General features: G+C 41.1%; 66 protein-coding genes, 1 tRNA gene, 1 other RNA gene and 3 pseudogenes. 25 read left to right on the top strand and 46 right to left on the bottom strand.

Annotated features, from left to right (window positions below; genetic code table 11):
* Window positions 1-3: 3 nt before the first annotated feature.
* A complete protein-coding gene (locus tag HWQ43_RS21600; protein ID WP_292737884.1) occupies window positions 4-1,074 on the bottom strand; it encodes an HlyD family efflux transporter periplasmic adaptor subunit in 1,071 nt (356 codons plus the stop codon).
* A 1,173-nt stretch (window positions 1,075-2,247) separates the two neighbouring features.
* Between HWQ43_RS21600 and HWQ43_RS21595 the strand changes: the two genes are divergently transcribed.
* The 4 genes from HWQ43_RS21595 (at window position 2,248) to HWQ43_RS21580 (ending at window position 8,401) form a co-directional block, all read left to right on the top strand.
* Window positions 2,248-2,520 carry a hypothetical protein gene (locus HWQ43_RS21595; RefSeq protein WP_292737881.1) on the top strand — a complete coding sequence of 91 codons (273 nt, stop codon included), beginning with the start codon at window positions 2,248-2,250 and terminating at the stop codon, window positions 2,518-2,520.
* A 910-nt stretch (window positions 2,521-3,430) separates the two neighbouring features.
* A complete protein-coding gene (locus tag HWQ43_RS21590) occupies window positions 3,431-3,715 on the top strand; it encodes a hypothetical protein (RefSeq protein ID WP_292737878.1) in 285 nt (94 codons plus the stop codon).
* A 98-nt stretch (window positions 3,716-3,813) separates the two neighbouring features.
* Window positions 3,814-5,958, top strand: a complete 2,145-nt coding sequence (locus HWQ43_RS21585) for a peptidase domain-containing ABC transporter (protein ID WP_292737875.1) — start codon at window positions 3,814-3,816, stop codon at window positions 5,956-5,958.
* 1,621 nt (window positions 5,959-7,579) lie between these two features.
* Window positions 7,580-8,401: an SDR family NAD(P)-dependent oxidoreductase gene (locus HWQ43_RS21580; RefSeq protein WP_292737872.1), complete on the top strand. Its 822-nt coding sequence runs from the start codon at window positions 7,580-7,582 to the stop codon at window positions 8,399-8,401.
* A 215-nt stretch (window positions 8,402-8,616) separates the two neighbouring features.
* Here HWQ43_RS21580 and HWQ43_RS21575 read toward each other — a convergent pair whose 3' ends face one another.
* On the bottom strand, window positions 8,617-9,351 hold the full coding sequence (locus HWQ43_RS21575) for a ScyD/ScyE family protein (protein ID WP_292737869.1): 735 nt from the start codon (window positions 9,349-9,351) through the stop codon (window positions 8,617-8,619).
* A gap of 436 nt (window positions 9,352-9,787) precedes the next feature.
* Here HWQ43_RS21575 and HWQ43_RS21570 point away from each other — a divergent pair, with 436 nt between their 5' ends.
* The 3 genes from HWQ43_RS21570 (at window position 9,788) to HWQ43_RS21560 (ending at window position 13,693) form a co-directional block, all read left to right on the top strand.
* Entirely contained in the window at window positions 9,788-11,284 is a 1,497-nt protein-coding gene (locus HWQ43_RS21570; protein WP_292737867.1) for a glycosyl hydrolase family 57, read from the top strand.
* 164 nt (window positions 11,285-11,448) lie between these two features.
* Window positions 11,449-12,606: an FIST N-terminal domain-containing protein gene (locus tag HWQ43_RS21565; protein WP_292737865.1), complete on the top strand. Its 1,158-nt coding sequence runs from the start codon at window positions 11,449-11,451 to the stop codon at window positions 12,604-12,606.
* Window positions 12,607-12,613: 7 nt separating this feature from the next.
* Window positions 12,614-13,693: an ATP-binding protein gene (locus HWQ43_RS21560; RefSeq protein WP_292737863.1), complete on the top strand. Its 1,080-nt coding sequence runs from the start codon at window positions 12,614-12,616 to the stop codon at window positions 13,691-13,693.
* Between the two features lie 71 nt (window positions 13,694-13,764).
* Here the strand turns inward: HWQ43_RS21560 and HWQ43_RS21555 are convergent, their stop codons facing one another.
* Window positions 13,765-15,123, bottom strand: a complete 1,359-nt coding sequence (locus tag HWQ43_RS21555) for an ATP-binding protein (protein WP_292737861.1) — start codon at window positions 15,121-15,123, stop codon at window positions 13,765-13,767.
* Window positions 15,124-15,463: 340 nt separating this feature from the next.
* Between HWQ43_RS21555 and HWQ43_RS21550 the strand changes: the two genes are divergently transcribed.
* Together HWQ43_RS21550 and HWQ43_RS21545 are read left to right on the top strand one after the other, a co-directional pair.
* Window positions 15,464-16,213: a Uma2 family endonuclease gene (locus HWQ43_RS21550; RefSeq protein WP_292737859.1), complete on the top strand. Its 750-nt coding sequence runs from the start codon at window positions 15,464-15,466 to the stop codon at window positions 16,211-16,213.
* Window positions 16,214-16,419: 206 nt separating this feature from the next.
* Window positions 16,420-17,574 (top strand): S-layer homology domain-containing protein, encoded by a 1,155-nt coding sequence (locus HWQ43_RS21545; RefSeq protein ID WP_292737857.1) that lies wholly within the window; start codon window positions 16,420-16,422, stop codon window positions 17,572-17,574.
* A 285-nt stretch (window positions 17,575-17,859) separates the two neighbouring features.
* Here HWQ43_RS21545 and HWQ43_RS21540 read toward each other — a convergent pair whose 3' ends face one another.
* On the bottom strand, window positions 17,860-18,297 hold the full coding sequence (locus HWQ43_RS21540) for a CAAD domain-containing protein (protein WP_292737855.1): 438 nt from the start codon (window positions 18,295-18,297) through the stop codon (window positions 17,860-17,862).
* 1,161 nt (window positions 18,298-19,458) lie between these two features.
* Here HWQ43_RS21540 and HWQ43_RS21535 point away from each other — a divergent pair.
* On the top strand, window positions 19,459-21,183 hold the full coding sequence (locus HWQ43_RS21535) for an ATP-binding protein (protein WP_292737853.1): 1,725 nt from the start codon (window positions 19,459-19,461) through the stop codon (window positions 21,181-21,183).
* A gap of 162 nt (window positions 21,184-21,345) precedes the next feature.
* Here the strand turns inward: HWQ43_RS21535 and HWQ43_RS21530 are convergent, their stop codons facing one another.
* The 5 genes from HWQ43_RS21530 to HWQ43_RS21510 form a co-directional block, all read right to left on the bottom strand.
* On the bottom strand, window positions 21,346-22,047 hold the full coding sequence (locus HWQ43_RS21530) for a carbonic anhydrase (RefSeq protein ID WP_292737897.1): 702 nt from the start codon (window positions 22,045-22,047) through the stop codon (window positions 21,346-21,348).
* Window positions 22,048-22,075: 28 nt separating this feature from the next.
* Window positions 22,076-22,387: a P-II family nitrogen regulator gene (locus HWQ43_RS21525; RefSeq protein WP_292737850.1), complete on the bottom strand. Its 312-nt coding sequence runs from the start codon at window positions 22,385-22,387 to the stop codon at window positions 22,076-22,078.
* A 4-nt stretch (window positions 22,388-22,391) separates the two neighbouring features.
* Window positions 22,392-23,360 carry a sodium-dependent bicarbonate transport family permease gene (locus HWQ43_RS21520; RefSeq protein WP_292737848.1) on the bottom strand — a complete coding sequence of 323 codons (969 nt, stop codon included), beginning with the start codon at window positions 23,358-23,360 and terminating at the stop codon, window positions 22,392-22,394.
* 448 nt (window positions 23,361-23,808) lie between these two features.
* Window positions 23,809-24,183, bottom strand: coding sequence for a PIN domain-containing protein (locus HWQ43_RS21515; RefSeq protein ID WP_366932875.1), 375 nt, complete (start codon window positions 24,181-24,183; stop codon window positions 23,809-23,811).
* Window positions 24,184-24,218: 35 nt separating this feature from the next.
* On the bottom strand, window positions 24,219-24,470 hold the full coding sequence (locus tag HWQ43_RS21510) for a hypothetical protein (protein WP_292737844.1): 252 nt from the start codon (window positions 24,468-24,470) through the stop codon (window positions 24,219-24,221).
* Window positions 24,471-24,648: 178 nt separating this feature from the next.
* On the opposite strand from HWQ43_RS21510, the gene pcrA reads away from it, so the two are divergent.
* A complete protein-coding gene (pcrA, locus tag HWQ43_RS21505; RefSeq protein WP_292737895.1) occupies window positions 24,649-26,973 on the top strand; it encodes a DNA helicase PcrA in 2,325 nt (774 codons plus the stop codon).
* 391 nt (window positions 26,974-27,364) lie between these two features.
* On the opposite strand, the gene HWQ43_RS21500 is transcribed toward pcrA, so the two are convergent.
* The 6 genes from HWQ43_RS21500 to HWQ43_RS21475 all read right to left on the bottom strand — a co-directional run bounded on the left by HWQ43_RS21500 (window position 27,365) and on the right by HWQ43_RS21475 (window position 31,341).
* Complete coding sequence (locus HWQ43_RS21500; protein ID WP_292737842.1) at window positions 27,365-27,658, bottom strand: antibiotic biosynthesis monooxygenase; 294 nt, start codon at window positions 27,656-27,658, stop codon at window positions 27,365-27,367.
* 74 nt (window positions 27,659-27,732) lie between these two features.
* Entirely contained in the window at window positions 27,733-28,032 is a 300-nt protein-coding gene (locus HWQ43_RS21495; RefSeq protein WP_292737840.1) for a hypothetical protein, read from the bottom strand.
* 63 nt (window positions 28,033-28,095) lie between these two features.
* Complete coding sequence (locus HWQ43_RS21490) at window positions 28,096-28,368, bottom strand: retron system putative HNH endonuclease (RefSeq protein ID WP_292737838.1); 273 nt, start codon at window positions 28,366-28,368, stop codon at window positions 28,096-28,098.
* On the bottom strand, window positions 28,365-29,831 hold the full coding sequence (locus tag HWQ43_RS21485) for an AAA family ATPase (RefSeq protein WP_292737836.1): 1,467 nt from the start codon (window positions 29,829-29,831) through the stop codon (window positions 28,365-28,367). Before HWQ43_RS21485 ends, HWQ43_RS21490 begins: the two co-directional genes overlap by 4 nt.
* A gap of 54 nt (window positions 29,832-29,885) precedes the next feature.
* Window positions 29,886-30,419, bottom strand: a complete 534-nt coding sequence (locus HWQ43_RS21480; RefSeq protein WP_292737834.1) for a GAF domain-containing protein — start codon at window positions 30,417-30,419, stop codon at window positions 29,886-29,888.
* A 4-nt stretch (window positions 30,420-30,423) separates the two neighbouring features.
* Window positions 30,424-31,341: a metallophosphoesterase gene (locus HWQ43_RS21475; protein WP_292737832.1), complete on the bottom strand. Its 918-nt coding sequence runs from the start codon at window positions 31,339-31,341 to the stop codon at window positions 30,424-30,426.
* Between the two features lie 135 nt (window positions 31,342-31,476).
* Between HWQ43_RS21475 and HWQ43_RS21470 the strand changes: the two genes are divergently transcribed.
* Window positions 31,477-32,376, top strand: a complete 900-nt coding sequence (locus HWQ43_RS21470; RefSeq protein WP_292737830.1) for a hypothetical protein — start codon at window positions 31,477-31,479, stop codon at window positions 32,374-32,376.
* A gap of 50 nt (window positions 32,377-32,426) precedes the next feature.
* Window positions 32,427-33,257, top strand: a complete 831-nt coding sequence (locus HWQ43_RS21465; RefSeq protein WP_292737828.1) for a YheC/YheD family protein — start codon at window positions 32,427-32,429, stop codon at window positions 33,255-33,257.
* A 95-nt stretch (window positions 33,258-33,352) separates the two neighbouring features.
* Here HWQ43_RS21465 and HWQ43_RS21460 read toward each other — a convergent pair whose 3' ends face one another.
* Window positions 33,353-35,386: a GAF domain-containing sensor histidine kinase gene (locus HWQ43_RS21460; RefSeq protein WP_292737826.1), complete on the bottom strand. Its 2,034-nt coding sequence runs from the start codon at window positions 35,384-35,386 to the stop codon at window positions 33,353-33,355.
* A gap of 94 nt (window positions 35,387-35,480) precedes the next feature.
* Here HWQ43_RS21460 and cobN point away from each other — a divergent pair, with 94 nt between their 5' ends.
* Together cobN and HWQ43_RS21450 are read left to right on the top strand one after the other, a co-directional pair.
* Window positions 35,481-39,509 carry a cobaltochelatase subunit CobN gene (gene cobN / locus HWQ43_RS21455; RefSeq protein ID WP_292737824.1) on the top strand — a complete coding sequence of 1,343 codons (4,029 nt, stop codon included), beginning with the start codon at window positions 35,481-35,483 and terminating at the stop codon, window positions 39,507-39,509.
* Between the two features lie 9 nt (window positions 39,510-39,518).
* Window positions 39,519-40,658 carry a peptidoglycan-binding protein gene (locus HWQ43_RS21450; protein ID WP_292737822.1) on the top strand — a complete coding sequence of 380 codons (1,140 nt, stop codon included), beginning with the start codon at window positions 39,519-39,521 and terminating at the stop codon, window positions 40,656-40,658.
* A 132-nt stretch (window positions 40,659-40,790) separates the two neighbouring features.
* Here HWQ43_RS21450 and HWQ43_RS21445 read toward each other — a convergent pair whose 3' ends face one another.
* The 4 genes from HWQ43_RS21445 to lipA form a co-directional block, all read right to left on the bottom strand.
* On the bottom strand, window positions 40,791-41,246 hold the full coding sequence (locus HWQ43_RS21445; RefSeq protein ID WP_012407750.1) for a Fur family transcriptional regulator: 456 nt from the start codon (window positions 41,244-41,246) through the stop codon (window positions 40,791-40,793).
* 419 nt (window positions 41,247-41,665) lie between these two features.
* Window positions 41,666-42,919, bottom strand: coding sequence for an RNA polymerase sigma factor SigC (gene sigC / locus HWQ43_RS21440; protein WP_292737820.1), 1,254 nt, complete (start codon window positions 42,917-42,919; stop codon window positions 41,666-41,668).
* Between the two features lie 663 nt (window positions 42,920-43,582).
* On the bottom strand, window positions 43,583-44,518 hold the full coding sequence (locus tag HWQ43_RS21435) for an NAD(P)H-dependent glycerol-3-phosphate dehydrogenase (protein WP_292737893.1): 936 nt from the start codon (window positions 44,516-44,518) through the stop codon (window positions 43,583-43,585).
* Between the two features lie 24 nt (window positions 44,519-44,542).
* The gene (lipA, locus tag HWQ43_RS21430) at window positions 44,543-45,427 is read right to left on the bottom strand and encodes a lipoyl synthase (protein WP_292737818.1); all 885 of its coding nucleotides are present in this window, start codon (window positions 45,425-45,427) and stop codon (window positions 44,543-44,545) included.
* A gap of 136 nt (window positions 45,428-45,563) precedes the next feature.
* Here lipA and HWQ43_RS21425 point away from each other — a divergent pair.
* Window positions 45,564-45,637, top strand: a tRNA-Pro gene (locus HWQ43_RS21425).
* A 1,038-nt stretch (window positions 45,638-46,675) separates the two neighbouring features.
* Here HWQ43_RS21425 and cas12k read toward each other — a convergent pair.
* From cas12k to surE, 4 genes and pseudogenes are all read right to left on the bottom strand, one after another.
* Window positions 46,676-48,049 (bottom strand): annotated as a pseudogene (gene cas12k, locus HWQ43_RS21420) (type V CRISPR-associated protein Cas12k).
* 1,490 nt (window positions 48,050-49,539) lie between these two features.
* Window positions 49,540-49,719, bottom strand: coding sequence for a hypothetical protein (locus HWQ43_RS21410; protein ID WP_292737817.1), 180 nt, complete (start codon window positions 49,717-49,719; stop codon window positions 49,540-49,542).
* An 87-nt stretch (window positions 49,720-49,806) separates the two neighbouring features.
* The gene (locus HWQ43_RS21405; RefSeq protein WP_292737815.1) at window positions 49,807-50,430 is read right to left on the bottom strand and encodes a hypothetical protein; all 624 of its coding nucleotides are present in this window, start codon (window positions 50,428-50,430) and stop codon (window positions 49,807-49,809) included.
* Between the two features lie 197 nt (window positions 50,431-50,627).
* Complete coding sequence (gene surE / locus HWQ43_RS21400; protein WP_292737812.1) at window positions 50,628-51,308, bottom strand: 5'/3'-nucleotidase SurE; 681 nt, start codon at window positions 51,306-51,308, stop codon at window positions 50,628-50,630.
* A gap of 737 nt (window positions 51,309-52,045) precedes the next feature.
* On the opposite strand from surE, the gene HWQ43_RS21395 reads away from it, so the two are divergent.
* Window positions 52,046-52,783, top strand: a complete 738-nt coding sequence (locus HWQ43_RS21395) for a TPM domain-containing protein (RefSeq protein ID WP_292737810.1) — start codon at window positions 52,046-52,048, stop codon at window positions 52,781-52,783.
* A gap of 66 nt (window positions 52,784-52,849) precedes the next feature.
* Here the strand turns inward: HWQ43_RS21395 and HWQ43_RS21390 are convergent, their stop codons facing one another.
* The 5 genes from HWQ43_RS21390 to HWQ43_RS21370 form a co-directional block, all read right to left on the bottom strand.
* On the bottom strand, window positions 52,850-53,233 hold the full coding sequence (locus tag HWQ43_RS21390) for a DUF4346 domain-containing protein (RefSeq protein WP_292737808.1): 384 nt from the start codon (window positions 53,231-53,233) through the stop codon (window positions 52,850-52,852).
* A gap of 139 nt (window positions 53,234-53,372) precedes the next feature.
* Window positions 53,373-53,447, bottom strand: a complete 75-nt coding sequence (locus tag HWQ43_RS21385) for a hypothetical protein (protein ID WP_292737891.1) — start codon at window positions 53,445-53,447, stop codon at window positions 53,373-53,375.
* Between the two features lie 11 nt (window positions 53,448-53,458).
* Window positions 53,459-53,776 carry a pentapeptide repeat-containing protein gene (locus HWQ43_RS21380; RefSeq protein ID WP_292737806.1) on the bottom strand — a complete coding sequence of 106 codons (318 nt, stop codon included), beginning with the start codon at window positions 53,774-53,776 and terminating at the stop codon, window positions 53,459-53,461.
* Window positions 53,777-53,837: 61 nt separating this feature from the next.
* A complete protein-coding gene (locus HWQ43_RS21375) occupies window positions 53,838-55,019 on the bottom strand; it encodes a GNAT family N-acetyltransferase (RefSeq protein ID WP_292737804.1) in 1,182 nt (393 codons plus the stop codon).
* Between the two features lie 221 nt (window positions 55,020-55,240).
* A complete protein-coding gene (locus HWQ43_RS21370; RefSeq protein ID WP_292737802.1) occupies window positions 55,241-55,981 on the bottom strand; it encodes a RibD family protein in 741 nt (246 codons plus the stop codon).
* 293 nt (window positions 55,982-56,274) lie between these two features.
* On the opposite strand from HWQ43_RS21370, the gene HWQ43_RS21365 reads away from it, so the two are divergent.
* Window positions 56,275-58,404: an ATP-binding protein gene (locus HWQ43_RS21365; RefSeq protein ID WP_292737799.1), complete on the top strand. Its 2,130-nt coding sequence runs from the start codon at window positions 56,275-56,277 to the stop codon at window positions 58,402-58,404.
* A gap of 39 nt (window positions 58,405-58,443) precedes the next feature.
* Here HWQ43_RS21365 and HWQ43_RS21360 read toward each other — a convergent pair whose 3' ends face one another.
* The 3 genes from HWQ43_RS21360 to HWQ43_RS21350 form a co-directional block, all read right to left on the bottom strand.
* Complete coding sequence (locus HWQ43_RS21360; protein WP_292737797.1) at window positions 58,444-59,541, bottom strand: Gfo/Idh/MocA family oxidoreductase; 1,098 nt, start codon at window positions 59,539-59,541, stop codon at window positions 58,444-58,446.
* Between the two features lie 116 nt (window positions 59,542-59,657).
* Entirely contained in the window at window positions 59,658-60,377 is a 720-nt protein-coding gene (gene rnc / locus HWQ43_RS21355) for a ribonuclease III (RefSeq protein WP_292737795.1), read from the bottom strand.
* 106 nt (window positions 60,378-60,483) lie between these two features.
* A complete protein-coding gene (locus tag HWQ43_RS21350) occupies window positions 60,484-60,666 on the bottom strand; it encodes a hypothetical protein (protein WP_099104126.1) in 183 nt (60 codons plus the stop codon).
* A 128-nt stretch (window positions 60,667-60,794) separates the two neighbouring features.
* On the opposite strand from HWQ43_RS21350, the gene HWQ43_RS21345 reads away from it, so the two are divergent.
* Window positions 60,795-61,178 carry a hypothetical protein gene (locus tag HWQ43_RS21345; RefSeq protein ID WP_292737793.1) on the top strand — a complete coding sequence of 128 codons (384 nt, stop codon included), beginning with the start codon at window positions 60,795-60,797 and terminating at the stop codon, window positions 61,176-61,178.
* A gap of 130 nt (window positions 61,179-61,308) precedes the next feature.
* Here the strand turns inward: HWQ43_RS21345 and rnpB are convergent.
* From rnpB to groL, 4 genes are all read right to left on the bottom strand, one after another.
* Window positions 61,309-61,734, bottom strand: an RNA gene (gene rnpB / locus HWQ43_RS21340) — RNase P RNA component class A.
* 48 nt (window positions 61,735-61,782) lie between these two features.
* The gene (locus HWQ43_RS21335; RefSeq protein WP_292737791.1) at window positions 61,783-62,478 is read right to left on the bottom strand and encodes a hypothetical protein; all 696 of its coding nucleotides are present in this window, start codon (window positions 62,476-62,478) and stop codon (window positions 61,783-61,785) included.
* A gap of 65 nt (window positions 62,479-62,543) precedes the next feature.
* Window positions 62,544-63,686 carry a magnesium/cobalt transporter CorA gene (gene corA / locus HWQ43_RS21330; RefSeq protein ID WP_292737789.1) on the bottom strand — a complete coding sequence of 381 codons (1,143 nt, stop codon included), beginning with the start codon at window positions 63,684-63,686 and terminating at the stop codon, window positions 62,544-62,546.
* 277 nt (window positions 63,687-63,963) lie between these two features.
* Complete coding sequence (groL, locus tag HWQ43_RS21325; RefSeq protein WP_292737787.1) at window positions 63,964-65,646, bottom strand: chaperonin GroEL; 1,683 nt, start codon at window positions 65,644-65,646, stop codon at window positions 63,964-63,966.
* Window positions 65,647-65,803: 157 nt separating this feature from the next.
* Here groL and HWQ43_RS21320 point away from each other — a divergent pair, with 157 nt between their 5' ends.
* Window positions 65,804-66,886 (top strand): MraY family glycosyltransferase, encoded by a 1,083-nt coding sequence (locus HWQ43_RS21320; RefSeq protein WP_292737785.1) that lies wholly within the window; start codon window positions 65,804-65,806, stop codon window positions 66,884-66,886.
* Between the two features lie 62 nt (window positions 66,887-66,948).
* Here the strand turns inward: HWQ43_RS21320 and HWQ43_RS21315 are convergent, their stop codons facing one another.
* The 3 genes and pseudogenes from HWQ43_RS21315 to fabG all read right to left on the bottom strand — a co-directional run bounded on the left by HWQ43_RS21315 (window position 66,949) and on the right by fabG (window position 68,672).
* Window positions 66,949-67,299, bottom strand: coding sequence for a DUF4351 domain-containing protein (locus HWQ43_RS21315; RefSeq protein WP_292737783.1), 351 nt, complete (start codon window positions 67,297-67,299; stop codon window positions 66,949-66,951).
* Between the two features lie 96 nt (window positions 67,300-67,395).
* Window positions 67,396-67,830: pseudogene (locus HWQ43_RS21310) on the bottom strand (Rpn family recombination-promoting nuclease/putative transposase).
* Window positions 67,831-67,925: 95 nt separating this feature from the next.
* Window positions 67,926-68,672 carry a 3-oxoacyl-[acyl-carrier-protein] reductase gene (fabG, locus tag HWQ43_RS21305; protein ID WP_292737781.1) on the bottom strand — a complete coding sequence of 249 codons (747 nt, stop codon included), beginning with the start codon at window positions 68,670-68,672 and terminating at the stop codon, window positions 67,926-67,928.
* 635 nt (window positions 68,673-69,307) lie between these two features.
* On the opposite strand from fabG, the gene trxA reads away from it, so the two are divergent.
* The 3 genes from trxA (at window position 69,308) to HWQ43_RS21290 (ending at window position 70,476) form a co-directional block, all read left to right on the top strand.
* Window positions 69,308-69,625: a thioredoxin gene (gene trxA, locus HWQ43_RS21300; protein WP_094352713.1), complete on the top strand. Its 318-nt coding sequence runs from the start codon at window positions 69,308-69,310 to the stop codon at window positions 69,623-69,625.
* A 236-nt stretch (window positions 69,626-69,861) separates the two neighbouring features.
* Window positions 69,862-70,023: a hypothetical protein gene (locus tag HWQ43_RS21295; RefSeq protein WP_292737779.1), complete on the top strand. Its 162-nt coding sequence runs from the start codon at window positions 69,862-69,864 to the stop codon at window positions 70,021-70,023.
* A 3-nt stretch (window positions 70,024-70,026) separates the two neighbouring features.
* Window positions 70,027-70,476, top strand: a complete 450-nt coding sequence (locus HWQ43_RS21290; RefSeq protein WP_366932873.1) for a GUN4 domain-containing protein — start codon at window positions 70,027-70,029, stop codon at window positions 70,474-70,476.
* 122 nt (window positions 70,477-70,598) lie between these two features.
* Here the strand turns inward: HWQ43_RS21290 and HWQ43_RS21285 are convergent, their stop codons facing one another.
* From HWQ43_RS21285 to HWQ43_RS21265, 5 genes and pseudogenes are all read right to left on the bottom strand, one after another.
* Window positions 70,599-72,518 (bottom strand): iron uptake porin, encoded by a 1,920-nt coding sequence (locus HWQ43_RS21285; protein WP_292737887.1) that lies wholly within the window; start codon window positions 72,516-72,518, stop codon window positions 70,599-70,601.
* Window positions 72,519-73,186: 668 nt separating this feature from the next.
* Window positions 73,187-73,702, bottom strand: coding sequence for a hypothetical protein (locus HWQ43_RS21280; RefSeq protein WP_292737776.1), 516 nt, complete (start codon window positions 73,700-73,702; stop codon window positions 73,187-73,189).
* A gap of 235 nt (window positions 73,703-73,937) precedes the next feature.
* Window positions 73,938-74,696 (bottom strand): annotated as a pseudogene (locus HWQ43_RS21275) (isoprenyl transferase).
* A gap of 20 nt (window positions 74,697-74,716) precedes the next feature.
* Complete coding sequence (locus HWQ43_RS21270) at window positions 74,717-75,658, bottom strand: ferritin-like domain-containing protein (protein ID WP_292737773.1); 942 nt, start codon at window positions 75,656-75,658, stop codon at window positions 74,717-74,719.
* A 38-nt stretch (window positions 75,659-75,696) separates the two neighbouring features.
* On the bottom strand, window positions 75,697-75,840 hold the full coding sequence (locus HWQ43_RS21265) for a hypothetical protein (protein ID WP_292737771.1): 144 nt from the start codon (window positions 75,838-75,840) through the stop codon (window positions 75,697-75,699).
* A gap of 246 nt (window positions 75,841-76,086) precedes the next feature.
* Between HWQ43_RS21265 and HWQ43_RS21260 the strand changes: the two genes are divergently transcribed.
* The gene (locus HWQ43_RS21260; protein WP_292737768.1) at window positions 76,087-76,533 is read left to right on the top strand and encodes a GNAT family N-acetyltransferase; all 447 of its coding nucleotides are present in this window, start codon (window positions 76,087-76,089) and stop codon (window positions 76,531-76,533) included.
* Window positions 76,534-76,582: 49 nt separating this feature from the next.
* Here HWQ43_RS21260 and HWQ43_RS21255 read toward each other — a convergent pair whose 3' ends face one another.
* Window positions 76,583-78,802: an ATP-binding protein gene (locus tag HWQ43_RS21255; protein ID WP_292737766.1), complete on the bottom strand. Its 2,220-nt coding sequence runs from the start codon at window positions 78,800-78,802 to the stop codon at window positions 76,583-76,585.
* Window positions 78,803-79,250: 448 nt separating this feature from the next.
* Between HWQ43_RS21255 and HWQ43_RS21250 the strand changes: the two genes are divergently transcribed.
* A complete protein-coding gene (locus tag HWQ43_RS21250; RefSeq protein WP_292737763.1) occupies window positions 79,251-80,177 on the top strand; it encodes a cobalamin-binding protein in 927 nt (308 codons plus the stop codon).
* 179 nt (window positions 80,178-80,356) lie between these two features.
* On the opposite strand, the gene HWQ43_RS21245 is transcribed toward HWQ43_RS21250, so the two are convergent.
* Window positions 80,357-80,659, bottom strand: coding sequence for a TMEM165/GDT1 family protein (locus tag HWQ43_RS21245; protein WP_099100177.1), 303 nt, complete (start codon window positions 80,657-80,659; stop codon window positions 80,357-80,359).
* Window positions 80,660-80,741 lie beyond the last annotated feature (82 nt).

Here is an 80,741-nt window from a genome sequence, read left to right as displayed (position 1 = left end):
CATTTACGTCATTTTCAAAAATACAGCATTTACGAGTGCACCTGCGGAATGTGGGTTACACACCTGTACCTTGCTAATATCAGAAGCGGCAACACGGGCTTTGATAACCAGAGGTGCTTTACTAGGAGCAATTTGAGCGATCGCATCCCCAATCCGTACAACTTGCCCAGGATTTCTTAATTCTAGTTTCAGGATAGTACCTGCCTCTGAAGCCTGAATTACAGTTTTTTGCAGTTCTGTTGAGAGTTGTTTTAGCTCTTCTTGAGCGCTGCTGATTTGATTTTGAATTTCTACTTGACGCCCAATAAGTTCTTGTCTTTCTTTGTTCAATGCAGCTATGGTAGACTCACCCTTTGCCTCTTCTTGGGGAATTTTTTCTTGGGCGATCTCCACATTTGCGCTAGTGGGATTGAGTCCAGTTTTGATCCGTTCTAATCTGGCAAGTGCTGCTTTGAAAGCTTGTTCTTTTTCCTTAATCTGTAGAGTTGCGATCGCTCCAGTATTTGCTAGCTGCTGATATCGCTTCAGTTCCTCCCTCGCTAACTCCACAGAGGCTTCTACTTCTTCCACTTCTGCCTGAGTCGTAATTTGCTTGTCTTTATAATCCCGTTGATTACGACTCAGATCAGCTTGTGCAGAGATAACCGCCCGCCGCATTGAGTTGGACTCAGCTATGATTTGATTCTGTAGCGCTCTTAGTTGTGCATCGATTTGGGTTCTTTGTAAATGATTCTGGCGAATATTTCCGGCAATTTGGCTTTTTTTACTTTGTAATTGGGTGTCGTAGAGCAGTGCAATCTCATCTCCCCTTTTTACAACTTGATTTTCTTTCACCCTAATGCTTCTAACCGTTCCCTCTGCTGCTGCTTGCACTAACCGTATTTCTCCCGTGGGACGGACAGTACCATCTGCTCTCACTACTATATTGTATTGAATGAAACTTGCAAGACCGAAGGCAGCGCCAACACTTCCAATTAAAAATATCCCTCCCAGCCATGTCCAACTGCTAATCGGAGGAAGATATTCGTCGCTTTCAACTGGGCGGAGAAAGTCCGGTTGGGGGTCAATTAGCATGAACGTTAAAAAAGATTTTGGTTGTGCAAACAATCAAGGAAAAAACCAGCTAGTGCAAGAAGGTAATCGTTATGAACTTCGTACACTACCAAGTACGAAATTGCCGAGCGACATTACATCTATATATATAGATATTTATTGAACGAGCATTTTCAAGTTAGGAGCCTCCTTTCTCACTCTGAGAGGTTGTTTGAAAAGTATTATTGCTAATATCTAAGCACCAGAAATCTAACCTCTTTATCCCCCTTTTCTAGAAGAAAAGGGAGGATTTCAAAGCCTCTCGACCTTTTGGGAGAGGTTTAGAAAGGGTTTTCTAGTATACTTTGCCACTTTTCAAACATCCTCTGAAAGCTTAGTTTTCTTAGCCTCTTCCCTTGGGGGAAGATAAGCCACTGCTGTCTTAGAGGTTTCTCCATCAGCAATAGCTAAAAAGTGATCTATAGCCTAAGTCTATATAACAATTAGTGCCTTTTAGTAAAAAGACCAAATCTTTATAATTTTCTTCTAAAATTTTACCTTTTCTTTATTTACTTGCAAAAATTTTTATAAGAGAGAGAAAACTTTTCTTTTCTCTTCTAATTAATAAGTAGTTAAGCTAGTTTAAAGGCGTTGTTATCACAATCTTTTATGTTATTTTCGATACCCTCTGTATAAGCAAAATCAAAAAAAGACAATGCTTACGTGATAATACGTAAATTCAAAAATCAAGTAAAATTTTTGGAGTTCTCCAAATTTGCTTTTTCATGATTTTGTATAACAAAATACTATTTAACTGATTTTATACTCTTTGTTTAAGGTTTTGTGCTCACTAACAGTATTAATACGTTAATTCTCTTGTTTATTTTAGTATAAAGCTAGACATTTTTTTTAGTAAAATCTTTATACGCATATATATTTTTGCCATACAATTAAATCCAGAATATTTATCTCTTTAAGTAGAATAAAATTCATGGTTTTTCCAGAAAACAGTGAAAGTAGTATAAATCTTAGCCAAGTAGTATGTTTGCGAATAACTTGTAATACATATTTCTTAAGAAAACAGTTGTTTTATCAAACTAGTTTCACCCATATAATGTTCGTAACAGCACACAAGCACTCATGAATGCCTTGTTTGCATTGATGAATGTAGTGTGATGTCATATCAAACCCAACAATCAAGTGAGAACTAAAATCATGGAAAGCACATTATTTACTGCATTAAGCAGCAACGAAGAAGCTAATCTGTCTGGTGGATTTATAGCCGATGGCGGCGATGGCGGCGCTGGCGGCAGTGGCAGCAACACAACTAATGGTGGCGTTGTTATCGGCGGAAGTGGACCAACTGGTACTGCTGCTGGCATTATTAGTGGTGGAATAACAAATACACGTAATAGTGGAAACGGTGGAGATGGTGGAGATGGTGGACGTGGTGGACTTAACAACAATCGTGTTCGTGTTGGTCGTTAATAGTAAAAGGTAAACAATAAACGTCCAGACTCGATTAACAGCGGATTTTCAGAAATAAAGGGCGTATTATAAATAATTTACCCTGTTAGCGCAGGTTAAGTTAGTTTTGTACGCACCTGAATTGCTAATGACTTAATCGCGATAAAGTCATTAGCTGTTTCTTCTCGCAGTAATATTAACATACGTTTATTGTTACCCACCTATTTTTCTTAAACAAACGTAACATTTAAGTTGCCCACCAGCAACCATCGATAAATTTCAGCAGCGCTTTTCCCTAAATATACTGTTCACCTTTGAGTAGTCCACTAGGGAAATAAGCGCTGTTCCTTGAGAAATAGACCATATTTATCACAATCTAACAACTTGTGGATAACGAAACTCTTTTTACCTTACTTACTCCAAACGAATAAGTAAGCCTGTCTAAGCTCTACTTTATTCCAAATGAGCAACTAAGCTTACTTTATCCGGCGAAAACCCTAGCTTTTAACAAAAACTTTTTCCTTGTCACTGATTATCGTTAAAATTCAAAAAGAAAAATTGCTGTCTCATAAAGGTTTCAGCATCAGCTTTGGCGCTTCAAAAAAATGGATAAAGTCGAGTTAAGCTATTACGCCATTTAAGTTGTATATTTCGCGCTCAGGTTCTCAAAAGTCCTCTTTCAAAGGCTAGGTAGACTTTTGACTATTGAAGAAACGACAGCCTATGTGCAAGAATATTTGAGCTAGGTGTGCATCAGCTTATTTGTTTGGAGTAAGTAAGGTAAATATACCTAAATTTCCGATATTTTCTCTGTTGAAACCTAAAATATAACCATTCTGGTACGCGCTTGCTTTCGTTATCTTAAGTGAAAACAGCTTTATCAAAGGTTCAAAACTAAGTAAACTGAATAATTAGCAACTTAAGGTTAACTATGGAATGCACTCAAACATCCCCCATGTTTATCTCACTAACTCAAACAGAAGAAGCAAACTTATCTGGTGGTGAGGCTACAGCTAATAGCACCGCAGTTGTAAGTAACGGAGCAGATGGACAAGATGGAGCAGCTGGACAAGACGGAGCAGCTGGACAAGACGGATTATCTGTTGTGCAAGGAGGTGTACTAAATTTACAGAGTTCCAGACTAATTATAATTAATAGGAGAAAAGAACTTTTAGAAAGGCTATCGTCTCGACTAAGAAGTCTAAGAAAAAGATAATACAACTAGACTGTTGGTCGCATTTTTAGCCATGCAGGGATAAAACCCTGCTATTTTTTTGAGTTTTGTCATGATGTTATTGGATACTGGGGTGCGGAATGAAATACCAAGTTGTTACACAACATAATGAAGAAGATTGTGGAGCTGCTTGTCTTGCTTCCATTGCCAAACACTATCGGCGTAACTTTACACTAAATCGCATTCGGGAAGCCGTAGGCACTGGGCAATTAGGAACAACATTGTTGGGACTGAGGCGGGGAGCGGAGGCACTTGGTTTTAATGCGCGATCGGTCAGAGCGTCAAATGAAATATTAGACCGGATGAACCAAGCGCCACTACCAGCAATCATTCACTGGAAAGGCTACCACTGGGTTGTTTTGTATGGTCAAAAAGGCAAGAAATATATAATTGCCGATCCCGCAGCTAACATCCGTTATCTCTCTAGAAAAGAATTAATAGAGGCTTGGCCAGATATGGTGATGCTTTTACTAGAGCCAGATTCGGTTCGCTTTTATGCCCAACCTGATGATAAGATAGGGGGCTTTGGGCGCTTTGTGCGGCGTGTATTGCCTTATCAAGGCATATTATTCGAGGCTTTTCTCTGCGCTTTAGTTCTAGGTCTGATTTCATTAACTTCTCCATTTCTAATCCAAATTCTTACAGATGATGTACTAGTTCGAGGCGATACAAGGCTTCTTGGTGCTGTGATTATTGCCGTTGTAGTGATGAATTTTGTGGGAAGTAGTCTGCAACTAATTCAATACAACCTCATTGCTCATTTTGCCCAACGGCTTGAGTTAGGGTTAGTTCTGGAATTTGCCAGGACAATCCTGAGATTACCCCTGACTTACTATGAATCGCGTCGTAGTGGAGAGATTGTTAGCAGATTACAAGATATTCAACAAATTAATCAGCTAGTTTCTCAAGTAGTTGTCAGTTTGCCTAGCCAATTGTTTATTGCAGTAGTTTCCTTAAGTTTCATGCTGTTCTATAGCTGGAAACTCACCTTTGCTGCCTTTATTATTGCTATTGTAATGTCTTTATCTACGGTTGTGTTTTTACCCACACTTCAACAAAAAGTTAGAAGTCTATTGGTTTTAGAAGCAGAAAACCAGGGCGTTCTTGTTGAAAGTTTTAAAGGGGCGCTAACACTCAAAACCACTGCCGCTGCTCCTCAGTTTTGGGAAGAATTTCAGAACCGATTTGGACGATTATCAAACCAAATATTCCGCACAGTTCAGATTGGAATTATTAATAATGTTTTCTCTGGGTTCGTTTCTGGTATTGGCAGCATTAGCTTAATTGGTTTTGGCAGCATTCTAGTTATTAGTAAGGAATTAACTATTGGTCAACTGTTGGCATTTAATGGGATGAATGGTAATTTTTTGGCATTCATTGGTACTATGATCAGATTTATAGATGAATTCACTCGTGCCAAAACTGCTACGCAGCGATTAACAGAAGTTATTGACTCTACACTTGAAACTCAAGGCGATACTAACAAACCCTTTGCTAAAATTCCTAGCAAGGCTGATATTATTTGCACAAATCTCAACTTTCACTATCCTGGAAGGCTAGAATTACTACAAGATTTCTCCCTAACTATTCCTGGCGGTAAAGTTATTTCCCTAATTGGTACATCTGGCTGTGGTAAAAGTTCTCTTGCTAAACTGATTGCAGGATTATATACACCTAATTCTGGTAATATTCGCATTGGTATTTATAATCTGCAAGATTTAGCCCTTGATTGTTTGCGGCAACAAGTCGTCCTCGTTCCGCAAGAAGCTCATTTTTGGAGTCGCTCAATTATTGAAAACTTTCGGTTAGGTTCTCCTCACGTCACCTTTGAGCAAATTGTCGCTGCTTGTCAAATTGCTGAGGCAGACGATTTTATTAGTAAACTACCTGAAAAATATCAAACTGTATTAGGTGAATTTGGGTCAAATATTTCTGGTGGACAACGGCAAAGATTAGCTATAGCAAGAGCTATCCTCAACGATCCACCAATCCTGATTTTAGATGAATCAACGGCTGGACTAGATCCTGTGAGTGAAGTTAAAGTTTTGAATCAGTTATTATTGCATCGCCAAGGCAAAACTACGATTCTGATTAGCCACCGTCCTAGAGTAATTGCCCGCGCTGATTGGATTGTGCTGCTAAATCAAGGTAAATTACAAATTCAGGGGACTGTGGAAGATTTGCGTGCCCAACCAGGAAACCATTTAGACTTTTTAACCCCTTAATTAAGCTGATGGACTTTATAGCATTTTTCAGGTATTTAGGCCACAACTTAGACGGGGAATAGGGAGTGGTGTCAATACTGCGTAGGTTTTGCCTAAAAAATAGAAATGTGTAGCGACTGTTTTAAAAGTCAAGCGTAGGCGTGGTGCGACAAAGTTTGAAGTACTCCAACACGATTTTGGAGTACCTCAACACGATTTCGGAGTACCTCAACACGATTTTGGAGTACCTCAACACGATTTTGGAGTACCTCAACACGATTTCGGAGTACCTCAACACGATTTTGGAGTACCTCAACACGATTTTGGAGTACCTCAATACGATTTTGGAGTACCCCAACACGACTTTCAAGTACTTCAACATGACTTCGAGGTATCTGTTGCTTATATAGCAGTCCTAAATCATTTGTGAGAATTTGAGATCGTTTTAACCCCCCTGTAGTCCAATTACCCCCTTAATCCCCCCTTATAAAGCTACGGTGTACACACAAATCGGAGTTACTTTGTTGAGATCCGGGTTTTACCCCCCTTAATCCCCCCGATGCATTGGGGGGAAACCGGAAAATCTAGTTCCCTCCCCTTTGCAAGGGGAGGGTTAGGGTGGGGTAAAACTGACGCGAAAAAGCAGGTGAGTAAACTATATTCAGACCAATTTTAAAAATCAACCCAACCTACGAATATTTTTAACCGATATTGATATCCATCCTTGCTGCGAGTAAGTAGATTTAACCGTGGAGTAATAATTAATAATTACGTAAATGCACGGAGTGCATTTTTCGGCGAAATCATCAATTAGAAATCATATTGATTTACAATAAGATCCCCGATTTCTCTAATAAATCGGGGATCTTATTGTTCGAGAATGATTGAAGTTTGCTACAGACGAGGCAAGTCTCAAGCATTACTTTAATGAACTCAAAGATAAACCTAAACAAACTACTATTTATCCGAAAGTTTTGGCAGCTAATTTCAGACAACAATCTAGGCCTTTTTCATTGTTTGCAATAAATAAAAGCTATCAACCTTACTTTTCAAGGAAACAGTAAATATACTGTTGAAATTATATAAGCTAGTTGAGACTTCTAACTATTGCAGCCATAAGCGAAAATGCTATATGTCTTTTTTGTTTCTAAACCATGAATTAGATATCACAATTTCCTAAAACAGGGCTATTTGTCAGGAAAATGAGATATTTATACTGAGGGATTCATAAAAACTTATTTAATAAAATCTTTTGTATATATATACTTGTCGTTAAGAACTATTAAGAAATCCTGATTAAAGAATATTGCAATAGCTTGATTTAATTGCTAACGTGTGTATGACGGCAATGCTGATGAACGCTCGGATCTAGGAGAAATAAAATCTATGAGCTATACCCATTCAGCCAAGTGTCTTAGGCTTTGACGGGTTCAAAACGAGAAATTGCTGCCTCATATAGACAACTATGAGGGATTGCAGATTAACCAAGAAATGTCTCATTGCTAAAAGCTTAGTTTCAGTTTGATTTCAATTGCAATTGATTATTTGTCTTACTTTGTGCCGACAAGTAGGTAGCTCTTGCTTGTGTGTATCGGCAATAACGAAAAGTTTGGTAAGACTTAAATTTTGGAGAATAAAACTAATGGAGATTCAAGGTAAAGTTGCCCTAATTACAGGGGCTTCGCGTGGAATTGGACGAGCGATCGCCATCGAATTAGCGCAACAAGGCATCAAACGGATGATATTGGTAGCACGCGATCGCCGCAAGTTATTGGAGGTAGCCAAGGAAATCGAGGCTATGGGTACAGAAGCTGCGATCGTCGCCTTAGATTTGACTCAAACAATTGAAGTAAATATCGCTGTCGCTCAACTCTGGCGCAATTACGGACAGATTCACCTGCTGGTTAATTGTGCAGGAGTCGCATACCAAAGCTCATTTTTGCAATCTAAAATGCCCCAAGTTCAAGAAGAACTCTCTGTGAACTTGTTAGGAATGTACAACCTCACTAGTTTGATTGCTCGACGCATGGCCAGCCAAAGACAAGGGACAATTGTCAATGTATCGAGCCTGATGGGAAAAGTGGCAGCACCAACGATGGCGACATACTCAGCAACCAAGTTTGCCATCTTAGGATTTACCCAAGCCTTGCGTCAAGAATTAGCTGAACACAATATTCGTGTGATTGCATTACTGCCTTCCCTGACAGACACAGACATGGTGCGCGACTTAAAATTATTTCGCTGGGTGATCCCCATGACTCCTCAACAAGTGGCTAAAGCACTCGTCACCGGAATGCAAAATGATTCATCAGAAATTTTAGTTGGATGGCAAAGTCATTTAGCCGTGTTGTGTCAACGCATTTCCCCTTGGTTATTAGAGCTAATTTTACGAATAGCAACACCGCCAGCACCAAGCAGACAACGGCTGATTGAAAAACTTATCCCTTCGCGTAGCGTCTCGTAGAGAAGCCGAGGGCGATCGCTAACTCAACAATCAGCATTCCTGAACAAACTTGTCCGAAATCTTCAGTCCTTGGGGATTTCCAGAAATTAAATTATTCAATTTTGGGAGCGAAGATGATCGTTAGATTCTTCCTCCCCTGCTCCCCTGCTCACCAAAGCGTACCCCATTGGGGAAGCAAGCTACGCGTAGCGTCCCGCAGGGATGGGATTATTTTTTTAGTTGGAAAGTCCCTTGGCTTTACCCTTGTGCAACAAAGTAAGGCTCAGAGTGCCAAGAAATGCTAATAAGCTGAAAGTAGAAGTAGATTCAGGAACAGACTTGGAATTCTCAATTTTGATAACTTGTCCAAGTCCAGAGCGATCGCCTCGGTTTGTCACGTAAATAGCATTATCAGCACCAATAGTCAAAGCAGTAGCAGACTCTAACCCATTACCACTCAGAATAGTTGTGCGAGTCCGATCCCTTCCTATTTTAATTACCGAACCATCTAGATTACCTTTCCAGAGTGACTGATTAGCGTACTGCAAAGCATATAAATTACCCTCATTATCAAAATCTAAATCAGTAAGTTGGGTAAAGCCATCGGTATAAACTGTTGGTTGACCATCAGCACCAACTCGATAGATTTTTGCTGCACCTTCTGGAAAAGGAAAACCAGTTAATTGGCTAATATAATAAGCGCCATCTGGGCCTTTGGCGATATTTGTGGGTACTGCTTGGATTTCAAATGGCGATGATGATGCGCCAGAGGGAAAAAGAACACAAGCTCCACTGCCGCCTGTTCCTGCTTCGGTGACATAGAGACTCCCGTCAGTACCAAAAGTTAGACCCCGTGGATTATTAAGACCATCGGCAATTACCGAAAATGATGCTGCTTCTGCTGCTTTCATTCCCGAAAAAGCAGCAATAGAAACACTCAAAAATGTAATTCCAAATTGTTTTAGTTTCATTAGACCTGTCCTAAAATTAAATTTGTGTAAAGCATAGAAGAGAAAATTTTATCTTGATAAATATTAATATTTACCGTGTATATTTTTTACGGATTTTACAGCTTATTTAAAAGAGGGAAACAGATTCAAACCCAGAAACCCAGATGAAATCTGAATTTCTTAATTTCGAGTTGTATCATACCATTTCCAAAAATCTTTGCAACATCATGAATCGGCTGTAGGGGCGTACAGATGTACGGCTATAGCAACAAAATTAAATAGGATTGCTGTATATTTTCCAACACTTTTTATATAAGTGTGATATCCAAACTGTTGAACTATACAGATATTGCAGGACTACAAGACGAGCGCAGTTTGCATCAATACATAAAGTTGCAGATCAGAAATTGCTGTGCGATCGCATAATTAGACATACCTTGTTTCGGAGCAATCAGAAATGCTTTCCTTCCCTACAACACTGACTCCTTTGCCCGAAATCATTGATGGCTTACCGAATATTTCTGGTTGGGAAACAGAGGTTCTCTCTGTGGTTAACCAAGATCAACCAGTATTTTTACCAACAACCAATATCCGCTTAGAAGACGTAAATGCTGTGTTTGCGATCGCTTTGCACATGCACCAGCCAACTATACCTGCTGGAAATGGCGGTACACTCATCAGCAATCTGCAATATATGTTTGAACATCCCCATGAAGGGGATAACCACAACGCAGATCCTTTTGCCTATTGTTACAGCCGCATGGGTGACTTGATCCCCGAACTTGTAAATCAAGGTTGCAATCCGCGTGTAATGTTGGATTACTCAGGTAATCTTCTGTGGGGACTGCGGCAAATGGGACGCGGTGATGTTCTCGATAATCTTAAACGGATCACTTGCGATCGCACCTACCAACCTTATGTAGAATGGCTGGGTACAATGTGGAGTCATGCAGTTATTCCTTCCACACCCATAGCAGATATTAAATTGCAGATCGTTGCATGGCAACATCACTTTGCGGCAATTTTCGGCTGGGAAGCGCTAGCGCGAGTCAAAGGATTTTCGCCTCCAGAAATGCACCTACCAAATCACCCTGATGCTCTCTTTGAATTTGTAAAAGCGCTGAAAGAATGTGGATATCGCTGGCTACTTGTTCAAGAACATTCTGTAGAAACTCTTACTGGCCAATCTCTCACTTATAAACATTTACCACATCGTCTAATTGCCCGTAATTCTCAAGGCGAAACAATTAGCATCACAGCTTTAATTAAAACCCAAGGTTCGGATACTAAATTAGTTGCTCAGATGCAGCCTTATTATGAAGCGAAAACATTATCAAAACAACAAATTGGCGGTGTATTTGTACCACCAATAGTTAGCCAAATTGGTGATGGTGAAAATGGCGGCGTGATGATGAATGAATTTCCTAGCGCTTTTAAACAAGCTTGGGGGGATATGGTAAATAATGGGGGAGGAAAATCAGGTGTAGTTGGGATGTGTGGTACAGAATATTTAGAATTAATCGAAGCAGCGGGATGTAACCCAGAAGATTATCCAACTTGTCAGCCAGTAGGACAACATCAAATTTGGGAGCGAGTTTCACCAGATAATATTCAACCGCAAGCTGTAGAGAATGCCATTCAAGAATTAAAGCAAACAAACTCTAATTTTCATCTGGATGGAGCCTCATGGACAAATCATATCAGTTGGGTAAAAGGATATGAAAATGTGTTATCTCCCATGTATCAATTAAGCAGCTTATTTCATCAAAAGATTGATCCATTACTGCAAACTGACTCAGCAGAACCGATTACTAGACAATCTCAATATCGTAACGTTCTTCTACATAACCTTTTGCTGCAAACCAGTTGTTTTCGTTATTGGGGACAAGGTGCTTGGACTGATTACGCGCGGGAAATTTACCAACGTGGCGAAAATTTATTGCAGATGAATTGAACTGAGGATTGGGGAAGGTGGGGCCGTAATGGGGATTGGAGAGATAAAAAGTCAGGTGAATTGAGATTTAGTTCAAGGAAGTGGGAAATCTAAGTGTAGGTTGCTGGGTGCTGAGATCCAAATTGGATTAGCTACCTGGTATTAAAGATTACAATGAGGTAGTTGTGTTTCGAGTTGTTGTTGGCCATAGCGACGATCCTGATTCTCAAAATGCGATCACTGAAGTTATTCAAGAATGTAGCCGTTCTCTTGCCGATTCCCTTCCTCAAGCTGGAATTTTATTCACTGCTATAGATTTTGACCATGCGTTAATTTTGCAACGCATCCAAGACGCTTTTCCCGGAATTGAGTTGATTGGTGGAACTACAAATGGAGAAATCTCTTCAATTCTGGAGTTTCAGCAAGATTCTCTGACCTTAATGCTCTTTGCTAGCGATGAAGTGGAAATTCACTCAGGTATTGGCCGAGGAGCATCCAAAAATCCAGCCCTTGCAGCCCAAGAAGCGATCGCCCAAGCTAAGGCAAAGAGTGCATCTGTACCACAATTGTGCCTTACCTTCCCGGATAGTCTAACCAGCAATGGGGTTTTAATTTTAGAAGCTTTAAAACAAAGCCTGGGAGAACATATTCCCATCATTGGGGGAATGACTGCCGATGACTATACCTTTGACAAAACCTACCAATTCTTCCAAGGTGAAGTGTTGAGTGATTCAGTTCCAGTGCTACTATTCTCTGGAAAACTACTATTTTCCCACGGAGTTGCTAGTGGTTGGACTCCCATCAGCCAACGTAGCCGTACAACTAAAGTGGATGGCAACGTAGTCTATGAAATTGATGGACAGCGTGCCTTAGATTTCTATCAGCATTATCTTGGTGAAGAAAGATTTGCGTCCAATTATGCCATCCATGCCCTAGCAGTTTTTGAGGATCAAGATCATTTCTATTTGCGGGCACCCAATGGCTACGATAAACAGTCTGGTAGTGTGACGTTCTTCTCAGATATTCCTGAGCAGGCAGTTGTACAAATTACTGATGCAACTCGTGACAATATTCTGTCAGCTTCTGAAACATCTTTGAAAAATGCTATTGCCGATTATCCTGGTGTGGAGCCAACAGCAGCATTACTTATTTCCTGTGCAGCCCGTCGGCGAATTCTGGGAACTTTAGCAAGAGTTGAATATCAGCTTGTCAAAACTCATTTAGCAGAGGCATTACTTTGTTGTGGTTTTTATGCTTATGGTGAAATTGCTCCTATAGTATGTGGAGGTCAAACCCAATTTCATAACAAAACCTTTGTCACACTGTTAATAGGAACAAAATGAGTAATGTATGGATAACCAAGATAATTCCATACAGATTCAAGAGTTGGAAAAGACAAACCGCATCTTGCGGAAAAAGCTGGAACGCTGTCAAAATGAACGCTACCAGTTAGAAACTGACATTGCAACAAAAGAGTTTTTACTTAAGAAAGTCATTTGTGAGTTAGAAGACTCTCAAACAAACTTGCAGCAAAGAGGCCAAAAGTTAGAAAATACGTTAGATAGTTTGCATCAAATGCAAGCTCAAATGATTCAAAGCGAAAAGATGTCTGCCCTTGGTCAAATGGTGGCTGGGATTGCTCATGAAATCAACAATCCTATTAGCTTTATTTACGGAAATATCAGCCATATTAGCCAATACACCCATGACTTATTGCGACTTGTCCAGCTTTATCACCGTTATTTCCCCAACCCACCTGCTGAAATTCAAACCGAACGTAAAACCATCGATTTAGAGTTTTTGGAAAAAGACGCGATTATGGTATTGCACTCAATGAATATCGGGACGGAGCGGATTCGAGAGATTGTGCTGTCACTGCGTAACTTCTCGCGCCTGGATGAAAGTGAGTTCAAAGCCGTAGATATTCATGAAGGCATCGACAATACTTTGATGATTTTGCAGCACCGCCTGAAAGCCACTGATAAAAGCTCAAGGGTTCAAATTATCAGAGAATACGGCAATTTATCTCATGTAGAATGCTACGCCGGGCAGCTAAACCAAGTGTTTATGAATATTCTAGTAAATGCTCTCGATGCCCTTGAAGAACTCAATGCTCAACGAACTTATCAGGAAATCCGCGATCATCCCAGTTGTATTATCATTCGTACCTCTGTCGTTGATTTGCAATGGGTAAAAATTGCGATCGCAGACAATGGCTCTGGGATTCCTGAATCTATTCAAAAACAGATTTTCAACCCCTTCTTCACAACCAAACCTGTTGGAAAGGGGACAGGAATGGGCATGGCTATCAGCTATCAAATCATCACCGAAAAACATGGCGGCAAGTTAGATTTTTTTTCGACACCTGGAAAAGGAACGGAGTTTGTGATTCAAATTCCTATCCAGCAGGAAATTTGCCCAGTAATCTAACACAACTTTAATTCGTAATGGGCTACGCCCCGCTGCGCTAACGTAATTCGTAATTCGTAATTTAGAATCAATCAAACTAAAGGCAATAAAATTTCAAATTTTGTACCTATATCAATCTGTGAATGAAAATTCAATTTACCGCCATGTCTCACAGTGATAATTCGATAACTTACGGCTAAACTAGTATTTTTACCATTCTTTGTTTCCAGAGAGAAAGACTCCATAATTTGCTGCTGTAATTCTTTAGACATTCCAGAGCCATTGTCAGCAATGCGAATTAAAACCCAGCGAGAATCTGGTGCATCTGGGTTGCTTGCTTCTTGTGATATAACTTCTGTGGTAATCTCAATTCGGGGTTTTTGAATAATCTTTGTCTCTTCTAAATTTAACTGTTGTCGCACTGCTTCATTGAGTAAAGTATCCACAACTTCACTTAAAATATTCATCAAAACCTGGTTTAATTGCCCCATAAAGCAATACACGGGCGGTAATTGTCCGTAGTATTTGACGATTTCAATTTCTCCTTGAATCCTGCTATTTATTAACAGAATAATACTATCTATACAGGCATGTAAATCTACTGGTTTAGGATAGAGTTCATCGATATGACAGAAGTTTTGTAGACTAGTGACGAGTTTCTTTAATCTTTCTGCTCCGGTGCGGATACTCGCAAGCGATCGCGACAAATCTTGTTCTAAAAAATCAAATTCAATTTCTTCTTTTATCTGATTAATTGCCTGAGAAACTGATGGTAACTCTTGATCGTAAGCTGCTATCAGTTTGAGTAAATCTTGGCTGTAGGTTGAAACATAAGTTATGTTACCCCAAATAAAACCTACTGGGTCTAAAATTTCGTGCGCTACGCCGTCAACCAAACGCCCCAGATTTGCCATTTTATCATTTTGAATCAATTGGGCTTGGCTACGTTCATACCGCACTAGATTGTCGATTCCTCTAATTTGCCAAGAAATAATATTCAATTCTTGGACATCTAATAATCTATAAGCACCAGATTCGGTTTGTATTACAATTGGTTCTGCTAATAATTCTGGCGATCGCTTTAAGCTAAGTTGCATTGTTGTTAAAATCGATGTTGTATCAGTAACAAGCAACATCGATGTCCGCGCATAGCTGTAGAGAACGGCTAATGGTTGCTGAACAAATAACTCTTGTCCATAGGGGCGAATCAAAAATTCCAGCAGTCGCCGCCGAGAAATCATTCCAATGAATTGTCCCTGTTCTACCAAAATTACTCCTGGTAGCAGGGGATATTTTTCCAAAAAACTAGCCACTTCCATACCAGTGTGGTTGATTTCCACCGAGAAGTTATACATTGGTAGTTCTTGGAGGGTGGACTCTAAACCAAGATCGCGATCGCTACCCTCAGACAAAAATGGCGGTGAGATTTGGCAACTGAATTCTTCTGGCACTAGACACCCTGATTTTTTCAAATACAGGTAAAGAATAAGTTAATATTCTACATTCTGCCACCCTCAAAATCCGATTTGAGTTTAGGTATCTAATAAAACTAGTACAACACGGCGGAAATAAACCAATCATTCCAAATCAACGAAACCCTTATACTGTATTCATTTTTAATCTTTAATTTTTAATTCCGCCTTGCGCTACTAGTGGTCTTTCAAGCTGAAAATCTTTCTCAGGCGACTGGAAGTAATTGGCGTGCAATTGATAATCTGGGTGGAAAATATTGAGAAAGCGATCGCAAGCTAAACTAAAAATAACCTTTACGAAGAGTGCAAAGGTAGCGTTATGACCTCTGTAACCGATCCACCCAACGCTCTCACTCCTTTCCCCTTTCCGGATCATACTCAACTTCCTGAGTCCGATGGCACTTTTGTGAAAAATTGGCAAGAGCATCCCCAAAGCATTTTACTAACTGACTCTATTACACCCATCCTCAAACAATTAAATCCTGAAGGTGAATACTGTATAGGGCAAGACTTAGGCATTTACTGGCGCTTGACCGATCCCCTGGAAAAAGGTGCAGAAGCACCAGATTGGTTTTATGTACCGAATGTACCATTTTTGCTCAATGGGCAAACGCGACGTTCTTATGTGTTGTGGCGAGAGTTTATTGCCCCGTTGATTGTCTTAGAATTTGTCTCTGGGGACGGTAGTGAAGAACGGGATCAAACTCCTTTGAAGGGTAAATTTTGGATTTATGAGCAAGTGATTCGTCCTCCCTTCTACGGCATTTATGAAGCGAGTAAAGCCAACCTAGAGGTTTATCATCTGATTGAAGGACGGTATCAAATATTATCAGCAAATGAACGAGGACATTATCCTATAGTTGCTTTGGGTGTTGAATTAGGTTTATGGCTAGGAGTTTATCAGAATGTGGAATTACCCTGGCTGCGTTGGTGGGATTTACAAGGCAATTTGTTGTTGAGTGGCGATGAAAGAGCCGAACAGGAATCCCAAAGAGCAGAACAAGAACGCGAAAGAGCCGATCGCCTAGCTGCCCAATTGCGATCGCTCGGTATTGAACCAGAAACCTGATATATTAAGCCGTTGCGCCTCTAATTTGCACTAATATTTTTCCAATATGATTGTGGGGTGGGCATCTTGCCCGCCCTGATAATCTAAGTTGTATACGTAACAGCTTACCTACTACGAATTACGAATTAAAAAAGGGCTGGTGTAAAAGAGTCATCTGTGGCTTAATTTGTTTAGACACAAATTTTACTGCTACCAGGGTAATCACGATGACAAATAGACCTCCTTCCGAACAGGAGTCATCTCAAAAAACTGCCCTTGGCTTTGATGAATTTATAGCCATTCTGGTTGCCTTCACCACTATCGGAGCGATTCTTTTTTGGTCATTGTCCCGCAGAGATTCTGGTTGGAACTTAAACGGGCTGCTGTTGCCTTCTTCCACTCCGTCTCCTAGTGTTCAACCAAATCAAGTATTGCTCCCTCCTACTGCCAAAGTAGAACCTTATGCAGTCCCCCACAATGTTTTGCCATATTCTCCACCTGAAGTTGTTGTTGAACCCACGACACGTTCATCCCCAACTAACAGTGCAACTCCTTTCCGCCGAGTATTACCATCTGTTCTGGTAGTTCCGACTCAATCCCCAAAAGCACAAACACCTGTATCTCCTCCAACAGAACTTGAATCATCAATTAAATCATCAGCGCTGCCTTTAGTAACTCCGGCAAGACCAAAATCAATCATTCCGCCGCCAATTGCATTTAACGATGTGCCCAATAACTTTTGGAGTCGGCGTTTTATAGACGTTCTTTCTGCCCGTGGGATTCTCAAAGGGTTTCCTGATTATTCTTTTAGACCAAATCAGCCTGTAAATCGCGCTGAATTTGCTGCCATACTAGAAAAAGCTTTTGACCAAGACCCGTCTAAGACTGCGATCGCATTTCAAGATGTACCAACAAAATTCTGGGCGACTCCAGCAATTGATCAAGCCATCAGTGCGGGATTTCTCAAAGGCTACCCGAAAAAAACCTTCAAACCACAACAAAATATTTCACGAGTACAAGTTTTAGTTGCCCTTGTCAGTGGGTTGAATTTGAAAGCACCCACTTCCCCAAATCAGATTATCAGTATCTATAAAGATGCTAAAGATATTCCGCCTTATGCTATCGGCAAAATCGCCGCTGCTACAACCAATGGTCTAGTAGTTAACTATCCAAATCCCCAAATCCTCGATCCCAACAAAGTAGCTAGTCGGGCAGAAGTGGCGGCGATGATTCATCAAGCTTTAGTCAAACGGGGTAAACTGTCGGCAATTACATCTTCTAATATAGTGCGATCATCCCCCAAAATATCTCCAGAACTTCCACAGGCTGCAAAACCGAACCCAAAAGTTAAATTGCCCACCAGAGGTTCGTCTCAACAATAATTACTAATTCGTAATGGGCTACGCCCCGCTGCGCTAACGTAATTCGTAATGAAGCTCCTGCGGACTCTCGCGTACTCGCTAACGCTGCGCTAAAGTAATTCGTAATTCGATGAAGATTGATAAGGAGCGAATTTTATACTAAGTGTTACTAAACTTCGTAAAGAATTTTGAGAGAAGTAGGAACGCCGGAAGTCGGCGTTCATACTTCAGTGATTTGGAATTAGAGCGTACTTCTACACAGAGCAAGCTACGCGTAGCGTCTCATAAAGAAGCGATAATTAGATATTAAGCTTCTGGAATTTGTTTACCGACAACTTGTGATTTAAGAGTGGTGATTTCACTAGTTAACTCTTTCCTGGTTGAGGCTTTGAGTAAATAGCGGTAAACAAACCAGGCAGAGTAACCAATACCGATCAACTCAAAAGTAGGTGCTACTAAGGGAATATCATTCAAAGCATCCAATATTGCCAAGAGTACTTTAACAGCAACAATTGATCCTACAATTAAACCAACTGTTACCAGGGGTTGCTTATATTGATTAAAGAAGCTTCCCAGATATTCTGGTAATGTTGCTAAAAAGGTAGAAATTTGCTCCCCGTATTTTACCCATTCGTCTTGAGGCTGTGCCGGAGGCTGGAGTTTGGTGATGGTTCCCGTTTGGTTGTTGATCTCTGCCACTGTAGTCTCTTTAGATGCGGTTTCGGTAAATTCTTGTTCTGGCATTTTCACTCCTATTAATTTGACAGTTGAGTTTTCTAATCTGGATAATTACAACCAAAAGGTTGCTGATTAGTTAATGTACTTGTGTATCAGTACAATTTGGTGAAAGGCACAAAAAGATTTTAGTGTCCTATAACCATAGTTGCCCCGTACTATCTACTGCATCAACTACAAGGTAGACAGTCAGGAGGAGGATAGAACTCAGAATGCAACAGGATGTATTATAATCAACTTCCTGAGTTCTATTTTTGGAATTAACTGGATTCCCCAGGTTGTGATTATCCCATTCCGTGTCATTTGCTCATAATCGTACTAAATCTAAGTACAAATCATGCAATAAATCCACTCCACTTCTCATTTATATAAGCCTAGAAGCCGATTTTATCCGATATTAAAGCTATCTTAAGCCGCGTTCGTCAATTAACGCATTCGTATTGATATTAATACGTAATAAAAATTTTTGTGTGTTCATACAGACTAGACTTTTAACCTACTTTATGATATATGTGCCTGGGATGAGGTGGGCAAGGGGAAAAGCAGATGAATCAATTCAAAATTAAAAATTAAATTCAGCCACCCACAAAGGGTGGAGTTTCTACCTACCTTGGGAAACAAGGATTCTTTCTCTACGAGACGCACTCGCGTTCGCGCCACAAGAGGTGAGGTTTTAAACCTTCACTTTTTTTCATAAACAAAACTTAGCACTGGCTCAACCCTAGCGATCCGCTAACAGCAATCTTTTGCCCAAACCCTAATCCCCAAGAAGTATCAAGCCTTTTGTTTTTTTCCTGATTGTATTAATTTTATAAAGAAGCAGTAAGGTAGAGTAGTGGCGTAGGCGATCGCAAGAACTCATTGCTTGCTATCAACTGCATATTGTGGAAAGTAGCGTGCTAAGGGTAAGACGCTCTCAGGCGGGTCTTTAGTGCATGAAACTATATCATTGCTCGTAAAAAAAGTGAACTCTATTAAATTTAGTAATTATACTTAGCAAACTAGTTGTAAAATTTACTTATATAATCTAAGGTAATGCTAATTATCTAGCAAGCAATGATTTGCTCTTGCGATAAAAGAAGATAATGTAGATGTTAATGACTAATTAAGGTATTTTGACAATCTAAACTAATTTGATTATTTTTGCGGGAAGGCAAGGAGGTTTGAGAAATGCCAACTCAAAAGCCAACCCCTATCTACAGCAGTTCAGAAAGCAAAAAAGTGTCAGCCGAAGAGCCATCGACAGACGAACTCCCAACTATAGAATTTCCTTCAAGAGGAAAACTCAAAGCTAGTTCTTGGCGTATCCATCAAAAAATTGGCTATGGATACTTTGTAGCTATCGGAATTGGCTTTTTTGGCTCACTGACTGGGTTAGTGATTGCTAATTACTACCGGGGAAGGGAAGTTAGACAATTCAATCAAGCTTATGAACAAGGACAACTACTGAGTAATTATAAAGATGCAGTAGTAGGGGCGCAATTACATAGTTCTAACCTAGTTGCTGTATTAGAAAATTCACAACAACTGCAAAGCAAAAAAGCTGATTTTCTGAAGAATGTTGAAAAAGCCAAGCAACTAGAGTCAAAAATTGGCGGATTTCTCGATAGTAAACCTAAAAGACTAGCAGCAACAAGTTCGACTTTACAGACTTTATTGCTGGATTATAAGACTAATTTAAAAGCCTACGTTGACCAAATCGAGGTCGTCTTACAGAAAATTGACTCCCCAAAAGTGCAGCCTCAGAAGATTTCTTCGGCCCGCTCGCAGTTATTAATAATAATGCGTGGTGAAACAGCCATGCAGCTAGAACAGCTTTCTCAAAGCTTGACTAACATCTTGCAAACTGCTGAAGATCAAGAGCAAGAAAGGCAAAAAGCCGTTGAGCAGGCGAAAATAGTTGAGCGCTTCATCGTGATCGTGAGTATGCTGGTTTCGGTAGCGATCGCAGCCATTGTAGCTTGGCGTACCAGTCGAGCGATCGCTGAACCAGTGATCACTGTAACCCAAGTAGCTGAACAAGTTGCAAGGAAACATAATTTCGACTTGCGAGCGCCCGTCACCACTGAAGATGAAATTGGCCTACTCGCCAAATCTCTAAATCATCTGATTGAGCGAGTATCTCAGCGAACAAAAGAACTACAACAAGCTAAAGAATTAGCCGAAGCTGCTAGCAAAGCAAAAAGCGTATTTTTGGCCAATGTCAGCCACGAATTACGCACACCATTAAATGCTGTCATCGGCTTAAGCCAACTACTAGAAGACGACGCTACCGATCTTGGTTTATCGGCAGATTTTATTACAGATTTAGAAACAATTAACGCTGCTGGTAAGCATCTACTGCACTTGATTAATGAAATCCTCGACTTGTCAAAAATTGAAGCGGGGAAAATGACCCTGTATCCTGAGACATTCGAGATTTCAACGCTGATTCATAACGTTGTTCTCACAGTCAAGCCAGCTATCGAAAAAAATGCCAATGTTTTAGAAGTGGATTTTGATGAGCAACTTGGCACCATGTACGCCGATCAAACTAGGATGCGGCAGGTATTGTTAAACTTACTCAGCAACGCCAGTAAATTTACTACAAACGGCAAGGTGACGCTGACAGTCAACAGAGAAAAGGATGAATTCCGATCGGATGCTCCTTTAGGTATGATTACTTTTACCGTTACCGACACAGGTATCGGTATGTCTAACCGTCAACAGCAGCAGTTATTTCAACCTTTTACACAAGGTGATACTTCAACTACGAAAAAGTATGGCGGTACGGGACTGGGGTTAGCAATCAGCCGCCACTTTTGCCAGATGATGGGTGGTGAAATTATTGTCAAAAGTCAGCCAGGAATTGGTTCTACTTTCACTATTCGTCTGCCAATGACTGCGCTGGATTAAATGGGGCATTGGGCATTGGGCATTGGGCATTGGGCAAAACAGTTCCGAGTGCTGTTAGCAGTAGCGGGGCGTTTAGCCCGTGAGGAGTGCTGAGTCAAGAGTTAGGAGTTACGAATTCTCCTCCTGCCTCCCCTGCCTCCCCTGCCTCCCCTGCCTCCCAAACTAAGTAATAATATTTACCCTTCCAGTATCCAAGTCGTAACGACCCCCCACGATTTTTAATTTGCCAGACTGCACCTGCTCACTTAAAAGCTGCGATCGCTTCAAGCGTTCAATTTGATATTGCACATTTGCCACCACAGCATTTTCAACCGCATCACCGGGCTGATCTTTGACCTTTTTCAGGGCTGGCTTAATTGCCTTCACAAAAGTACTAATATCACCGGGTAACGATTCATTTTGGACAGCTGCGGTTACAGCCCCACAACGTTCATGCCCCATCACCATCAGCAGTGGAGAACCTAATAAAACAACGGCATACTCAATACTGCCGATCGCTTCATGTGTGGCAATATTTCCGGCAATCCGCACATCAAAGATGTCCCCAATCCCTTGATCGAAAACAATTTCTGCGGGGACTCGTGAATCCGCACAACTAAGAATAGTTGCAAATGGATGTTGAGCTTGAGCAACTTCGTGCAACCGCAGCTCAGATTGATCGGGGTATTGAGGATGATGATCGACAAATCGCTGATTTCCCTCGATCAGCTTTTGTAAGGCTGCATCGGGAGTGAGGGATTCAGCAGAAGTTGAGGGGATTTCGGCAGCTTTCGCCTGTTCAACCCGCCAGAGTAAATCGCTGGCAGATAGCATCATCCCAAATGCCCCGGTCATTCCCAACTTTAAAAAGTCACGACGTTCCATGAAATGTTTCATTGAATTTATAACTCTCTTACAGAGACGCGATACATCTGACAGAGCGAATTTCCATCACATCGGAAACGTAACAAGTACCTCCGAATTTATTCAGGAGTGGTCTGATATTTTCGACAACACGCTTGAGTTGTTCTGGCATACAAAATGCGAGGATGTAAACATTATCAAGCATGGTCATGTCTAAATCTTCTGTTGTTCCTCGTAATCCTTTACCAACAACATTTCTAATGACGGCATGACTATGTACACCGGACTTGTCTAAACTATCTAAAATTTTGGCAAGTTCAAAAGAGTTGGCGATAATTTCTATCTTTTTAACTACGTGCATATTATTACCTCCAGAATAGGTTAATTCCGTAGAGATATAGCGGAATTCCCACAATAATATTGAACGGAAATGTGACTGCTAGAGCGGTAGAAACATATAGGCTGGGATTTGCTTCGGGAACAGTCATCCGCATTGCTGCTGGCACAGCAATGTAAGAAGCGCTGGCACACAATACAGCGAATAACAGCGAATTTCCCTGAGGCATACCGATGAATTTGGCAATCACTAACCCAATGCCTGCATTGAGTATTGGAATTAGTATGGCAAATAAAATCAGGAAAACTCCGGTTTTTTGCAAGTCTTTAATTCTTCTGGCAGCCACCAGTCCCATATCCAATAAAAAGAAGGTGAGAATGCCATAAAACAACCCCTGAGTAAAGGGTTCTAATACGTGCCAACCACGTTCTCCTGTCAAGACGCCGATTAAGAGGCTACCGACTAGTAGAAAAACTGAACTATTAAGAAATGCTTCTTGCAAAACTTCCGACCAAGCAAACTCTCGCTTTTCATCTGCGGTGAATATACTTACCAAAATCAGACCAACAATGATCGCCGGAGATTCCATCAGGGCCAGAGCTGCTACCATGTAACCATCATACTGAATACCAAGCTCACTCAGAAAAGCGCCGGCGGTGATGAAAGTGACGGCACTGATAGAACCGTAGGTTGCTGCGATCGCCGCAGCATCGTAAGTATCCAGTTTCCACTTTAAGATAAAAAAGGTGTAAATTGGAACAAAACAAGCCATCAGCATTGCTGCCATGAGTGTTAGAATTACCTCCTGATTCAGTCCGCTTTTGATTAGTTCTACCCCTCCTTTAAAACCAATGGCAAATAGCAAATACAACGAAAGGAGTTTGGGTACTGGTGGGGGAATTTCTAGATCAGACTTGACAAAAACAGCAGTCATGCCTAAAAAGAAAAACAGAATCGGCGGATTCAAAATATTGGATACAATTAAGCTAAAATCCATATCCACCCCTCTTTATACTTGTGAAACCTGCAATTAAAGAAATTTTTCATCTTTAAAAATTTAACGGTTCAATGATGATGTATCTTGTATTGCTACCTAATGTCAATTGGGTACTCAAAGAGTGAATAGTCTTATTGGTGACTATACTTTCAGTTAGGTATTACAGCGTTTTTCAAGCAAATAAACCACGGTCTAGGAAACATTGTCATGTCCCCACGAAAACGTATTGGGGCAATTTATTAATTTAATTGCCCCTACTGTTGACAACAGAACAAGTTAGAGCTTGTTCATTATGTTTTGATGTTTGATTCCCCGTGGCTGATTTTACGACACAACGCGCAGGAATAACTAGTGGCTAACTTTTCTACGTAGAAAAATTAACGTATTATCAGGGCAATTCATGAATTGCCACAATACAAACTTTGTCTAAATCCCAGTATTTTTTGATTTACAACAGTTTTGTAAATCTTGCTTGCTCAAAATGACGGTCAGATGTAAAGGCTTGAGTAATCCCCTCCTGTGTCATCACCGCAAAGCTAATACAGTCAGTTAGTCCCCAATCTTTATCAGGACGCTGGCTGTATAAAATCCAACCTTCATCCAGCAATTTTTGGTCGAGAGGGATGATTTGCACACTTTTTAAAACTCTCAAACTGTTGATGAAAGCAATTGTCTGAATACGGCTGACTGGTGTACACAGAGCATCTGCAACCTTCAATAGTACAAACTCTGTTGTCACCAAAGGCGTTTCTAAGCGTAGAAGTCTATCCATTACCTCATTTGCCTGGTGATGAAGATTATCCCTAACATTAAGAAGGGCAATTCAGGCAGCTGTGAAGACAAAAACTTTTGCCAACGTTATGATTCTCGCTTTGGCATTCCATAGAGATAATGGTCATGCTGCTGTGCCAAATCGCTAATATCTGTATCAACTACACAGTTTTTAATCAACTGCCTCAGCTTATCCCAATCTGAGTCTTCTGGCATTGCTGGCTCAGGTGTGCAGTTTTCTTCGACAAACACAATTATCACTGACTGCCCCTCATGCCCTTCAATTGGTTCGTTAGGATGAACCACACCGTTTTGGAATGTGCCTTTGACTGACAGCATAGCTTTTTCTTGCTTCTACATAAATCATGATAGAGTACCATTCTGGTTAAGAATATTGCCACACAATCTTTATTGACCAAGTTTCGTTAGGATATTGTAACCTGGGCAATAGCGACTCTCTATTGATGTGACACCAGGCGTAGGCGTAGCCCGTCGGAGACATCGCTTTTTCACATCCATGACAACAACCATCGACTTTCTCAGTCACCTTAACCCTAGTCAACGTCAAGCTGTCGAACACTACTGCGGCCCGTTGCTAGTTGTTGCTGGCGCAGGTTCCGGTAAAACACGAGCGCTGACTTATCGTATTGCAAATCTGATTCTGAAACACCGTGTTGATCCAGAAAATATCCTGGCGGTTACTTTTACCAATAAAGCCGCGCGGGAGATGAAAGAACGGATTCAACGGCTGTTTGCGGAACAACTGGCAATGAAACAACACGGACAGCGGTTGGATTTGTTGACAGAATATCAACAAACGCTACTGCGATCGCAAGTTTACAAAAACACGATCAAAGATTTATGGTGTGGCACTTTCCACAGTCTATTTTCTCGTATTCTGCGCTTTGATATTGAAAAATACGTAGACGAAAAAGGACGCAAGTGGAATCGTAATTTCTCTATTTTTGATGAATCAGATGTTATCAGTCTGATCAAAGAAATCGTTAATAAAGAGCTAAATTTAGACGATAAGAAGTTTGATGCCCGCTCTGTTCGCTACGCTATTAGTAATGCTAAAAACCAAGGTTTATCACCCCAAGAATTTGAGCAAGATCAACCCAATTATCGCGGACGCGTGATTGCCCAAGTTTACAATTTATATCAAGATAAGTTAGCACAAAACAACGCTCTAGACTTTGACGATCTTATTCTTGTACCTACTAGATTATTTCAACAAAACGAGCAGGTATTGGGTTACTGGCATCGCAAGTTTCGTCATATCCTCGTAGATGAATATCAGGATACTAACCGCACTCAGTATCAACTGATTAATTTATTAGTTACTAATGGCGAAACCAAAAAGAGCGAATGGCAATGGGAAAATCGCTCAGTTTTTGTTGTTGGTGATGCAGACCAATCAATTTACAGCTTTCGGATGGCAGATTTCACCATCTTGCTAGGATTTCAGGAAGACTTTGGCGATGGTTTGGTAGATGATGATACTCGAACAATGGTTAAGTTGGAAGAAAACTATCGTTCTTGTGAAAACATTCTGCAAGCGGCTAATGAACTGATTGAAAATAACACCCAACGGATTGATAAAGTCCTGAAAGCGACGCGGGGGACGGGTGAACAGATTACTTGTCACAAAGCCGATGAAGAACTTGCAGAAGCGGCATTTGTAATTAATCAAATTAGCACTTTAGAACAGCAAAATCCAGAGTTAAACTGGGGTAGTTTTGCCATACTTTATCGGACGAATGCCCAATCTCGGCCATTTGAAGAATTGTTGGTGAAATATCAAATTCCTTACACAGTTGTCGGAGGAATGAGGTTTTACGATCGCAAAGAAATTAAAGATGTCGTTGCTTATTTAAGAGCGATAAATAACCCAGCTGATACAGTCAGTTTATTACGAGTTATTAATACTCCCAGGCGGGGAATTGGCAAAACCACTATTGACGCTTTGATGAACGCATCTCAGCAATTAGGGACAACTTTGTGGGAAATCCTCAGCGACGAAACATCAGTTAATACATTAGCTGGACGGGCGACAAAAGCTGTAAATAACTTTGCCGCAACGATCAGCCGTTGGCAAGCACAAGTCAGCACGCTTCCTGTGACTGAGGTTTTGCAAGGAATATTAGAAGATTCTGGTTACGTTCAAGACTTGATGAATCAAGGCACAGATGAAGCCACAGATCGGGTACAAAACGTTCAGGAACTTTATAACGCTGCACTGCAATTTCAAGAAGAAAACGAAGAGGTTTCCCTAAGAGATTTTCTAAGTAGCGCCGCCCTCAGTTCCGATTTGGATAACTTAAAAGAAGGACAAACAGCCGTTTCTTTAATGACTTTGCACGCTTCCAAAGGTTTGGAATTTCCCGTAGTATTTTTAGTGGGATTAGAACAGGGGCTATTTCCCGGCTACCGTTCCCTAAGTGATCCCGCATCTTTGGAAGAAGAACGTCGCCTGTGTTATGTGGGGATTACTCGCGCTCAAGAGCGGTTATTTTTATCACACGCGCGGGAACGCCGTTTGTATGGTTCTCGTGAACCTGCGATGCGATCGCAATTTCTCGACGAATTACCAGAAGAATTATTATCTACCAAACGTGCGAGTCGTCAAAGTTATACCAAAAGTGCCTCTACTCCTAATGGAAAACAAGACTCAACACAGAATTGGCAAGTAGGCGATCGAGTATTACACAAAACTTTTGGTCTTGGCGAAATCACGCATGTTTTTGGAACGGGTAGTAAGATGTCTGTAGCAATTAAATTTGCTAGTTTGGGACAAAAAATTGTTGACCCAAGAGTAGCACAGTTGCAACGAGTAGAGTAAGAGGTATATAAACGACCAAATAGGCTATATTTTGATGGTGCGTTGCTACAGAACAAGCTGTGTCAACTACAAAAGAAGCATTTATAACTCTAGAACATGCTGTAGTGAATAAAACTTGTTCATTTGTAACTCCACAACGTGCTGGACTAACTAAAACTTGTTCATTAATAAGTTAGGAAGAAGTTTTATTAACTAAAACTACTATTTAACTTATCATTTTGGACTTTGTATAATTAATGATTAAATTGATTAAATCCAACTTTAGTTTTACTTATCTAAAAACGAATTAGTTGTAACTACAACACCAACATTTAGAAGTTGAGCTTAAGTTGTATTAACTCCAGCTTCTTCTGAATTTATCAAAGGATGAGTTTTTGTAACTTGTTTTTTTTCATATTTTAATTTCTTCAAAGTGTTCAACAGTGGGAAATGGCTCATAAAAATGATGTAGAAGTTTTTTCCACTCTTGATACTCAGCAGAACTTCTAAATCCTACAGTATGAGATTCTAAAGTTTCCCATTTGACAAGTAATAAGTATTTACCTTCGACTTCTATACATCTATGCAATTCATGGGATAAATATCCGTCCATTGAGGAAATAATTTTAGAAGCTTTTTTGAAATCAGTTTCAAAATCGGATTCCAAACCAGGTTTAATATGAAGCATCACAGCTTCAAGAATCATAAAGTTTTACAGTGAGTATTAAGCTAATGTTATTTAGTATAATGTGATGTCTACAACGGGCTACGCCATTAAGACTAATTTTTTAGTAAATAGATAATCGCAGCACAAAACTCTTCGTAATATCCTTTAGAATCAGTTTCACTAAAGCCTAGAATTAAGTCTTGTCTGTCTTCCTCTGTGATTGTATTGATGATTTCCAATATTGGCTCAAGAGCTTTTGCACGTAAATCTTTCAGTTTATCAATATTGAGTCCGAGTTTATCAATTGTTGTTTCAGCAGCTAACTGCTTTTTTGAATTATTTGTCGCCAAAATCTGCCCGTCATCGGTGTACTTAAAGAAGTCCTCACAATTTGCATTTATGGGTGAAACCATCAAATTCTCATCGTACCAATGATCTTTCTTGCTTCCACAGTGCAGAGGTTCTTTACGCTCTCTTTATCTTTGACATGAAGCCAGCATATTTGTGTATTCCAGCGCTAGCTCAGTATTAGGATATCTAGGTTTTAGATGTTCAATATGACTAATTTCTTTGGTAATACGTCTTCCACAATAGCAACAGATAAAACCTTGTTCTTGCAATAAGGAATCATGTACATCGGTTTTTTGTGGTTTGCTGAAGTTGTCCCAACTTGGTTGCCAATCTTCATTTGCTAGGTTTTTCCAAACGGTAAAACTTTCTGGCTCCTCACTTTTTTTGATATATTTCACCGCTTCAAAATCTCTTTGCGTCGAATAGATACACTTGCTTTTACTAATTCTGGTTCATCTTGCCCAATAATATCAGCAATTTCCTGAGATAATTGCCTAGCACCATCAAGATTTCCTTCATCAATGAGCCTAAATAACTCATGTAAACGATCCTTAATTTCTTGTGGACGTGCGGGAACACCCATGAGGTCTTCTAGTATTCTATTGCTGTCTCTCCCAAAGGAACTTTCTGGTCTTTTAGCAACAACACCTTCGTCTGTTTTTTCTAGAATATAAATTCCTTCAGGCTTGACTTGGCTAATTACCTGGGGTGAATGGGTGGTAACAATAAACTGACAATTGGGGAATGTTCTTGTCAAAGCAGGAATAATTTCTCGTTGCCATTTAGGGTGTAAGTGGAGTTCAATTTCATCAATTAAAACAACACCACTACCTTGGAGTGGATCTGGCAAACTAGGGTTTGCGATCGCTAATCGTCTTGCTAAATCTCCCACCATAGCCAGCAGGCATTTTTCTCCATCAGATAGCTGATTCACTATAAGTTCCTCACCTTTTTTTCTGACAGTCATTCGGAGTGGAGAACGTTCAACCTGTAAGTTTAAAAATTCTGGTATTAAGGAAGAGATAGACTGTCTTACTGCTTCTAATTGTTTGTCTCTATAATCAGGGTTATCTCTTCTCCTCTCATTTTCTAAATCTTCTCGATTTCTAAACCATTCAAAAAATATTTTGAAGTCAATTCTTCCTCCCGTAAGCGCCTGATTATAGGCATCCACTTGTTTAAATGAACTTCCCTCTGAAATCTCTAAAGGCATATCAATAACAGCGCGATTAACAGGGTAGTAAACTACTAAATGAATATTGGATTGAGAATTAGTTTCTAATTGTTTACGTAGATATTCAATTGTAGTTTGCAGCCCTAATCTTGAGTATTGAAAACTAGAAATATTAGTAGATTTAGCAATATCAGTAGCGACAGAATCAGAAATTTTATCTACTATAGTTGGTAATATGGGATTTAAGATTTCTTGCAATTCTTGATATTCAATATCTGAAAATTCTTTACTACCTGAGTTTTTTAAAAATTTTGCAATATCTGCGACTAAATTTACAGCAAAATCTTCCATTGCTGGTTGTAGCAGCGCAGATGATTTGCTATCACCTATCTGAAACAGATTGATAGACAAAGGCACTTCCTGCAAATTATCTAGCACGGTAATAACTTCGGCGCGTATTTCGTTACGACCACTACTTGTATCTTGTTTGCTGAAGGAACGAATAGAGTCAGGAGAGTCCTGAATTTTTCCCGTAACCTGTGACATAATAATAGCCAGACAATCAAGAATATTTGATTTGCCCACGCCATTAATACCAATAAGTACCGTTGGCTGGGTTTCATCAAACTCAAGCGTCAAATCGTTAATTCCACGGAATGATTGTATTTTCAAGCGCTTGACTTTCATAGTTTTAACAACGCTGAACGTAATTTAATACAGCTAAAAATTGGTAAAAAACAGCTAATCAAAAGCACACTTGACATAATCAATTGCAAAAGGTGTGATTTTTTCGACAAGATTATTAATTACCCCTCGTTCATCTTCAGTCCAAATTCTGGGATTACCAAAAATGCATGGTTGTAAAATTCCCCAAAGTTGACCATCCTGGCGGATATGGGCATGAATTAGGGCGCGATGTCCAAAATACTTCTGTTCAAACTCCCGATTTAAGACTTGAGAATCAGCAGTTTCTACATCTTCGACAAAGATTGAAGGTTCAGCACGTAGCGCAGCCGCAAACATCGGATCTTCATCTACTAAAGTTGGGGGTTGTGCTGCCCAGTCTTCATTATAAACAGTAGGTACATCTGGAGTACGAATCCAACAAAAGGCAACTCTACCAAGGTTATTTTGTGGATTATGCAGGTATAGAAAACATCTGTCGGACTGTAGAAAATCGCCTACAGCTGGCAACAGTGCAGAAAATATAGCATCTGGTGTTTGAGATGATTCTACAATATTTTTGAGTGCAGAAGGAAGTTCTTGCTGAGTCATACAACTAAACTGATTTTAATTGAATAATCCCTTTATCAAAAACGCGATTATTAGTAGCGATCGCACTTATTTCTATTCTATCTTTATACACCTCATAAGAGGCAAAACTTAAGTCACTGGTAGAATACCCTGTCCACTCAGAACGCCCTACAGGACGATTACCAGCACCTGCGCCACAAATTAAATAAGTTGTACCATCAATAGCACGAGTCCGTTCATAGTTATGTTCGTGACCATTGATGTAAAGTTGAACGCCGTATTTTTTAAATAGGGGAGTAAAAGTTTTAATAAAATCTGGATTATTCCCATATTGACCCGATGAATAAATTGGATGATGACCAAACACCACTTTCCAAGGAGCATTACTAAGACTTAATTCTTTTTCTAACCAAGGTAGCTGGTTTTTCCAATCAGCATTACTGTTAGTATCCAAAGCGAAAAATTGCACAGTTCCCCGGCGAAATGTATAGTAACGTCCCTTCATATTAAAGCCAGCATACTTGACTTGGGGATCGCCATTGGCGGTACGAATATCGTGATTACCTAAACAAGCGTGAAATTTCACACCTTGCTTGAGCAAACCTTGATAAGGACGCTCAAAAACTGCATTAATTTTCTCAATTTCGCCGTTATTGTAAATGTTGTCTCCAGCTAAAACGACTAAATCATAAGGATTTTTCTGATGATATGCATTCATCGCTCCAGCCACAGCATACTGTCCTTTCGCGCCAGTCCCTGTATCAGCTACAGACACAAAACGTAATAACAAGTCTTTTTTGGCTGGGTTGGCGGCGATAGCTGTTGTTGAATCGCTAATATCAGCACTTTGATGATTTTGATGAGCAAACATCCAGCTTAAAAATCCTGTACCAATGGCGCTGGCACTACTTAAAAATAAAAATTGACGGCGTTTCAGTTTCATAAGTCACCAAATTTAATAAATAGTCAGTTTAGCGGAAACAATGAGCAATGAAGTGATACATTAATGCAAAAGAAGGCAGCACCAGTAATAATGTACGTTGTTTGTCTTTGATTCGCTGCTTTTGGTGAAAGTTCCATGTCACAAGACAATCAGTCAAAACCGACGGATGAGCAGATAACTCAACCTCCCCAAAAACCTTACCAGAGAGTTCAGCCATTTTGGAAGGCTAAAATTATCCAACTTCTCCAAGGGACGATTGGGGTTTTAGAAGTAACGGTGGAGAAACTAGAGACAGCACCGCCACCTGGTTCTGAGGAAAAACCTGGTTTTTTTCAGCAGCTTCAGTTGAGGTGGGGTGGACTGTTAAGGACAATCCGCTTGTTTTTGCCATCAAATTTGTCAACAAAGTTATCAGATACAGCTTTGACGGGAATTGTTACTGGAGTTGCTGTAATTCTCGTTTGGACAACTACGACTATCTTTACTGGTAAACCTACTGAAATAGCAACTGTTCCCCCGGTTGAAGAGGTTCCGATACCAACACCAACGATAACTACTCCACCGGAATCAGTCGCACCAGAACCACAGCCACCAGAGGAAATTACACCGTCGCCAGAAGTACAAACTACTCCACCAACGCCGGAACCGGAACCAGAACCAATTCCTACGCCAACGCCAACGCCAATCCCAACACCAACGCCAATCCCAACACCCATCATAGAATTGACACCTGAACAAGCTTTGATTGCGGCTATTGAAAATCAGGTAGCCGAAATTAGCGATCGTGTTGCCTCTGGTCTGATAAAGTCAATTCAAGCCAACTTCCGTACAAGTAACTTGACTGTCAAAATTAGTGATGATTGGTACACTCTCAATGAATCTCAGCAAGACAAACTAGCTGCGGAGATATTACAACGCTCTCAAGAACTTGATTTTACTCATTTAGAAATTATCGACTCCCAAAATAAGCTAATAGCTCGTAACCCGGTTGTCGGGACTGAGATAGTAATTTTTAAACGGCAAATAGCAAGTTAAAATAATTCGTAATTCGTAATTCGTAATTTGGAGTTTAACTTTAAGTATTTATGTTAGACAATGTTTCGCTATTACTGAAAGCTTGTGAAAACTTAAACATCAGCTATGAAATTCTGCATCCTTCGGAAAACTTAATCAAAATAAAATTGAATAGTAAACAGCATTATTTTTGTAACTATAGCACTCCCTTACTTAATCAAGCAGTAGCACACCTGCTCAAAGACAAAGAATACACTTATCATGTTTTAAACAAAAAAGTTAAACTTCCTCGGACAGTGGGTTTTCTTTCCCCTTTTTGTGACACCAAATATAAGATTTACTTAAAATTTCCAACTATTCAAGATATCGTATTGGAAATAAAAGAAAGTTTTGAAACACCAGTAATTATTAAAAGAAATTCGGGTGCAAGCGGACATAATGTTTTTTTATGTAAGAATATAGATGAAATTGAAACTGCTTTAAAAGAAATTTTTAATATCAATAATAAGTATGATTACGTCGCTCTTGCTCAAGAATTTATTCACATTAAATCTGAATATAGAGCGGTTTTCTTAAATAAAGAGTTAGTTTTGCTCTATGAAAAAGATATAACTGATGCCAAGTTTGTCGGTAATCTCAGTCCTCTACACTGGGATGGTGCGAAAGCCAAGTATATCAACGATCCACAAATACTGTCAGAGATTGCTAATTTTGCTAAACCAGTTTTTGAAGAGTTAGACCTTGATTATGGTGGTTTTGATATTGTATTAGATCGAGATAATCAATATTGGTTGATTGAAATCAACTCTCACCCAAATTTTGGCATTTTTATTAGAGATAATGGAGAGGAGCATGTGTTGAAAATTTTTGAAAAAATGCTCGTTAGCCTAGCCTCAAATTGAAGAAACAAATCATCACAAAGACGCGATAAATCGCCGTCTCTACAAAAGACTGATTATTGTAAAAACGGCGATTCATCGCGTCTCTTGCTTAACTCCTAACTCACCACTCTCATTGTCTGAGTTGGTATCCATACAGTAAAAATCGAGCCAATACTAACAGTTGATTCTACTTCAATTCGACCTCGATGGAGTTCCACGAGTTGTTTAGTTAAAGCCAATCCCAGTCCAGTGCCTTCGTAGCGGCGGCGATAGGGTGTATCGAGTTGCTGAAATTTTTCAAATAGTAATGGCAATTGTTCTTCAGGAATGCCAATCCCGGTATCTTCCACTTGAAAAATAGCGGTATTATCTTCCACCCAAAGACGTAAAGTAACACTGCCACTTTCAGGGGTGAATTTAATTGCATTAGTCAACAGATTCCAGAGTATTTGTTCTACTCGTTTGGCATCGCCGATAAAGCGATCGCGCCTGGGATCGATTTGCAAATCAAGTATAAGATTAATTTGTTCGCTTGTTGCTTTTTTTTGCAGTGACTTTACAGCATTTTCGGCAACATTCACTAAAGAAAATTCCGAAATATTTAAAGCTGTTTTTCCAGCCTCGATTTGCGATAAATCGAGGATGTCATTAATCATTCCTAATAAATGTTCTCCACTGTCGTGGATTGTTTGCAGATAACCCTGTTGTCGTTGACTCAATTCACCCAAAGGCCAGCGTAATAACGTCGAAGACATCCCAATCACATAAGTCAAAGGTGTGAGCAATTCATGACTGATAGTAGCGAGAAACTCACTTCTGATCCGGCTAGCAGCTTCAGCGGCGAGGAGAGCATCACGTAGGGCCATTGTGCGCTCAATAACTCGTTGTTCGAGATTTTGTTTTTCTTGGGTGAGGGTTTGCATTAACTCAGCTTGGTGAATCGCGATCGCTAATTGTTCTGCGATCGCAATCAGCAAGTTTTTTTCGCTATCATTCCACTGGTGAGGTTCATCGCACTGATGAGCAATCAGCAATCCCCACAGTTTATCCTCAAACATTATCGGTGCAGCGAACTTAGCCCTAACTTGGCATTCCCTTAAAAAATTCAACAAACACTCTTCCAGAGCATAAGTTTTTTCGACATCATCCACAGCTAAGGTAAAACCTTGGCGATACTTTTCCCAACTTTGAGAGGTTCGGATAAAGCAATTTTCTTCTGTGTAATTCAATACCGAGCTAATAGCATCTGTAGCACGGGCTTCATAGACAATATAACCTCCATATTGTTGGTAGTCTTTTAAGAGGGTTTTATTATTAACTGATACAAAAGGCGAGTGTTCACCGTTGTTTTCATGTATAGAAAAATAGATTTCGCAAGGTTCCCTAACTGATAGTTCCATACCTGTTGTCAGTGCCGTTTCATTGAGAGGAATAGTGTCAGACTGGTATGGTTGAGTATTTACCTGAGAACCTGCAAATTTATAAATTACTAATCTGTCTAATTCCAAAAACTCACGTACCTGTGTAATTGCCGTTGCCATAATAACAGGCAAATCCAGGCTTTTGCGGATCTGTGTTGTTACCTGATTCAATAGCCGCTCTTGGGAAATCTGTTTTTTTAAAGCATCTTCCACTGGCTGACAGATATAAACTGCTGGCCCAATTGGGCTTGGAGATGTTATTATTTCTTGGTTTGGTTGAGTTAGGAGATATTCTAATAACAACAGCGTGAATTGACTTTGGAGCGTAGCATCATTGGGTCTAATAATTTGCTGATAGCGTTCGAGATTTTGGTGAGTATAAGAATCGCACTCAAACAAATCTCTCAATTCGGAGACAAAAGAAGCGATCGCCTCTAAATTAAACGTCAACTGAGCATTGATTTCTGAGTAAATTCCTTGCCCCTCTGTTTCCCTGCTTCCTTGCTCAAAGGTTCCGACCAAAAGGACGCTAAACTGCTCAGAAACCACTAATGTAAACTTTTGCCTTTGCCACTCCACAGGTATGTAAATCCGCACCAACACAGCTTCTGTCAGTATCAAAACGGCACTTCCCACCGTTTGAGCCATCTGTTCTAACAACTCCCCAAGCTGATTAAATACAACAATAGGCAAGGTTCGAGAAAAGCTCAAATCAGGAGAACTAAGCATTTTCAATCATTTTGGTAAGAGAGGGCTGAATGCAGGGAAAAAAGTTTGTTTTGATTATGTACTAACCAACAACTTAAAACGGTAACACAGGATTATGCATCGTATAAGTAGCACATCGGGTGGATGGAATCAGTCAGAGGGTTTAATTTTTTTAGAACAAACTCCCGCGCCTTTCGTCTTGATTACGGCTGCTGATACTGACATTCAAACCTTGGCAGCTGCGGTGACAAAATTACCCCCAAGCTTTCCTGCATTAAGAGTCGCCAACCTATTGCAGTTACAGCAACAATTAAGTATAGATACTTATGGAGAGCAAGTTTTAGAACTTGCCCAAGTAATTATTTTGCGCCTATTAGGAGGACGTTCTTACTGGGGTTATGGCTTAGAAGTAGTGCAAGAAATTGTGCAACGTAATGGTAGAACTCTCATTGTAATGCCAGGGGATGACGCTTTTGATCCCGATTTAATTTCCCAGTCTACCGTACCCTTGGGTGTTGTTAATCAGGTATGGCAGTATTTTAGCGAAGGCGGCGTGGAAAATTTCGTTAATGCTCTGCAATTTATTTCCGATAGTTGCTTATTAACTGCATATAATCCCCTACCACCTCAGCCGATTCCGCGCGTGGGATTGTATGAGTGGGGAGCAGGGAGGCAGGGGGGCAGAAGAGAGTTAGAACTTCGTTCATCCACCTCAGATACTCGTTCATCCACCTTTGAACTGGATGAATCCACCTCAGAACTCCGTTCATCTACCTCAGAAGCTCAAGGGTTCCAATACCCAATGCCCCATGCCCCATGCCCCATGCCCAAAATCGGCATCCTTTTCTACCGCGCTCATTATTTAGCGGGGAATACTAAAGTAATTGATGCTTTATGCGAAGCTTTGGTACAGAAAAATTTACAACCAGTACCAGTATTTGTTTCTTCATTGCGTGAACCAGATGTTCAAGTTGAGTTGAGTGAATTTTTTCAACCCAAAGAAGCTGAATCAATCGCTGTACTGCTAAATACCACCAGTTTTTCTCTAGCACGCTTGGAAAGCGAAACACCCCAAACCGAACTGTGGCAAAAATTAGATGTGCCTGTGTTGCAGGTAATCCTCAGTGGCGGATCGATTGAGCAGTGGGAGTCACAGTTTCAAGGGCTTTCTCCCCGCGATATTGGGATGAATGTGGCGCTACCAGAAGTAGATGGGCGGATTATTACTCGTGCTGTGTCTTTTAAAGCCTTGCAAACTCGTAATCCCCATTTAGAAACAGATGTAGTAATTTATGAACCAGTGAGCGATCGCATTGAGTTCGTTGCTAAACTAGCAGCAAATTGGGCGCGTCTACGTTCCAAACCACCCCAAGAACGTCGAATTGCCCTGATTCTCGCAAACTACCCCAACCGCAATGGCCGCCTCGCCAATGGTGTGGGACTCGACACCCCAGCTAGTTGTGTAGAAATCCTGCAAGCTTTACATCAAGCTGGGTATGAAGTAGAAAATCCACCTGCTCAAGGAGACGAGCTGATTCAACGGCTGACATCTGGCGTAACCAACGATCCGGAAGGTAGAGAATCGCTTCCGGTAAACCAAAGTGTTTCTTGGGAAGAATATCAAGAATATTTCGCTTCATTACCGCCAGCAGTGCAGCAAGGTATTAGTGAAAGGTGGGGAATAGGGCATGGGGCATGGGGCATGGGGCATGGGAATAACCAATGCCCAATGCCCAATCCCCAATGCCCAATCCCCATTTCTGGAATTCAACTCGGCAACGTTTTTGTGGGAATTCAGCCAGCAAGGGGTTATGATAATGACCCCAGTTTGAATTATCATGCACCGGATTTAGAACCAACCCATGATTATTTAGCTTTCTACTATTGGGTTAGAGAAACTTTTGGTGCTGATGCTGTAGTTCATGTGGGAAAACACGGAAATCTAGAATGGCTACCGGGTAAAAGTGTGGCTTTATCGAGTAATTGTTATCCAGAAGTAGCTTTCGGCGCACTTCCCCACCTGTACCCGTTTATTGTCAACGATCCTGGTGAAGGTTCCCAAGCCAAACGTCGCGCTCAAGCAGTGATTATAGATCACCTCACACCGCCAATGACTCGCGCGGAACTCTACGGTTCTTTGCAACAGTTAGAAAATTTAATTGATGAGTATTATGAAGCCGACAGTTTAGATCCTTCGCGTTTACCAGTAATTCGCGATCGCATCCACGAACTGGTGATCAAAGAAAATCTCCATCTAGATTTAGGAATCCAAAATGAAACAGAAATTTTTAATTCTGAATCTTTAATTTTGAATTCCATCGGTGGTTATCTTTGTGAATTGAAAGAAGCCCAAATCCGTGATGGCTTGCATATTTTTGGGCAATGTCCCCAAGGAAGGCAATTGAGGGATTTAATAGTAGCGATTGCTCGTATCCCCAATCGCCATTCTTCAGGTATTACCCGTGCGATCGCTCAAGATTGGGGACTAGACTTCGATCCCCTCACAGCCGATTTGTCAATGCCTAGTGGTGAATACTCAATAGTCAATGGCAAAGAATGCCGTACCCTCGGTGATATCGTCGAAGTCCTAGAAGAACACGCTGCCCTTTTAGTAGAACAACTAATAAATCAGGACTCAGAATTCAGAATTCAGAATTCTTGTAGAGACGCGATTCATCGCGTCTGTGCTGGGGATGGAGACGCAATGAATCGCGTCTCCACCTGGATACGCGATCGCCTCCTTCCCGCCTTACAAAAAACCGATCAAGAAATAACCCATTTATTACACGGACTCGATGGTGGATATGTCCCCAGCGCTCCATCTGGCGCACCCACACGCGGCCGCCCGGAAGTTCTACCAACAGGAAGAAACTTTTATTCTGTCGATATTCGCGCCATTCCCACAGAGACGGCTTGGGATATCGGCAGAAAAGCCGCTGAAACCCTCGTAGAATATTACACGCAAGAGCATGGCGAGTATCCCAAAACACTAGGTTTATCAATGTGGGGAACAGCCACCATGAGGACTGGAGGTGATGATATAGCCGAAGCCTTAGCTTTACTCGGAGTCCAACCTGTCTGGGATGGTGCAGCGCGGCGAGTAGTGGATTTTGAAATTTTGCCCCTAGCGATTTTAGGACGACCCCGTGTAGATGTCACCTTACGAATTTCTGGATTCTTCCGAGATGCTTTTCCCAACTTGATTGACTTATTCGATCAAGCAGTGTCAGCAGTAGCAGACTTGGATGAACCGCCAGAACAAAATCCCCTAGCGGATGCAGTTCGCCAAGAGACTGATTTATGGACAAGCCAAGGATTAACTATACAAGAAGCCGTGGTGCGATCGCGCTATCGCATCTTTGGTTCTCGCCCAGGTGCTTACGGCGCTGGACTCCAAGGTTTAATCGAATCGCAAAACTGGACAGATGACGAAGATTTAGCCCGCGCCTACATTAACTGGAGTTCTTACGCCTATTCTTCGGGAGCAGGGGGAGCAGGGGGAGCAGGGGAGGATAAAATTTCCAATGCCCAATGCCCAATGCCCAATGCCCAATGCCCAGTGCCCAATACCGAAGCCTTCGAGCAACGCTTGTCTCAAATGCAAATTGTCCTGCACAATCAAGATAACCGTGAACACGATCTACTCGATTCTGATGATTATTACCAATTTCAGGGTGGCTTAACGGCGGCGGTGCGTTCTCTACAGGGAAAAAATCCCCAAACTTATTTTGGTGATAATTCTATACCCGCCCAACCACGCGTTCGTCAACTGAAAGAAGAAATTGCACGGGTGTATCGTTCTCGCGTAGTTAATCCCAAATGGATTGCAGGAGTAATGCGCCACGGATACAAGGGAGCTTTTGAAATGGCGGCGACGGTAGATTATCTATTCGCCTACGATGCAACAGCAAAATGTGCTGAAGATTACATGTATCAAGGCATAGTAGATGCTTATCTACTCGATCCAGTTGTTGTAGAATTTATTCAGCAAAAGAACCCTTACGCACTGCGTGATATTGCTGAAAAATTATTAGAAGCACATAAGCGCAATTTGTGGGAGGATGTAAATATAGGAACATTAGAAGCTTTGAGGAACCTAGTACATCAAGCTGAAGCAGTTATCGAAGAAAAATCAATGGTGTAGGAAACAAATATGGAGAATCTTGCGTATTTGCACCTAGCTTTCGCCTACGAAGACAGCACACCCAGTGAATTGGTCTCCCTCAGTTCTTTGTTTAACAAAGCAGCTGCGCCAGACTGGAAAAGGCTTTCTGGTAGGGCTTGGAAGTATATGTTGCCCCTTGCTCTGTCTTTATCTATTCTTGGCGCTGTCAGCAGCGTCATGGCACTAGAAAAAGGCGATCAAGGTCCTTCTGTCAGAAATCTACAACAAAAGTTAAAAACAGCAGGTTTTTACCAAGCTTCTGTTACCCAAGTATATGATGTATCCACACAAGAAGCTGTGCGGCGCTTCCAAAAAGCCGCTGGTTTACCAGTGGACGGCATTGTTGGAGCAAGCACCCTGCAAAAATTAGAAAGTTGGCAAGCCAAAAAGCCCACAACTACCGCTACACAAGCTAAAAAAACTACTGCTGTAAGCGCACAAGCTAAAAAGCCTAGCCCTACTAGTTCAGCTAGTTCAGCCACCAGCAAACGCCGCAATCCTAACTACCTTGCTAAGGGGGATGAAGGTGAAGATGTGAGAGCTTTGCAAGAACGGTTAAGAGTCGCAGGCTTTTATTACGGAAACGCCACAGGCATATTTGGTCCAATTACCGAAGAATCTGTCAAGCGATTCCAAGATTCGTACAAATTAAGCGTTGATGGAATTGCAGGCCCAGCAACATTAGGTAAATTGCCAGGAACTGGCATCGGCGATGGAGAAGAGGCTCCCAAAAAGGTAGTCAATCGAGACAAACTTCGTGTAGGTGATCGCGGTGAGCCAGTTAGAATTGTTCAAGAACAATTGATTCAGGCAGGATATTTAGAGGGAGAGCCAAATGGCTACTATGGCCCCTATACTGCCGATGCTGTACGCCGATTTCAGGCAGCTAACTTCTTGAAAGCAAGTGGTGTTGCTGGCCCAACTACGCGAGCTAAGTTATATAGCTCAGTTAATACTGCTAGCAAAAGCGAATTTAATACCTTAGAAATTCAAACCCGACTACGGGAGCGGGGTTTTTATAAAGGCAAGCTCAATGGTGTGATGGCAGATGACACCAAAAAAGCGATTAAACAAGCCCAAGAATTCTACGGCATTAGCCTCAAGGATCTTAAGAGCGGACGCTTTTAACATCCGCTTTCGTGTCGTTAGTATCAGTCCCCAACTGGTTGCTTTCCTCCAGTAACAGCAAATTACAAACTGCTCAAAATTCCATTTATTTGGTTAATTTGAGTAGTTTTGTTTTATTTATCCACCCAAGTACTAAAGCGGCATCAGCGCCCGTTGGCACTTGGGACACACTGCATGGATGGTCATTTGACAGTCTAAAAGATGAAAACCTTCTTTTTGAGCAGTTTTCGACCCAATTTTTAAAATTGAATCATTTTTAAACTCAATAGTTGAGTTGCATCTAACACAAATTAAGTGATGGTGGTGATGAGGATAGGGCTGGTTGATTTCATAATGCTTATGTCCCTCGCCCAGTTCTAATTCCCGTAAAATTCCCATCCTTGCCATCAACTTTAAAGTCCGATAAATAGTTGACAGACTGATCCCTTCACCATCAGTTTCGAGCCGATGATAAAGATCCTCCGCACTCAGATGTTCACCTTGCGGAAGTTCTTGAAAAATGTGTAAAATTGTTTCGCGCTGAGGAGTTAATCGCCAGCCTCGTTCATTCAGTTCTGCCTTGAGTGAAGTAGTTGTGTAGACAGTCATACTAATATTTCTCAACAAAGCTTGTTAGTTGAGAATATAACAAATCTTGGGAGCAATTTGCAACAATCATTGCCTATTGAGAATTCTTACTAAATATTTAAGAACAATTCATCAAATCTTGAGCAAAATTCAAGTAATAAGCTGTAGTGCATTTAATTTGCATACAGCTAATAGTTAGGATACTTATAACCATTGCATCCCTTGACGTTGAATTTTGCCTAAGTTAAATTTGAATTGTCTAGTTACTCCCCACCTTCAAGATATCTGAGCAAAGATTGGGGAAAACTTTTATACAGTTTAATGCTAATTATTTGCTGTAAGCCTATAAAAGGCTTTTGACCTGGGGATCAAATCAGCCTTTTGTCCCTAGTCATTTGTCAAGTGTAGTTTTCTAATGACAAATGACTAATGACAAATGACTAACTCAGAGACTCCAAATAGTCGCGGATGAGGTTGCGGCGCTTGGGTTGACGTAACTTTTGCAAAGCCTTGGATTCAATTTGGCGGACTCGTTCGCGCGACAAGTCAAGAGCGCGGCCAATTTCTGCTAAAGAATAAGGATGACCATCTGCCAAACCAAACCGCATCAAAATTACATCACGCTCCCGGCTAGTCAAATCTGACAGAAGATGATGCAAATCTCTTTGTAAAGATTCTCGCATTAACATCTCTTCTGGAGTTACACTGTCGGTTTCGAGTAATTCACCTAACTCAGTGTCTTTATCCTTACCAACCTTGGTTTCCAAAGAAACGGAGCGAGGAACCCGCAACAAAACTTCTCGTACTTGGGTTGGTGTCATCTCTAACTCAGTTGCTAAATCCTCTAAAGTCGGAGTGCGACCTTTTTCTTGAGCAATTTTGCGTTGAGCCTTTTTAATTTTGTTTAACTTTTCGGTGATGTGAACCGGTAGACGAATCGTGCGACTAGAAGTAGCGATCGCCCGTGTAATTCCCTGACGAATCCACCAGTAAGCATAGGTACTGAAGCGATAACCCTTAGTTGGGTCAAATTTTTCTACAGCCCGCTCCAAACCTAATGTACCTTCTTGGACTAAATCCAACAATTCCAAACCACGATTTTGATACTTCTTAGCAACAGACACAACTAAGCGAAGATTCGCCTTAATCATGTGTTCTTTTGCTTGGAGTCCTTGGGACTGAACTTGCTCCAACTCTTCTACAGTCAACTTGGCAATTTCAGCCCAGCGACGTTTGCCATTTGCCAAAGTTGGCCTAAGATCGGATAAAACTATATCAGCAGTAGCAGCCCATCTTTCCAAAGAGGGGCGATGTCCTAGTTCCGAGGTTAGACGTTCTTGAACTTCAACTAACCTTAGATAGGGCGTAATCACTTCATCCCCTTCCTTGGCAGCCTTAGCAAGTACTATCCGCATCCGCAAGTAGCGTTGGACTTTTTGAGCTTCTGAAACCTCTTCATCGCGCCCCAACAAGCGAACCCGACCAATTTCTTGAAGATATAGACGTACTAGGTCTGTACTCCGACGGTTGGTGCTAGCAGCAAAGTTAGCATTATTGTCAACAGAAGCTAGCTCTAGCTCCTGTAAATCATCTACCGATAACTCACTGTCATCAACCGTGAGATCCGAGTCCAAAGCCTGGCTAGACTTTTTGGTGTTGTAGGGGGCGTCTGTATAAAAAGATGTTGCTGGCATAAAGATCGTCTCAATGGCTCCAGGTAACAATAGATTTCGGTCAGCTTAGATTACGGTCAGCTATTCAACTGTTGCTATTGTTCCCGCGATTAACGATGAACTAACATGGTTGAACGTTCCATTACAATTTTTTTAGAAATTAACTGTAATGGTTTTATTGGATACAGGATTACTGAACTTAATCCGCTGCTAAACTTTTGATTAAACCAATAGCTATTAAATCCACAGCTAGGCTTTCAATATTTCAACTACTTAGTTAATATTTCAACCTTGATGGTTCTTAGATAGTAACTTTTGTAACACAGTATAAACATCCTTCAGTGAATGTCATCTTTATAATTGGCATAGTCACATTTACATGGCTGCAAAAGTAATATCCTGACGATTTAGCAATTTTTTCTCAGGATTATTCAGGTATAAGTAGAACTAATAGATATCGGGGAAGTGATTAGCATTAACGGCAAAAGTTCTCTCGATACGGAGATAGAAGATGCGGATAAATTATCAAATACCCTCTCCGTGTACCTGCGTCGTCTTCTATGTCAGTCTTGACGTGCCAATTTCAACTTGACAGACTACTAACTAGTAGTCCATCAAGCTAAGGAAAGCTTGTTATGTAGTAAGCACTTATTGAGCCAGCAAGTTGATTTGACAGACTACTAACTAGTAGTTGTACTCTGGCTTGATATCTCGCAACATCAGTTCATCAAGTGCTTGTCCGGGTGTGATTTCGCCTTGAAGTAACCGATAAACTTGCTCGGTAATTGGGACTGCAATGTTTTGTTGCTTGGCTCGTTGCATCAAAACTCGGCAAGTGTTTACTCCTTCAGCCGTTCCTTGTAAATTTGCGAGAGTTTCTGTAAGTGACTTACCACAAGCTAGCTGATAGCCGACTTGGTAATTGCGACTTAAGGGACTATTGCACGTTGCTAACAAATCTCCTAGACCTGATAAACCATAAAATGTTTCCGTCTTTGCACCCCAGTTGTTGCCGATGCGAACCATTTCGGTAAGTCCACGGGTGACTAAAGCAGCTTTGGCATTGGTTCCCAGTTGTAAACCATCGCACACACCAGCTGCGATCGCAATCACATTTTTCAGTGTTCCCCCCAGTTCTACGCCCAAGGGATCGGGATTCGTATATACCCGGAAACGATGAGAAGAAAATACTAACTGCACTACTTCCGCAGCCGTGGGGATGTTACTGGCTACCACCGTGGCTGCCGGTAATTCCATTTGAATTTCTTTTGATAAATTAGGCCCAGACAAAACAACCACTGGATGGTTAGGGAATACTGTTTGCCAAATTTGTGAAGGCGTGCAGGTAGTTTGGGGGTCTAAGCCTTTCGTCGCCGTCACAAAAATTGTCTCTGGAGAAAGGGGGAAAGACTGGACTTGGGAAGCAACATCTCTCACACCAATCATTGAGATAGCAGACAGGATTATTTGGACATCTTTTAAAATTACTTGAAGACTTTGGGAACCTTGACGCGACCACACACGCACCTGATGACCATTTGCAGCGGCGAGATTTGCTAGAGATGCACCCCAAGCACCTGCACCCAGAATTGCAACGGAAAGTTTTGTGTTGGAGTACATCTGCTCACTCATAATTCCTAATTCTTAACTCCTAACTTTTGAGCGTGGGTAACGTTCCATCAATTCTCTAACTTGTTCAGCATGATAGGAGCTTCTTGTCAATGGTGAAGAAACAACTTGTAAAAATCCGATTTCTTCACCGAATGCTTTCCAGTCAGCAAATTGTTCTGGATTGACAAATTCGTTTACCTGCAAGTGTTTTTGACTGGGTTGGAGATATTGCCCAATGGTCAAAATATCGCAATCGACAGTTCGCAAGTCTTGCATAACCTGGCGAATTTCGGCATCAGTTTCACCGAGTCCAACCATAATGCCAGATTTAGTGTATGTGCTAGGAGAAACTTGACGAGTGCGCTGCAATAATTCTAATGTGCGATCGTAGTTTCCTTGGGGACGCACCCGGCGATATAGGCGTGGAACAGTTTCGGTATTGTGGTTTAATACCTCTGGCGCAGCCTGTAGTATTAACTCTAGAGCATTCCAATTACCGCATAAGTCAGGAATTAGCACCTCAATTGTGGTGTTGGGTGAAACAGAGTTAACTGCATCAATACACGCCATAAACTGAGAAGCACCACCATCAAGTAAGTCATCTCGGTTTACAGAAGTGATGACTACATGGTTAAGGTTCAAGCGGCGAACAGCTTGGGCCAGTCGTGTAGCTTCCGTGGGGTCTAGTGGTTTGGGTTTTTTCTCAAAATCAATATCGCAGTAGGGACAAGCGCGTGTACAAGCCGGGCCCATAATCAAAAACGTAGCAGTCCCAGCGTTGAAGCATTCACCAATATTCGGACAGGACGCTTCCTCGCAAACTGTATTGAGGGCTAAATCCCGCAAAATTTCTTTAACGTTACCGATGCGCTCACGCCCAGGTGCTTTCACCCGCAACCAGTCTGGTTTTACAGTCACAATCCGCTTTTACCACTAGAGTTATACAAATTTAATCCTAGCAAGCAAAGCCTTTGATGAAGCGATCGTATATAGATGTAATTCTGCTATTTGGTACAGGTTATGATATTCTTAATTTACAATGCCATTTTTATGGCGGGATGTGGCGCAGCTTGGTAGCGCACTTCGTTCGGGACGAAGGGGCCGCTGGTTCGAATCCAGTCATCCCGATTTATGTACATTCGCACATTATATGTCGCTATTAGCAAATTAGTGTCGCTATTCGCACATTAATGTCGATTTTCCTGTTTTTTATAGGCAATTTAATTATGCTAAGTTTTCGCAAATTAGTGTCGCTATTTTGATTAATTGGAGTTGACTTCATTGCGTTTCTAAATATAATTCCAAAGATCATAAGGCTCCCGAACGAAGTGCGCCTTTCAACCCTCCTATTTAAAAATATATCTATGAAAGTGTAACAAAAACAGCAATTAGCAAAACAATAAACACAAGTGAATAAAACTTTCCAACCCACCCCTAGCAGGAATGGTTGTTAAAACTTTTTATTGGTTTTTTTGCTATCGCGCACTGGCAACTTTCAACCCATCCCTAGCCGGGATGATTGTTGAAACCCGCTCCTTGAGCTATAGCAGCCGACAAAGGAAACGGTTGCTTTCAACCCACCTCTAGCCGGGATGGTTGTTGAAACTCAGGAGTGCCCCTTAATATAGGCAATTGTTGCTTTCAACCCACCCCTAGCCGGGATGGTTGTTGAAACTCTACCCGTCTAGAACCCTTGCTATAAAAGCTTTCCATACACATAATTTGGCAGGTCTGCTTAAAAAGTCTCGAATTGCAAATTAAAAAACTAAATGCATTGACACACTAGTTTCTTAAGTCAAGACTGGATAAGGGTTTTAAAGTTTTGGCGGGACTCCAGGGATTTTGCCCCCGCTTTGACACGCCAAAAAAATATTTGGAGGGTTCCCCCGACGAAGGGGGTGATTCAGTAGCCACCACTGTGGTAATCCACACCGTTATGAATAACGACTATGGCTAAAAGCCTTACTTCTTATTGCTGGGAGCGCACCTATCCTGTCTTGCGACAGCAGCATCAGAAGCGGGCAGCTACCAGGGTCAGAAAGCATGACGGTCTGACAACCGCCAAACTAACCCAGATTTTTCACAGTACATTGGCTCAAAAGAGCATGAACTGCGGCGCTGTTATAAAAATATTATATTTTCTAGGTTCGGATTAGTAAATTAAATTTAAGCGGCTTGACGTTCTTGGTAAGCAAAGACGGCTAAATTTTCTGCTTTTTCTTGTGAACTACCTTTAATTGGCTGTGTACCAATTTCAGTAGAAATTCCGACTTTTGCAGCTTGGGATTTAATACTCTCAATTAATCGACTGTAACTCCAGCGATGAATGCTCATACGATATTCTTTGGCATATTTTTGTTGAGCTTCCTTGTAACCAGGACATTTCTTCTCTGCTCTGGATTGGATTTCGCTACTGATTTGCTCACGCATATCGCGGAGTTTTGGGATAACTATGCTGTCTGCTTGATATGTTTTGGCGATCGCAATAATTGCATCTGCTAATAATCTTATCTATATATTGCCCTAACTCTGATTCACCAAAGGAGTTTGGCGCATTCTGTTTCTGAGCTTTGTGTCGTTCGTGAGATAGGCGTTGCTGTTGTTGTCGCTGACGATTGAGAAGATTGTAGTTTTCACCAAGTAGTTGTTTGACGCTGCGATAAGCTAGAACTTCATTTTTAACAACATCTACCACCGCTACTGTGACTGGCTTTTTTAGACCAAAACTAACGCCAACTAGGATTGAGGGTTGACCTTGATAATTAGGCTTGCTGGGACGAGGGAAAGGGTTATTAATTCGATCTAAAGTTTCTAACCACTCTTCTCCTGTCAAATCTCTACCTTTCGGTATGCGGCTTTGAAGTTGGTCTTTTAATCGCTCAATTCCTATTTCCTTTTTGCGTCTATTTCTAGTAAATTCTTCTGGGTCTTCGTCGAGTTCACTGATTTTACACTTATTTTTGAGCAGATATGCGAGAGCGCAACGAGTAAGAGGGTCTTCTGTTTTTCTGTAAGTGTTTAAGAGAATTTGAAAAAGTGAAGATTTTTTGGACTTTGTAGATTTTTTAGTCTTTTTGCCCTTTTTCTGGTTGCTATTCTGCTCGGACTGGGGGGTAAATTTGGTAAGAATTTCGGTGGCTTTAGTACGAATTACGTTTAAGCTACATTGACTTTCTTGTTCGAGTTCTAGATCGCTTTTGAGCATTTTCAGCCAACGCTCTTTCCCTTCTATTTGGTACTTTCTGCGTTTTTGTAACGCAAACCAGGATTTATATACATAATCCACTAAAGCGATCGCTGAGGTGTAAAAGCGCCCAGGTTGACCAGCAAAACACTCTTGGTTTTGAGGGAGTTAACAAGTGTTTTGAGTAATTCAGTAGGTATTTTGCCTTCTTCTAGCCAAGTTTCAAATCCTGGGTGCTTTCCTACCTGTAGCAACAATTCATTGATAAGTGGTGTATTTTTTTCAGCCATAAGTTTCCACAGTTGACGGAGAGTGTCTTCTTCCGCAACCAAGGCTCCTTCTGGACGTTCTTGAATATTTGAACCTAGATAACCGTAAAATCCCGACAAAAAATCTGTGTTGATAGTCCCAAATCCACGTTCTTCAATACCACCTTCTGGTGGGCGATCGCGTAAATGGCACTCAAAACCAAGTTGAAAACCAATTTGCTTCAAATGCTCAGAGCGAAAATCCTTCCCGCCATCAGTAAATAGGTTTTCTGGAACCCCGTAAGTTCCCCACTCGCAATAAAGTTTATATTCCGAACTATACTGCTTGCGTAACATCGCATGACGCATAGCTAAAGCGACTACCAGAGAACTAGGTGGATCAAAACCTAAATAGATGCCCATAATGCAGCGCGAATAGCTATCTGTAATTTTTGTGAACCAAGGACGTGCCAAAGTTTTACCGTACTGGTCAACTAGCATGACATCCAATTTTGTATGGTCGCACTGCCAAACATGGTTACTATGATGTACATCGAGCGTCTGACCATCACGAGTTTGATGGGAAACTCTCGATCCACGCCAACCGATATTTCTTACCTTTTGCTTCTGCTCTTTACGTTCAATAATTGGGTTAAGAACGCGATAAACCGTCATGTGGCAGGGATATTTCTCTAAACCTAGCTGTCCGGCTCTAATCTGAACTCGAATTGCGACTTGAGCCGGTGTCATTTTTCTACCGTCCTTGTTACCTTCTTTATAAGTTTTGACGATAAAATCTTGCCAACCATCATCAATCCGATAAGCACCTTTATCAGATCGTTCGGCTTCAGTAACGCCTGATAACCCCTGTTCTTGATATTTTTTGACTGTCCGAACTGTCTTGCCAAGTTTTTCTGCGGCTTGCTTTAATTTAATTCCGTAGGTTTTGCGATCGCATGGCCCAATCAGACTTTGTAATACCTCCACTCTCAACTTAGCCTCTGCCGAAAGTTCAGTAACAATTACATTGTTTTCTTTTGCATCTGCACTCTCCGAAGTTTTATCAACCTGATCCGAGCGATCATGCAAAAGTAAAGATTCATCAACCTGATTGGAGTTTGGAGTTTCACCCATAAACAAACTTCATAGCTTGAAACTAATTGATTAGGCAATACAGCAAGTCTCTCTAAGAAAAACCAAGTTTACAGATTTAGCTTGCATCGAAATGAAGCCGGAATAGGAGTATGACTTCGCAAGTAGAGAGAAACAATAAGACATTAGTATATATATGTCTTATTTATTACTTATTTTTGTTTACATACTTAATACTATTTTGTTCCAAAAAGCGACATTTAATTTTTTATGTCTATCTCATTTCAGAAAAACGACACTTATTTCGTTATCTATAGTCGAAAATTTTTTTAAACTGTTTTTTGAAAAACGACGCTTAAAATGTTATGTATTCAATTTACGACAGTTAATTAGTTAAATCATGAATGGTATTAAGTTTAGCCTAAAAAAGCTATATACTTTATTCTGTAAGACTTATAGCTATTTTATATAAACGACATTAATTAGTTAAGACGACAAATAATTAGTTATTCGACAAGAGGATTGAGATTAGGATTGACGCTCTCCAGTTCCGTCGTAAATTTTTCAATTTCTGCGGCTAAGGTTTTGTCTAGCTGCAAATCGGTAATGGGAGAACCGTTGCTCTTACTTTGAATATTCTCAAGCTTTGTTTGTAATTTTTCTTTAATTAAAATTTGGTTATTCAATACTTAAAGATTTCCCTTTACATATCCTATTTCTTTAGCTCAACTTTTATGCACTTCCCGCATAAAAGTTGAATTATCTAGATGAGATTAGTCAATTAGTTGTGGGGTGGGAATTTGCGTATCGATATCTGCTTGGGAAAAAGTAGGGAGCAACCAGCTACTTTCACCCGCCTTGAATACTTTCGCAGGTTCAACATTCAATTCAATTGCACCAGTGGCTGGATTGGTTCTAGCAAGAGACTGTGTGCCATCGACAAACTTAACGGCGATTGGTTCAGTCAGTTCTTGTGGTTGAGCATTTGGGCCTAAAACCACTTGAGAACCTGCGGGTAAGTAAATACCATCGCAATCCCAATCATCATCGGTGATTGTTCCTGCGCCCAGGAAGTAGAGTTGGGTTGGAGATTTTTTTGGTTTATTGGCATAGACAGCCAAAGTCTTTCCAGTTTCATTGCGGCACTGCGCCCGCTTTCTAGCTGTTTCCATGACATTTTTCTGAGACTGCAATTGTGCCAGTCGTTGCTGGAACTGCTCAGGTGTATAGCCCGCTTGCTCAGGTGTATTCTTTACAGTTAGAAGTTGATTGAGTGCCTGAGTTACCTCAGCATAGTCAGCCCCCTTAGTGAAATCCTTACCTGCCCAAGAGGGTTGAGCAATTAGCATGTTCACCATCAATACGAGCGCAACAAGAAGAATTTTGAGAAACTGCATATATTTCTCCTTTTTTGAAATTAGTGTTCAGTACCACTGAAACTTTACCAGATTTCAAATCCTTGAAAATTTCGATCGCGATCGCACCAACAATACCCATAAGATTAATTAATAATCTTCTCCTCAATGTCTAAATAACTTGTAATTTGTAATCGCCTAAAAGTTGCTAAGAGTTAACTATTCGCTGATGGCCGATGTCAAACTCTTAACTGAGTAACGGCGATATTACCGGAAAAACATACATCTACATCGCTGCCAGGAGTGCGATCGCGTTTGCCATATTCCCCTACATAATAAAAATTATCACCTTCAATTCGATAGTTCACGGGCAAAGGTTTGGTACAGGCTTGGCAAAACACCACTTCAGGATCTGGTTCTCCTGGTTGCAGATGTGGCAGATTCACATTCCAGAAGCTTCCTGTTTCTAGGGGACGCTTGAGTAAATCCGCTAAAACTTCAGCAGTGAATTTGGCAGCTAGATCCCAATCAAAATTCTGCTTGGCTTTGCGATACTGAGAAATGGCAATTCCGGGAATACCGTGCATCGCGGCTTCTCGCACAGCTGCCACTGTGCCAGAAATGTAGGCATCGACTCCTAAGTTGCCCCCGGCGTTGATACCTGAAAGTACAAATTTGACATCTGCGTGAATTTGTGTTATTGCAATTCTCACACAATCAGCGGGAGTACCTGCGATCGCATACTCAGTCTCAGAACGTCGCTGGAGGTTGATAGCACGAGTAGTAGTAACTTGATGTCCACAGCCAGACTGATGATCGGCAGGAGCAGCGATGATAGAATTTTTGCCATTTACAGCTTTGAGCAGCGCTTGGATACCAGGGGCATCAATGCCATCGTCGTTAGTTAAAAGTATAGTCATGTATATATGATATTGATTTAGCTAAAATATCAGAAAAATGCAGATATCAACCATCACATAGACATCTACAGCAGAATTCAGAATGGGCTACGCCCCGCTGCGCTAACAGAATTCAGGAGTAAAATATGCTTTATAGCTCAATACGGTTCAGTTAAGGCTAAAACTCTTTGTCAAAGTCAATTTTTTTTACGAACCACAGAGGCGCAGAGGGCACTGAGAGAAGAAAGCAATGCTTAACTGAACTGTATTGCTTTATAGCTGGGTAAAAGACTTAGCTTGTCTACCTCACCTACTTGAAATCTGCTGTATATAAATTAAATATGCATTGTTCAGAACCCTTGCAGAGACCTAGTAGTATAAGGTCTTGACATTCTTTTTCACTCAGATATCTAATGAGTACGTCAGGAAAAGCTACTCGCAGATATGAAAATATATGGCGTTGTTGAACCAAAATATGAATCATGTGATATCATTTCTAGATGGTTTGCAAAATTCCGCCCTAAGCATTTGGGTTAATTCCCAAAATGGGCGGTATTTCTTGTGACTAGTAAGGGGTTTAGCGTCAGGTTAATGCTTGCAACCGCCTTCAGAACAAGTTTGTGTAATCAAAAATCCCGTACAATATACATATTTGCTGGGAATATCAGAAATTTCACACTGGAGAAAATCGGGAAAGAGGTGATTTTTGCAGTGGTTCTGTAGTATTTTTGGTGCAAGTCTGTCTTAGGGATCACACGATGAAACAGCTCCTCAAACAAGTTTTTAGCAGTCAAAAACACCTCATCCGGCTAATTCTACCTTTGGTGACGGTTATTTTCGCAGCCTTGGTGTTTGCTACACCTGCTTTAGCCACAGGTGTGTATCAAATACCCAGCCTGGCAGCAGGGAATGACACCTGGGTTTTAGATCAAGGTGAAGTCATCAGCCGTATAAATGAAGGCAAGATTAGCAGCGCTTTTAAGGATTTGGCAAAGCAAACAGATAAGGAAGTCAGAATTGTTACTGTTCGCCGCCTCGACTACGGTGAAACACCAGAAAGTTTTACTAAAGAACTGTTTAAAAAATGGTTTCCGACAAAAGCAGCCCAAGCTAATCAAACCTTATTGGTTCTTGATACAGTAACCAATGGTACTGCCATTATTACTGGGGATGAAGTCAAGCCAATGCTTACTGACTCTATTGCCGAGAGTGTAGCTACTGAAACAGTAAGTGTACCGTTACGCAATGGTGACAAATACAATCAGGCATTTCTCGATGCCAGCGATCGCCTTGTCGCCGTTCTCTCTGGCAAAGCCGATCCAGGGCCACCCCAAATAATTGACAATGTGCAGGTTGGAGGCACTTTCAAGAAAGCAGAAGAAACCAACCAAGGTAACGCTACTGCTTGGGTAGTAGGATTGTTAATTGCTGCCACTGTTATCCCAATGGCAACTTACTATATCTATCAGATAAATCAGCCCTCTTCTAATGGGTAATGCGGGAGTTAGGAGTTAGGAGTTAGGAATTTTTAACTCTTAATTTTTAACTCCTCACTCCTAAATTTAATCCTGAACATACTCTCGCCCTGTAACTAAAGCCACCTCAGCCCGGACAAATTCTCGGCCCAAATAAGCTGCATGATCTAATTGAGTTACCAAAGTAGGCTGAGTTTCTTCAAAAATTTTCACGCAAAGTTCTTTCGCCGTTCTCGCGCTAAAAACTGTTGTATGAGTTCGTTCTACCTTTTGTCGCGCCGGAATTACCTTTCCCGTTTCGGGATCGACAGCTAAACCGCGATCGTCAATCACATTTGTAAAATGCTTGGCATAAATTAATCCTGCGTCTCGATCTAAGTAAATAATGAAATATCCACCGGGATCGAGGTCAATATGACGCTGGGAAAGTTTATCATCAATCGCGGCTAAATCTTCAACTATTAAATCCATAAGCATTATAAAAAGAAATTTTCTTTTTTCAGGGTTTTTACACTCTATATCAAGTGTAATTCCTATCCTCCTTAGTCTTCTTGATATCTTTCAGATATTTTTGATTCCTTTTACTTAAAAGAAAATTAAAGAATTAGACTCAATTATTCCGAATAGTGCCATCTGGCATGATGGTGTTACAAAAAGTAATGCGACGCAGACTAGATCCTTCCAAATTGGCTCCAGTCAAGTTAGCTTCACACAGATAAGGTCAGCGTTAGTCATGTTAGTAACTCTGAGGTTTGCGTAAGACAATCTAGCACCTCTGAAATCGGCTTCGGTCAAATCCGCAGCATCGAAACAGGATTGAGCCAATCGGGTATTGACGAACCTGGTACGCTTCAAGATGGCACGCTCAAAAGAGAACTCGTCCAGCTTATTTCCACTAAAGTCAGCACCACTCAGGTCAATCCCCGATAAATCCCCGCCCAACTTGACTCCGGCAAAGTTTTTTTCTCCAGCAGCATATCTTCTAATCAACTCATCACGATTCACACGATCCATGAATATTTTCCTGAACTTATTAGGACTTACGCAGTGATGTTACGAAAGTAGTTCCTTTTCCTCAAGCATTTTTCTCACTAAATGGCAACTCTGCATTAATTGCCTCAATCTGCTGTTGTTCGAGTTGATTCACTTCTTTAATATAGGGAAGTAAAATTTGTCCTAAACGATTATTGTAAAAGCGGTGCAAACTGTGATTGGGCATAGCGGGGAAACCACGGCGTTTTTTGTGACGCCCACCCGCACCAGGGTCAAAAATTTGGATACCGTTAGCGATCGCCCACTCAATCGGTGCATAATAGCAAGCATCAAAATGTAAGCAATCTATTTCTTGAAAACTTCCCCAATAGCGTCCATAGAGTTTGTCATCTTTAAATAAACAAAAAGACATTCCTAAAGGATGAGAATTATCTTCCTCGCTATATGCGGCAACAAACAAGACTCGATGGCGATAATCGGTGTGTAGCTGCTCAAAAAATCTCCGTGTGAGATACTTGCTACCCCACCAGCCAAACTTATCACAGGTGTCAGCATAGAATTGGTGCATTAAGGGAAACAAAGACTGAGGAATTTGATCCCCACTCAGCGGTTGCAATCGTAAACCTGCTTTTTCTACAGCTTTGCGTTCCCGCTTGATATTGCGGCGCTGATTAGCGTTAAACACCTTCAAGTAATCATCAAAAGTTTTAAAATCAGCATTTTCCCAGATATAACTGTGGTGCAGCCAAGTTGTAAAGCCATGCCGTTCTAGCATCGGACGCCATTGGGGATCGACGTAGAGAAAATGACACCCAGAAATCCGATTTTTGGAGCAAAAAGTGTCAATTTCATGGACCATCAACCCTGTAATTTCATCCTCATCTTCTCCTGGGGCGATTAAGAACCGATAACCTTCCGCTGGGGTAAATGGTGTCATTCCCAGCAATTTTGGGTAATATTGGACTCCGATGCGATCGGCTAACTCTGCCCATTGGTGATCGAAAACAAATTCACCAGAACTATGTCCTTTAAGATAAAGTGGCGCAGCAGCAATCAGCGTTTTATCTCGCCACAATGTCAAGTGATTTGGCAACCAACCAGTTTTAGCGGTAACACTCTGGGAGGTTTCGAGATTATTCAGCCACTCCCATTCTAAAAATGGCGTTTTGAGTGGCATTGCCAAAGCATTCCAGGCATTTTGGGGTACTTCAGCGATTTTGTTCGTCCAAACGACAGAATAGCGAGGCTTAATTTGTTCCACCATCTTAGGGGAGTAGGGAGTAGGGAGTAGGGAGTAGGGAGTAGGGAGTAGGGAGTGGGGAGTGGGGAGTGGGGAGCAGGGGGGCAGAGGAGACAAGGGGGACAAGGGGGAATTATTGAACAAGTCTCTCCCTTGTCTTCCCCCTCTTCCTTGTCTACCTTGTCTCTTCTCCATGCCCAATGCCCAATGCCCCATCCCCAATAAATAACTTAACTTAGCGTAATCTAATCTGCTGGCCGTTGCAGGCGATAGTGTAAAAACACTTCTTGCTCAACTGTCTGAACTTCTATAAGTTGTAACTTGGGAGCTAAATCGGGTAAAAATCCTTTCCCTGCGACAGGTGTAGGTGCAGTATTACCACCTAAAATGAGCGGACAGACTGTTAGCCATAATTCATCAATTAAATCAAGTTCCAGCAAGGAAGCGACTAATTCACCTCCACCCAAGACCACCAAGCGTGTTATATGTAGAGTGGCTAGTTGCTTCAAGGCTGCGAGAATGTCAATTTCTCGCGTCGGTGTTTCAAAAACCAGAATCTTCTCAAATTCTGTAGGGTACTCCTGTACTCCGATTCCCAAAGTTGAGTGAAGCATCTGTAAGCGTTCTTTCCACGAAAATTCTCCTGCTGTTGTGGTGAGTAGCCAGCGTCTAACTGGTTGCTTAAAAAAGTGAATTTCCGGATTAAGGTTTGCAGAGTTTGTAATCACTATATGAACTGGTTGGGGAGGCTTCCCTCCTTGCGTCCGAAGTTGGACTAGAGTTGGATCGGTTACAGTAAGTGTTGTTCCATAAGCGTCCAAAGTCCTAGAACCGAACAAAACGGCATCAGAGGCAGCAATTTGTTTTTCTAAGTGTGCTTTATCAACCCTTGAGCCAAACCGAGCAGGCGATCGCTTAAAATCTGCTATCTTGCCATCTGCACTCATTGCTAAAACAACTGTAGTATGAGGACGATGTTGCAACATTAAATTGATTTGATAGTTTTAATATTTACTTTTAGTGGTGTGTAGATTCTCAAAAAACCATACCGACAAGCTACTGTTTTATCATTTCACTACTGTATTGATATGCAACAAAAATCGCTTCTACATCTAGCATATACGAGTTTTGGTATACCACGTTTCTTTTTGAATTATAGCAATTTGTTATTTTTAAACATTGAAAATAAAATTCTGATAATTTAATAAAATGTCTCATCTAGCTGATTTAATTGCATATCTTTGGTGTTGTAGATTGCAGGTGCAAAGTGAGACACTTGATGACTAATTCCCGCCAATCTTCCTTTCGTCGAATTTTAGTAACGAGAATATTGCTGCTGTTTGTTCCAGTTTTACTTGTAGGCGAAATTGTTGCCTTGAATAAGGCACGTACTAGTATATTGAGAACTGCACGGCAAAATTTAACGGAAAGCGCCATCAGCAAAGGGGAGAGAATTGGAGATGCGATCGCAATCTTAAAAGCTAATTTACAGAGTGTAAGCAAAACGACGGTTATTCCGTCGGGTTCGCCTATACAAGAGCAAGAAATTCTCACGCAGTTAAGGCAACAACTTCCAGCCAGTATTGAGTGCATCCAACTAACAAATCTCCTAAACCACAAGATAATTGCCAGTAGCTGCGGGGATCGAGAAATTGGAGAATTAAGATTACCTTTGCCTAGTGATGGAATTGATGTCAAAGCAATCTTCCCACCAAAGGCAGGAACGACTGGAAAAAGAAATGCACAAAATCAACTGCAAATAGTTTTATCTGCACCAGTTTCCGATAGCCGAAGAAATTCAGTTTACAGCTTAAGTATTCAGTCTGCATTGTACCAACAAACCAGAAATCCGCCGGGATCGCTCACGGGCGCTATGGTAGTGATTGCTGAAGATGGCACAATTTTGGCACACCCATTCACAGACTGGGTGGGAACTAATATCAATCAGCACCCTCATGCTTCCCAAATCAAGAGCATAATTAAAAATGCAATTACGGGAAAAAACGATTCGATAAGTTTGTCTTTTAGACAGGGAGAAGAATTAGTCGCTGGCTATACAGTTATTGCCAATCCACTTACTCAACAGCAGCAGCAAAAATGGATAGTTTTAGCTGTTAGTAGTGTCGATAATGCGCTGTTTGGTTTAGAGGAAATCAAATTAATTCTTATTGTTCTGACAGTTGGTTTGATTGGCGCAAGTTTGTTAGCATCCCTATATTTAGCTCCTTACTTGGCTCGTCCTGTAGAAGAATTGCGAGACTATGCTCTCAATATTCACTCTCACCATGCTGCACAACCAGTTCCGCACAATTTTCAAATTCGGGAATTCAATCAACTGGCCCAAGCATTAGACCAAATGGTAGAACGTCTGAAAGCTGGTTCAGAAGAACTGGAAATAGCTTGGAAAGAAGCAAAAAGCGCTAACCAGATTAAAAGTCAGTTTTTGGCTACGACTTCCCATGAATTGAGAAACCCATTAAATATTATTATTAACTGCATTCGCCTGGTTGAAGAGGGCTTATGTGATGACCGGGAAGAAGAAATGGAGTTTCTCAAACGTGCTGATGAAACTACGATTCACTTGTTAGGTATTATTAATGATTTACTCGACATTTCTAAAATCGAAGCAGGTAAGCTTTCAGTTGTTTCCACGCCTATTGATCTCCGACAACTATTGTTAGAAGTGATTAATTTACAATCAGTTAATGTCCAACAAAAGGGCTTGCAATTGAAATGTGAGTTAGCTTCCAAAGTGATACCAATTAAGGCAGACGCGGGAAAACTGAAGCAAGTGCTGATTAATGTTATCGGCAACGCCACCAAATTCACCGACACAGGCAGCATCACCATTGCAACAGAAATTCAATCTAGTAATGGTAAATCTCAGGTGGTAGTAGCTGTCAAAGATACAGGTATAGGTATCGATCCGACTCAACAGCACAAACTATTTCGCCCCTTTGTAATGGTGAATGGCACTACGACACGTCAGTTTGAAGGTACTGGACTGGGACTAGCGATTTCACGAAACTTAATCGAACTCATGGGAGGCAGTATTACTCTTGAGAGTGCGGGACTTCATCAAGGTACGACACTGAAAATTACCTTACCTTTGATTGATATCTCGCTGTTAGCTGTTCCAAATAAAGAAGCAAATGTCGGGGATTTGGGATTCTCCTCTGGGAATGAGCCAGTAAAGGCAAGCCGCTACCCCAGCCTACAGGAGTCTGGGGGAAGTTCTTCTTTGGGGATCAACAAGTCTGTGAAAGTAGAGGTAGACAAAGAAAAGTTTCCGAAATCCCAGTTGCTATTTGGAAATGAGACTTGCGAGATTCGTCTTTCGCCCCTGCAAACTATCTTGGTAAGTCTTCCAAAAGCAGAAGTTTGTGCAAATGGGACTTTCAAGACGTAATTTAGTCAAAAGTCCATATTTATCAGCACTCCTGAAGAGTTATTGCTTTTGATCCTTGACGATGCGATCGCTCAAAAAAACAGGTTTACCGCCTTGGCTAAGAGATAATGTTAGAGCAGTAAGAATTTCTACTAACTCAGTGCCAACCCAGCCAGACGAAATCTCTGAGGGAGTATTGTTGAGAATAGAGCCAACAAAGGAGGAGCAAACCCGCCCCAATGGTTCTCCTGGCTCTAATTCCAGCGCTATCTGTCTTTGATTCACAGGAATAAATTGATTCCCTTGCTGTTCAAACTCACCATGTAGCAGGGTTAGGGGTGATGATATTGACATTTCATCAAAAATCAAGCTGCCAAGGCTGCCCACAATTCCCAGCCGTCGCTGCTTATCAGGATTGAGCCAACACAAGTGAATATAAGCTTGAAAGCCATCTGGGTATGTGAGTGTTAACCATACTAGATCAGCCAAACCTTGAGGCACAGAATCTGTATATGGACTCACCTCTGCTCCCCTGCTCCTATGCTCCCCTGCTCCCTGTAGCCACACCGTACCCGTTGCTTGTACTTGTACAGGAATTTGACCCAGCCAAGCGTTAAAGATTGCAATATCATGAATGGCTAAGTCCCACAGTGCATCAACATCTTGCCGGACAGGCCCTAAATGGGTGCGGGTGGCGTAGCCATAGCGTAAATCACCTAATTTACCCGCTTGTACTACAGTTTTTCCTTGCTCAACCGCTGGATGAAATAAATAAGTATGGTCAACCGTTAGTATTAAACGATGCTGTTCTGCTAAATGGCAAAGTTCCCGGCATTCTGCTGGATTGAGAGTTAGGGGTTTTTCTGCCAAAACATGGTATCCCTGTTGGAGAGCATCTTTAATTAAAGCATAGTGGGTGATAGCCGGAGTTGCGATCGCCACTCCTGTCAACCCTGGTACTGTCTTTAAATGCTGCCATTGAGTTGTTAATACTACATTCTCGTCTAAGTCAAACTGCTGTTTGACCGCCGCTAATCGTTCTGGATGTGGGTCGACTACAGCAACTACATTTACTTGGGGATGCGCTAAAAAATTCCGCAGCAGATGCACTCCCCAACGCCCAACTCCGATGACAGCAATTTTAATTTGATTTGTCATTAGTTATTAATCATTTGTCGTTTGTCATTTGTCATTAGTTATTTGTATACAAAGGATGAGGGACAAATGACCACTGACAATCAACTGATTATCGACTAATCGCCCTTGTTTTAAGCTCAGGGTATTTGCGGATTAGAAATTGCTAAAAAAGCTACTTTAGCTGCGGCTTGTTCAGCAGTTTTGATCGATCGCCCCTTACCTTCTCCGAGTTTGTTTCCGTGCAGCCACACTTCAGCCATGAAACGTTCTTGATTGCGATGTGGTTGAGTGACTTCCACAACCCGATATTCTGGTAAAACTTTAAATTGCGCCTGAGTCCATTCTTGGAGAGCAGCTTTGTAATTAAGTCTGGCAGGATCGAGGCGAATTTCTGTTGCTAGTTGGTGGAAGTGGGGATCTAGCCAAGAGCGAATCAATTCCAGATTTTGAGTACTTAAGTAAAGCGCACCCAGAACTGCTTCAAAAGCATCTGCCAGTCGTGACTCTAGACCAACTTTATCGGCGGTAGCACTACCAGCGACTAGTAAGTATAACTCCAAACCATAAACTCTGGCCAATTGGGCGAGGATGCGATCGCTCACCAACACCGAACGAATTGCCGCAAAATCCCCTACTGGACAATCGGGATAATTTTCCCATAACACAACAGCCGACACCAGCCGCACCACTGCATCGCCAACAAACTCTAGCTGTTCGTAATTTGCCGAATCAGAGACAGTGGGATGAGTGAGCGCTAAATCTAGCAATTCCCACTTTATAGGTGCTTCTAGCGACAAACCTAATTTTTGGACTAAACTTTCGAGTTGCCGTTGACGGCGTGGATAGGCAAGGGGCATTGCATGATAAGGGGAAGGGGGCAGAGGGGCGGGGGGCAGGGGGCAGGGGGAGCTATCTATACTTATATATCTAAATCTCTTGGACTATTACTCTAACAACTTTTTGCTACTTCTCTCTATCTAGCTTTTCTTGGATAGCTTGACGGCAAAATTCAGGAGGATCGTCTTTAGCTTTCACTTCTTCCTTCATTTCTTTAGTGACACGCAAATGTAGATATTCAGTTAGTGGTCGCTCTCTGTCCGTGGTGAATGGCTTTAAGTTATCTGGATTACCTTTATTTTTAGACATTGTATAGAAATACAAATAAATTTATTCTCCACGTGTATATCAGTGGAGAATGTTAAATCGATGGGCATTTTAGCCTGAGAAACTTGTTGCCCACCGATTTCCACTTTTACAAGAGGTAACTCTATTTTATGTTTACGCGCACAGAATTAGAAGTTAAAAGCTTGAGAGCGTTACGTGATTTATGTCTGATACAGTACGGCATCCAAGCAATAGGAAACCCTGCTGATAAGGCATCATACATTAATGCACTCCTGACCTTTCCTGTTATAGCCTGCAAGCAAGTGTCAGAAAATAAAGGATTGAAGTCTCCTATGCTTTCTCAAGTAGAAGTGCTAGAAGCGACACTAGAAGCTATGGGAACACCGACACCAGAGCAGTCAGCATTGCTCAAGGTGACGATGGAGGGGAGGAAACTAGAGTATCCAGCACGATACAGTCAAGAGAAACTGTTTGGACTCTATCGGGTTAAATGGCATTTGGATACAGCATTAGAGATCCTGGGAATGCTTTAAATGCTTTAGATGATGAATTAGCGATGTCTACGACGAGCTTCTCTACGAGACGCTACGCGAACGCTTACGCACAAAACCCGTACAAAAAATAATAGAGTACAAACCGTGAAAGGTTCATACTCCATTAAAGGGAAGAGAGCAGGACATAAGCCGGGTTCTGTTCTCTTGCGAGGGCAGTTATCTATCTGGGACGTTTGTTACCAAACGCCTCAAGCGGCTCTCATTGAGCGGAACTGGTAAAAGACCAACCGTAGTTCCTATCGCCTTGCTCCCAACCGGGGTTTACCGAGCCAGCACCTCTCGATACTGCTGGTGCGCTCTTACCGCACCTTTGCACCCTTACCAGATCAATTAAAAATGTAAAATTAAAAATTAAAAATTGTTCATTTTACATTTTTAATTTTTAATTTTTAATTGATCTGGCGGTATCTTTCTGTGGCACTATCCTCACGATCGCTCGCACTGGACGTTATCCAGCAAGTTTGGTCTTTCGGGAGTCCGGACTTTCCTCAAACCAGTAACTATGACTGATCTGCAACCGCCTGCGCCTACTCTCTCCTTAGATCCAGTGTAATCTTGAATGACGTAGTATGTTGACATGCTATTACTTTTTTTTATTCCAAGGTAGAGCGTAAGTCCAAGGTAGTTTTCTGACTGTGAAAGGACAATTGATAATACTAATGGGAGGAAAATCACGACCTGGGGCTAGACCTAAACGCACTTCAGATATCCTCAGCACTAGTTGCAGGGAAAAGTCCAACTCTTTTCTTCTGTTAAGAAAGTCGTTGTACAACTTTTTTTGCCCTTTTTTTAGCCCATTGATATCAATTAGTGGTTTTTTTGCTAAATAGGTTCCAGCTACTTGATCGCGCTCAAAAACATCTTCTGCTGTTACTGTTTCAGAAAGGGTTTTCTTGGGAGCAATCAGGCTAGGACTTTGGGGTACAGCTAAGTCGCGGGTTAAGTCTGGTGATTTCCGAATTACGCGGCGCGATTGCTTGCTATGTTCAACTACTAAAGAACTGTTGTCCCAGTCAACGTATATAGCAACCTGATCGGATTTATTTTCAATGCTAATTCCTAAATCTTTCAAATCGTCAATTGGGTATGAGGATTTGAGTTTAAAGGAAATTCCAATTTTATCATCGAGATTTTGTTCTTTGAGTTGCTCGTCAACGGTTCCTTTTTTAAACTCAAATTTAACTTGGTCATCGATGGATTCAATCATGCGGTTGAAAACGTATGAAACACCGATAATATAAATCGTCAAAACTACTAAATTCTGGTCGTTACTCCTCATAACTCAAAAATCTTAACTCCCGGTGCTAATGAATATATATTTGACTCATCGTTAATCTACAATTTTTAATTGCGCTTGATTTCTACAGAATTTTGCAGCCACCCTCTTCGCCAAAAAAAGAATAGCAAACTAAATGCGATCGCTAACATCACTGCCCAGCAAAGTGGATAACCCCAATACAAATTCAACTCAGGCATATTATATGGTGATTTCTCAGTATTGAAATTCATACCATATATTCCGGCCACAAAAGTCAGGGGAATAAAAATTGTTGAAACTACCGTTAGTACCTTCATGATTTCATTCATTTTATTACTCACCGCCGAAAGGTACACATCCATTAATCCAGATGATAGTTCTCGGTAAGTTTCTACCATATCCATCACTTGCACTGTATGGTCATAACAATCTCGCAAGTAGATTCGCACTTCTTCACCAATCAATTCACTACCATCTCGAATCAAAGAATTAATTGCATCTCGCTGGGGCCAGATAGCACGACGTAGTTGCAGTAATTCTCGCCTAATTTGATAAATGTTTTGTAGTGTTTGGGGAGTAGGTTTAACTATTACTTCTTCCTCTAACTCTTCGATTCGCTCACCATAAAGCTCCAGTACGGGGAAAAAGCCATCAATAATTGCATCTAACAGAGCATAGGCTAAATAATCTGCTCCTTGTTTACGGATGATACCTTTATTTTTTTCAATTCGCGATCGCACTGCTTCAAAGCAATCATGTTCTGGTTCTTCTTGTACTGTCAGTAAATAATTTTTTCCTAATATTAAACTCACTTGCTCGCTATAAAAACCACATGTTCTTTCCTTTGGTACTACCATTCGGGCAATGAAAAGTAATTGATCTTCATAATCTTCTGTTTTGGGACGCTCCGGCACATTGACTATATCTTCTAAAACTAGAGCATGTAACTTAAAAACGTTACCCAATCGTTGTAAGATGTCTTGACTACCTAAACCTTGTACGTCTACCCAAGAAACTGATTCCGATTCCAGATAAGAGACACACTCCTCTGGAGTTTCTATTTGTTCGCGTATGAAATTGGTTTGGTTATAGTCAATCAAAAAAATTATTGGTGGTGGAGCATCTGCATCAATAAAAATAGTTCCAGGTATAGCCCCTGGTTGGTGATGGAACTCGTCTTCATACAGCTTGGTGAGTATTTTAGGAAGGCGACGTATTTTTCGTGCCATGCAATATTACCTAATAGTCATTTGTCATTGGTCATTTGTTATTAGTAAATAACAAAGGACATAAGGATAACTTACACTTTATTTTACAAAAATTAATATAAAGACAGTAATTTCTATAAGCAATTATTTAGGTTGCTAATTTGGTTCTCACCCAGATTTAATCTGACGAATTACGAATTGGTATAACATATTGCCTCTGAATCAGCAATGCTACAAAAAAACAGTTTGCCTTGGCAAGACAAACTGTTTAAAAAATATTTATCTGGGTCAGCAGAAATTAGAACATACCCATGCCACCCATACCGCCCATGCCACCCATGCCGCCCATGCCACCCATACCGCCCATGCCACCCATATCAGGAGCAGGAGCAGCGGATTTCTTCTCTGGCTTTTCAACAACGATCGCTTCGGTGGTTAAGACCAAACCAGCAATGGAACCAGCGTTTTGCAAAGCTGAACGCACAACTTTGGCAGGGTCGATAATACCAGCAGCAATCAAGTCTTCAAATTCGCCAGTAGCAGCGTTGTAGCCAATGTTGAAGTCGCTATCCCGGACTTTCGAGACAATTACAGAACCTTCAGCACCGGCGTTGTCTGCTATTTGGCGCAAGGGGGCTTCTAGCGCTCGTTCGACAATATCAGCCCCAATTCTTTCTTCATCATTTTGTAAGGTCTTTTTAATCGCTTCTACCGCCTTAGCTAAGTGAATCAAGGTTGTCCCACCACCAGGAACAATACCTTCTTCTACAGCAGCTTTAGTAGCGTTCAGCGCGTCTTCAATCCGCAGTTTACGGTCTTTGAGTTCGGTTTCGGTTGCCGCACCCACCTTGATCACTGCCACGCCGCCAGCGAGCTTGGCGATGCGTTCTTGCAGTTTTTCTTGATCGTATTCAGAATCAGTTTCTTCCAACTGTCTGCGAATTTGACCAATCCGCTTTTGTACCTCTGGCTTGGTGACACTGCCAGCGACAATTGTGGTGCTTTCTTTGTCAATGGTGATTTTGCGGGCTGTTCCCAGCGCTTCTAGAGCAGCGGTATCCAAGCTTAAGCCGATTTCTTCCGAAATCAACTGTCCATCGGTGAGAATCGCAATATCTTCTAACAAAGCTTTGCGGCGATCACCAAACCCAGGCGCTTTAATTGCAGCCACGGCCAGTACACCCCGCGCTTTGTTCACAACCAAAGTTGCCAAAGCATCACCTTCGACATCTTCAGCAATAATTAGCAACGGCTGACCAGAACGGGCAACTTTTTCCAAAATCGGCACTAAATCTTGGATACTGCTGATTTTTTTATCTGTCACTAAGATCCGGGCGTTTTCAAATTCGACGATTTGCCGTTCGTTGTTGGTGACGAAGTAGGGAGAAATATAACCCCTGTCAATCTGCATCCCCTCGACTACTTCTAGTTCGGTGGTTAGAGATTTAGATTCTTCAACGGTAATTACACCATCTTTGGTGACTTTTTCCATTGCTTGAGCTAACATTTGGCCAACTTCTTCATCGTTACCAGCAGAAACAGTGGCAACTTGAGCGATCGCACTTCCTTCTACTGGCTTGGCTATTTTGGCAATTTCCAGTACCAATGCCTCAATAGTTTTGTCGATCCCGCGTCTCAAGCTAACAGGGTTACTACCTGCCGCGACGTTCTTCAAACCTTCTCGAATTAAGGCTTGTGCTAAAACTGTGGCGGTGGTTGTACCATCTCCAGCGACATCTTTAGTTTTTGAGGCCACTTCCTGGATGAGTCTTGCACCAGTATTTTCCAAAGGATCTTCTAATTCAATTTCCTTGGCAACAGTGATACCATCGTTGACAATTTGAGGTGCGCCAAATTTTTTCTCTAAAAGGACATTGCGACCTTTAGGCCCCAAGGTGATTTTTACAGCATCGGCAAGGGCGTTAACACCCCTTTCTAGAGCTCTCCGAGATTCCTCGTCAAATGCAATAATTTTCGCCATGTTTCATTTCTCCAGCGCTTCCATTAGACAATTTAGCACTCACAGCGCCAGAGTGCTAATCTCTCCTACCGCTCAAGTTACAAATGGAAATAAAAAAATTGATTAATATACAGGTGATGCTCATATTAGATACTGGCAGTAATGCTTGAATTGGGAGATGAATCTAGACAACTCCCTTAAAACCCTTGGTATTGCCGACCCTAGCGGCACCGGCTGGTTGGCAGTAGTATTTACGTTCCTTTTAGCTTGGGTTGTAACTTGGCGTTTAATTCCGACAGTACGCAAATTCGCCTTGCGGGTAGGTTGGGCTGACCAACCCAACGCCCGGCGACTCAACCGAGAACCTTTACCTAATGCCGGGGGGCTGGCTATCTACGCGGGCGTGATTGCCGCGCTGGTATTAGCTAGCCTTTTACGACCGATCGAACTCCAAAACGTATTGGCTCAGGTGCTCACTATTCTGTTGGGGGGTTCGATATTAGTCCTTGTGGGCTTTATTGACGATCAGTTTGGCTTACCGCCCTCTGTGCGATTGTGGGCGCAAATTGTCACGGCACTATTATTGGTAGCTAATGGCATCAGTGTCAAAGTCCTGTTTGGCACTCCCATCGACTCACTTCTGTCCATGTTGCTAACAGTACTATGGGTAGTAGGGATTACCAACGCCATCAACTTGATGGATGGTATGGATGGCTTGGCAGGAGGAATCAGCTTTATTACCGCCATGAGTTTGTTGGGCGTTGCAGCTCAATTTAACAATCGTGCCGCGGCAATCTTAGTACTTGCAGCTTTGGGAGGTGCTGCACTAGGATTTTTGCGCCATAATTTCCATCCGTCACGAATTATTATGGGTGATGCCGGAGCATACTTTTTCGGCTATGTCCTGGCAGCAACTAGTATTTTAGGAAAACTGCAACAAAACACAGTTTATGCGCTAATTCCTACGGTTTTATTTCTGTTGTTACCGGTGCTAGACACCACTCAAGTCTTTGTGCGGCGGCTACTAGCAGGAAATAACCCTCTCAGTACTCCTGGCAAAGACCACCTGCACCACCGCTTACTTGCTTGGGGACTCTCCCAGCGCAATGCTGCGTTTACCCTTTGGTCAATTACCTTAGTTTTCAACTTGCTGGCGATGAGAATACAAGGTATGAGTTTGGCTGTGATGCTGACAACCGCCAGTAGCATTATCCTGCTTTTGGGCTTTACAGTCTGGCAAAGGATACGCCAACAGCCTTAGTTACTGGTAGGGTGAGCATTGCAATGCTAGCCCTACTATGGTTTATTCTGTCCACAAAAAATTCAAGTTTGAGTTAAATTGTCTTGCAGCCAAACAACTAAATCTCCTTCTGTGGAAAAATCTAACAGTGCTTCGGCTAGATTTTCAAGCTGTTCAATAGATAACTGACTGATGCGCTTTGACAATTGCTGACTCAAATTACCAATGCGTCGTCGCAACTGGCGCATGACTACCTCTAGAGTCTGTTCTTGCCTGACTTCATCACGGACTTCTTCATAAACTTCATCATGGACTTCCTCACAAATTCTGGTAGTTTTGATATCAAAATCACCGAGTCCAAACATTATTATCAACTCCTGACGACTGATACGCGGTAGTTTGTAAACTACAATTGTTTCTATTAAATCTAGCACTTTTTTTGAAGTGCTTTATCGCTCAATTCCGAACGTGTCTTTGTAATCAAACTTTTGACTAATATGGGAGTTTGTTTTTTATTTACAACTACTAATTTAGATAATACCAATTCCCAAGGAATATTCAGTTACTTCTCCAAGCTCGTCTAAATATAGCCTCGTTACAAGTTGGCTTTCGAGTAAGACTCGATACGGTTGTACTTGGGTTGGTTCAAGGCTGCGGCGAGCGAATATAACTACTGCTCGCCAATCTGAAGTAGGTGCGTAAAGTCGTAAATACAGAAATATTTCTAAAAATAAACGAGCATAAAATTCATTATTTTTTTGAAATTGAACCTCTACAAAATAAATCGGCTGACGACTAGTGTCAGCAACAGGAAGAAAGACTCCATCAATGCGAAATGTTGTTTACTTTAATTCTACTGAAGCGAAATTATATGCATTTACTTCTGATGGTTGCAGATTAATTAATTCAAAAAAAGCACTGGGGAAAGTTTGAAATAAACGATAAAAAATAGAGTCTGTTTTCATAATTAGTCTGTCAAATTTTATTTAATAAGTTCGTAGTTGGCGCTAAAGCTCCAACTACGAAAAATCGCTACCCCTCAATTATTTAGCTCAACTATTTAGGCCATTACCATGCCGCCATCGACGTTAAAGACTTGTCCGGTGATGTAGGTGGCAGCGGGATCGGCAGCGAGGAAACGCACCATCCCTGCGATTTCTTCGGGCTGACCAAAGCGACCGAGTGGGATGTATTTCAGAATATCTTCGGGGTTGTTAAGATCGCTGGTCATGTCGGTGCTGATGAATCCAGGGGCGACGGCGTTAACGGTGATGCCGCGAGTAGCGAGTTCTTTGGCAACGCTTTTGGTGAAACCGATTACACCTGCTTTGGCGGCGCTGTAGTTGGACTGACCTGGGTTGCCCATTAGCCCTGCAACGGAGGTAATGTTGATAATCCGCCCCGATCGCTGCTTCAGCATAATTTTACTGATTGCGCGTGTACATAAGAAAACACCAGTTAGATTAAGGTCTATCACAGCTTGCCAATCTTCTGTCTTCAAACGCAAAAGCAGATTGTCGCGGGTAATACCTGCGTTGTTGACTAAGATATCCACACGGCTGAACTTTTCCATGACGGACTTAACTAGTGCGTCTACTTGAGCGCTTTTAGAAACGTCTGCTTGGATAGCGATCGCCTGACCTCCTGCTGCTGTAATTTCTGTAACAACTGCCTCAGCCGCAGCACTAGAATTGGCATAATTGACAACTGCGATCGCTCCTTGTGAGGCTAATTCAATTGCGATCGCTCGGCCAATTCCTCTGGATGCACCTGTGACAATTGCGACTTTATCTTGTAATAGTGTCATTTAATGTTCCTCAATCTTAGAAATACCGCGCTAATTATCTTATGGTGATTTCGGGAACATCTGAATATTGTCTGAGTAAAATCTCACTCTTGCGGGATGACAATCTTGCTGTCATGTTCCAAATTAGATAGCTAGATTTAGATAGCTAGATATAGCTATCCTGAATCAAACGCGCAGAAATAAGATCCTTGACTTGATAAAAGTCAGGGATCTGTGGATTGCAATTCTCACAAATCAAATAGGATTGCTATATAACTCGAATAACAAGAATTAATGTTTTACTATAATTAAATATCTATAGTTATTTATCTCTGAATGCATGAATAACTTGAAGTAATATATTCACCTGGCTGGATAGACTAGAAAGTTTTGCAGCTACAGCTTCGTAGATATAACTCTCGTGAACGCCTTTATAATTATTTGGTTGGTCAGGATAGGTTTAAATACATATCTAATGCAGATGCACGACCTAAAAAAAATACGTATTTTATTATAATAATTTAATATTTGGGGCTATTAAATCGTTCTATATTAACTAATTTAATCTTTTCCCAATAAAAACCCATGAACCTATACCTATTTTATTTTCTAAGAATTACTATTGAAACAAACAATTGAAAATCGGTGTGTGTCACATGGCAACTAAAAAGCAATTCAACAGTTTTGAAGAGATGCTGTCTGCTTCTGATGTACCTGTATTAGTAGATTTTTATGCTGACTGGTGTGGTCCCTGTCAAATGATGGTGCCAATTTTAGAGCAAGTCAATGCCCAACTAAAGGATCGCTTGAGGATTGTCAAAATCGACACAGAAAAATACACAGACTTGGCTACTGAGTATAAAATTGCTTCTCTCCCAACCTTAGTACTGTTTAAGCAGGGTAAGCCTGTGGATAGGATCGAGGGAGTGATGCAAGCACCGCAGTTGGTGCAATATCTACAAACAAAGGTTTAAGCTAACACTTAGAATTTTGATTTTAGTTCTTAGAGGCGCGAAATATCGCGCTTCTTTCACTAGATAGTAATTGTGTGCCTCTGTGAATCAAATTACTGTTGAACTGAACTTGTAGCAGATAAAACCTTAAGTAAATCTTAAGCATATTTACTTATACGTCTAGAGAAAGTAGTTTAGAAATTAGGATAGCTATATTGTATAGATATAACAAAATATCTTGACAAGAAAAGCAATATATGGATAAGCAGCAAAGACCTGACAAAGCTTATATTTGGGTAAATATTGATTTTGATAAGGTTAAACATAGAATAGATGCGGTGACTTGCCAGATTGAGCGAGTTATACAAAAGCACCAACTTTCAAATCAAACTGGTAAATCAGGTAAAAGAAATAATTAGGTTATCTGTAGGGCGATATCTAAGATCCTTGTATCTCATACATCTGGTATTGATTATAGAAAATTACAGGAATTACTAGCAGAACAAAAATGGCAGGAAGCTGATAGAGAAACTTACTCTACTATGCTCAAAATATGTGAGCGTGAAGAAGAAGGCTGGTTAGATGATGGCGAAATTAAAAGATTTCCTCGTCATGACCTTTATATTATTAATAAGCTCTGGGTTCAATATAGTGAAGGCAGATTTGCTTTTAGCGTCCAACAACGTATTTGGCAAGCCAAGAAAGATTGTAAGCGCTTTGCTTATAAAGTTGGATGGCTAGCAAGTCTTGCTAATAGTGAATGGATTAAATATGAGGAATATACTTTCACCTTAGACGCACCTAAAGGACACTTTCCATCTATATCTCGGTTAGTGGGTTTAGAGTCTACCTTAGTGGGGTTCAGCATCTAGTAAAGATTTTTTTGTCACGATACTAGTAAGACAGGGCAATATTATTATTACTGTGAATTTTGTTACCCAATCTCAAAATCCCCCAAGAAATTGGGGGATTTTGACTCCCTACTCCCAATCTCTTAAAAGGTAAAAGTAGTCCGAAGTACACCTACTGTTGTAGTGTCATTGTTGCTGTTACCTTCTGGGTTAAAGAGAACAAACGCACCAGGGGTAATGCTGATATTATCGGTAACTTGAAGGCGGTAATAGGCTTCTAAATGGTAAGGAGTCGCCCGATTGTCGCCTGTGGGGGTAAGTTGAGCAGAACCACCAGTATCAGTACGGAAAAGCGGCTGACCAAAAAGAATCCCGGCGGTGTTCCCTGGCTTGAATAAATCTCTGAAGTGAACTCCCGCCATCCAACTTGTAAAGGTGGTGGAAGCATTCACGCTATTTGAAGCAGCATCAACAAATATTGCTGCACCGTAACCAGATAATGCTATCTTGGGAGATAATCGCCATGTTACCGTACCGCCAACAGAATTGAGTGTGAGCGGTGTTCCAGTTGCAACCCCTGCTAAAGCACCGATATCACTAATAACTAATCCTGTAGCCAAAATATTGATTTCGTGATAACTGTGGGCATAGTTTAAACCAATATCCAGAGCGGGACTTGGCTTGAAGGTTAACTGTGTGGCAATAATACTACTACCACTAAATAAACCTGCTCCCAAAGGTGTAGTAGAAACTCCTGGTACTGCCTCATTAGCAGATTTTTCGGGTAAATTGGCATTTACGCTGCCGTATAAAGCTCTTAAATCCAAATTTGGCGAAATATTAAAAATAAATCCCGCCGCCGATGCTAAACCAGTACCCGAAGTTCCACCAGAAACCCGTAGCACAGGATTCAAGCCGGCGAAACGAGATATTGACTCTTGTCCTTCACCATAAAAAGGCGTAATTGCTGGGAAAGCATCTGATGTTTCCGCCGCAGTTCCCGCAAACAAGGTTAATTTATTAGCGACGGGAAAGACATACAGCAATTTGTAAAGCTGAACACTGTTTGCGCCAACACTCGACAAAGTGTTGACATTTAACCCCGGAAATTGCGGCTCAAAACTGGTACGAGCGCTACTTGCACTTAAAAGCGGCGAAGCTAATCCTAAACTTTGTTGTAAGCTACCCTGTCCATCGGCTCCACCCAAAAAGTTATAGGCTTGCAATCCAGTAATTAATGAATCTTTACCAGTAAAGCTAGTGGTGAGATTTAATCGCACTCTATTGACTAGGATGATGTTCGGGTCACTGTCATTAGGAGCGCCGCCGCTAGCACCAACACCAGCAATAATTACCTCACCATTGAGTTTGGTCGTAGTAGAAAACTGATTTGCTTCTAGTTCTGCTGTGCGAGCTTCTACAGCATCTACTCGACCTCGCAATGTTGCCAATTCCGCCGCAAATTGTTCTTGTAGTTTCTGCAACGTGGCTAAATCTTCTTTCTTGACCAAATCACCAGTTGCAGTGGCAATCAGTTCGTTGATTCGGTCTAAACAAGCATTTAAGCCAGCAGCAAATTCATAGCGAGTCATCGCGCGATTACCGCGATAGGTTTGATTGGGATAACCTGCGATACAACCATAGCGCTCAACTAAAGATTGGAGTGCCTGAAAAGCCCAATCAGTCGGCTGTACATCAGACAATTGGGATACGGATGTTACTTGTGCAAGTTTGTCTGAGGATGGAGATGAACTTGCAGGTTGTGCTGTGATTGGCTGCCAAAAGTTAACAGCAGAATCTACTCCTAAATCTTGATTTTTTTGCTGTTGATTGACTGAGGGTAAATTTTTTTGACTATCATTAGCTATCAGCAATTGACTGGAGATACTATTTGCTAAATTGCTTTGATGAGAATCATTTTTTTGATAGCTGTCATCATTTTGATTAACAACTACGTTTTTATCTGCAATTTCTAAACTAGGAAGGGCTTGCACAGGTAATAACCCGGCAATTAAACATAAAAATCCCATCCCACTAGCAGAAGCTAGTAGATATTTTGCCATCATAACTCCCAACACCGATAAGATAGTGGAAAAATTAATTGCGATTTTAAAATTGATTGATAAGTAAATTTAAAGTTAACAAGAGAGTCTTGTTAATTTTAAATTTTGGATATCAGGATTTTTTCTGAATTGACTTACCAGAACATCAGCTTATATCGCAAGTATTAAATTATAGTAAATACTATTTTTGGAAAGAATTAACAAAAAATTATATTGATAGTTTTTATAGTTACGATAGCAAATAATAAATAGTTTTTGAACAGTAAGCTCTGTAGGATTCCGGATTCATAAGACTTCCAAATTTTCTCTGTTCAAATCTAAAATTGGATTGCTATATTGACAAAATAATAATTAAAGAAGTCTGATTTTGTGATCTGACTTTTCACGGTATCTGGAAAATCTCTCTCTCTAAATCTCTCTCCTAAAAGGAGAGAGATTTTGAATTTTCCCCCTTCCCGCGTCGGGAAGGGGGTTAGGTTTTTGGTGGACTTTTCCACATAACGTGAAAAGTCAGTTTTGTGATAAAGAATACAGGTATTGAGCCAAAGATTTCGGCTCAATACCTACTAAAGAATAATTTATTCAAAAAAATTAGGAGACGGCGATCGCTCATCGATTTGGGTGTAGGTAAGATCAGGAGGAAAACGGTGGAAATAACTTTCAAGAATTTAATCCCACCAATAGGTAACAATGGCCGCATCACAATCCTGGTGAACATCTTCACCCCATAGCCCCCCTTCCAATCTAGTTCTCAGCCGACGCTTAAGCCGCAAACCGTAGTCTTCATTCGAGCCATCACTTACCTCTACTGAATCAGCTCGCCATTTTTTGCCCAAGTCTAAAAGCTCAGACACTTTTATGTCTTGGTTCTCTGTAAGGATGTATAACGTATCGGCAGGATAAGCAATGAAATGGATGATGCTGGTTTCAGGCATGGGACGATAGTTTGCCATTGCAAGTAGGGTATCGACCATACCACCAAAGCTTAAACCGTTTTCATCTGGTGCAAAGATTGGTTTTGTGAACAGAAAGCTTGACCATAAATTTCTGTGGTTGGAAAGGTCAGTAATTACCTCTTCCCCATCAAACTCATTGAACCGACGCTGCCAAACCAAAGCAGCGAAGAGTTCTTGGGGAGAATATGATTTCGCAATCAATTGGATTTTGCCTAAATCAAGCATCATATTGACGGTAAGTAATATTTTTAACAAAACATTTGTAACTACCCTTGCAGTTTATTTACCCAGTGCCTGCTATTCTTATAGTTACTTCGGTCTGTCATAGCAGATAGATTATCCTCAATAATGTTTTATTTGTGAGCGCTCATATACCATCGTGGTAATATGGGTGCTTTTACTTTATCGCTCATGGCAACAACTGTGCGGTTTAATTTTGAGGCGATGTCTGGTGTTTGGTACACTATGCTGAAATTGAAGCTTTAACTTGACCAAAACGGCGATCGCGATTTTGGTAGCTCAACAAAGCCTGATAAAATGCTTCTCTATTAAAATCTGGCCAAAGAATATCCGTAAAATACATCTCTGTATAGGCCATTTGCCATAAGAGAAAATTGCTCAATCGCATCTCACCGCTGGTACGAATCAGCAAATCGGGTTCTGGAGTATCTGCTGTGTAGAGGTGTTGTTCTACAAGACCTTCATTCACTTGTTCCGCGCTGAGTTCGCCTTGTTCCACAAGTTGAGCTACTTGACGACAAACTCTGGTAATTTCGTTGCGGCTACCATAATTGACTGCAACAGTAAAGTGGATTGCTTGATTGTTCAACGTCTCCGCCATTGAACGTTCCATTTCCATCTGTAGAGACTTGGGTAAAGCCGATAAATCTCCAATAAAGGAGATTCGTACACCTTCTTGATGCATTTGAGCCAACTCGCGGTGTAGTAATCGCTCAAACAAATGCATCAGAAAATCCACTTATTCAATGGGACGCTGCCAATTTTCTGTTGAGAAAGCATAGGCTGTCAACGCTTTGACTCCCCAATCTTTGCAGCAACGCAATAGTTCTTTGAGCGTACTTGCTCCTTGCCGATGTCCAGCAATGCGCGGTAATCCTCGGCTGGTTGCCCATCGGCCGTTACCATCCATGATGACAGCGATATGTTGGGGTATTTTTTGAGGGTTTAAATCGCTGGGTAATTTTGATTTGTTATTTATCATTTGTCTTTTGTCCTTTGTTATTACTGATGATTAATTTCAAATAAATTTTGTAAATACTCTGGGGTTAAGCTATTGTTCCAACTCCACAGACGACGCATTGTATAGGTGAAGGTGAAGAGGAGAGTTGCTTTGTTGGTTAATGACCAAGCATTCCAGTTGAGGGTAGCCATCATGCGGCGGAGAGTACGCATGAGGTTGTTACGCTGATAGTTTTGCGATCGCGTTTTGATTAGCGTGCGTCCAATTCGCATCAATCCAGTATCAGGGAAAGCCCAGACTCCAAACCCCCAGAATTTGGTCATGTGATTGATTTCATCCTGTGCTAATTCCTCTAGAACATCCTGGAGTGCGCCAGTAGTATGAGCCATCAACCAAATATAAAGACAGGTAGCACCGTATTCTGTGGCAATGCGGTGTAAGCCGTGGCGATATAAGTCTTCGTGAGCATCATCTGTGGGAAGATAGCTTCTAACAGTCCGAAGTTTTGGGGTAATTTTCTCGCCTATTAATTGGGTGTAGACTTTGATTAATGCAGGTGTGTGCTGACGTTCTTCCTTCTCCCACAAACCAAGTTCCAGCAGTTCGCCATCTTCACGGACAGTTCCACCAACAAACCGAGCCATTTGAGGATGCAATTTTTCCAAATACTGGCGACTGGTTTGGGTATAGGCGCGAATGGGGGCTTCTGTATGCATCGCACCTATCAATATAGATAAAAATACCTCTGCGTCTAAGCCGATAATTTGATTGCGGTTAATTGTTTGCCAGTCGATGAGTTTCCAAGGACGGGGTTGGGGATTGGCAAACTGTATCGGTAAATCTTGTAAGCGCTCGTGTAGTTTTTCGACTGCAATATATCTGTCTATGAGTGAACGAATGCGGCGCTGTGTTTGCAAGTAATCAGGACTAGGATAGCTTTTACCTGCTAAGTCTTCTGTGATTGGGCTGAGGGTGTTAAGCATATTTTTATACTTAATTTTTTATCTCTATGCCCAATAGCCTAAGCGATCGCACTTGCTTTTGTCAGTCGGCTGAAGTCGGCAGTTTTATGTGATAGGTTGCAAAAGTCGGGGAAAAAGTTGGTTATAGAAAATTTGGGTTTCAAACCTCGCCCTTCTAATACCAATTTAATGTGAAGCTGCATAGAAAAGAGCTTCGAGAATAAAGTTATAAGAAGAGATAGATATTACCTGCTCAAGTGTAAGTTGATCAAACTTAGGTAATGAAACAGCCCTGCTTACCAAGGGGAGTTAGAGGGGGTCAGAAGGACTTGTGTATACACTGTAGCTCCGACTACGAGAGGGACAGGCTTGCACTTTCGTTCAAAGCAGGGAAAGGTGCATCAAACTCACGTTAAACTACAATAGGTAGTAACCTCAGAGAGAGTTTCATGAGTAATTTAGTTATAAAAGTTGCTGAATTACCTAAAGATTTTCCGGCAATTAAAGCAATTAGAAAATCAGTTTTTCAAGAAGAACAAGGGGTAGATCCCACTTTAGAATTTGATGGCAAAGATGAAATATCCGATCATCTAATTGCTTATTTAAATGTGGAAGTTGTGGGTACTGCCAGAATCAGATATTTAGATGATAAAACTGCCAAAATAGAAAGGTTAGCTGTTTTATCGACAGTTAGAGGGCAAGGTATTGGTAAGAAAATTATGGAAAATGCCCTACAGGTGATAGCTAACCAAAATATTCCAGAAGTAGTGATTCATGCTCAAGAATATGTAAAAAATTTATACAAAAAACTCGATTTTGTAGAGGAAGGAGAAATATTTGAAGAAGCCAATATTCTCCATGTGAAAATGAGAAAAAGATTTTCACAGTTAAAGTAAAAATATTGTCTATGTATATTTTTTCATAAAAATGTATTTTTATGAGCAATTAACTAAAATATTTCATTAGGATTGACTCTAGCTGGACTATCCGAACTGGCTTTACAAGGTAGTCATTAACACTACCTGGCATCATGGCAATTTCCTCCTCTAAAGGTTCGCGAAAGGTCATCATTACAATCGGCAAATGTTGGCGATAAGGCGCTTTTCTAAGGATATTCAGCAAATTCCAGATATGAACATCCTTTACTAACTGGGAATCAAAAAAAACTAAATCTGGTTGGAAGCTTTGTACCTGTTTCAAAAAATCGTTACCATTATCTATCCACTTAACTTTGTAGCCAATTGTGTGGAGATAATCTTGCAACACTGTTGCTATGTTTTCATCTTCTTCTACAAGCAAAATAGTTTGATTTGTGGGGATGTTTGAAGAAGAGGAGGACGAGGTAAAATTTGCTTCCTCTTCTGTCTCGTCTATCTCATTTGTCTCATCTTCCTCATTTCCCGAATGCTCTGGATTTGGTAGAAACAGAGTGAACTGACTGCCCTTTCCTACAGTTGATGTCACGGTAACATCTCCACCATGTAAACGCGCTAATTTCCGCGTCAAGGCTAAACCCAAACCAGTGCCTTCATATTGCCGATTTAATCGACTGTCAAGCTGCTTAAACGGTTCAAATAGAAATTGAAACTGACTTGAGTCTATACCAATGCCAGTATCTGAAACTGTAAACGTTATCCCTTGTGGCACTTTTTTGACTACCAGCGATACTTCACCTGCTGGGGTAAATTTAATGGCATTGGTGAGCAAGTTGAGTAGCATTTGCTTGATGCGCCGCTCATCAGCAATACAAATATCAGCTTCTCGGTCAATTTCATGTGTGAGTTGCAATCCCTTTTCTGAGGCGCGATCGCGCACTGTCCAGATGGCATAATTACATATATCTGCCACTGACAAAGATGATAGTAACAGTTCCTCTTTACCAGCTTCTACCTTAGATAAGTCAAGGATATCGTTAATTACTGCCAGCAGATGTTCACCACTACTATATATACAACTTACATATTCGTTCTGTTTTTCATTGAGAGAGCCAACTATTTCTTGTTGCAGTAACTGTGACAAACCCATAATCGCATTGAGAGGTGTCCGCAACTCATGGCTCATGGTTGCTAAAAATTCACTTTTTGCTCGACTGGCAGCTTCTGCTGCTTCTTGAGAGGCGCGTAGTTTCAACTCTGTTTGCTTACGTTCAGTAATATCCTCAATCATCGCTAGAAAAAACTCAGGTTCACCATTGCTGCCTGGTATAACAGAAACAGAGATATGAGTCCAAACTAAGCTACCACTTTGATGCTGGCAGCGTCTTTCTATCTCAATACGATGTCTTTCAACAAGCTGTTTCTGATGGTTGGAGGGTTGTAAAACATCCCTCGAAGTTCTCTTTAAGTCTGTTCTAATTCCTGACATCAGTCGTTTGTAAAGTTTTAAATCCTCCCTTTCTATGGAAATGTAATCTGTAAAGCGCTTGCTGTATAACTCTTCTCGGCTGTATCCTAAAATCTCGCACAGTGCCAGATTAGTATCGACTATCTGCCCTTTCATATCTATCAGGCCAATGCCGATAGAGGAACGCTCAAAAATCGCCCGAAATTGCGCCTCACTCTGTCGCAGTGCTTCCTGTACGACGTTTCGCTCGTTCGCTTCTATAGCCAGCGTTATAAAATCTGCAATTGAGCCAGCAAAACTCTCTTCTTCTAAAGTCCATTGGCGACCTTCGCCTATGTGTTCGTGACACACTACGCCTACCAAATGACCCTCTAGCCAAATTGGTGCATCTAGTATAGATGTGATGCCCAAAACTGAAAGATAAGACTGTGATAATTCTTGGGTTCTGGGATCGTTTCTGGCATCATCTGCGGCAATAGTACGCTCCTCTTCTAAAGCTTGGAAATAAGCAGGAAAATTTGTTTTTAAAAGCGAGTTACCAAAAGTATGCTCCTTAGTTCTGACATCATACAAATTAACGCATTCAATTTTTGAACGTTCTTCATTATATAACCATACTCCCACTCGCTCTACTAACAGCGTCTGAGCAGCGGTTTCTGTTATTTCCCTCAACACGGCATTGAGATTACCTTGCTGAAATGTCTTGCTTCTTGCTAGTTGCACCAGCGTCTGGCTTTGTTTTCGCCGACTATTTTCTCTGATTTGTAAAGCCTCTTGGGCCTGGTTGTGGTCTGTAATATTTCTAGCTGACACCACCTGCATTAGTTGCCCTCAAGAAGAAATAATTTGGACTTGCAATTCTACGGAAAAAGTAGAACTATCTTTGTATAACTACAATTACTTGATATGGTTTTTCATAACCGGAAAGTATAATTTTTCTAATCAAATTTTATAATTCTGGCTAATTAGTTATAAGCTAGATTTTGCTGATTAATTCTGTTACTTCATACTATTAATTTTTGCCAGGGGATAATTAGCATTTGAAGTAATTTCACTATTAAGTAATTCTACTATCAAGTAGTATAAGTAGTATAGTATTTTTAATTTGAAACTGGGGAGTGGTAAAGATTCTTCTCAATACCCAATCCCCAGTAGAATTTCTTGCTGAGTACTGACTAGCAAAATACTCTTGATTCTCCTAGAGAAAGATACCTAATGGCTCAAATTCTGCCAAACTTAAGGTAATGGCAGCTTTTACGGAGGTGGAGCGATGACAGATAGTGATGTAAGAATTGTTTCCCTGATTCCCGGTGGAACAGAGATTTTAGCGGCACTAGGGTTGGTTAATGCTATTGTGGGGCGATCGCACGAATGCGATTACCCTCCAGAAATCCTCAATCGCCCCATTTGTACCCAAGCACGTTTAAACAGTGATGCCTCCAGCAGCCAAATTCACGACGAAGTGAACAATTTATTGCAATCTGCTCTTAGTATTTATGAAATCAAAACAGATGTTTTAGAGCAGTTGCAGCCTACCCACATTCTCACTCAAGACCAGTGCGATGTTTGTGCTGTTAGCTTACACGATGTTGAAAAGGCAGTTGCTACACTGATTGACAGTAAACCTCAGATTATTTCTTTACAACCCAATATTCTCCCGGATGTTTGGGCTGACATTGAGCGAGTCGGCAATATCTTTGGTGTAGACTCGGTAAAAGTCTTAGAAAATTTAGAAGCTCGCGTCAAAATCTGTCAGCAAAAAATCCAAGGACTTTCTTTAGATGAACTGCCTACCGTCGCCTGTATCGAGTGGACTGATCCTTTGATGGTCGCCGCTAATTGGATTCCTGAATTAGTTAACTTAGCAGGAGGACAGTCTCTATTTTGCGCTACAGGTCAGCCTTCTCCGATCTTGCCGTGGGAAACACTAGTAACAACTAATCCCGATGTAATTGTTTTTATGCCTTGTGGCTTTGATTTAAACCGCACTCGCAAAGAAGCCAATTTATTAACTCAACGTCCAGAGTGGGAAAAACTACACGCTACCGCAGCTGGTAGAGTCTACATTACTGATGGCAATTCTTACTTTAATCGTCCAGGGCCACGACTGGTAGATTCTCTAGAAATTTTGGCCGAAATTCTGCATCCAGAAATTTTTCAATACGGCTACAAAGGAACTGCTTGGGAACTTTTGTAAATAAGAATTCAGAACTCAGGAGTCAGAATTCAGTATTAATTCGAGTCCGATGGTTACTGAGCTTGCGATGCCCTGAGCTTGTTAAAGGGTCGAATTACTAAGTGATACTGGTTAAAAACTTTGCTGGGTTCCAATACCCGACGAAGGATAATTCTGATTTCTGGATTCTGAATTCTTCTTCAAGGTGTTTGCTCAGAATCTGCCGATGGTTCATTGTTAAATAACAGCAGGCGTGCAGCAAGAATGGCAAATCCTACAGCCGCGATCGCTTTTAAAACGCGTGTAGGTAATAATTCGGCTACTGCACCCCCTGCTAACGATCCCAACAGGCTTGTCAACAGCAATGCGCCTGCTGCACCGAAAAATACTGCACGTGGAGAATTAGAACGTCCTGAAAGTGCGATCGCCGCTAGCTGACTTTTGTCACCCAATTCTGATAAAAAAACCGTAATAAAGCTCAGTCCTAAAAGATGCCAATCCATATAATTAAGGGGCAGTGGGGAATTTTTCTAATGACTAATGACTAATGACTAATGACTAATGACTAATGACTAATGACTAATG

This window comes from Nostoc sp. JL31 (assembly GCF_017114965.1).
In the GTDB taxonomy this organism is placed as follows: Bacteria; Cyanobacteriota; Cyanobacteriia; order Cyanobacteriales; family Nostocaceae; genus Nostoc; species Nostoc punctiforme_A.
The sequence above is the reverse complement of the archived record's forward strand: the minus strand, read 5'-3'. Positions and strand labels throughout refer to the sequence as shown.

Bases quoted from the DNA above. Each gene is read 5' to 3' on its own strand.
- corA (WP_292737789.1), bottom strand. From the start codon at position 63,686: ATGGCACGAAAAATACGTCGCCTTCCTAAAATACTCACCAAGCTGTAT.
- HWQ43_RS21245 (WP_099100177.1), bottom strand. From the start codon at position 80,659: ATGGATTGGCATCTTTTAGGACTGAGCTTTATTACGGTTTTTTTATCA.
- HWQ43_RS21485 (WP_292737836.1), bottom strand. From the start codon at position 29,831: ATGAAAGTCAAGCGCTTGAAAATACAATCATTCCGTGGAATTAACGAT.
- HWQ43_RS21260 (WP_292737768.1), top strand. From the start codon at position 76,087: ATGAGTAATTTAGTTATAAAAGTTGCTGAATTACCTAAAGATTTTCCG.
- HWQ43_RS21520 (WP_292737848.1), bottom strand. From the start codon at position 23,360: ATGGATTTTAGCTTAATTGTATCCAATATTTTGAATCCGCCGATTCTG.
- HWQ43_RS21580 (WP_292737872.1), top strand. From the start codon at position 7,580: ATGGAGATTCAAGGTAAAGTTGCCCTAATTACAGGGGCTTCGCGTGGA.
- HWQ43_RS21465 (WP_292737828.1), top strand. From the start codon at position 32,427: ATGTTAGACAATGTTTCGCTATTACTGAAAGCTTGTGAAAACTTAAAC.
- HWQ43_RS21460 (WP_292737826.1), bottom strand. From the start codon at position 35,386: ATGCTTAGTTCTCCTGATTTGAGCTTTTCTCGAACCTTGCCTATTGTT.
- HWQ43_RS21445 (WP_012407750.1), bottom strand. From the start codon at position 41,246: ATGACTGTCTACACAACTACTTCACTCAAGGCAGAACTGAATGAACGA.
- HWQ43_RS21570 (WP_292737867.1), top strand. From the start codon at position 9,788: ATGCTTTCCTTCCCTACAACACTGACTCCTTTGCCCGAAATCATTGAT.
- HWQ43_RS21345 (WP_292737793.1), top strand. From the start codon at position 60,795: ATGTTTACGCGCACAGAATTAGAAGTTAAAAGCTTGAGAGCGTTACGT.
- HWQ43_RS21380 (WP_292737806.1), bottom strand. From the start codon at position 53,776: ATGGATCGTGTGAATCGTGATGAGTTGATTAGAAGATATGCTGCTGGA.
- HWQ43_RS21265 (WP_292737771.1), bottom strand. From the start codon at position 75,840: ATGCAGCTTCACATTAAATTGGTATTAGAAGGGCGAGGTTTGAAACCC.
- HWQ43_RS21525 (WP_292737850.1), bottom strand. From the start codon at position 22,387: ATGCACGTAGTTAAAAAGATAGAAATTATCGCCAACTCTTTTGAACTT.
- HWQ43_RS21370 (WP_292737802.1), bottom strand. From the start codon at position 55,981: ATGTTGCAACATCGTCCTCATACTACAGTTGTTTTAGCAATGAGTGCA.
- HWQ43_RS21600 (WP_292737884.1), bottom strand. From the start codon at position 1,074: ATGCTAATTGACCCCCAACCGGACTTTCTCCGCCCAGTTGAAAGCGAC.
- HWQ43_RS21540 (WP_292737855.1), bottom strand. From the start codon at position 18,297: ATGCCAGAACAAGAATTTACCGAAACCGCATCTAAAGAGACTACAGTG.
- HWQ43_RS21535 (WP_292737853.1), top strand. From the start codon at position 19,459: ATGCCAACTCAAAAGCCAACCCCTATCTACAGCAGTTCAGAAAGCAAA.
- sigC (WP_292737820.1), bottom strand. From the start codon at position 42,919: ATGCCAGCAACATCTTTTTATACAGACGCCCCCTACAACACCAAAAAG.
- HWQ43_RS21585 (WP_292737875.1), top strand. From the start codon at position 3,814: ATGAAATACCAAGTTGTTACACAACATAATGAAGAAGATTGTGGAGCT.
- HWQ43_RS21320 (WP_292737785.1), top strand. From the start codon at position 65,804: ATGAATCTAGACAACTCCCTTAAAACCCTTGGTATTGCCGACCCTAGC.
- trxA (WP_094352713.1), top strand. From the start codon at position 69,308: ATGGCAACTAAAAAGCAATTCAACAGTTTTGAAGAGATGCTGTCTGCT.
- HWQ43_RS21475 (WP_292737832.1), bottom strand. From the start codon at position 31,341: ATGAAACTGAAACGCCGTCAATTTTTATTTTTAAGTAGTGCCAGCGCC.
- HWQ43_RS21255 (WP_292737766.1), bottom strand. From the start codon at position 78,802: ATGCAGGTGGTGTCAGCTAGAAATATTACAGACCACAACCAGGCCCAA.
- HWQ43_RS21280 (WP_292737776.1), bottom strand. From the start codon at position 73,702: ATGATGCTTGATTTAGGCAAAATCCAATTGATTGCGAAATCATATTCT.
- HWQ43_RS21360 (WP_292737797.1), bottom strand. From the start codon at position 59,541: ATGACAAATCAAATTAAAATTGCTGTCATCGGAGTTGGGCGTTGGGGA.
- HWQ43_RS21545 (WP_292737857.1), top strand. From the start codon at position 16,420: ATGACAAATAGACCTCCTTCCGAACAGGAGTCATCTCAAAAAACTGCC.
- HWQ43_RS21470 (WP_292737830.1), top strand. From the start codon at position 31,477: ATGTCACAAGACAATCAGTCAAAACCGACGGATGAGCAGATAACTCAA.
- groL (WP_292737787.1), bottom strand. From the start codon at position 65,646: ATGGCGAAAATTATTGCATTTGACGAGGAATCTCGGAGAGCTCTAGAA.
- HWQ43_RS21595 (WP_292737881.1), top strand. From the start codon at position 2,248: ATGGAAAGCACATTATTTACTGCATTAAGCAGCAACGAAGAAGCTAAT.
- HWQ43_RS21295 (WP_292737779.1), top strand. From the start codon at position 69,862: ATGGATAAGCAGCAAAGACCTGACAAAGCTTATATTTGGGTAAATATT.
- HWQ43_RS21480 (WP_292737834.1), bottom strand. From the start codon at position 30,419: ATGACTCAGCAAGAACTTCCTTCTGCACTCAAAAATATTGTAGAATCA.
- pcrA (WP_292737895.1), top strand. From the start codon at position 24,649: ATGACAACAACCATCGACTTTCTCAGTCACCTTAACCCTAGTCAACGT.
- HWQ43_RS21530 (WP_292737897.1), bottom strand. From the start codon at position 22,047: ATGGAACGTCGTGACTTTTTAAAGTTGGGAATGACCGGGGCATTTGGG.
- HWQ43_RS21285 (WP_292737887.1), bottom strand. From the start codon at position 72,518: ATGGCAAAATATCTACTAGCTTCTGCTAGTGGGATGGGATTTTTATGT.
- HWQ43_RS21575 (WP_292737869.1), bottom strand. From the start codon at position 9,351: ATGAAACTAAAACAATTTGGAATTACATTTTTGAGTGTTTCTATTGCT.
- cobN (WP_292737824.1), top strand. From the start codon at position 35,481: ATGCATCGTATAAGTAGCACATCGGGTGGATGGAATCAGTCAGAGGGT.
- HWQ43_RS21435 (WP_292737893.1), bottom strand. From the start codon at position 44,518: ATGTACTCCAACACAAAACTTTCCGTTGCAATTCTGGGTGCAGGTGCT.
- HWQ43_RS21450 (WP_292737822.1), top strand. From the start codon at position 39,519: ATGGAGAATCTTGCGTATTTGCACCTAGCTTTCGCCTACGAAGACAGC.
- HWQ43_RS21510 (WP_292737844.1), bottom strand. From the start codon at position 24,470: ATGCTGTCAGTCAAAGGCACATTCCAAAACGGTGTGGTTCATCCTAAC.
- HWQ43_RS21335 (WP_292737791.1), bottom strand. From the start codon at position 62,478: ATGAGGAGTAACGACCAGAATTTAGTAGTTTTGACGATTTATATTATC.
- HWQ43_RS21375 (WP_292737804.1), bottom strand. From the start codon at position 55,019: ATGGTGGAACAAATTAAGCCTCGCTATTCTGTCGTTTGGACGAACAAA.
- rnc (WP_292737795.1), bottom strand. From the start codon at position 60,377: ATGCCCCTTGCCTATCCACGCCGTCAACGGCAACTCGAAAGTTTAGTC.
- fabG (WP_292737781.1), bottom strand. From the start codon at position 68,672: ATGACACTATTACAAGATAAAGTCGCAATTGTCACAGGTGCATCCAGA.
- HWQ43_RS21395 (WP_292737810.1), top strand. From the start codon at position 52,046: ATGAAACAGCTCCTCAAACAAGTTTTTAGCAGTCAAAAACACCTCATC.
- HWQ43_RS21560 (WP_292737863.1), top strand. From the start codon at position 12,614: ATGGATAACCAAGATAATTCCATACAGATTCAAGAGTTGGAAAAGACA.
- HWQ43_RS21590 (WP_292737878.1), top strand. From the start codon at position 3,431: ATGGAATGCACTCAAACATCCCCCATGTTTATCTCACTAACTCAAACA.
- HWQ43_RS21550 (WP_292737859.1), top strand. From the start codon at position 15,464: ATGACCTCTGTAACCGATCCACCCAACGCTCTCACTCCTTTCCCCTTT.
- HWQ43_RS21350 (WP_099104126.1), bottom strand. From the start codon at position 60,666: ATGTCTAAAAATAAAGGTAATCCAGATAACTTAAAGCCATTCACCACG.
- HWQ43_RS21250 (WP_292737763.1), top strand. From the start codon at position 79,251: ATGACAGATAGTGATGTAAGAATTGTTTCCCTGATTCCCGGTGGAACA.
- HWQ43_RS21390 (WP_292737808.1), bottom strand. From the start codon at position 53,233: ATGGATTTAATAGTTGAAGATTTAGCCGCGATTGATGATAAACTTTCC.
- HWQ43_RS21495 (WP_292737840.1), bottom strand. From the start codon at position 28,032: ATGGTTTCACCCATAAATGCAAATTGTGAGGACTTCTTTAAGTACACC.
- HWQ43_RS21270 (WP_292737773.1), bottom strand. From the start codon at position 75,658: ATGCTTAACACCCTCAGCCCAATCACAGAAGACTTAGCAGGTAAAAGC.
- HWQ43_RS21365 (WP_292737799.1), top strand. From the start codon at position 56,275: ATGACTAATTCCCGCCAATCTTCCTTTCGTCGAATTTTAGTAACGAGA.
- surE (WP_292737812.1), bottom strand. From the start codon at position 51,308: ATGACTATACTTTTAACTAACGACGATGGCATTGATGCCCCTGGTATC.
- HWQ43_RS21500 (WP_292737842.1), bottom strand. From the start codon at position 27,658: ATGATTCTTGAAGCTGTGATGCTTCATATTAAACCTGGTTTGGAATCC.
- HWQ43_RS21405 (WP_292737815.1), bottom strand. From the start codon at position 50,430: ATGCAGTTTCTCAAAATTCTTCTTGTTGCGCTCGTATTGATGGTGAAC.